The organism is Duganella sp. 1224, assembly GCF_013408245.1.
Classification (GTDB): Bacteria; Pseudomonadota; Gammaproteobacteria; order Burkholderiales; family Burkholderiaceae_D; genus Rugamonas.
In genome coordinates, this window is sequence record NZ_JACBYS010000007.1 from 1 (window position 1) to 114,749 (window position 114,749).

At 66.4% G+C, this 114,749-nt stretch carries 95 protein-coding genes (1 of these 95 running past the window's edge); 53 read left to right on the forward strand and 42 right to left on the reverse strand.

The genetic code is table 11. The annotated features are described in order from the left end of the window. Positions 1-377 precede the first annotated feature (377 nt). Both FHW58_RS22740 and FHW58_RS22745 read left to right on the forward strand, forming a co-directional pair. The gene (locus FHW58_RS22740; protein WP_179675472.1) at positions 378-1,412 is read left to right on the forward strand and encodes a hypothetical protein; all 1,035 of its coding nucleotides are present in this window, start codon (positions 378-380) and stop codon (positions 1,410-1,412) included. Positions 1,413-2,395: 983 nt separating this feature from the next. After that, the gene (locus tag FHW58_RS22745; RefSeq protein WP_179675473.1) at positions 2,396-2,974 is read left to right on the forward strand and encodes a TetR/AcrR family transcriptional regulator; all 579 of its coding nucleotides are present in this window, start codon (positions 2,396-2,398) and stop codon (positions 2,972-2,974) included. Between the two features lie 16 nt (positions 2,975-2,990). Here FHW58_RS22745 and FHW58_RS22750 read toward each other — a convergent pair whose 3' ends face one another. Further along, on the reverse strand, positions 2,991-3,881 hold the full coding sequence (locus FHW58_RS22750; RefSeq protein WP_179675474.1) for an NAD(P)H-binding protein: 891 nt from the start codon (positions 3,879-3,881) through the stop codon (positions 2,991-2,993). 230 nt (positions 3,882-4,111) lie between these two features. Between FHW58_RS22750 and FHW58_RS22755 the strand changes: the two genes are divergently transcribed. Both FHW58_RS22755 and FHW58_RS22760 read left to right on the forward strand, forming a co-directional pair. Beyond that, the gene (locus tag FHW58_RS22755) at positions 4,112-4,936 is read left to right on the forward strand and encodes an FkbM family methyltransferase (RefSeq protein WP_229265465.1); all 825 of its coding nucleotides are present in this window, start codon (positions 4,112-4,114) and stop codon (positions 4,934-4,936) included. Between the two features lie 62 nt (positions 4,937-4,998). Next, positions 4,999-6,276, forward strand: coding sequence for an acetamidase/formamidase family protein (locus FHW58_RS22760; RefSeq protein ID WP_179675475.1), 1,278 nt, complete (start codon positions 4,999-5,001; stop codon positions 6,274-6,276). 1 nt (position 6,277) lies between these two features. Here FHW58_RS22760 and FHW58_RS22765 read toward each other — a convergent pair whose 3' ends face one another. Together FHW58_RS22765 and FHW58_RS22770 are read right to left on the reverse strand one after the other, a co-directional pair. Continuing rightward, entirely contained in the window at positions 6,278-7,150 is an 873-nt protein-coding gene (locus tag FHW58_RS22765) for an ABC transporter substrate-binding protein (protein WP_179675476.1), read from the reverse strand. 53 nt (positions 7,151-7,203) lie between these two features. Continuing rightward, the gene (locus tag FHW58_RS22770; RefSeq protein ID WP_179675477.1) at positions 7,204-7,662 is read right to left on the reverse strand and encodes a hypothetical protein; all 459 of its coding nucleotides are present in this window, start codon (positions 7,660-7,662) and stop codon (positions 7,204-7,206) included. 177 nt (positions 7,663-7,839) lie between these two features. On the opposite strand from FHW58_RS22770, the gene FHW58_RS22775 reads away from it, so the two are divergent. Next, positions 7,840-9,096, forward strand: a complete 1,257-nt coding sequence (locus FHW58_RS22775) for a cupin domain-containing protein (RefSeq protein WP_179675478.1) — start codon at positions 7,840-7,842, stop codon at positions 9,094-9,096. Between the two features lie 78 nt (positions 9,097-9,174). Beyond that, the gene (locus FHW58_RS22780) at positions 9,175-10,443 is read left to right on the forward strand and encodes an Nramp family divalent metal transporter (protein ID WP_179675479.1); all 1,269 of its coding nucleotides are present in this window, start codon (positions 9,175-9,177) and stop codon (positions 10,441-10,443) included. 5 nt (positions 10,444-10,448) lie between these two features. Here FHW58_RS22780 and FHW58_RS22785 read toward each other — a convergent pair whose 3' ends face one another. After that, on the reverse strand, positions 10,449-11,363 hold the full coding sequence (locus FHW58_RS22785) for a LysR family transcriptional regulator (protein ID WP_179675480.1): 915 nt from the start codon (positions 11,361-11,363) through the stop codon (positions 10,449-10,451). A gap of 188 nt (positions 11,364-11,551) precedes the next feature. On the opposite strand from FHW58_RS22785, the gene FHW58_RS22790 reads away from it, so the two are divergent. The 3 genes from FHW58_RS22790 (at position 11,552) to FHW58_RS22800 (ending at position 14,244) form a co-directional block, all read left to right on the forward strand. After that, positions 11,552-13,564, forward strand: coding sequence for a S9 family peptidase (locus tag FHW58_RS22790; RefSeq protein WP_179675481.1), 2,013 nt, complete (start codon positions 11,552-11,554; stop codon positions 13,562-13,564). 87 nt (positions 13,565-13,651) lie between these two features. Beyond that, the gene (locus tag FHW58_RS22795; protein ID WP_179675482.1) at positions 13,652-13,936 is read left to right on the forward strand and encodes a type II toxin-antitoxin system RelE/ParE family toxin; all 285 of its coding nucleotides are present in this window, start codon (positions 13,652-13,654) and stop codon (positions 13,934-13,936) included. Positions 13,937-13,947: 11 nt separating this feature from the next. Beyond that, positions 13,948-14,244, forward strand: coding sequence for a HigA family addiction module antitoxin (locus FHW58_RS22800; protein ID WP_218892855.1), 297 nt, complete (start codon positions 13,948-13,950; stop codon positions 14,242-14,244). On the opposite strand, the gene FHW58_RS22805 is transcribed toward FHW58_RS22800, so the two are convergent. Together FHW58_RS22805 and FHW58_RS22810 are read right to left on the reverse strand one after the other, a co-directional pair. Beyond that, on the reverse strand, positions 14,198-15,211 hold the full coding sequence (locus tag FHW58_RS22805) for a LacI family DNA-binding transcriptional regulator (RefSeq protein ID WP_179675483.1): 1,014 nt from the start codon (positions 15,209-15,211) through the stop codon (positions 14,198-14,200). The genes FHW58_RS22800 and FHW58_RS22805 overlap by 47 nt on opposite strands. Then, positions 15,198-16,013, reverse strand: a complete 816-nt coding sequence (locus tag FHW58_RS22810) for a polysaccharide deacetylase family protein (protein WP_179675484.1) — start codon at positions 16,011-16,013, stop codon at positions 15,198-15,200. The genes FHW58_RS22805 and FHW58_RS22810 overlap by 14 nt, the downstream gene beginning before the upstream one ends. A 245-nt stretch (positions 16,014-16,258) precedes the next feature. On the opposite strand from FHW58_RS22810, the gene FHW58_RS22815 reads away from it, so the two are divergent. The 6 genes from FHW58_RS22815 (at position 16,259) to FHW58_RS22840 (ending at position 25,291) form a co-directional block, all read left to right on the forward strand. Beyond that, positions 16,259-19,165: a TonB-dependent receptor gene (locus FHW58_RS22815; RefSeq protein WP_229265466.1), complete on the forward strand. Its 2,907-nt coding sequence runs from the start codon at positions 16,259-16,261 to the stop codon at positions 19,163-19,165. Positions 19,166-19,306: 141 nt separating this feature from the next. Next, on the forward strand, positions 19,307-20,860 hold the full coding sequence (locus FHW58_RS22820) for a tryptophan halogenase family protein (RefSeq protein WP_229265467.1): 1,554 nt from the start codon (positions 19,307-19,309) through the stop codon (positions 20,858-20,860). Between the two features lie 13 nt (positions 20,861-20,873). Continuing rightward, entirely contained in the window at positions 20,874-21,575 is a 702-nt protein-coding gene (locus FHW58_RS22825) for a SapC family protein (RefSeq protein ID WP_179675486.1), read from the forward strand. Beyond that, complete coding sequence (locus FHW58_RS22830) at positions 21,559-22,572, forward strand: cupin-like domain-containing protein (protein WP_179675487.1); 1,014 nt, start codon at positions 21,559-21,561, stop codon at positions 22,570-22,572. The genes FHW58_RS22825 and FHW58_RS22830 overlap by 17 nt, the downstream gene beginning before the upstream one ends. Before the next feature lie 10 nt (positions 22,573-22,582). Continuing rightward, positions 22,583-24,097, forward strand: coding sequence for a tryptophan halogenase family protein (locus FHW58_RS22835; protein ID WP_179675488.1), 1,515 nt, complete (start codon positions 22,583-22,585; stop codon positions 24,095-24,097). Between the two features lie 117 nt (positions 24,098-24,214). Next, the gene (locus tag FHW58_RS22840; protein ID WP_179675489.1) at positions 24,215-25,291 is read left to right on the forward strand and encodes a thioredoxin family protein; all 1,077 of its coding nucleotides are present in this window, start codon (positions 24,215-24,217) and stop codon (positions 25,289-25,291) included. Positions 25,292-25,294: 3 nt separating this feature from the next. On the opposite strand, the gene FHW58_RS22845 is transcribed toward FHW58_RS22840, so the two are convergent. Then, on the reverse strand, positions 25,295-26,197 hold the full coding sequence (locus FHW58_RS22845; RefSeq protein ID WP_179675490.1) for a LysR family transcriptional regulator: 903 nt from the start codon (positions 26,195-26,197) through the stop codon (positions 25,295-25,297). Between the two features lie 106 nt (positions 26,198-26,303). Here FHW58_RS22845 and FHW58_RS22850 point away from each other — a divergent pair, with 106 nt between their 5' ends. Further along, complete coding sequence (locus FHW58_RS22850) at positions 26,304-27,047, forward strand: SDR family oxidoreductase (protein WP_179675491.1); 744 nt, start codon at positions 26,304-26,306, stop codon at positions 27,045-27,047. Here FHW58_RS22850 and FHW58_RS27340 read toward each other — a convergent pair. Continuing rightward, on the reverse strand, positions 27,044-27,796 hold the full coding sequence (locus FHW58_RS27340) for an MGMT family protein (protein WP_218892856.1): 753 nt from the start codon (positions 27,794-27,796) through the stop codon (positions 27,044-27,046). The genes FHW58_RS22850 and FHW58_RS27340 overlap by 4 nt on opposite strands. Before the next feature lie 13 nt (positions 27,797-27,809). Then, positions 27,810-28,337 (reverse strand): superoxide dismutase family protein, encoded by a 528-nt coding sequence (locus FHW58_RS22860; RefSeq protein WP_255484695.1) that lies wholly within the window; start codon positions 28,335-28,337, stop codon positions 27,810-27,812. Between the two features lie 171 nt (positions 28,338-28,508). Between FHW58_RS22860 and FHW58_RS22865 the strand changes: the two genes are divergently transcribed. From FHW58_RS22865 to FHW58_RS22875, 3 genes are all read left to right on the forward strand, one after another. Beyond that, positions 28,509-31,619 carry an alpha-1,6-glucosidase domain-containing protein gene (locus tag FHW58_RS22865; protein ID WP_179675492.1) on the forward strand — a complete coding sequence of 1,037 codons (3,111 nt, stop codon included), beginning with the start codon at positions 28,509-28,511 and terminating at the stop codon, positions 31,617-31,619. 44 nt (positions 31,620-31,663) lie between these two features. Further along, positions 31,664-31,951, forward strand: coding sequence for a PsiF family protein (locus FHW58_RS22870; protein ID WP_179675493.1), 288 nt, complete (start codon positions 31,664-31,666; stop codon positions 31,949-31,951). A 250-nt stretch (positions 31,952-32,201) separates the two neighbouring features. Next, on the forward strand, positions 32,202-34,652 hold the full coding sequence (locus tag FHW58_RS22875; RefSeq protein ID WP_229265468.1) for a chemotaxis protein CheW: 2,451 nt from the start codon (positions 32,202-32,204) through the stop codon (positions 34,650-34,652). Here the strand turns inward: FHW58_RS22875 and FHW58_RS22880 are convergent. Next, on the reverse strand, positions 34,649-35,920 hold the full coding sequence (locus FHW58_RS22880) for an MFS transporter (protein WP_179675495.1): 1,272 nt from the start codon (positions 35,918-35,920) through the stop codon (positions 34,649-34,651). The two genes, FHW58_RS22875 and FHW58_RS22880, sit on opposite strands and share 4 nt — an antisense overlap. A gap of 177 nt (positions 35,921-36,097) precedes the next feature. On the opposite strand from FHW58_RS22880, the gene FHW58_RS22885 reads away from it, so the two are divergent. From FHW58_RS22885 to FHW58_RS22895, 3 genes are all read left to right on the forward strand, one after another. Next, on the forward strand, positions 36,098-36,730 hold the full coding sequence (locus FHW58_RS22885) for a GIN domain-containing protein (RefSeq protein WP_179675496.1): 633 nt from the start codon (positions 36,098-36,100) through the stop codon (positions 36,728-36,730). A gap of 86 nt (positions 36,731-36,816) precedes the next feature. Beyond that, positions 36,817-39,084: a bifunctional diguanylate cyclase/phosphodiesterase gene (locus FHW58_RS22890; RefSeq protein WP_179675497.1), complete on the forward strand. Its 2,268-nt coding sequence runs from the start codon at positions 36,817-36,819 to the stop codon at positions 39,082-39,084. A gap of 26 nt (positions 39,085-39,110) precedes the next feature. Continuing rightward, the gene (locus tag FHW58_RS22895) at positions 39,111-40,610 is read left to right on the forward strand and encodes a methyl-accepting chemotaxis protein (RefSeq protein WP_179675498.1); all 1,500 of its coding nucleotides are present in this window, start codon (positions 39,111-39,113) and stop codon (positions 40,608-40,610) included. A gap of 7 nt (positions 40,611-40,617) precedes the next feature. On the opposite strand, the gene FHW58_RS22900 is transcribed toward FHW58_RS22895, so the two are convergent. After that, positions 40,618-41,484: a GIN domain-containing protein gene (locus FHW58_RS22900; RefSeq protein ID WP_179675499.1), complete on the reverse strand. Its 867-nt coding sequence runs from the start codon at positions 41,482-41,484 to the stop codon at positions 40,618-40,620. Between the two features lie 127 nt (positions 41,485-41,611). Between FHW58_RS22900 and FHW58_RS22905 the strand changes: the two genes are divergently transcribed. Beyond that, positions 41,612-41,968, forward strand: coding sequence for a nucleotide pyrophosphohydrolase (locus FHW58_RS22905; protein WP_179675500.1), 357 nt, complete (start codon positions 41,612-41,614; stop codon positions 41,966-41,968). Between the two features lie 24 nt (positions 41,969-41,992). Here the strand turns inward: FHW58_RS22905 and FHW58_RS22910 are convergent, their stop codons facing one another. The 8 genes from FHW58_RS22910 to FHW58_RS22945 form a co-directional block, all read right to left on the reverse strand. After that, a complete protein-coding gene (locus tag FHW58_RS22910) occupies positions 41,993-42,898 on the reverse strand; it encodes an alpha/beta hydrolase (protein ID WP_179675501.1) in 906 nt (301 codons plus the stop codon). Positions 42,899-43,064: 166 nt separating this feature from the next. Beyond that, a complete protein-coding gene (locus FHW58_RS22915; protein WP_179675502.1) occupies positions 43,065-45,515 on the reverse strand; it encodes a TonB-dependent siderophore receptor in 2,451 nt (816 codons plus the stop codon). Positions 45,516-45,577: 62 nt separating this feature from the next. Further along, positions 45,578-46,090 (reverse strand): RidA family protein, encoded by a 513-nt coding sequence (locus FHW58_RS22920; RefSeq protein WP_179675503.1) that lies wholly within the window; start codon positions 46,088-46,090, stop codon positions 45,578-45,580. 10 nt (positions 46,091-46,100) lie between these two features. Beyond that, the gene (locus FHW58_RS22925) at positions 46,101-46,514 is read right to left on the reverse strand and encodes a cytochrome c (RefSeq protein WP_179675504.1); all 414 of its coding nucleotides are present in this window, start codon (positions 46,512-46,514) and stop codon (positions 46,101-46,103) included. Next, positions 46,511-48,178, reverse strand: coding sequence for a flavin monoamine oxidase family protein (locus FHW58_RS22930; RefSeq protein WP_308937280.1), 1,668 nt, complete (start codon positions 48,176-48,178; stop codon positions 46,511-46,513). Before FHW58_RS22930 ends, FHW58_RS22925 begins: the two co-directional genes overlap by 4 nt. A gap of 167 nt (positions 48,179-48,345) precedes the next feature. Beyond that, the gene (locus FHW58_RS22935) at positions 48,346-50,169 is read right to left on the reverse strand and encodes a Mu transposase C-terminal domain-containing protein (RefSeq protein ID WP_179675506.1); all 1,824 of its coding nucleotides are present in this window, start codon (positions 50,167-50,169) and stop codon (positions 48,346-48,348) included. Then, entirely contained in the window at positions 50,169-50,306 is a 138-nt protein-coding gene (locus FHW58_RS22940; protein ID WP_179675507.1) for a hypothetical protein, read from the reverse strand. The genes FHW58_RS22935 and FHW58_RS22940 overlap by 1 nt, the downstream gene beginning before the upstream one ends. A gap of 206 nt (positions 50,307-50,512) precedes the next feature. Continuing rightward, positions 50,513-52,702 (reverse strand): DEAD/DEAH box helicase, encoded by a 2,190-nt coding sequence (locus FHW58_RS22945; protein WP_179675508.1) that lies wholly within the window; start codon positions 52,700-52,702, stop codon positions 50,513-50,515. A 201-nt stretch (positions 52,703-52,903) separates the two neighbouring features. Here FHW58_RS22945 and FHW58_RS22950 point away from each other — a divergent pair, with 201 nt between their 5' ends. Next, positions 52,904-53,425 (forward strand): type II CAAX prenyl endopeptidase Rce1 family protein, encoded by a 522-nt coding sequence (locus FHW58_RS22950; RefSeq protein ID WP_179675509.1) that lies wholly within the window; start codon positions 52,904-52,906, stop codon positions 53,423-53,425. After that, positions 53,422-54,297: a hypothetical protein gene (locus FHW58_RS22955; RefSeq protein ID WP_179675510.1), complete on the forward strand. Its 876-nt coding sequence runs from the start codon at positions 53,422-53,424 to the stop codon at positions 54,295-54,297. Before FHW58_RS22950 ends, FHW58_RS22955 begins: the two co-directional genes overlap by 4 nt. Positions 54,298-54,652: 355 nt before the next feature. Here the strand turns inward: FHW58_RS22955 and FHW58_RS22960 are convergent, their stop codons facing one another. Beyond that, positions 54,653-55,120: an OsmC family protein gene (locus FHW58_RS22960; protein ID WP_179675511.1), complete on the reverse strand. Its 468-nt coding sequence runs from the start codon at positions 55,118-55,120 to the stop codon at positions 54,653-54,655. Between the two features lie 76 nt (positions 55,121-55,196). Here FHW58_RS22960 and FHW58_RS22965 point away from each other — a divergent pair, with 76 nt between their 5' ends. Continuing rightward, positions 55,197-56,177, forward strand: coding sequence for an alpha/beta fold hydrolase (locus tag FHW58_RS22965; protein ID WP_179675512.1), 981 nt, complete (start codon positions 55,197-55,199; stop codon positions 56,175-56,177). A 90-nt stretch (positions 56,178-56,267) separates the two neighbouring features. On the opposite strand, the gene FHW58_RS22970 is transcribed toward FHW58_RS22965, so the two are convergent. The 3 genes from FHW58_RS22970 to FHW58_RS22980 all read right to left on the reverse strand — a co-directional run bounded on the left by FHW58_RS22970 (position 56,268) and on the right by FHW58_RS22980 (position 57,675). Then, positions 56,268-56,498: a hypothetical protein gene (locus FHW58_RS22970; RefSeq protein ID WP_179675513.1), complete on the reverse strand. Its 231-nt coding sequence runs from the start codon at positions 56,496-56,498 to the stop codon at positions 56,268-56,270. 40 nt (positions 56,499-56,538) lie between these two features. After that, positions 56,539-56,763 carry a hypothetical protein gene (locus FHW58_RS22975; RefSeq protein ID WP_179675514.1) on the reverse strand — a complete coding sequence of 75 codons (225 nt, stop codon included), beginning with the start codon at positions 56,761-56,763 and terminating at the stop codon, positions 56,539-56,541. Positions 56,764-56,871: 108 nt separating this feature from the next. After that, positions 56,872-57,675 carry an SDR family oxidoreductase gene (locus tag FHW58_RS22980; RefSeq protein WP_179675515.1) on the reverse strand — a complete coding sequence of 268 codons (804 nt, stop codon included), beginning with the start codon at positions 57,673-57,675 and terminating at the stop codon, positions 56,872-56,874. 64 nt (positions 57,676-57,739) lie between these two features. On the opposite strand from FHW58_RS22980, the gene FHW58_RS22985 reads away from it, so the two are divergent. The 3 genes from FHW58_RS22985 (at position 57,740) to FHW58_RS22995 (ending at position 63,615) form a co-directional block, all read left to right on the forward strand. Next, positions 57,740-59,347: a M28 family peptidase gene (locus FHW58_RS22985; protein ID WP_179675516.1), complete on the forward strand. Its 1,608-nt coding sequence runs from the start codon at positions 57,740-57,742 to the stop codon at positions 59,345-59,347. Positions 59,348-59,459: 112 nt separating this feature from the next. Beyond that, entirely contained in the window at positions 59,460-62,837 is a 3,378-nt protein-coding gene (locus tag FHW58_RS27975; RefSeq protein WP_179675517.1) for a polymer-forming cytoskeletal protein, read from the forward strand. Positions 62,838-62,913: 76 nt separating this feature from the next. Continuing rightward, on the forward strand, positions 62,914-63,615 hold the full coding sequence (locus tag FHW58_RS22995; protein ID WP_179675518.1) for a dienelactone hydrolase family protein: 702 nt from the start codon (positions 62,914-62,916) through the stop codon (positions 63,613-63,615). Here FHW58_RS22995 and FHW58_RS23000 read toward each other — a convergent pair. Then, entirely contained in the window at positions 63,612-64,118 is a 507-nt protein-coding gene (locus FHW58_RS23000) for a hypothetical protein (RefSeq protein WP_179675519.1), read from the reverse strand. The genes FHW58_RS22995 and FHW58_RS23000 overlap by 4 nt on opposite strands. Before the next feature lie 122 nt (positions 64,119-64,240). Here FHW58_RS23000 and FHW58_RS23005 point away from each other — a divergent pair, with 122 nt between their 5' ends. Beyond that, a complete protein-coding gene (locus FHW58_RS23005; RefSeq protein WP_179675520.1) occupies positions 64,241-64,684 on the forward strand; it encodes a thioesterase family protein in 444 nt (147 codons plus the stop codon). A 176-nt stretch (positions 64,685-64,860) separates the two neighbouring features. On the opposite strand, the gene FHW58_RS23010 is transcribed toward FHW58_RS23005, so the two are convergent. Beyond that, a complete protein-coding gene (locus FHW58_RS23010) occupies positions 64,861-65,352 on the reverse strand; it encodes a DUF3016 domain-containing protein (RefSeq protein WP_179675521.1) in 492 nt (163 codons plus the stop codon). Between the two features lie 198 nt (positions 65,353-65,550). Between FHW58_RS23010 and FHW58_RS23015 the strand changes: the two genes are divergently transcribed. Together FHW58_RS23015 and FHW58_RS23020 are read left to right on the forward strand one after the other, a co-directional pair. Further along, on the forward strand, positions 65,551-67,479 hold the full coding sequence (locus FHW58_RS23015) for a PhoX family phosphatase (protein WP_179675522.1): 1,929 nt from the start codon (positions 65,551-65,553) through the stop codon (positions 67,477-67,479). 123 nt (positions 67,480-67,602) lie between these two features. After that, positions 67,603-68,676, forward strand: coding sequence for a sorbosone dehydrogenase family protein (locus FHW58_RS23020; RefSeq protein ID WP_179675523.1), 1,074 nt, complete (start codon positions 67,603-67,605; stop codon positions 68,674-68,676). A gap of 2 nt (positions 68,677-68,678) precedes the next feature. On the opposite strand, the gene FHW58_RS23025 is transcribed toward FHW58_RS23020, so the two are convergent. Beyond that, positions 68,679-69,581, reverse strand: coding sequence for a LysR family transcriptional regulator (locus tag FHW58_RS23025; protein WP_179675524.1), 903 nt, complete (start codon positions 69,579-69,581; stop codon positions 68,679-68,681). A 96-nt stretch (positions 69,582-69,677) separates the two neighbouring features. Between FHW58_RS23025 and FHW58_RS23030 the strand changes: the two genes are divergently transcribed. After that, entirely contained in the window at positions 69,678-70,163 is a 486-nt protein-coding gene (locus FHW58_RS23030) for a hypothetical protein (RefSeq protein WP_218892858.1), read from the forward strand. Here FHW58_RS23030 and FHW58_RS23035 read toward each other — a convergent pair. Further along, positions 70,145-70,978: an alpha/beta fold hydrolase gene (locus FHW58_RS23035; protein WP_179675525.1), complete on the reverse strand. Its 834-nt coding sequence runs from the start codon at positions 70,976-70,978 to the stop codon at positions 70,145-70,147. The two genes, FHW58_RS23030 and FHW58_RS23035, sit on opposite strands and share 19 nt — an antisense overlap. A 426-nt stretch (positions 70,979-71,404) precedes the next feature. Between FHW58_RS23035 and FHW58_RS23040 the strand changes: the two genes are divergently transcribed. Then, a complete protein-coding gene (locus FHW58_RS23040; RefSeq protein ID WP_229265469.1) occupies positions 71,405-72,391 on the forward strand; it encodes an alpha/beta hydrolase in 987 nt (328 codons plus the stop codon). 115 nt (positions 72,392-72,506) lie between these two features. Here the strand turns inward: FHW58_RS23040 and FHW58_RS23045 are convergent, their stop codons facing one another. Further along, the gene (locus FHW58_RS23045; RefSeq protein WP_179675527.1) at positions 72,507-73,070 is read right to left on the reverse strand and encodes a response regulator transcription factor; all 564 of its coding nucleotides are present in this window, start codon (positions 73,068-73,070) and stop codon (positions 72,507-72,509) included. 188 nt (positions 73,071-73,258) lie between these two features. Here FHW58_RS23045 and FHW58_RS23050 point away from each other — a divergent pair, with 188 nt between their 5' ends. Further along, on the forward strand, positions 73,259-74,140 hold the full coding sequence (locus FHW58_RS23050; RefSeq protein ID WP_179675528.1) for a helix-turn-helix domain-containing protein: 882 nt from the start codon (positions 73,259-73,261) through the stop codon (positions 74,138-74,140). A gap of 6 nt (positions 74,141-74,146) precedes the next feature. On the opposite strand, the gene FHW58_RS23055 is transcribed toward FHW58_RS23050, so the two are convergent. Further along, entirely contained in the window at positions 74,147-74,716 is a 570-nt protein-coding gene (locus tag FHW58_RS23055) for a TetR/AcrR family transcriptional regulator (protein ID WP_179675529.1), read from the reverse strand. 151 nt (positions 74,717-74,867) lie between these two features. On the opposite strand from FHW58_RS23055, the gene FHW58_RS23060 reads away from it, so the two are divergent. Together FHW58_RS23060 and FHW58_RS23065 are read left to right on the forward strand one after the other, a co-directional pair. Beyond that, on the forward strand, positions 74,868-75,344 hold the full coding sequence (locus tag FHW58_RS23060) for a nuclear transport factor 2 family protein (protein WP_179675530.1): 477 nt from the start codon (positions 74,868-74,870) through the stop codon (positions 75,342-75,344). Positions 75,345-75,456: 112 nt separating this feature from the next. Further along, positions 75,457-77,058 (forward strand): methyl-accepting chemotaxis protein, encoded by a 1,602-nt coding sequence (locus tag FHW58_RS23065; RefSeq protein ID WP_179675531.1) that lies wholly within the window; start codon positions 75,457-75,459, stop codon positions 77,056-77,058. A gap of 17 nt (positions 77,059-77,075) precedes the next feature. Here the strand turns inward: FHW58_RS23065 and FHW58_RS23070 are convergent, their stop codons facing one another. Further along, on the reverse strand, positions 77,076-77,750 hold the full coding sequence (locus FHW58_RS23070; protein WP_179675532.1) for a response regulator transcription factor: 675 nt from the start codon (positions 77,748-77,750) through the stop codon (positions 77,076-77,078). Positions 77,751-77,923: 173 nt separating this feature from the next. On the opposite strand from FHW58_RS23070, the gene FHW58_RS23075 reads away from it, so the two are divergent. The 9 genes from FHW58_RS23075 to FHW58_RS23115 all read left to right on the forward strand — a co-directional run bounded on the left by FHW58_RS23075 (position 77,924) and on the right by FHW58_RS23115 (position 88,431). Continuing rightward, a complete protein-coding gene (locus FHW58_RS23075) occupies positions 77,924-79,357 on the forward strand; it encodes an NAD-dependent succinate-semialdehyde dehydrogenase (RefSeq protein ID WP_179675533.1) in 1,434 nt (477 codons plus the stop codon). Between the two features lie 22 nt (positions 79,358-79,379). Next, on the forward strand, positions 79,380-79,712 hold the full coding sequence (locus FHW58_RS23080) for a carboxymuconolactone decarboxylase family protein (RefSeq protein ID WP_179675534.1): 333 nt from the start codon (positions 79,380-79,382) through the stop codon (positions 79,710-79,712). Between the two features lie 41 nt (positions 79,713-79,753). Further along, the gene (locus FHW58_RS23085) at positions 79,754-82,732 is read left to right on the forward strand and encodes a sensor histidine kinase (RefSeq protein ID WP_179675535.1); all 2,979 of its coding nucleotides are present in this window, start codon (positions 79,754-79,756) and stop codon (positions 82,730-82,732) included. Positions 82,733-82,915: 183 nt separating this feature from the next. Beyond that, on the forward strand, positions 82,916-83,896 hold the full coding sequence (locus tag FHW58_RS23090) for an NAD(P)H-quinone oxidoreductase (protein ID WP_179675536.1): 981 nt from the start codon (positions 82,916-82,918) through the stop codon (positions 83,894-83,896). Between the two features lie 38 nt (positions 83,897-83,934). Beyond that, a complete protein-coding gene (locus FHW58_RS23095; protein ID WP_179675537.1) occupies positions 83,935-84,477 on the forward strand; it encodes a hypothetical protein in 543 nt (180 codons plus the stop codon). A gap of 103 nt (positions 84,478-84,580) precedes the next feature. Next, positions 84,581-84,838 carry a hypothetical protein gene (locus FHW58_RS23100; protein ID WP_179675538.1) on the forward strand — a complete coding sequence of 86 codons (258 nt, stop codon included), beginning with the start codon at positions 84,581-84,583 and terminating at the stop codon, positions 84,836-84,838. Between the two features lie 253 nt (positions 84,839-85,091). Next, positions 85,092-86,597, forward strand: a complete 1,506-nt coding sequence (locus FHW58_RS23105) for a response regulator (RefSeq protein ID WP_179675539.1) — start codon at positions 85,092-85,094, stop codon at positions 86,595-86,597. A gap of 9 nt (positions 86,598-86,606) precedes the next feature. Further along, on the forward strand, positions 86,607-87,521 hold the full coding sequence (locus FHW58_RS23110; RefSeq protein ID WP_179675540.1) for an S-adenosyl-l-methionine hydroxide adenosyltransferase family protein: 915 nt from the start codon (positions 86,607-86,609) through the stop codon (positions 87,519-87,521). 121 nt (positions 87,522-87,642) lie between these two features. After that, complete coding sequence (locus tag FHW58_RS23115) at positions 87,643-88,431, forward strand: alpha/beta fold hydrolase (protein ID WP_179675541.1); 789 nt, start codon at positions 87,643-87,645, stop codon at positions 88,429-88,431. Between the two features lie 16 nt (positions 88,432-88,447). Here FHW58_RS23115 and FHW58_RS23120 read toward each other — a convergent pair whose 3' ends face one another. From FHW58_RS23120 to FHW58_RS23130, 3 genes are all read right to left on the reverse strand, one after another. Beyond that, a complete protein-coding gene (locus tag FHW58_RS23120) occupies positions 88,448-89,035 on the reverse strand; it encodes a hypothetical protein (RefSeq protein ID WP_179675542.1) in 588 nt (195 codons plus the stop codon). A 63-nt stretch (positions 89,036-89,098) separates the two neighbouring features. Then, entirely contained in the window at positions 89,099-91,042 is a 1,944-nt protein-coding gene (locus tag FHW58_RS23125; RefSeq protein WP_179675543.1) for a GAF domain-containing sensor histidine kinase, read from the reverse strand. 79 nt (positions 91,043-91,121) lie between these two features. Further along, a complete protein-coding gene (locus FHW58_RS23130; RefSeq protein WP_179675544.1) occupies positions 91,122-91,610 on the reverse strand; it encodes a hypothetical protein in 489 nt (162 codons plus the stop codon). A gap of 188 nt (positions 91,611-91,798) precedes the next feature. Here FHW58_RS23130 and FHW58_RS23135 point away from each other — a divergent pair, with 188 nt between their 5' ends. After that, the gene (locus FHW58_RS23135; protein WP_179675545.1) at positions 91,799-92,434 is read left to right on the forward strand and encodes a PEP-CTERM sorting domain-containing protein; all 636 of its coding nucleotides are present in this window, start codon (positions 91,799-91,801) and stop codon (positions 92,432-92,434) included. A gap of 54 nt (positions 92,435-92,488) precedes the next feature. Here FHW58_RS23135 and FHW58_RS23140 read toward each other — a convergent pair whose 3' ends face one another. Next, positions 92,489-92,731 carry a hypothetical protein gene (locus FHW58_RS23140; protein ID WP_179675546.1) on the reverse strand — a complete coding sequence of 81 codons (243 nt, stop codon included), beginning with the start codon at positions 92,729-92,731 and terminating at the stop codon, positions 92,489-92,491. Positions 92,732-92,946: 215 nt separating this feature from the next. Here FHW58_RS23140 and FHW58_RS23145 point away from each other — a divergent pair, with 215 nt between their 5' ends. After that, positions 92,947-93,339 carry a hypothetical protein gene (locus FHW58_RS23145; protein WP_179675547.1) on the forward strand — a complete coding sequence of 131 codons (393 nt, stop codon included), beginning with the start codon at positions 92,947-92,949 and terminating at the stop codon, positions 93,337-93,339. A gap of 3 nt (positions 93,340-93,342) precedes the next feature. On the opposite strand, the gene FHW58_RS23150 is transcribed toward FHW58_RS23145, so the two are convergent. Both FHW58_RS23150 and queC read right to left on the reverse strand, forming a co-directional pair. Beyond that, entirely contained in the window at positions 93,343-96,357 is a 3,015-nt protein-coding gene (locus FHW58_RS23150; RefSeq protein ID WP_179675548.1) for a CHASE domain-containing protein, read from the reverse strand. Then, positions 96,358-97,065, reverse strand: a complete 708-nt coding sequence (queC, locus tag FHW58_RS23155; RefSeq protein WP_179675549.1) for a 7-cyano-7-deazaguanine synthase QueC — start codon at positions 97,063-97,065, stop codon at positions 96,358-96,360. A 201-nt stretch (positions 97,066-97,266) separates the two neighbouring features. Between queC and FHW58_RS23160 the strand changes: the two genes are divergently transcribed. Together FHW58_RS23160 and FHW58_RS23165 are read left to right on the forward strand one after the other, a co-directional pair. Continuing rightward, positions 97,267-99,024, forward strand: coding sequence for an autotransporter assembly complex family protein (locus tag FHW58_RS23160; protein ID WP_229265476.1), 1,758 nt, complete (start codon positions 97,267-97,269; stop codon positions 99,022-99,024). Then, the gene (locus FHW58_RS23165) at positions 99,024-103,670 is read left to right on the forward strand and encodes a translocation/assembly module TamB domain-containing protein (protein WP_179675551.1); all 4,647 of its coding nucleotides are present in this window, start codon (positions 99,024-99,026) and stop codon (positions 103,668-103,670) included. The genes FHW58_RS23160 and FHW58_RS23165 overlap by 1 nt, the downstream gene beginning before the upstream one ends. A gap of 201 nt (positions 103,671-103,871) precedes the next feature. Here FHW58_RS23165 and FHW58_RS23170 read toward each other — a convergent pair whose 3' ends face one another. After that, positions 103,872-106,334 (reverse strand): S9 family peptidase, encoded by a 2,463-nt coding sequence (locus FHW58_RS23170; protein WP_179675552.1) that lies wholly within the window; start codon positions 106,332-106,334, stop codon positions 103,872-103,874. 99 nt (positions 106,335-106,433) lie between these two features. Between FHW58_RS23170 and FHW58_RS23175 the strand changes: the two genes are divergently transcribed. Further along, positions 106,434-106,961: a hypothetical protein gene (locus FHW58_RS23175; RefSeq protein ID WP_229265470.1), complete on the forward strand. Its 528-nt coding sequence runs from the start codon at positions 106,434-106,436 to the stop codon at positions 106,959-106,961. 12 nt (positions 106,962-106,973) lie between these two features. After that, the gene (locus FHW58_RS23180) at positions 106,974-107,204 is read left to right on the forward strand and encodes a hypothetical protein (protein ID WP_179675554.1); all 231 of its coding nucleotides are present in this window, start codon (positions 106,974-106,976) and stop codon (positions 107,202-107,204) included. Here the strand turns inward: FHW58_RS23180 and FHW58_RS23185 are convergent. The 5 genes from FHW58_RS23185 to FHW58_RS23205 form a co-directional block, all read right to left on the reverse strand. Continuing rightward, complete coding sequence (locus FHW58_RS23185; protein ID WP_179675555.1) at positions 107,201-110,035, reverse strand: ATP-binding protein; 2,835 nt, start codon at positions 110,033-110,035, stop codon at positions 107,201-107,203. The two genes, FHW58_RS23180 and FHW58_RS23185, sit on opposite strands and share 4 nt — an antisense overlap. A gap of 3 nt (positions 110,036-110,038) precedes the next feature. After that, positions 110,039-110,824, reverse strand: a complete 786-nt coding sequence (locus FHW58_RS23190) for a hypothetical protein (protein ID WP_179675556.1) — start codon at positions 110,822-110,824, stop codon at positions 110,039-110,041. After that, positions 110,817-112,193, reverse strand: a complete 1,377-nt coding sequence (locus FHW58_RS23195; RefSeq protein WP_179675557.1) for a hypothetical protein — start codon at positions 112,191-112,193, stop codon at positions 110,817-110,819. The genes FHW58_RS23190 and FHW58_RS23195 overlap by 8 nt, the downstream gene beginning before the upstream one ends. Before the next feature lie 81 nt (positions 112,194-112,274). Further along, complete coding sequence (locus tag FHW58_RS23200) at positions 112,275-113,024, reverse strand: DUF3108 domain-containing protein (protein WP_179675558.1); 750 nt, start codon at positions 113,022-113,024, stop codon at positions 112,275-112,277. Between the two features lies 1 nt (position 113,025). Continuing rightward, complete coding sequence (locus tag FHW58_RS23205; RefSeq protein ID WP_179675559.1) at positions 113,026-114,228, reverse strand: DUF3108 domain-containing protein; 1,203 nt, start codon at positions 114,226-114,228, stop codon at positions 113,026-113,028. A gap of 121 nt (positions 114,229-114,349) precedes the next feature. On the opposite strand from FHW58_RS23205, the gene FHW58_RS23210 reads away from it, so the two are divergent. Further along, positions 114,350-114,749: the 5' portion of a PhaM family polyhydroxyalkanoate granule multifunctional regulatory protein gene (locus FHW58_RS23210; RefSeq protein ID WP_179675560.1), read on the forward strand. Its footprint extends 368 nt past the window's final position; only the first 400 of its 768 coding nucleotides appear in the window; the start codon lies at positions 114,350-114,352; its stop codon lies off the right edge, out of view.

Consider the following 114,749-nt stretch of genomic DNA (forward strand, 5'->3'; position numbering starts at 1 on the left):
TCAGCCATGCTTAAGACCGAGGCAGCTCGTTCCAGGAAGCAGCGATGCACCTTAAAACAGATCCACGAGGACCTAAGGGAATTAGGTTTTGAGGGATCTTACGACAGGGTCGCGGCGTTCGCGAGGATATGGAGGGAGGGGCAAACTGAGCGGGTCAATCCGTCAAGAAAACGAACACTCGCGTCTCTGCAAAGGTCGCTTCTTTCGGCACCATCTGCCGCGCCTTAGGCGTAGTGGCTCAGATGATCTGACACTGGATGCCAGATGGGTTAGAGTTCGCTCTGGCCATCCGGCTACGGATTCAACCGATTAAACCGAGACTATCAACTGTTTAGACAGGCACATTGTGTGGACGTCACACTGAGGGAGAATGTGAAATGGCGGTGCCAGCATTGGATGCAGAAAAATTAAAGGAAAACGCTCTGACGTCAATTCGCCTCGGAATTGAGGATTTTCAGCGCAGCCGTCTTGCGCCCGAGCAAAACGGGGATCCTGCTCGAGCCCTATCAGCCATACGCAATCTGTTTGCGGGAGTGTTACTCCTATTCAAATACAAGATTGCCACGTCGGTCGATGATCCGCAGGATGCCGCCACCCTCATCTTTAACCCACCCGAAGTGTTACCCCAAGCGGATGGTAACGGCGGGGTTGAATGGCAGCCCGTTGGGAAGTTCAAACGCACGACCATCGATGTGGCCACAATAAAAAAGCGCTTCGAAGGTTTTGACATTGAAATGGATTGGGCCACTATCGAAAAGTTGCAAGAGTGCCGCAATCATCTGGAGCACTTGCATCCGGCGAATACACTCGGTGAGGTTGCAGACTTCGTTGCCGAGCTTTTCCCGATCTTACGTGATTTTGTTCAGACGCAGATCAACGAGCAGCCTGCGGAGCTACTAGGCGCGGCGTGGCCGATCATGCTTGACCACCACACATTCTTTATGGACACCAGAAAGGAGTGTGTCGCGGCCTGGAATGAAGCTGGCGTGCCAGATATGATGCAGCCTTGGCTTGAGAAATGCCAATGCGAGGACTGTGGTTCGTCGCTGCTGCGCCCTCATGCTGACGATATAGAGGAAGGCATGAGTGTTGAAGGACACGATGACGCGTTCAGGTACTTGTGCGTCGCCTGTGGCCATTCCGATCTCATTGGGCCGTTGATGATCAAGAATCTAGATGACGCCTATGACTATGACCCTCGCGATGGTGGGGAACCTAGTGTCGAGACCTGCAATGAATGCCAGCGCGATACGTTCGTCATTGGTGAGCAACACTGTTTATGGTGCGGAGCGGAGCTGGATTACACGGAATGCGCTGTTTGCGAAGAGGCATTGCGACAGGATGATCAGTTTAATGGCGGACTTTGTGGGTACCATCACCATGTGTACGAAAAGGCGATGCGTGATGATTAACGGTCGCCGTAGTCCGACGCTGAGAGCACATTTTTTGACGAGTAAGAATTACCCCCGCTTAGCCGCTGGTCTTCACGCCGGTCCTTGCGTATCAACAATTACATCGAAAAAAATTTTGCGCAGGTAGGTACCTGACGCGATCAGCTTGGCGGAGAGAAAAGCGCCGGTCTTTGTCCGGTCTCCCAGGAGAAAATAGGCTTGCGTGGTCAAAAGCGACTTATTGTAGATGCTTTTGACCCCACTGATTAGCCGCGAGAACCGAACGTCCGACCTGCATCAAGGATCGAGTAGACTGAATTCATAAAAAATGGCTGCGTGCCTGAAGAACCTTTATGGCGCGCTTTCACGGGTACGACTCTGGCTCGGCGTTAGACTTGCAAATCCTTGTGTCGGCGGTTCCGGTCCATTCTCGGACACTCTTCCACGTACCGTTTTCGTCGTCCCTGTCCCCACCCTGTCTTTAGCGTACGGATGCCTCATCACTTCCGCCCGGGCAGACCGGTTTCATGAGCGACTTACCGAACGCAACGATTTCGTCATCTACGATCCCACCTGTCTATGGTCGGTTTCCGGGTACGAAATAGATGACGTCCAGACTCGATGTGATCTCGTCATCAGCCCGCTGGCTGGCTTACCTACCGGGAAGAATCCGATTTGCCAATTTCGCAGGTATTTCCCTGCCCAATTCCCTGCTCTCGGCTGGGCAAGGAAAACACCAGATGCTAAGCCTCGCGAAAAAGGCGGATGCGGCAGCGCGTCGTTCTGAAAATCCTTGTGTCGGTGGTTCGATTCGGCCCCGGGCCACCAAGAACATCCTTGACGAACGCCGATCCATGCAGATCGGCGTTTTTGTTTACGCGAGACACGATCCCTGTTCCGGCGCATTCCGGTATGCTCTGGGCAAGCGCCAACAGCCAGGACATGCCCGCATCCCCGGGCTGATATACAATGCGCCGATCACAGCTTTCGGCCCAGGTGACAGATTGAGCGGCAAACCCCAATATGACGAGCAGGCCGTTATCGAGGCGGCGATGACGGTGTTCTGGCGCCACGGTTACGCCGCGGCGTCGATCAGCGATCTGACCAGCGCCACCGGCCTGTCCCGCTCCAGTCTCTACCAACGTTTCGGCGACAAGGAAGGCTTGTTCCAGGAAGCGGTGACGCACTACACCGGGCGGGTGCTACGCCGCATGAGCAAGATCGACGGTGCCACGCCGCGCCACATGGTCGAGGCCATGCTGCGCGACTTCTTGCCGAAAAAATCCGCCAGCGACCGCCCGGCCGGTTGCATGCTGGCGCGCAGCAACGCCGAACAGGCCGACCTGCCGGATGCCGCGCGCGCGCTGGTGCGGCAAGGCGTGCTTGGCCAACACGCCATCTTCGCGCGCCTGATCCAACAGGCGCGGCAACACAAGCAGCTGCCGGCCAGCGTGGAGGTGGACGAGATGGCGTGGTACTACCTCGGGATTTTGCATGCGGTCATGAACCTGCCGCAAGCCGGCGCCACGCCGGCGGCGATGGCCGGCATGGTCGATCTCGCCATGTCGGTCTGGCCGGCCTGAGCCGGCCCGCTCCCGCTCACGCCTTGAACGTCGCCAGATGTTCACTTAACCAGTCGCTCAGGTGACGCGGCGCGTGACCGGTCAGCAGTTGTACGGTGGAGGTATCCTCCCTCAGCAGCGACTGCGCGAACGCCTGATCCAGGCCAACCGCCACGCCCGCGACAAAGTCGCTCATGCCGGAGGCGATGAGATAGTCGCGCTGCGCGGCCGGTGTGCGGTGCTGGTAGGTCACCGCGCGCCCCAGCAGGCGTGACAGCTCGGCGGCGATTTGCGGCATGCTCCAGGCGCGCGGCCCGGTCAGATGCAGCACCCGCTGCCAGTGGGTGCTGGCCCGCTCCAGCAGCACGATCCTGGCGACATCGGCCACATCGCGCACATCGATCAGATTGACCATGCCGTCGCCCGCGGCGCCGCCCCAGTGCCCTTGCGCCACCGGCTTGCCGGCGCGCGCCAGCACGCTCATGAAGGTGCTCGGCCGCAGCACGGTGTAGCCGATGTCGCACTGCGCCAGGTGGGCTTCGATGCGGGTATGCCAGTCGAATGGATGCAGTTGCACCGGCACGCCCAGCGCCGACAACTTGACGATGTGCGTGACGCCGGCCGCCACGGCGGCATTAATCAGCGCGATTTCATTTTCCACCTGGCGCGGCGACGTCCCTTGCGCCAGGAACAGGCGGTCCACGCCCCGCAGCGCCGCGCGCAGCGATGCCGGCCGCTCGAAATCGACCGCCCGCTGCGCCACCGCCGCCGGCAGCTTGCCGGCGTCCGGCGTGCGCGTCAGGGCGACCAGCGAAACGGGCTCGCCGGCAAGGCCGGCGATCAGCTCGGCGCCAACGCGGCCGGTCGCGCCGGCGATGGCAATGCTCATGGGAACAGGCGTGGCAATAACGGCATTCAAGTCGGACATGTGAGGCCTCCAGTCAATGTTGGAACGATCAGTTCAACTATGATGGAACGATCGTTCTCGATTGTCAACCCTGCATTAAGGGAGGGGTAGCGACGGCCAGGATGTTGGCCGCCTTTAGCGCTTCATGCGATCAGCCTGGTGTTGTCTCGCGCCCCGGCTGTCCTCGGCGCCGGGCCCCGTCATCGTATTTTGTTCGCCGCAACAGGCTTATGCTAGAGTGGAGCGTCTCCATGGAAGAACCCACCACAATGAAAAATTTGCGCCCCATCGCATTTGTCTTGGCCAGCACCAACCACGGCTCCATGCTGGTCAACCGCTTCGACTACCGTGTCACGCAACAAGGTGGCTACGGCGTCGGCTTTCAGCTGCTGCATACCTCGGCATTCGATCCGCATGAAGTGGATTTCGCCGTTCAGCTACTGGCGAGCCGGCGCAAGAATTTCGGCGATGGCGTCGTCGCCATCGACTGCGGCGCCAACATGGGCGTGCACACGATCGAGTGGGCGCAGGCCATGCACGGCTGGGGCGAGGTGATCGCCTTCGAGGCGCAGGAGCGCATCTACTACGCGCTGGCGGGCAATATCGCCATGAACAACTGCTTCAATGCCCGCGCCATCTTCGCGGCGGTCGGCGCCAGCGAAGGCGAAATCCTGGTCCCCATGCCCGACTATTTCTCCCCTTCCAGCTTCGGCAGCCTGGAAATCAGAAAAGGCAGCACGACCGAGTTCATCGGCCAGGAAATCGACTACACGGAAGAACACTGCGTCAGGACCAGAATGACGTCGATCGACCAGTTGCACCTGAAGCGCCTGGATTTCATCAAGATCGACATTGAAGGCATGGAGATGGAAGCCCTGGTCGGCGCGGAAAACACGATCGCCCAATATCGGCCGCAGCTCATGATCGAGAAGATCAAATCCAACGAAGACGAGATTCGCCAGTTCCTGCAACGATTCGATTATCAGGTCTTCCCGTTCGGGATCAATCTGGTGGCGGTGCACCAGGACGATCCCGTGGCCGCGCAGCTGAGCAAATTAAACTTCGACGGCCAGTAAGCGCTGTCAGCCATCGCGCTGGCCGGCGCCCTGGAACTTTTCAATACGAGGTGAGGCAGGCCATGCGGGTGACACTTTTTCTGTGGTTATGGGGCGCCGCGCTGTCGGCGCAGGCAACGGAAAGCTGGCTGCTGCAACTGGACCGCTGGGGCAATCCGTCGTACATGACCTTGCGCCTGGAAGACGAGCACGGCAAGCTGTCCGGCACGCTGGATGGCGACGCACTGACCGGCACCCGCGCCAACGGCCGCCTGGTGCTCAACGTGGTCGACAAGCAAGGCAGGCGCTACGTCTATACCGGCGGCGCCAGCGCCGACCAGTTGCAGGGCACGGCGGACTTTCCGGACACGAACGACGCCCACGCCCGCGCCAGCCACAGCTTCAGCGCGCGCCGCCTGCCGGAACGCGCGTCCGACGCGCCGCAGCGCCACGACTATGTCCCCACCACCTATGCCAACACCTTCAGCGCCTCCCGCGCGCCGGTGCTGACCGTCTGGCCCGGCGACACCATCCACACCACCACCCTCGATTCCGGCGGCGTCGACGAACACGGCGTGACGCGCGCCCTGTACGGCAACCCGCAAACCGGCCCATTCTTCGTGATGGGCGCGGAGGCCGGCGACACGCTGCTCATCCACCTCGTCAAACTCAGGCTCAACCGCGACTACGCCGACAGCCTGGACGCCCTCGTCGGCCGCGCGCAGACCACCGGCCTCGCCAGCCAGGCCGGCGCGCTCGGCAAGCCGGTGCGCTGGCGGCTGGACCGCGCACGCGGCCTGGCCCGTCCCGAACAGCCCAGCGACGCCCTGCGCGGCCTGGTGCTGCCGGTGCGGCCGATGCTGGGCGGCCTGGCGGTGGCGCCGCCGGACGGTCCCGCCGTCTCCACCGGCGACACCGGCCGCTTCGGCGGCAACATGGATTTCAACGAGGTCGTCGAGGGCAACACGGTGTACCTGCCGGTGCAGCAGCCGGGCGCCCTGCTCTACCTCGGCGACGCCCACGCGCTGCAGGGCGACGGCGAAACCTCGCAGTACGCGCTGGAAACGTCGATGGAGGTGGACGTGCGCGTGGAACTCATCAAGGGCAGCAGCATCGGCATGCCGCGCGTGGCCTCGCCCACGCACCTCATGACGCTGGGCCAGGCCGGCTCACTGGACGAGGCCTTGCGCCAGGCCACCGCCGGCCTGACACAATGGCTGCGCCAGGACTACGGCCTCAGCCTGTCTGACTGCGCCATCCTGCTCGGCAGCGGCGTGCAGTACACGGTGGCCAACCTGGCCGGGCGCAGCGTCGGCGTGGCCGCCAAGCTGCGCAAAGACCTGTTGCCGCCGCGCCGCTGAGCTAGCGGCCGTGGCCGGCCGGGCGATACCACAGCTCGCGCTGGCCGAGCGGGGTGGCGGCCGGCAGCAGCGGATTGCGCAGTTCGAACACGCGGCGCGTGGCCAGCGCCGAGCGCGCCGTCAGCTCGCCGAAATAGTCCTGGAACACGCGCAGATAGCTGCCATCGGCCAGCATGCTCTCCAGCCCGCCCTGGATGGCCGCCGCCAGCGCGGGATTGGCGCGGCGCACGAAGAAATAGAACGCGCTCGGATAATGCAGCGCCAGTCCCGGCGCCACCGTCAGCCCCTGGCCGGCAAACGCGGCCGCCTCGTGCCACACCTCGAACACCGCGCGCGGGAAGTAGTCGACCCGGCCCGACTCCAGCATCTTGAACATGCCGGCATAGTCGGAGGCGGTCTGCACCCGGTAGTGGTTGGCGCGCAGGATGTCGGTGTCGGGCCAGTCGTGCCCTTGCAGCGCGTCCAGCGCCTGCAGCGCGGCGGGCTTGCGGATGGCGCCAAAGCGCGCGGCGTCGCGCTGGCGGATCAGCAGCAGGCGCCAGCCGATCAGCCCCATGTCCAGCGGAATGCGCACCGGCAGCAGGTCGCGCTCGCGCTGCTGCGAGGTCATGGTCCACAGCACGTCGACCACGCGCCCGGCCTGCAGCTCGGCCAGCGCGCGGTTCTGCCGCATCATCACGGCGGTCGGCTCCAGCGCGTAGTCGTGCCCGGCGCGCGCCAGCGCCAGCCGCAGCAGCCGCAGCGGATAGTGCTCGCGGCCGCTGTCGTGGCCCTCCTCCTCCGATTGCGGATAGCGCACCAGCGTGGCGGCGCGCGCCGGCGCCGCGGCCAGCGCCGCCGCGCCACTCAGCAGAAATCGTCTACGGTCGATCATGACCGGATATTAACTTAAAAGCAACCAGGCGCCCAGCGCGCAAATGTATCAGATCAGCCCTGGCGCGCGGCCAGCCGGGCGCGCAGTTCCTTCAGTTCGGCGGCGTAGGTGTCGCGCGCGGTGACCGCGCCCACCAGCTCCATCTCGGCCGCCAGGCGGGCGTCGGACAGCGCGGCGGCGGCCGCCACGTTGCGCTCGATCTGCGCGCGCAGGTCGGCCAGCTGGGCGTCCTTGCCCTCGATGGCCAGCTGGTCCTTGGCCTTGCCGACCAGGGCGTCGGTGGCGATGCTGCGGGCGTTGCGCAGCTCGGCCATCAGCTGGTCGATTTCCTCGTCGCGCTGGCGCAGCAGCGCCTGCGCCTCATCGCGCGCGGCGGCGGCGTCGGCCAGCTCGCCCTCGGCCCGCGCCAGCGCCGCGCGCGGCCCGGCGCCGGCCTCCTCGGCCGCCTGCCGCACCCAGTCGCCCAGGGCGCTGACGATGGCTTCGGGTATCTCCAGTTTCGCTGCGGTCATGGCAAAAGCTCCAGTCGGAATCACAGCCCCTACCTTACCTCACGAAGTTGCCGCAAGGCAAGCATCACGCTTGCTTATGATCCGCCCAAAGAATTACTGAATGTTATTCCCGGCGGTCGGCCTCTACTATTGCTTGACCGGGTGCAATCCGACACCCAGACCATCAGGAGAACCAACATGACTGACTTGAAACGTCGCAGTGTATTGGCCGGCGCTGCCGCCGGCGCCGTGGCCATGGGCGCCACCGCTGCCGTCCGTGCCGCCGAATTCGGCAACCCAGACCGTCCGCCCCAGGGCGCCATCAACTCCAGCGCCATCGCCAACGCCGAGCCGGGCCCGCAAAACCCGGCGCTGCGCGACCAGATGCCGTCGTTTAACAACCCGCCGGCCACCGACGTCGGCGGCATGGCCATTCCGTGGGCCTCGTTCAACCTGGCGCACAAGCGCATCCAGGACGGCGGCTGGGCACGCGAGGTGACCACCAAGGCCTTCCCGATTTCCAAGGACATCGCCGGCGTCAACATGCGCCTCGGCCCGGGCGGCGTGCGCGAGCTGCACTGGCACCAGCAGGCCGAGTGGGCCATCATGGTCAGCGGCGAGGTGCGTATCACCACCATCGACAGCCACGGCCGCGCCGAGGTGTCGGACGTCAAGGCCGGCGACCTGTGGTACTTCCCGCCCGGCCTGCCGCACTCGCTGCAGGGCCTGGGCGCCAACGGCGGCGAATTCGTGCTGGCCTTCGACAACGGCTCGGCCGGCGAATTCAACACGCTGATGGTGTCCGACTGGCTGGCGCACACGCCGCCGGACATCCTGGCGCAGAACTTCGGCGTGCCGGCCGACAAGTTCAAGAACATCCCGCTGGAACAGCTGTGGATCTACCAGGGCGCGCCGGCCGGCCCGCTGGCCGCGGCCCAGGCGTATTCGGCCTCGTCGGCCGGCCGTCCCGACCATCCGTTCATCTTCCGCACCGGCGCCATGGCGCCGACCGCGCGCCAGCCGGGCGGCGAGGTCAAGATCATCGACAGCAGCAACTTCCCGGTGTCGAAAACCGTGGCCGCCGCCATCGTCACGCTGCGCCCGGGCGGCCTGCGCGAGATGCACTGGCACCCGGACGCCGATGAATGGCAATACTTCATCCAGGGCCAGGGCCGCATGACGGTGTTCGACACCGGCCCGGCGGCGCAGACCGTCGACTTCAACCCCGGCGACGTCGGCTACGTGCAGAAGAACCTCGGCCACTACATCAAGAACACCGGCAACACCGACCTGGTGTTCCTGGAGCTGTTCAAGTCCGACCACTTCTCCGAGGTGACGCTGTCGCAGTGGCTGGCCAACACGCCGCGCCAGCTGGTCAAGGAGCACCTGCGCGTCGACGACGCCACCCTCGACGTCATTCACAAGCTGAAGGACCGTCGCGACGTGCTGGCCTGAGCCCGCCGTCCCGCCCGGCCGCGCCCGCCCCGGCGGCGCGCGGCCGGCTGATCCCAGAACGCCACCGGAGACCCGCCCATGTTAGCCGCCCTCGACAGCAATGCCACCGTCGCCGCCATGCGCGACAGCCTCGACCACCCGCGCCGCAACCTGCGCTCGCTGCTGGCGTTTGCCGGCCCGGCCGTCATCGCCTCGGTGGCCTACATGGACCCGGGCAACTTCGCCACCAACATCCAGGCCGGCTCCACCTATGGCTACCAGCTGCTGTGGGTGGTGGCGCTGGCCAGCCTGGTGTCGATGCTGTTCCAGGCCATGTCGGCCAAGCTCGGCATCGTCACCGGCCGCAGCCTGGCCGAACTGTGCCGCGACGAGTTCCCGCGCCCGGTGGTGATCGCCATGTGGATCGGCTCGGAAATCGCCGCCATGGCCACCGACCTGGCCGAATTCATGGGCGGCGCGCTCGGCATCTCGCTGCTGTTCCACATCGCGCTCGGCTGGGGCCTGCTGATCACCGGCGTGGTCACCTACGCCATCCTGTCGCTCGACAAGGCCGGCTTCCGGCCGCTGGAAATCGTCATCGCCGCGCTGGTCGCGGTGATCGGCCTCAGCTACCTGGCCGAGCTGGTCATCACGCCGCCCGACTGGCACGCGGCGCTGTTCCACAGCGTGGTGCCGCAGCTGCACGGCAAGGACGCGCTGATGCTGGCGGTCGGCATTGTCGGCGCCACCATCATGCCGCACTCGATTTATCTGCACTCCGGCCTGACGCAGAACCGCGCGCCGGCGCGCAACGACGAACAACGCCAGCGCCTGGTGCGCTTTTCCAACCGCGAGGTGATGATCGCGCTGGGCCTGGCCGGCCTGGTCAACATGGCCATGGTGGCCATGTCCGCCAACGCCTTCAGCAAGACCGCGCCCGGCATCGCCGACATCACCGCCGCCTACCAGACGCTGGCGCCGGCGCTGGGCGCCGGCGCCGCGCTGCTGTTCCTGGTGTCGCTGCTGGCCTCGGGCATTTCCAGCTCGGTGGTGGGCACCATGGCCGGCCAGAACATCATGCAGGGCTTCGTCGGCTTCCGCATTCCGCTGCTGGCGCGGCGCCTGATCACCATGGTGCCGGCGGTGCTGGTGTGCCTGACCGCCAATCCGATGAGCGCGATGATCGACAGCCAGATCGTGCTCAGCATCGTGCTGCCGGTGCCGCTGATTGCGCTGGTGGTGCTGTCGTCGCGCCGCTCGGTGATGGGCCGCTTTACCGCCAGCCGCCGCCAGACCGTGGCGGCGACGCTGGCCACCGCCGCCATCGTCGCCCTCAACGTGGCGCTGCTGTGGCAGGCGCTGGCGTGAAGCGCTTACAGTTCGGTCAGGGGGGCCAAGCGCAGCGGCGCCTCGGCCAGCAGGAACTGGCGGAATTCGCGCACCGCCGGCGGCAACGGCCGGTCGGTGCAGTGGACGATGTGCCACTGGCGCTTGATCGGCAAGCCCTGCACCGGCAGCACCGTCATCAGGCCGGCGCGCACGTCGGCCTGCACCTCCTGCGCCGACAGCAGGCTGACGCCCATGCCGGCGATCACCGACTGGCGGATCGCCTCGCTGCTGCCCAGCTCCATGTAGCGCGGCGGCGTCGGCAGGTGCAGGAAGGCGTCGTCGGCGACGATGCGGGTGTCGGTGCCGCTTTCGCGCACCAGCAGGCGCTCGCCGGCGATGCGCGCCAGCGGGAGGTCGCGCTCGGCGGCCAGCGGGTGCATCGCGGCCGCCACCAGCACGAAGGGATTGGCGGCGAACGACTCCGCTTGCAGGTTCGGCAAGTCCGGCGCGCGCACCATCACCGCCAGGTCCAGCTGGTCGGCGCGCAGCATGGTCACCAGCTGCTCGCGCGGCCGCACCTGCATGTCCAGCTCGACGCCGGCGTGCTCGCGCATGAAGGCGTTGATCAGGTGCGGAAAGAAGCGGCTGCCCGAGGTGATCAGGCCGACGCGCAGGCGCTGCACGGCGCCGCTCATCAGGTCGGCCAGCGACTGCTCGGCGGCGTTGAGGTCGGCCAGGATCACCTGGCAATGGCGCAGCACCAGCGAGCCGCCCTCGGTCAGCGCGATGCGCTTGCCGCTGTGCTCGAACAGCGGCAGGCCGGCCAGGCCCTCCATCTGCTTGATCTGCATCGACACCGCGGGCTGGGTCAGGTGCAAGTCCTCGGCCGCGCGCGAAAAGCTCAGGTTGCGCGCCACACTTTCAAAGATTTTAATCTGACGTAACGTTATATGTTTCATCGGGGATTGGTCTCCTTCCGCCGCCAAGTGTAGACGGCTTTGCCTGCCGCACGCATCTCCCGGTTGGGCAGCAGCCTGTCGGGCTATTCTACCGTTCATCGCCGCCTGGCGCAGGCTGTCGCCCCGCCGCGGCAAGGGCGTGTTAAATTGCTATTCTTGGTCTTCCATCCACCCACGATGAGGTTTCCATGATGCGCTACGCCCTGCCTGCCTTGCTGCTTGCCAGTATCTTGCCTGCACACGCCCAGTCCCCCGCCGCCGACGTGCCGCTGATCGAGCGCGGCAAGATTTTCGGCAACCCGACCAAGACCGCCGCCAAGCTCAGCCCGGACGGCAAGTGGCTGACCTGGATCGCGCCGCGCGACGGCTTGCTCAATCTGTGGGTGGCGCCGGCCAACAAGCTGGCCGACGCCAGGCCGCTGACCGACGAAAAGACGCGGCCGATCCGCAGCAGCTTCTGGTCGCCGGATTCGCAGTCGGTGCTGTTCATCCAGGACAAGGGCGGCGACGAGAACTTCCTGCTGTATGGCGTCAACGTGGTCAGCGGCAAGCAGACCAACTACACGCCGTTTGAGAAAACCCGCGCCCAGGTGCTACAGATCAGCAACAAGGTCAAGGACCGCATCCTGGTCGGCGTCAACAACCGCGACCCGCGCTGGCACGACGTCTACAGCCTCGACCTGGCCAGCGGCAAGCTGACGCTGGTGCTGAAGAACGAGGGCTACGCCGGCTACCTGGCCGACGACCAGCTCAGGCTACGCATCGCCGAAAAGGCGCGCGACGACGGCGGCACCAGCTACTTCCGCATCACCGACGGCAAGATCGACAGCACGCCGCTGACCGAGGTCGGGCTGGACGATTCGCAGACCACCAACGCCTGGGGCTTCACCGCCGACGGCAAGACGCTGTACTGGACCGACGCCCGCAACCGCAACACCGCCGCGCTGATCGCCCAGGACGTGGCCACCGGCAAGACCACCGTTGTCGCCGAGGACGCCCGCGCCGACATCGGCGGCGCCCTGCCGGACAAGCGGACCGGCCGCCTGCTGGCCTACAGCGTCGACTACCTGAAGCCGGAATACGTGGCGCTGTCCAACGACCTCAAGGCCGATCTGGACTACCTGAAGAAACACACCAAGGGCCAGTTCTTCATCACCTCGCGCACCGACGCCGACGACAAGTGGCTGGTGGCGGTCGATCCCGTCACCGCGCCGGCCTCGACCTGGCTGTACGAGCGCAAGGGCAAGAAGCTGACCCAGCTCTACGTCAGCCGCCCGGAACTGGAAGGGGCGCCGCTGGTGGCCATGCATCCGCAGGAAATCAAGGCGCGCGACGGGCTGACGCTGGTGTCCTACCTGACGCTGCCGAAGGCGGCCGATCCGCAGGGCACGGGCAAGGCCGCGCGGCCGGTGCCGATGGTGCTGCTGGTGCACGGCGGGCCGTGGGCGCGCGACGGCTACGGCTACAACAGCTATCACCAGTGGCTGGCCAACCGCGGCTACGCGGTGCTGTCGGTGAACTACCGCGGCTCGACCGGCTTCGGCAAGAAGTTCATCTCGGCCGGCGACCTGCAGTGGGGCCGCAAGATGCATGACGACCTGATCGACGCGGTCGCCTGGGCGGTGCAACAGGGCGTGACCACGCCGGACAAGGTGGCCATCATGGGCGGCTCGTACGGCGGCTACGCCACGCTGGCCGGGCTGACCTTCACGCCAACCACGTTCGCCTGCGGCGTCGACATCGTCGGCCCGTCCAACCTGTTCACGCTGCTGCAGACGATACCGCCATACTGGGAGGCCGGCAAGCAGCAGTTCTACAAGCGCATGGGCGACCCCACCACCGAGGATGGCAAGGCGCTGCTGAAGGAACGTTCGCCGCTCAACTTCGCCGCCAACATTCAGCGGCCGCTGCTGATCGGCCAGGGCGCCAACGACCCGCGCGTCAACGTCCGCGAGTCGGAGCAGATCGTGGCGGCGATGGCGGCCAAAAACATCCCGGTCACCTACGTCGAGTTCCCGGACGAAGGCCACGGCTTCGCGCGCCCGGTCAACAACATCGCCTTCAACGCGGTGACCGAGAACTTCCTGGCCAAGTGCCTCAACGGCCGCGCCGAGCCGATCGGCAACGCCCTCAAGGCCTCGACCGCGCAGGTCAAGCACGGCGCCGAATTCGCCCCCGGCCTGGCCGACGCCATCAAGTAAGACCATCGCGCTTGCGCGGCCTCAGTGGCATGCTGAGGCACGCACGCTACGCTGGCGGTATTCCCCTGCCGCCAGCGATGGTCCACAATGCCAATCCAGTCCTTCAAATGCCGCGACACAGAAAAAGTGTTCACTGGCATCCGCGTAGCGCGCTTCGCGCAGTTTCACGCTGTGGTCGAGCGCAAGCTGCGGCAACTCAACATTGCAAACACCTTGGATGAGTTGCGCAGCCCGGCCGGCAACCATCTGGAAGCGCTGGCCGGCAACAGGCAAGGACAACACAGCATTCGCATTAACAAGCGATACCGGGTTTGCTTCATCTGGACCGCCGCCGGTCCGACTGAGGTCGAGGTGATCGACTATCACAGCTAATCGAGGCCAACATGATCGAAGACAAAATGCGTCCTATTCACCCCGGCGAAATCCTGCGCGAGGATTTCATGGTGCCGCTCAAGATGAAGCCGGCGGCATTCGCAACTGTGCTGGACTTGCCGCTGCCGGTACTTAGCGACGTCCTCAATGAAAAGCGCAGCATATCCGCGGAAATCGCCGCGCACATCGTACGGCATTTTGGTGGACACGTGGATTTCTGGCTGCGCCTGCAAAAGAGTTACGACGATAAGACCGCCTCGCTCAAGCCCGGCCAGCCCGGGCCAGCGAGGCCCGCAGCGTCATCGTGACCGGGTAGTTGCGCGTCACCGGGCGCTGCAGGTCGTAGCAGCGGTTCAGCAGGTCGCTGACGCCGTTCTGTGTCATTTCGCGCCACGGCATGTGCACCGTGCTCAGGCGCGGCGCCGAAAACTCCGCGCTCGGCGTGTCGTCGTAGCCGATCACCGAAATCTCGTGCGGCACGCGGATGCCAGCCTCCTGGAAATACGACAACGCCCCCGCCGCCATCTCGTCATTGGCGCAGAACATCGCCGTGCAGCGCCGCCCCGACTCCACCAGCTCCTTGGCCGCCGACCAGCCGCCGGCCGGCGAAAAATCCTTCTCCACCGACCACATGCCGACGGTGTCCACGCCGGCCGCCGCCAGCTCCGCCTTGAACGCCGTCACCCGCGCCACGTTGTCCGGCAGGCTGGCCGGCCCGGCCACCACGGCGATCTCGCGGTGCCCGTGATCGAGCAGGGTGCGCGCCGCGATCTTGCCGCCCAGCTTGTGGTCCACCGTGAAGCACTGCCCGGCGATGCTGTCGAAATGGTGGTTGAGCACCACCACCGGCTTGGGACGCGGCCCCAGCACCGCCAGGTCCTCCTCCTGCAACACGTTGGTCATCAGGATCAGGCCGTCGCAGCCGCGCTCGACCAGGAACGCCAGCCCCTCCATGGCCTGCTGCCGGGCCCCGCCCAGCCCGGCGCCGAAGGCCACCACCATGTGCAGCCCGGCCGCCCGCAACTCGGTGTCGATGATCTGCAGGATGGGCGTGTAAAACGTTCCGCTCAGCACCGGAATGTAGACGCCGATCATCTGGCTGTTGCCGGACAACAGCGTGCGCGCCGCGTGCGACGGCCGGAAGCCCAGCTCGTCGATGGCCGCCCGCACCTTGGCCAGCGTGGCCGGCGACACCGAGCCCTTGCCGCTGACCACGCGCGATGCCGTGCCCAGCCCCACGCCCGCCAGCCGGGCCACGTCTTTAATGGTTGCCACGTTGCGTCTTCACATAAGTCATGATGTTGAGGAAAGTATCGGTCCAGTACAGCTGCCGGTTGGCTGCCAGGTACTGTAGCAGTTCCTCGTGCGCGGCAGAACTGGTCGTCAGATAGTCGCCGCCCACGCCGTGGAAGGTGAAGTTGACCATGGTGCCCTGCTCGGCCGCCTGCCGCACCAGCGCGATCAGCTGCTGGCCGCTCAGGCCCTCCGGCGCGTACACGCCCACCGCGTACGGGTTCAGCGTGGCCATCGACGGCGTCACCGCCGCGCCGCCGACCTTGATCGCCACGAACGACGGCGCGATGGCCGGCAGGTAATCCTGGCCGGCCGCCAGCGTGTCGCCGCACGGCACCGTGTAGGTGCGCTCGCGCTTGCCGTCGATGGCATACAGCATGGTGTTGGCCAGCATGACCTGGTCGCGCATCTGCGCCACCGTGGTGGTGTCGAGGTCGCGCTGCGGCTGCACCCAGTCGTGCCCCGGCGCCCGCCGCGAGCACTGGTGCAACAGGCTGTGGTTGCCCAGCTCGTGGCCGTTGCGCGCCGCCGCCCGCCACTCGGCCAGGCGCCTGTCCACCGCCGGATTCGACAGTTGCAGGTAGAAACTGCCCTTCAGCCCTGCCCGGTCCAGCGCCGGGATCGCCACGTCCAGCTGCGAATCGAGGGCGTCGTCATACGCCAGGCTGACCGCCGCCCGGGCCCCGTGCGGCCATTGGAAAGGTAATCCATTTTGTGCGACCGCCGCACTATTGACGGCGGTGGCCAGCAGCACCGCCAGCAGCGGAAATAGCGTTTTTTTCATCAAAAGTGTCTCTTTTTGGAAACGTTCCCAGATCATGTTGCCTCGCCTCTCTTCCTATGTCAACGAAAACCGGTGCACAATTTTAAGGCAGGCCAAATTGACTTTGCATTTCAATCAATGCTATATTCGTCACGTTGATTGGAAAGGTTTCCAAGAAAGTTGTTCCAAGCAGCACCCAGACAGCCCATAAAAACACAGAGAACACAGGAGATGACATGCATTATCCGAAGGCACGACAAAAATTGATGAGCCTGGCAGTAGCCAGCGCCTGCGCGGCCGCCGCCGCGTCGGCCATGGCGCAGGAAGCCCCGGTCAAGGCGGCTGACGCGCAACCGGAAGTCCAGAGCGTGGTCGTGACCGGCCTGCGCCAGTCGCTGATTTCCTCGATGAACCTGAAACGCAATTCCGACGGCGTGGTCGACGGCATCGTCGCCGAAGACATCGGCAAGTTCCCCGACACCAACCTGGCAGAGTCGCTGCAGCGCATCTCCGGCGTCTCGATCGACCGCTCGATCGGCGAAGGCTCGAAGATCACCGTGCGCGGCGTCGGCCCCGACTTCAACCTGGTGCTGCTGAACGGCCGCCAGATGCCGACCTCCAACCTGGGCGACCTCAACGGCCGCGCCTTCGACTTCGCCAACCTGGCGTCGGAAGCCATCTCGCAGATCCAGGTCTACAAGACCAGCCGCGCGGAAAACGCCACCGGCGGCATCGGCGCCACCGTCAACGTCATGACCGCCAAGCCGTTCGACCGGCCCGGCATGCATGCCAGCATTGGCGCCAAGGCGGTGTACGACACCTCCAACGACAACCTGCCGGCCGACGTCCAGGCCAACCGCTCGCTGACGCCGGAAGTGTCGGGCATTTACTCCAACACCTTCGCCAACAACACCTTTGGCGTGGCGCTGACCGGCAGCTACCAGGAACGCAACCTCGGCTACAACACCGCCGCCGTCTCCAACGGCTGGAAAGGTCCGTACGCCGGCAACGCTGGCCCGCTGAGCAACCCGGGCAACCAGACCACCAACGGCCCCGGCCCGACCGACCTGTACTCGCTGCCGCAAAACCTCAACTACAACTTCAACGGCGTCAAGCGCCAGCGCACCAACGCCCAGCTGACGCTGCAATACAAGCCGGTCGACACGCTGGTCACCACGCTCGACTACACCTACTCGGAAAACAAGATCCAGACCAAGCGCAACGACATCTCGGCCTGGTTCAACTTCGGCCCGTCGGCCAGCTCGTGGACCAAGGGTTCGCCGTCCAGCCCGCTGAGCTGGACCGAATTCGTCACCGGCAGCGACATCGCCATGGGCGCCGCCGACTTCGCCACCAAGACGCAGAACAAGTCGCTCGGCTTCAACGCGCTGTGGAAGCCGACCAACACCCTGCGCTTCGAGCTGGACACGCACCACTCCACCGCCGAATCCGGCGCCGACAGCCCGTTCGGCTCCAGCAACACGCTGGGCACCGCCAGCTTCAGCCGTGGCACCACCACGGTCGACTTCAGCAAGGACTTCCCGGTGCTGAGCATCCAGGGCGCCGACTTCGTCAACAAGGGCCAGCAGGTCACCGGCTCGGTGTTCACCAACGCCTACATGAAGGGCGAGGTCGACCAGACCCAGGTCAAGGGCGCGTGGAAGGTGCTGGAGGCCTCCGAGCTGAAGTTCGGCGCCAGCTACAACCAGGTCAAGAACCGCTCGGCCTTCTCCAACCAGCAGCGCGACACCTGGGGCGGCGCCACCAGCCCGGCCGACTACCCGAGCAGCGTGTGGCACCCGAACTCGGTTGGCCAGTACTTCGACAAGATCGACGGCAGCGCCAACCCGAACCTGTTCAACCAGTTCTACACCTTTAACTTCGCCCAGGTGCGCCAGATCGCCGCCACCGCCTCCGGCCTGCCGGCGCTGTACCTGCCGAAGACCACCTTCGACAACGACGCCCGCACCTCGGAAAAAACCAAGGCTGCCTTCGTCCAGTTCAACACCGACTGGGACACCAAATTCCCGATCCGCACCGCCGTCGGCCTGCGCTACGAGAAGACCGACGTGGTGTCGACCGCGCTGGTGCCGGCCGCCACCGCCATCAGTTGGGTGTCGCAGAACGAGCTGCCGATCAGCTTTGGCGCGCCGACCTTCACCACGCTGGGCGGCTCCTACCACCACCTGCTGCCGAGCTTTGACTCCGACATCGAGCTGACGCCGGACCAGAAGGTGCGCTTCAGCCTGGGCGAAACCATCGGCCGGCCGCGCTACGACCAGATCCAGGGCGGCCAGACGCTGGACCGCCTGGTGCGCACCGACGGCGGCACCGGCTCGCAGGGCAATCCGGCGCTGAAGCCGGTCAAGTCCAAGAACCTGGACCTGTCGTACGAGTGGTACTACGGCAAGCAGAACTTCTTCTCGGTCGGCTACTTCCGCAAGAACCTGGAGAACTACGCCGGCCAGTCGCAGATCATCGCCACCCCGTTCAACCTGCACACGCCGGTCGGCGGCGCGCTGTGGAACGAGGCGCTGTCGGCCGGCAAGTGCCTGGTGTCGGACACCACCTGCATCCGCAACTACATCTTCACCAACCACCCGACCGCGCCGGGCGTGACGCCGCCGGGCGTCAATGGCGACGTCAACGGCACCATCGTCGGCCAGCCGAGCGACCCGATCGCCAACTTCCGCATCACCTCCTTCTCCAACCAGAAGAAGGCCAACCTGAGCGGCCTGGAGCTGAACCTGCAGCACATGTTCGGCGACAGCGGCTTCGGCGTGTCGACCAACTACACCTATGTGCACTCGGGCCTGCGCTACGACAACAACAAGGTGGGCGAGCAGTTCGCGCTGGTGGGCCTGTCGAACTCGTCGAACGTGGTCGGCATCTACGAGGACAAGAAGTTCAGCGCCCGCGTGGCCTACAACTGGCGCGGCGAGTTCCTGTCGTCGACCTTCGACGGCTCGGGGCCGAATCCGCAGTACGTGGAAGCCTACGGCCAGGTCGACGTCAGCCTCAACTACAACTACAACGACAAGCTGAGCTTCCAGCTGGAGGGCATCAACGTCGGCAACGCGATCCAGCGCGTGCATAGCCGTACCCAGCAGCAGGTGGAATCGGTGACGCAGGCCGGCCCCCGCTACATGATCGGCGCGCGCTACAAGTTCTAAGCGACCTGTTGTAACCACACCACGAAAGAAAAACCCCGTCATTCCCGCGAAAGCGGGAATCCATGGAACGTGTAGCGTCACGCTCACCATGGATTCCCGCCGGCGCGGGAATGACGTTTTTACTTTTTTCGGTTAAACTTTATGCAACTCACTGAAAGGCAAGCCATGCTGCAACGCATCGTGATCGTCGGCGGTGGTTCGGCCGGCTGGCTGACGGCCGGGCTGATCGCGGCGGAACACCGCGCCACCGACGGCCTCCGCATCACCCTGATCGAATCGCCGGACGTGCCGCCGATCGGCGTCGGCGAGGGCACCTGGCCCAGCATGCGCGACACGCTGCGCCGCATCGGCGTGGCCGAATCCGATTTCTTCCGCGAGTGCGACGCCGCCTTCAAGCAGGGCTCGCGCTTCAACCGCTGGACCACCGGCGACGACCACGACCTATACTTCCACCCGTTCTCGCTGCCGCAGGGCTACGGCGAGGTCAACCTGCCGGAGCACTGGCTGGCGCGCCATCCGCACATCCCGTTTGCCGACCTGGTCAGCTACCAGCCGCACCTGTGCGCACACGGCCGCGCGCCCAAGCAGGTGACGACGCCGGAATACGCCGCCGTCGCCAACTACGGCTACCACCTGGACGCCGGCAAGTTCGGCGTCTTCCTGCGCAAGCACTGCCTGGAAAAGCTCGGCGTGCAGTACGTGCCGGACCACGTCACCGCCGTCAACGCCGCAGAGAATGGCGATATCGCCTCGGTGCAGACCGCCGGGCACGGCGCCATCGAGGGCGACCTGTTCATCGACTGCACCGGCATGCAGGCGCTGCTGCTGGGCCGGCACTACGGCATCCCGCTGATCAGCCAGAAGCACGTGCTGTACAACGACTCCGCGCTGGCGGTGCAAATCCCCTACGCGACCGACGACGCCCCGATCGCCTCGCAGACCTCGTCCACCGCGCAAACCGCCGGCTGGATCTGGGACATCGGCCTGCCGACCCGGCGCGGCGTCGGCCACGTCTACGCCAGCGGCTACATCAGCGACGACCAGGCCGAGGCCGAACTGCGCGCCTACATCGCCCAGACCGGCGGCCCGGCCGACATCCCGCCGCCGCGCAAGCTCAGCTTCAACCCCGGCTACCGCGAGCAGTTCTGGCACCGCAACTGCGTGGCCATCGGCCTGTCGGCCGGCTTCATCGAGCCGCTGGAGGCGTCGGCGCTGGCCATCGTCGAAATGTCGGCCGCCATGGTCAGCGACGACCTGCCGGCCACGCGCGCGGCGATGGACATCGTCGCCCGGCGCTTCAACGAGGCCTTCCGCTACCGCTGGGAACGGGTGATCGACTTCCTAAAGCTGCACTACGTGCTGAGCCAGCGGCGCGACAGCGCCTACTGGCGCGACAACACCGCGCAGGTGCCGGAACGGCTGGCCGAGCTGCTGACCTTGTGGCGCCACCGGGCGCCGTCGCGCAGCGATTTCAACCGCATCGAGGAAGTGTTCCCGGCCGCCAGCTACCAGTACATCCTGTACGGCATGGGCTTCCGCAGCGACTTCAGCCGGGCGCCCAAACCACAGGAAGCGGCGCAATCTGACGCCTATTTCCAGGAAGCTGCTACATTAACGAAAAAAATGCTGCACGGGCTGCCGGACAACCGGACCCTCATCAACCATATCAAGCGTCACGGCTTGCAAAAAATCTAGAACGAGAGACACTATGCCCAACCCGGTTTTACTCAACAATATCGAGCACAAAGACCTGCGCGTCATCACCCGCCGCGGCGCCGCCTGGGGCGACCAGCTGATGGCGGTGGCCACCTTCCCGGCCGAATTCCGCGACATCCAGGCCTGCTACCCGATCGTCTTCCACAAGACCACGGACGGCCTCGGCTTCGAGCCGCTGGCGCTGCTCGGCTTCCAGGATGGCGAAAACCTGTTCCTGCAGGGCGAGCGCTGGGATGCGCCCTACGTGCCGATGATGGTCGAGCGCCAGCCCTTCCTGATCGGCGTCAACGGCAACGAGCTGATGGTCAACGTCGACCTCGACCACCCGCGCGTCAGCCGCACCGAGGGCGAGGAAGTGTTCAAGCCGCACGGCGGCACCACCGAGTTCCTCGACCGCACCAATTCGCTGCTGTTCGCCATCCACCAGGGCATGCAGGGCCTGCCCGGCCTGCTGCAGGCGCTGCTGGACAACGAACTGCTGGAAAGCTTTACGCTCGACGTCGAACTGAACGACGGCTCGCAGAACCGCCTGCTGGGCTTCTACACCATCAACGAAGACCGCCTGCAGGCGCTTAGCGGCGAGGCCATCGCCAGGCTGCACCAGGCCGGCCACCTGCAATCGATCTACATGGTGATCGCCTCGCTGTCCAATTTCCGCATGCTGATCGACCGCAAGAATGCCCGCCTCGCCTGAACCGCTGCGGGAGATCGCCGGCCTCGGCCCCACCGATCTCACCGACCAGATCCTGACCGCCACCGAGCCGCTGGTGCTGCGCGGGCTGGCGTCCGGCTGGCCGATGGTGCGGGCGGCGCTGGCCTCCGATCGCGCCGGCCTCGACTACCTGCGCCAGCACGACCAGGGCGTCACCGTCGGCGCCATGCTGGGCGGCGCCGACGCCGGTGGCCGTTTCTTCTATAACGAGGCCATGGACGGCTTCAACTTCCAGCGCGTGCACGCGCGGCTGGACGGCGTGCTGGCGGAAATCGAAAACAAGCTGGCGCTCGATCCCGCGCCCACCATCTACGTCGGCTCGACCACCGTCGACACCTGCCTGCCCGGCTTCCGCCAGCACAACGACCTCGACCTGGGCGGTCGCGACGCGCTGGCCAGCATCTGGATCGGCAACCGCACCCGCATCGCCGCCCACTACGACCTGCCGGACAACGTGGCGGTGGTGGCGGCCGGACGGCGCCGCTTCACGCTGTTCCCGCCGGAGCAGCTGACCAACCTGTACGTCGGCCCGGTCGACTTCACGCCGGCCGGCCAGGCCATCAGCCTGGTGGACTTCCACCAGCCCGATTTCGGGCAGTACCCAAAGTTTGCCGAAGCGCTGCGCCACGCCCGCAGCGCCGAGCTGGAACCGGGCGACGCCATCTTCATTCCCAGCATGTGGTGGCACCACATCGAGGCGCTGTCGCCGTTCAACGTGCTGGTCAATTATTGGTGGCGCCAGTCGCCGGACTACATGGATACGCCGACCAACGCCCTGATGGCGGCCTTCCTCACCCTGCGCGACCTGCCGCCGGCGCAGCGCCAGGCCTGGCAAGAGATCTTCCGCCACTACGTATTCGAAGCCGACACAGAAACGGCTGCCCATATCCCACCACAGGCGCGCGGCGTGTTATCGCCGCTGAGCGCGGATGGCGCGCGCGCATTGCGCGCCCATCTGCTCAAAAAACTTAATCGCTAAAGGAGACCAAATGCGAGATCCAAACAATCGCCAGCCCGTCCGCCGTGTCGTCATCTGCGGCGGCGGCACTGCCGGCTGGATGGCCGCCACCGGCATCGCCAAGGTGCTGGGCAAGCGCCTCGACATCAAGCTGATCGAGTCGGAGGAAATCGGCACGGTGGGCGTCGGCGAGGCCACCATTCCGACACTGACCAACTTCCACAACGTGCTGGAGATCAACGAGCAGGAATTCATGGCCGAGACCCAGGCCACCTTCAAGCTCGGCATCAGTTTTGAAAGCTGGCGCAACCTCAAGGAAGATTACATCCACTCGTTCGGCACCACCGGCATCGACCACTGGACCGCCGGCTTCCAGCACTTCTGGCACAAGGGCGTGGAACGCGGCCTGGCCGGCGACTACGGCGACTACTGCCTGGAGCTCAAGGCGTCGATGGAGAACCGCTTCGCCCACCTGCCCAACAACGGCATGAACTACGCCTACCACCTGGACGCCGGCCGCTACGCCAAGTTCCTGCGCCGCCTGAGCGAGCCGCGCGGGGTGCAGCGCATCGAGGGCAAGATCGTCCGCTACAACAAGCACGACAACGGCGACGTGCGCTCGGTGGTGCTGGCCTCGGGCCAGGAAATCGAAGGCGATTTCTTCATCGACTGCACCGGCTTCCGCGCGCTGCTGATCGGCGAGGCGATGGACGAACCGGTGGAGGAATGGTCGCAATGGCTGTTCTGCGACCGCGCCATCGCCGTGCAGACCACCGCCATCGCCGACGCCGTGCCGTTGACGCGTTCCATGGCGCACCAGGCCGGCTGGCAGTGGCGCATTCCGCTGCAGCACCGGGTGGGCAACGGCATCGTCTATTCGAGCCGCTATCTGGATGACGACACCGCGCGCCGGCAACTGCTGGCCAATGTCGAAGGCAAAACGCTGATCGAGCCGCGCGTGATCAAATTCAAGCCTTGCCAGCGACGCCATACATGGAAAGGCAATGTGGTGGCGATCGGCCTGTCCAGCGGCTTCCTGGAGCCGATCGAATCGACCAGCATCCACCTGATCCAGCGCAGCGTGATCCGGCTGATGCAGATGTTCCCGTCCGACGGCATCCAGCAGGCCGACATCGACGAGTACAACGCCCAGTGCAACAGCGAGATCAACCACATCCGCGACTTCATCATCCTGCACTACCACGCCAACAACCGCACCGACTCGCAGTTCTGGATCGACGCGCGCGAGATGCAGATTCCGGCCTCGCTGCAACACCGCATCGACCTGTTCCGCGAAACCGGCCGCGTGTTCCGCGTGCCGAACGAGCTGTTCGCGGAAAACTCGTGGATACAGGTGATGATCGGCCAAGGCATCATGCCGAAATCGCACCACTCGACGGCCGACCTGATGGGCGACGAGGAACTGAAAGCCTTCCTCGGCAACATCAAGGGCCGCATCGACCGCACCGTGGTGCAGTTGCCGACCCACCAGGCCTACGTGCAGCGCTACTGCGGCCGCCCGGACGAGGGCGTCAAGGCCGCCTGAGGCCTACCTCGATCGGAGCAGGCGCCGCTACGGCGATCCGGGGAACCCGGATCGCCGCCGTTCGCTTACAGTAACGCAGGGCCGCATTGGCCTGTCGCCAACCGTGAGGCCCGAACCATGACTGACCATTCCGCCCTGCCCAATCGCACCCGCCGTTTGACCCTGCTGGCCGCCGCCCTGCTGGCCAGCGGCCTGACCCAGGCGCAAACGCCCTACCGCAGCCCGCTGCCGTCCGAAGGCCGCATGACCGGCTTCGACGGCGCCACCACCTGGCTCAACTCCGCGCCGCTGACGCCGCAATCGCTGCGCGGCAAGGTGGTGCTGGTCGACTTCTGGACCTACTCCTGCATCAACTGCATCCGCACCGTGCCCTACGTGCGCGCCTGGGCGCAGAAATACCGCAACGCCGGGCTGGTGGTGGTCGGCGTACACACGCCGGAATTCAAGTTCGAGGAAGACCTGGTCAACATCAACGCCGCCGTCGCCCGCTTCAAGATCGACTACCCGATCGCGGTCGACAGCACGCAGCGCATCTGGCGCAACTGGGGCAACCAGTACTGGCCGGCGTTTTACCTGGTGGACGCCAACGGCATGATCCGCCACCACCAGTTCGGCGAGGGCGACTACGACAAGATGGAGCGCGCCATCCAGTCGCTGCTGCAGGAAGCGCACCCCGGCGTGCCGCTGGATACCGCGCTGGTCAACCCCACGCCCAACGACGAACAGATGGCGCCCGACCTCAACCGCCTGGGCTCGGAGGAAACCTACGTCGGCTACGGCAAGGCCACCAATATGCGCTCGATGCCGCGCGTGCGCGAAGACCGCCCGCAGACTTACACCACGGAGCAGCTGCGCCTCAACGAATGGGGCCTGGCCGGCGCCTGGGTGGTGGGCGAGGACAGCGCCGTGTCGGCCGACGCCGGCGCCTCGGTGGCCTACCAGTTCAGCGCGCGCGACCTGCACCTGGTGATGGGCCCGGCCACCGCCGGCGCCAAAATCCGCATCAAGGTCACGCTGGACGGCCAGCCGCCCGGCGCCGACCATGGCGCCGACATCGACGCCGGCGGCAACGGCATGATCGACGCCACCCGCCTGTACCAGCTGGTGCGCCAGGCCAGCGGCGTGCGCCAGCGCCGCTTCGAAGTGCGCTTCCCGGACCAGGGCGCGCGCGTGTTCGCCTTCACCTTCGGCTGATCGTCAGGCCGTCGCCGCGCCGCCGAGGCCGGCCACCAGTTGGTCGAACACCAGCCGCACGCGCGCCGGCACCGGACCGCGCTGCGGCCGGTAGACGTAGATGTCCCACGGCTCCGGCTGCTGCTTGTGCAGCACCGGCAGCAGCCGGCCGCTGGCGATATGCCGGTCGGCCACAAAGCCCGGCAACTGGCCGAAGCCCAGGCCGGCCATGATGGCGTCGAACTCGGCGTCCGAATCGCTGCTGAGAAAGCGCGGATTGACCGGCGAGATCTGCTGGCCGCCGGCGAAATACCACGGCCACGCGCGGCCGGTACTGTGGTCGCGCAGCGAGGTGGTCGGCAGCTGGTGCAGGTCTTCGATCCGCTTTGGCTTGCCATGCAGGGCGATCAGTTCCGGCGTGCCCACCGTGCGGAACGGCGGCGACGCCACGCGGCGGGCGACGTAGCGGCTGTCGCGCATGGCGCCGAAACGCACGCCGATGTCGATGCGATCGTCCACCACGTCGGCATGGGTATCGCTGAACTGCACGTCGAACCGCAGTTGCGGATGCGCGCGGCCCAGCGCGGTCAGCACCGGCAGCATCAGCAGGCGGCCCAGCGCCACCGGCGCGGTCAGCCGCACCAATCCGTCTATCTGCCCCGGCGCCGCCGCGTCCGGCCGCTGGAACAGCGCGTCGACCCGCTGCACGCTGTCGCGCGCCTGCGCGGCCAGATGCTCGCCATAGGTGGTGATCTGGATGCCGCGCGTATTGCGGTGAAACAGCAGCTCGCCCTGCGCCGCCTCCAGGTCCTGCACCGCGCGCGTGACCGCCTGCGGCGAAATCCGCAGCCGCACCGCCGCCTCCTTGAAACTGCGCGCTTCCGCCGCGGCCACGAAGATGCGCAACATTTCCAACCGGTTCAGCATTGTCGAGAATTCCTGAAAATGGAATTCTCAAATCATATCATTTCCATTTATTCGCATACCCAGCATTCCTATACTGGCTCCATCAACCAACCACAAGGAGTCTGACATGAGCACCAACATCGACAACAAAGTCGTGGTCATTACCGGCGCCAGCAGCGGCCTGGGCGAAGCCACCGCCCGCCACCTGGCCGCGCGCGGCGCCGCCGTGGTGCTGGGCGCGCGCCGCACCGACAAGCTGGAACAGATCGCCGCCGAGATCCGCGCCACCGGCGGCAAGGCGGAAGTGCTGGCCACCGACGTCACCCGCAAGGAGCAGGTGCAGGCGCTGGTCGATCACGCGGTGCGCGTGTTCGGCCGCGTCGACGTCCTGATCAACAACGCCGGGCTGATGGCGATCGCGCCGCTGGACGAGGTGAAAACCGACGAGTGGGACCGCATGATCGACATCAACGTCAAGGGCGTGTTGTACGGCATCGCCGCCGCGCTGCCGCAGTTCCGCCAGCAAAACAGCGGCCACTTCATCAACATCGCCTCGGTGGCGGGCGTGAAGGTGTTCAGCCCCGGCGGCACGGTGTACAGCGGCACCAAGTTCGCGGTGCGGGCGATTTCGGAGGGCTTGCGCCATGAAGTGGGCGGCAGCATCCGCACCACCACCATCGAACCGGGCGCGGTGGACTCGGAACTCAAGCACGGCAGCTCGCACCAGCAAAGCGCGCAGTTCGTCAAGGAGTTCTACAAGCTGGCGATTCCAGCCGACGCGGTGGCGCGCGCGATTGCTTACGCCATCGAACAGCCGGCCGACGTCGACATCAACGAAATCGTGCTGCGCCCGACGGTGCAGGAGTTCTAAACCGCTTCGCCGCGCCACAGGTAGCGCGGCAAGTCGGCCACCGCCAGCGCCGTGCCGCGCAGCGCCACGCCCTCCGCCAGCAGCCGAGCCGCCTGCTCCGGCGCCAGGCGCGGCAGCTCGCCGCGTGCGTTGACGATGCGGTGCAGCGGCACGTCGCCGCCGGCGCTGCGGCGGATGTAGCCCGGCAGCGCGCGCACAAAGCTGGCATCCACGCCGATGGCCAGCGCCACGTCGGCATAGCGCAGCACGCGGCCCGGCGGAATCGTCGGCACGAAATCGAGGAATTTTTGATACGGGGATTCCGGCAGCGCCGGATAGCGGCCGCCCACCAGCGCCAGCGCATCGCCAACGCGCAGCTCGCCGCCATGGACCACCACGCCCAACACGCCGCGCCGGTGCAGCAGCGCGCCGAGGTCGGGCGCCACGTGGGCGATGCGCTTGCAGGCCTCGCAGAACATGGTCAGCCGGATCTCGACGCCGCCGCTGACCAGCGCCGTCCCCGGCCGGAACAGCGCCGGCTGGTCGCTGTCGATGACGATGTTTTCACCCAGCGCGCCCGGCGCGATGCCGAGCGCGCGCAGTTCGCTGGCCAGCGTCACCAGCACCTGCCGCGGACTCAGCCGGCTGGCATGCGCATCGCCGGCGATGCCGACGCCCGCCTCGCACAGCATGGCGGCACCGGGCGCCAGCGCCACGGCCGGCTGGCCGCGCGCCGGCTTGCGGTACAACTGCGCGATGCGGCCGGCCATGGGCAAGACCGGCTTATTTGCCGGCCACCACCACGCCGCAGGCCAGGCGCTTGCCGGAGTTGCCGGTAGGCTGGGTGACGAAGTCGTCCGGATCGGCATGCACGATCACGCCGCGGCCGATGATGCTGTTGGCGGCGCCGGCGTCCAGCGAAATCTGGCTGGTCGGCACGGTCAGGTGCAGCGACGCCTTGCCGCTGGCGTCGGCAGTGATGTTGCCGAAGTCGCCGCCATGGTGGGCCGGGTTCTGCGGGCCGCCGTGCTGGCTGCTGCCCGGATTGAAGTGACCACCGGCGCTGGTCGCGTCCGGCGCGCTGCAATCGCCTTTTTCGTGGATGTGGAAGCCGTGCACGCCCGGCGCCAGGCCGGCGATATCGGCGTCGATCTGCAACTGGCCATCCTGCTGCTTGAAGCGCACCGCGCCGGTGGTGGTGCTGCCGGTGGTCGGCTTCAGCTCGACTTCGGCGGTGGCGGGGGCGGCGGCATGGGCGGCGCCGGCAACGGACAGGGCCAGCAGGGTGGCGGTCAGACAGGTACGCATCATGAATAGTCTCCTTAAAGATGATGATCCAGCATTATTGTCGCACCTTGTGCCCGCTACGCCACACTCTGTACAAATTTTTATAATTTCGCCATTTTTGAAGTAGTAATATTACAAGACCATTCGGTCCACAGATGATCGGAGGCCAATAACTACGACAACATGGAGACAACGATGAAACTGCAATGTAGTTTTGTTTCGAAGATCAAGTACGCGCTGGCACTTGGCGCGCTCGGCACACTGGCTGCCTGCGGTGGCGGCGACAGCGCCGCGCCCCAATCGGCCCCGGCCGCCCGCCTGATGGGCGGCACCAGCCACAGCACCACCGCCGGCGCCTCGCTGGCGGCCGCGGTGCCGCCGGCAGCCGCCACCATCCGCATGCACTACCACCGCGCCCAGAACGACACCGCGCAATGGGGCGTCTACTCGTGGGACGGCCCCGTCACGCCCAGCCCGGCGTGGATCACCGGCCGCTTCATGATGACCCAGAGCGACAGCTTTGGCGGCTACGTCGACATCCCGGTCAACACCAGCAAGAGCGCCATCTGGTTCCTGCTCACCGACGGCAACGGCAACAAGACCTGCGGCAGCGACCAGTCGGCCACCTTCAACAGCAACATCGCCAGCGCCGGCCAGGAAATCTGGATGCTGGAAGGCGACTGCACCGTCTACACCAGCCCGCCGGCCATCAGCTACGGCAACCTGAACAACGCTAGCGCGCACTGGCTGACCGCCTCCACGCTGGCCTGGCCCGGCGCGCCGGCCAGCGGCGCCAGCTACAAGCTGTACTACGCGGCCAACGGCGGCCTTGGCGCCAGCGTGGACGGCGTCAGCGGCGCCGACGGCAGCATCGCGCTGAGCGGCATCGGCGCGCTGCCGACGGCGTTGCAGCAAAAGTACCCGCACCTGGCCGGCGCCACCGCGCTGAGCATGTCGGCCAGCGACGCCGCCAGCATCGCCGCCAAGGCCGGCAACCAGTTCGCCATCGCGCAGTTTGACGCGGCCGGCCAGCTGGTGCAGGTCACCTCGCTGCAACTGAGCGGCATGCTGGACGACGTGTTTGCCGGCCGCGCCGCCAGCGCCACGCTCGGCGTCAGCATCGAGCGCAACGGCGCGCCGACCTTCCGCGTGTGGGCACCGACCGCCAGATCGGTCAGCCTCAACCTGTATCCGGACGCCAGCGGCGCCGCCACCCTCACCCGCGCCATGACGCGCGACGCCGCCAGCGGCGTGTGGAGCTACACCGCGCCGGACGCCAGCTGGGTCAACCGCTACTACTACACCTACAACGTGCAGGTGCTGTCGCGCTGGGCCGGCAACACGCTGGTCAGCAACACCGTCACCGATCCCTATTCGTTCAGCCTCAACGCCAATAGCCAGCGCAGCTTCGTCGCCAATCTGGACAGCCGCGCGCTGAAGCCGGACGGCTGGGACCACCACCGCGTACCGCGCCTGGACGCGCCGACCGACATCGCGCTGTACGAGCTGCACATCCGCGACTTCAGCGCCAGCGACAGCACGGTGCCGGCCGCGCACCGCGGCAAATACCTGGCCTTCACCGACGAACGCTCGAACGGCATGCGCCACCTGCGCGACATGCAGAAAGCCGGCCTGACCCACATCCACCTGCTGCCCGCCTTCGACATCGCCAGCGTCAACGAAACCGGCTGCGCCACGCCGGCCATCCCGAATGCCGCGCCCAACGCCAGCGACCAGCAGGCGGCGGTGGAAGCGTCGCGCGCGACCGACTGCTTCAACTGGGGTTACGACCCGGTCCACTACACGGCGCCGGAAGGCAGCTACTCGACCAACGCCAACGACGGCGCGGTGCGCGTGCGCGAATTCCGCGCCATGGTGCAGGGGCTGCACGAACAGGGGCTGCGGGTGGTGATGGACGTGGTCTACAACCACACCAGCGCCTCGCAGCAAGGGCCGCTGTCGGTGCTGGACAAGATCGTGCCGACCTACTACTACCGGCTGAACGCCGCCGGCGGCATCACCAACGACAGCTGCTGCGCCGACACCGCGGCGGAAAACGCCATGATGGCCAAGCTGATGATCGACTCCACCAGCACCTGGGCGCGCGACTACCAGATCGACGGCTTCCGCTTCGACATCATGGGCTTCACACCGCTGGCGGTGATGAAGCAGTTGCAGGCCGCCGTCAACCGCGCGGCCGGCCGCGACATCTACCTGTACGGCGAGGCATGGAACTTCGGCACGGTGGCCAACGACGCCCGCTTTGTCCAGGCGCGCCAGGCCAATATGTACGGCAGCGGCATCGGCTCGTTCAATGACCGCATCCGCGACACCCTGCGCGGCGGCGGCTGTTGCGACAGCGGCGACGCGCTGCTGTCGCAGCAAGGCCTGGTCAACGGCGTCTACACCGACCCCAACGGCCACTCGGTGCAAACGAAAGATGACCTGCTGCGGCTGGGCGACCTGGCCAAGGTGGCGCTGTCCGGCACGCTGCGTGACTACCGCTTCACCGACCGCACCGGCACCGTGCGCAGGAACGCGGAGATCGACTACTTCGGCCAGCAGGCCGGCTTCGCGGCGCAGCCGTCGGAAACCATCAACTACGTCGAGGCGCACGACAACCAGACACTGTTCGACATCAACGCCTTCCGCCTGCCGCAGAATACCAGCCTGGCCGACCGCGTGCGCGCGCAGACCCTGGGCGCGGCGTTCACCATCCTGTCGCAGGGCGTGCCGTTCCTGCACGCCGGCCAGGAAATCCTGCGCTCCAAGTCGCTGGACCGCGACAGCTACGACGCCGGCGACTGGTTCAACAAGCTCGATTACAGCTACCAGACCAACAACTTCGGCGTCGGCCTGCCGCTGGCGGCGGTCAACCAGGCCAACTGGGGCCTGATGTCGCCGGTGCTGGCCAATCCGCTGATCAAGCCCGATACCGCCGCCATCATCAGCGCCCGCAACGCCGTGAACGAGCTGCTGGAGATCCGCCAGGACAGCAGCCTGTTCCGCCTGCGCACGGCGCAGGACGTGCAGCAGCGCCTGCGCTTCCACAACACCGGCCCGTCGCAGGTGCCGGGCGTGATCGTGATGAGCATCGACGGCCGGCGCTACGCGGACGCGCGCTACAAGCTGGTGGTCACGCTGTTCAACGTCACGCCGGCGACGCAGACGGTGACGGTGCCGGAACTGGCCGGCCGCCAGCTGAAGGTGCACAAGGTGCAGCGCCGCGCCAGCGGCGCCAGCTACAACGGCAACGGCGGCTTCAGCATTCCGCCGCGCAGCGCGGTGGTATTCGTTGACGACTAGCTGTATAGTTGCCTTACCACCATGTTTTATCCGCGAGGACTTCCATGAAAAAACTGTTCGTAGCCAGCCTGATCTTGACCCTGAGCGGCGCCGCCTTCGCGGCCGAGCCGACCGCGCAGCAGAACAAGATGAAAACCTGTAATGCCGACGCCGCCGGCAAAAAAGGCGATGAGCGCAAGGCCTTCATGAAGGAATGCCTGAGCGCCAAGCCCGCCGCCGAAGCGCCCAAGTTGACGCAGCAGGAGAAAATGAAAAAATGTAATGCGGACGCGAGCGGCAGGAAGGGGGATGAGCGCAAGGCGTTCATGAAGGAGTGCTTGAGCGGTAAATAGACGTTGCCGTGTCTTGCACCCGTCAACCCCGCACACCGCTGCGGCCGGGGTCTGACCCCGTACGGGGTCAGACCCCTTCGCTTGGGGTGGTTTTTTATTATTGTTGCCTTGGCACATTAATTGCTCTGAGTATATTTTTGTGTTCAAAGCAGACGTAATGACCAATTACCCCCAAGCGAACGCGGACATATTCCTACCCCATATGCCCGACGTAGCCCGCTGTGAACTCTCGCTGCGGGAACTGAACCAGATGTGGCGACTGATCGAGTCGTCCGCCAAGATGAACTGCCCGGCCGAGGCGCGCCTGCTGCTGCCGGCCATGGTGGCCACGCGCACCGGTTTCGCGCATCTCGAACAGGCGCTGGTGTCCAACCTGGTGCATGAAAAAGTCCGCCACGTGCTGGCCGACCTCGGCACCCAGGCCCGCTACGCCATCGACATCCTGGTGCGCAACCTGTTCGAGCGCACCGCCGACGTCGGCTTCCTGGCCACCGACGCCGACCTGTGCCGCTTCGTCGCCGGCCTCGACGACGACAGGGACGCCGCCCGCCAGCGCCTGTCCGACTACCGCGACAAGTACACCGTCTACGACGAAATCCTGCTGCTCGACCTGGAGGGCCGCGTGCTGGTCCAGGCCGATCCCGCCACGCCGGTGACTTACAGCCGCGACCCGCTGCTGCAGCAGACGCTGGACGCCAACGGCTACGTCGAAACCTTCCGCGCCACCGACCTGCGTCCCGGCAAATCGCGGGCGCTGGTCTATTCGCACCGCATGCTGCACCCCGACACCGGCGAGCCGGCCGGCGTGCTGTGCCTGTGCTTCAATTTCGAACAGGAGATGGGCGCCATCTTCGCCGCCTACCGCGATCCGTCGCACCGCGCCAACATGCTGCTGCTGGACGCCCAGGACCACGTGATCAGCAGCGCCGACCCGCTGTGGATCCCGGCCGGTGTGCGCGTGCCGACCAACGCCGACGGCCAGCCGCAGTTGCTGATGTTCGGCGGCCGCGAATACCTGGTGCGCACCTTCAGCTCGGCCGGCTACCAAGGCTATCCCGGCCCGGCCGGCTGGAAGGCCCAGCTGATGATCCCGGTCGACCTGGCGTTCCGCGCCAACGGCGGCCAGTCACTGGCCGATGTCGAGCCGGCGCTGATGCAGGGCCTGCTGTCGCACGCCCAGGCCTTCAGCCCGTCGCTGCACGAGCTGATGAGTTCCGTCACGCGCACCACCCGCACCATCGAGCGCATCGTCTGGAACGGCAAGGTGACCAGCGCCGCCAACGACCAGGTCAGCGGCGACGGCAGCCACTCCGGCGGCATCAACAAGCTCAACACGGTGCTCGACCAGATCACCGAAACCGGCGAGCGCAGCGACGCGCTGTTCTCGCACTCGATCCAGGACCTGTACCAGACCGTGCTGGCCTCCAGCATCAGCGAGGCCGAACTGACCTCTCAGCTGCTGGTCGACATGCTGGACCGCAATCTGTACGAGCGCGCCAACGACTGCCGCTGGTGGGCGCTGTCGGCGCAGCTGCGGCGCGGCCTGGCGCAGCCGTCGGACCAGCAGACCAGGGCCATCGCCGAGGTGCTGGCCTACATCAACAGCCTGTACACCGTGTACGCCCGCCTGTTCGTCTACGACCGCGGCGGCCGCATCATCGCCAGCACCGGCGGCGACGACATCGTCGGCCAGTACATCAGCGGCGACACGCTGGGCCGCGTGGCCGCGCTGCGCAGCGAGCTGGATCACTATCCCGAGGCGTTCGGCCCCTCGGCCTTCTACGGCGGCGACGCCACCTACATCTACCACGCCGCCATCCGCCATCCGGAGCAAAGCGCCACCGTGGTGGGCGGCATCGGCATCGTGTTCGACTCGCGGCCGGAGCTGCTCAACATGCTGCACAGCGGCGTGGCCGGCCGCGCCAACATGCGCGCCTACTTCGTCACGCCGCAGGGCCAGGTGCTGTCCAGCACCGACGCCGCCTGCGCGCCGGGCGACGTGCTGAAGCTGGGCGCCGGCCTGCTGGAACAGGCCAATGCGGCCGCCGCCGGCAACGGCGCCAGCGTCTCGCGCATCATGCAGCACGACGGCCAGTACGTGATTGCCGCCTGCACCCGCGCCACCGGCTACCGCGAATTCCGCGCCGTCGATGGCGTCGAGCAGCCGGTGCTCGCGGTGCTGCTGCAGGCCTTCGGCCCGGTACGCAACGAGCTGCCGGCGCAGGCGGCGGTGCGCATCGAGCGCCTGCGCGACACCGGCCCGGACTTCGCCATCTTCTACGCCGGCCGCACGCTGATGGCGCTGCGCGCCACGCAGATCCAGGAGGCGGTGCCGTTCGCCAAGGTGCAGCGCACCACCAGCGCCGGCCACCCGGCGCGCCTGGGCATGCTGGACGTGCCGCTGTCCGGCGGCCGCAAGCACTTCGTCTGGGTGTTCGACCTGGCGCTGCTGGCCACCGGCAAGCCGGGCGCCATCACCGACAACAGCCAGGTCATGCTGGCGCACTGCGGGCAGTCGATCATCGGCCTGCTGGTGGACGACCTGCACTCGGTGCAGCAGTTCGACAGCGCCGACATGACCGATTCGCCCTTCAGCGGCGGCGAGACCGGGCTGGCGCCGCGCCTGATCAAGGCCAACCAGGGCAACGTGCTGATACAGGAGATCGACATCGAGCGCCTGTTCGCGCGCCTGCGCGGCTAGGACGCCGCGTGCTGCTGCTGGCGCGCCTGGCGGCGATACAGCAGCAGCGTGGCAAACAGGCCGCACACCGCGGCCAGCGTCATCCACCATCCCGGCGCGGCCTTGTCGCCGCTGTATTCAATCAGGCCGGTGGCGATGGCCGGCGTAAAGCCGCCAAACAGCGCTGTCGCCAGGCTGTAGGCCAGCGAAAAGCCCACCGTGCGCACGTCCACCGGCATCACCTCGGTCAGCGCCACCACCATCGCGCCGTTGTAGCTGGCGTACAGGAAGGATAGCCACAGCTCCACCTCCAGCATGCGGCCGAAGCCCGGCGCCTGCACCAGCCAGTGCAGCGCCGGATAGGCGGTCAGTATCGTCAGCACGGTAAAGCACACCAGCAGCGGCTGGCGGCCGACGCGGTCCGACAGGGCGCCCATCAGCGGCAGCCAGATGAAGTTGGAGACGCCGATCAGCGCCGTCACCGTCAGCGCGTCGGTGGCGCTCAGGTGCAGCACGCTCTTGCCGAAGGTCGGCGTGTAGACGGTGATCAGGTAGAACGACACGGTGGTCATCGACACCAGCATCATGCCGCCGATGACCAGCCCCCAGTTGCTGACCATCGAGCGGAAAATCTCGTGCAGCTCGGGGCGCCGCGTGCGCGCCTTGAACGCCGCCGTCTCCTGCAGGGAGCGGCGCAGCAAGAACAGCACCGGCACGATCAGGCAGCCGACGAAGAAGGGAATGCGCCAACCCCACGCGTTGATCGCGGCCGGCGCCATCATGGTGTTGAGCGCGAAGCCCAGCGCCGCCGCCACCACCACCGCCACCTGCTGGCTGGCCGACTGCCAGCTGACGTAAAAGCCCTTGTGCCCCGGCGTCGCCATCTCCGACAGGTACACCGACACGCCGCCCAGCTCCACGCCGGCCGAGAAACCCTGCAGCAGGCGCCCGGTCAGCACCAGCGCCGGCGCCAGGTAGCCGATGGTGGCGTAGTCCGGCACGCAAGCGATCAGCAGCGTGCCCATCGCCATCAGCGCCAGCGTGACGATCAGGCCCCGGCGGCGGCCGACGCGGTCAACGTAGGCGCCGAGGAAGATGGCGCCCAGGGGCCGCATCAGGAAGCCGGCGCCAAACGTCATGAAGGTCAGCATCAGCGACGCCAGCTCGTCGCCGGCCGGGAAGAAGGCGGCGGCGATGGCGTTGGCGTAAAAACCGAACAGGAAGAAGTCGAACATCTCCATGAAATTGCCGCTGACGACGCGCATCACGGTGCCGGTCTGGGTAGCCATATAGTCCTCGTTAAAAGCCGCGGCGCCGGGCCGCCATCGGCGTCACTATAGAGGAAATAGTCGTCGGCAAACAACACAACACCCGTTTTGTGCAGTTCGTCGCAAAACTTTCGGCAGAGGCAAGCAAGTTCAGTAAAATTAAAATGTCCAATTGATCAATCTTACCGAGGAATTATCATGCGCCGTTCCGCTGCCGCCATTCTGCTCCCCGTCCTGTTCGCGCTCAGCGCCGCCGCGCAGGCGGCCGAATCGACGCGCGCGCTGCCGCCGTTCATCGCCATCAACGCCAAGGGCGCCTTCGCCATGACGGTGGAAGTGGGCAAGGCGCAGTCGGTGGTGGTCAGCGGCGAGGACAAGTTCGTGGCCAACCTCAAGACCGAGGTGATCGACAACGAGCTGCAGATCACCCTGCCCGACAAAGTCGTCAAAGGCTCGCTCAAGGACCCGCGCATCACCATCACCCTGCCGTCGCTGAGCCGCGTCAAGGTGGAAGGCGCCGGCGAGACGCTGCTCAACAAGGTCAACACCGACCGCCTGGACATCAGCTACCAGGGCGCCGGCCGCCTGGCCGCCGAGGGCAAGGTCAAATACCTGCGCGTCAACGCGCGCGGCGTCGGCGAGGTGGACACCCGCAAGCTGCAGTCGGAACGCGTGGACGTCAGCTTTGAAGGCATCGGCAATGTGAGCGTTTATGCCACCGAGCTGCTGAACGCCGTGGCCAAGGGCATCGGCGAGCTGACTTACTACGGCCATCCGAAAACCGTCAACAAATCGGTCAGCGGCATCGGCAGCGTCAAGGCCGGCGACTAAGCGGCCCGGTGACACCGGGGGCGAATGCGGGTACTATCAGTTGCATAACTGATGAGTAACGGCAACGCATCCGGGAGACCACCTTCATGGCTGTGGCAAACGACATCGCGCACTGGCGCGCGCAGATTTTTGCCAGGCTGCTGCTGGTGGTGTTTGTGCTTGGCTTGTTCACCGCCGTGCCCAGCGCGCTGCTGGCCGCCAGCGAGGGCATGTGGTCGATCGCCGTGGTGGACACGCTGGCGCTGCTGTGGATCGGCGCCATCTGGCGCTGGCGCAGCCTGGCCTACACGGCGCGCGTGCTCAACTTCCTGTGCGTGGCCTTCGTGGTCGGCATCGCCCTGCTGCTCAAGGTGGGCCCGGTCAGCCAGATCTACCTGACGGCGGTGCCGGTGCTGGCGGCGCTGCTGCTCGGCCTGCGGCCGGCGCTGTGCATGCTGGTGCTGGCCGGGCTGGCGGTAATGGTGCTGGGCTTCGAGGGCAATGCGGTCATCGATCTGCAAGGCCTGCCCGAGCATGCCTTGCTGCGTGCCGCCATCATCTCCATCAACTTCATGTTCATGACGGCGGTGCTGACGCTGTCGTGCGCGGTGCTGCTGCAGCACCTGGAGCGCTCGTTCGACAAGCTGTCCGACCTCAACGCCGAACTGCGCCTGACCTCCGCCGCGCTGGCGCGCCTGAACGACATGGTGCTGATCGCCCAGGTCGACCAGCACACCGGCCAGCGCATCATCTTCGTCAACCAGGCGTTCGAACGCCACACCGGCTACCGCCGCGACGAAGTGATGGGCCGCGATCTGCGCCTGCTGCGCGGCCCGGACACCGACCCGGCGGTGGTGGCGGACATCGAACGCGCCATCACCCATAGCCAGGCGGTGCGCGCCGAACTGCTCAACTACACCAAGGCCGGCCAGCCCTACTGGGTGGAGACGGAACTGGTGCCGCTGGCCGACGAGGGCGGCGTCAATACCCACTGGGTGGCGGTGCAGCGCGACATCACCGAGCGCAAGAAATCGCAGGACGACATCCACCGGCTGGCCTTCTTCGACGTCCTCACCGGCCTGCCCAACCGCCGCCTGCTGATGGACCGCATCGACAAGCTGCTGGCCAGCTCCGAGCGCGGCGCCACCTACAGCGCGGTGATGTTCATCGACCTCGATCGCTTCAAGACCATCAACGACGCGCGCGGCCACGCCATCGGCGACGCCCTGCTGCGCAACGCCGCCGCGCGCCTGAGCCAATTGATGCGCAAGGCCGACACCGTGGCGCGCATCGGCGGCGACGAGTTCGTGGTGCTGCTCGGTCACCTGTCGCCCGAGCTGCAGGGCGCCACCCACGCGGCGCTGACGGTGGCGGAAAAAATCCGCGCCGCCCTCGGCCAGGATTTCGAGATCGAAGGCCAGACCTACAACTCCACCGCCAGCATCGGCGTCACCATGATGCCGCGGCCAGGCTTGCCGGCGCAGACCGCGCACGACCTGCTGCGCGAAGCCGATACCGCCATGTACCGCGCCAAGTCGGAAGGCCGCAACGGCATCGCCTTCTTCGAGACGGCCATGCAGGCGGAAGTCGAACAGCGCCTGACGCTGGAGCGCGACCTGGCCGCCGCGCTGGCCAACGGCGAGCTGCAAATGCACGTGCAGCCGCAGGTCGACCGCCAGGGCCGCACGGTCGGCGGCGAACTGCTGATGCGCTGGCCGCTGGCGGACGGCGGCATGGTGCCGCCCGGCGTGTTCATCCCGGTGGCCGAGGAGTCGGGCCTGATCGTCGAACTGGGCGCGTGGGCGCTGCGCCAGGCCTGCGACGCCGTGCTGCAACTGCGGGCGGCCGGGCTGGCGATGCCGCTGTCGGTCAACGTCAGCCCGACGCAATTCCGCCAGGCCGATTTCGTCGCCCAGGTGCAGCGCGTGCTGGCCGACACCGGCGCGCCGGCCGGCCTGCTGGTGCTGGAAGTGACCGAGGGCCTGTTGATCGACAAGATGGACGACACCATCGCCCGCATGCGCGAGCTGACTGCCATGGGCCTGCGCTTCTCGATCGACGATTTCGGCACCGGCTACTCCAGCATGGCCTATCTGAAGAAGATGCCGCTGTACGAGCTGAAGATCGACCGCAGCTTCATCATGGACACGCCGGAAGACGCCAGCAGCAAGGCGCTGGTGCAATCGATCCTGGCCATGGCCGGCCATCTCGGCCTGCGCGTGGTGGCGGAAGGCGTGGAAACGCAGGCGCAGGCCGAGTTCCTCATCGCCCACGATTGCGCCTGCATGCAAGGCTACCTGTACGCCCGGCCGATGCCGCTGGCGGCACTGATACAAGGTTTACTCAGCAGCACGGCAATGGCGGCCGTCGTATAGCCATCCACGACAAGGGAGGTAACGCAATGAAACTGAGCGTCGCGCAGAAAATGGGCCTGCTGGCCGGTGCCGCCCTGGCGGGCATCGTGCTGATGGCGGGCCTGAGCCAGTACCAGATGGACGAAGTGTATGATGCCGCCAACTACTCCACGGTCAACACGGTGCCCAGCCTGGTGGTGATCGACAAACTGCGCGACAGCTTTCTGCGCATGCGCATCCGCGTCAACCAGCACGTGCTCAACACCGATGACAAGAAATTCGCGGAACTGGACAACGGCGTCGCCGAAATGCGCAAGCTGGTCGACGACAACCTGAAAAAATACGCCGCCCTGCTCAGCGACGACAAGGACAAGGGCATCCTCGACAAGGAAAAAGCCTCCTGGGCCAGGGTGCAGCCGCAGATCGAGGCGGTGCTGGCGGAGTCGCGCGCCAACCGCAACGACAAGGCGCGCGTGGCGCTGGAGGCGGCGCGGCCCGAGATCCAGATCATGCAGGCGCTGATGGACGAGCACTTCGACTACAACACCGAGTTGGGCCGGCAGGGCGCCGAGCGCGCCGTGGCGGCGAAGAGGAATGCGGCGCGCAACGCCATCGTCATCGCCGTCTGCACGCTGCTGGTGGTGGCCCTGATCAGCGCCTTCATCACGCGCGCGCTGCTCAGGCAGCTGGGCGGCGAACCGGATTACGCCGCCGACATCGTCAACCGCGTCGCCCACGGCGACCTGACGGTCAAGGTGCAGATCAAGCCGGGCGACACCAGCAGCCTGCTGGCGGCGATGCACAGCATGGTGGGCAATCTGCAGCGCGTGGTGGGTGACGTCAACGACGGCGCCGAGGCACTGGCCAGCGCCTCGGAGGAAGTCAGCGCCACCGCACAGTCGCTGTCGCAGGGCGCCAGCGAGCAGGCGGCGGCTGCCGAGGAATCCAGCGCCGCCATCGAGCAGATGTCCGCCTCCATCGCCCAGAACACCGAGAACGCCAAGGTCACCGACGGCATGGCCGGCAAGGCCGCGCAGGAAGCCGGCGAAGGCGGCGCGGCGGTGCGCTCGACGGTGGCGGCGATGCGCGAGATCGCCCGGAAGATCGGCATCATCGACGATATCGCCTACCAGACCAATTTGCTGGCGCTGAACGCGGCCATCGAGGCGGCGCGCGCCGGCGAACATGGCAAGGGCTTTGCCGTGGTGGCGGCCGAGGTGCGCAAGCTGGCCGAGCGCAGCCAGGTGGCGGCGCAGGAGATCGAACAGGTGGCCTCGGGCAGCGTGGACCTGGCCGAAAAGGCCGGCGCGCTGCTGGACACCATGCTGCCGAATATCAAGCGCACCTCGGACCTGGTGCAGGAGATCACGGCGGCCTCGGAGGAACAGTCGGCCGGCGCGGGACAGATCAACGCCGCCATGAGCCAGTTAAGCCAGACCACGCAGATGAACGCCTCCAGCTCCGAGCAGCTGGCCGCCACCGCCGAGGAAATGAGCGGTCAGGCCGAGCAGCTGCAAAGCGCCATGGCGTTCTTCAAGGTGCGCTGACGCGCGCTCAGTTGACGATGGTGACGCGCTTGCCGCTGACGTTGCGCTGCGCCGGATTGCCGTACACGGTCACGCCGCCGGAGCCGTTGGCGTAGGCCACCACCGACTGCGTGACGGTGGCCGAGATGCCGCCCGAGCCATTGCTGCTCAGGTCCGCGCTCTGCGCGCTCAGGCCGGCCAGGTCGGCGCTGCCGGAGCCGTTCAGGCGCACCGTCATCGTGCGCACGCTGCCGCTGGCGGTGGCGCCGCCGGAGCCGCGCAGGTCCAGGCTCAGGGCGTCGCCGCTGATGCGGCCCAGCTCCAGCCGCCCGGAACTGTTCAGGCGCGCGGTGACCGAACCGCTGTCCAGGTCGGCGGCATTCAGGCCGCCGGAACCGCTCAGCCGCGCGTCCAGCCGCGTCACGTTGCCGCTCAGGCGCACCCCGCCCGAACCGTTCTGCGACAGTTCCAGCGGCGCGCGATTCAGGCCGGTCACGGTCACCGAGCCGGAGCCATTGGCCGACAGGTGGCGCAGCGCCGGCGTGCTGTAGGTGACGCGGATCGGGCTGTTGCTGCGGATGCTGCCCTCGACCCAGACGCGCAGCGTGCCGCCGCTGGCGTCGGTGCGCACCAGCGGCAGGATGTTGGCGTCGCCCTGCAGCTGCAGCGCGGTCTGCTGGCCGACGCGCACCTCCACCTGCATCGGGCCGGTGACATCCAGGCCATCGAGCGTGGCCACCTGGCGGGTCTCCACCACGTTGTTGCCGTCGCCCTCGACCGCCTTGCTGCTGTAGCCCGACTTGTACGACACGCCGCCTTCGCCGTCCGGCACCACGATCACGGCGCAACCGGCGAGGATGGAAAGAGCGGCGAGAGCGATGACGGTGCGGCGCATGATGGGTGTCCTTGAAAGTGAAAGTGTTGCCACTATAGCCAGCGTGCGCGCCACCCGCCCGGCCGCTGCGACAAACGGTAGAAAAAGAGGGATGAAACGCAAAATCGGCGGTGTTACCATAGCGGCCATGACCACCTCCACCCTGACCGACTTGCTGGATCTGCGCCAGCGCACACGCGACTTCGCCGCCGCCCGTGACTGGGCCCCCTTCCACACGCCCAAGAACCTGGCCATGGCGCTGTCGGTGGAAGTGGCCGAACTGGCGGAACACTTCCAGTGGCTGCGCACCGGCGCCGCCGAGGAACTGGACGATGCCAGGCGCACCGCCATCCGCCACGAACTGGCCGACGTGCTGCTCTACCTGGTGCAGCTGGCCGACAAGATGGACGTCGACCTGCACGCCGCCGCCGTCGAAAAAATGGCGCTCAACGCCGTCAAGTACCCGGCCGGCGCAGCGCCGCTGGCCGGGCCGGGCCGCGACTGACGGCGCCGCGCCCTGGCGCGGCAGTCAGCGCGGCTGCAATCCCAGCGCCTTGCGGATATGCGCCAGCACGATGCGCCATGACGGCGACGTCGCCGCCACCTCGTCGTAATGGCTGCCGCCGGGCAGCGACACCACTTCCGCCGCGTCGCCGGCCGCCTGGGCGCGGCGCGCGTAGTCCTGGCCGACGCGCAGCGGCGAGATGGTATCCAGCTCGCCGTGGATCAGCACCGTGCGCACGCCCACCGGCAGCATCTCGGCCGGCGAGGTGTCGCTGAAGATGTCGGGCCGCGCGGCGCTGGCCACGCCGGCCAGTTGCGCGATGTCGCGGTCGCAGCTGGTCTTGATCAGCGCCTGCTCGTTGCGCAGGTCGGCCAGCCCGCCCAGGCTGATCACCTCCGGCACCGGCAGCGGATCGGCCACGTACAGGGGACTGGTGCGCGGCAGCCGCGCACGCGAGGCCGCCCATTGCGCCAGGTGGCCGCCGGCCGAATGCCCGACCAGCACGATGCGCGACAGGTCCAGGTGGTGCTGCGGCGCCAGGCCGCGCAGGCGGTCCATGGCGGTGGCCACGTCGTGGTACATGCCGGGATAGCCGCCGCCCTCCTCGTCGTAGCGGCGGTACTCCACGTTCCATACGGCGATGCCTTGTCCGGCCAGGTCGCCGGCCATGTTGCGCATCTGGGTGATGCCGCCGAATTCCTTGGTCCAGCAGCCGCCGTGGATGATCACTGCCACCGGGAACGGGCCGTCGCCGGACGGCTGGAACAGCTCGGCGAACTGCGACGGCGCGGCGCCGTAGGCCACGTGGCGGGTGGGTGACGGGCCGCTCAGGGCCAGGTAGTCTTGCAGCGACATCGGAGCGGCGGCGGTGCCGCCCACGCTGCCGGCCATGGCGGCGGCCAGCAGGGTTGTTTTGAGGGGGTTCAGCATGCGCATATTCCTTGGAGTAGAGCCGCCATGCTACACCATGCGGCACCCGCGTAACCCGCACACCGCTGCGGCCGGGGTCTGACCCCGTACGGGGTCAGACCCCTTCTGTTTGGGGTGAAAAAAAAGGCCGCCCCGAGGGGCGACCCAAAAGGAACTAAGCCCCCGCTTAGAACTTGTAGTTGGCGCGCGCGTAGTAGTAGCCGCCATTGATGCCGAACGGCGAGAAGCTCGGCAGGATGGTCACGGCGCCGTTGTCGTTGCCCGCCCGCTGCTCCGCCAGCATGCCCGGGTTGACGCCATTCGGGTAGGTGTTGAACAGATTGTTGGCGCCCACCGCCACCGACCACGCGCTGTTCAACTTGTAGCCCACTTCCAGATCGGTGATCGCCTTGGTGGAAATCTTGGTCAGATAGTAGTTGCTCGAACCATCCGGGTGCTGCCACTCGGACGACTTGCCGTAGATCGCCTCACGCAGATTGATGGTCCAGTTACCCACCTTCCACAATGCCCCCAGGTTGACGCGCAGCTTGGGCGACGCGGTTTCCAGGTCGGAGATGGCGGTCTTGTCGAGCAGCGTCTGCGGCAGCAGTTGCGCCGGCACCTGGTTCAACTTGGTCACTTCGACCTTGTTGTAGTTGGCCGCAATCGACCAGTCGACCGCGCCCGCGGCGCCGTAGCGCTGATTCAGCGTGGTGACGAATTCCACGCCGCGGCTGCGCGTGTTGACAGCGTTGGAGAAGATGTTGATGCCGGTGGTGGTCACCGACTGATCCAGCACGTTGCCGTTGGCCTTGATGGCCGCCACCACCGCCGGCGACACCACATCGGCGCCGGAACCATTCAGCGCGCCGCTGCCGACGATGCGGTCGCGGATGGTGATCTGGTAGGCGTCCAGCGTCATCGACAGGTTGGAAGCTGGGTTCAATACCAGGCCGATGCTGAAGTTGGTCGAGCGCTCCGGCTTCAGCCCGTCGACACCCACCAGCTTGGCGCCAGCCGAATTCGGCGCCAACTGGACGAAGGCCGATCCCGGCGAGACGTTGGTGGCCGAGTAGTAGGACTCGGCCAGCGTCGGCGCGCGGAAGCCATTCGAGACGGTGCCGCGCAGCGCCACCACCGGCGAGAAATCGTAGCGGCTGGTGATCTTGCCCACCTTGGCGTTGCCGAAGTCGCTGAAGTGCTCATAGCGTGCCGCCAGGTCCAGCGTCAGGTCGGTGATCGGGCTGCCGGCGAAGTCCAGGTAGGCCGCCTGGTTGGTGCGGCGATGGCTGCCGGCGTCGGTCAGCGAGAAGCCGGGATAGGACTGCGAGCCTTCCTTGTAGCGCGAGGCTTCGTCGCCGGCCTCGATCTCGTACTTGTCGATGCGGTGCTCGATACCGCCGGCGATGTTGAGCGGCTTGGCCCAGCCGACATTGAATTCCTTCGACGCCTCCAGCGTGGTGGTCCACTGGCTGGCGATGAAGGCGCCGGCGCTGAACACGGTCGGCGTGAAGCCGGTGTCGGTGAACAGCGAGACGTTGCCGGAATCGGCCACGCCGATGCGCGCCTTGTCGCGGCCATAGGTCGAACTCAGGTCGATATTCCAGCCGTCGGCCTTGGTCTTGAAGCCGCCGGTGAACGCGAAGTCCTCTTCCTTCATGGTTTCCTTCGGCGAGAAGCCGGTCGGATAGATCTTCGGCAGGCGGTTCGGCAGGCGGTAGTTCTCGTAGGCGCGCGCCTCCTTGCGGCCGGCGGTGGCAATCGCGTACAGTTGGCTGTCCGGCGACACGTCCCAGCCGAAGTTGGCGGCAAACACGTTCAGGTGGTATTGCGCGTCGCCCTGGATGTGGTTGACGTGCGGGTAGCCCGGTTCCTGGAACATGCCAGGGTAGGCCGCCATGTTGGCCGGGTTGATGACGCGCGGGTCGATGCCGCCGCGGTCGCTGTAGCCGTGGTACTTGGATTCCGCCGTCAGGCTGAAGAACGCGTCCTGGAACGGCTCGACGCCGATGTTGGCGCTGCCGTCCAGCGTGCGGCCGCCGCCATCGGAGTAACCGCCGCCGTTGACGGTGGCGGTGCCGCCGTGGTTATTCGACTTGAGAATGACGTTGACCACGCCGGCGATCGCGTCCGAGCCGTATTGCGCGGCCGCGCCGTCCTGCAGCACCTCGATGTGGTCGATGGCGGACACCGGGATGTAGTTCAGGTCAGCCGCCGCGCCGCCCTGGTAGGGGCCGCCCAGCACGGCCAGGTTGGCGGTGCCGTGACGGCGCTTGCCGTTGATCAGCACCAGCGTGTTGTTCGGGCTCAGACCGCGCAGGCGGGCCGACAGCGTCAGGTTGGCGGTGTCGCCGCCGAAGGCCTGCGCCGTGAAGGACGGCAGGTTCTGCGCCAGTGCCTGGATCAGGTCCGGCTGGCCGGTGCGCTGCAGCGACGCCGAATCCAGAACCTGGATCGGCGACGCGCTGTTTTCAACCTTGATGCCGCTGGAACGCGTGCCCGTCACGATCACCGCTCCCGCGTTGGGCGTGGCGGTATCGGCCGCCGCCGCGACGGTATCGTCTTCAGCGGCGTACACGCCAAATGCCAGAGTGGACAACACGGCTGCGACGCCGATCTTCAGTGTGGCCTTATGCATATTTTAATTCCCCATTTTTGAATAAAAGCGAAAGTAAGACCCGAAAACACAACAGCTGATTGTTATTTTTTAGCGGCGACCACCTCGATCTCGACCAGCCAGCCCGGATTGCTCAGGCCCGCCACCTGCACCACCGCGCGCGCCGGCAGGTTGAGTTGCGGGCCAGGCTGGGCGCTGCTACCGAAGTACTGGGTGTAGGCTTCCATGAAGCCCTTGGTGTCGGCCTTGCCGCCCTTGGCCGGATCGCCGACCAGGAACACCTGCATCTTCACCACGTCCGACATCTCCAGCTTCATCCCCTGCAGGATTTCCTTGATCTTCTTCAGCACCGACTCGGACTGGGTCTTGGTGTCGCCGAAGGCTTCCAGCGAATCGGCCGGCGCGTCCTTGTTGACCACCGCCGGCACCTGGCCGCTGATGAAGTGGATGGTGGCGGTGGGCGGTATCGTCACCGCCAGCGCGATCGGGAAATCGGAGTTCGGAATCTTGTGGCGCACGATGTCGGCTTTGGGCGCGGCGGCGTGGGCGCTGCCGAAGGCGGCGCAGACCAGCAGGGAGGCTATGGTTTTTTTCATCTTGGCTCTTTCAGTGTTTGTTGGACATGGCGGTGTTACCAAACGGGTCGACGCCCAGCGAGGTGCGCAGCGCGCCAACCTCCGCCTCGTTCAGGCCGTCGGCCTTGTTGCCCCAGTTGGAGCGCACGAAGGTCAGCACGGTGGCGATATCGCGGTCGCTCAGCGATTCGCTGAAGTCCGGCATGCCGCCGCGCCCTTTCAGCAGCACGGCGGCGACTTCGCTGCCCTGCCCCTGCACGAACTTGTTGCCGGCCAGCGCCGGGAAGGCGCCCGGAATGCCCTTGCCGGTCGGCTGATGGCAGGCGGCGCAGTTCTTCAGGAACAGCGCCTTGCCGTCCATCTCCTGCGCGCGCGACGGCGACGATGCCGCCGCCGCGATGGTGGCGATGATCGCCATCGCGGCCTTGATCAGGGTGTCTCTCATGCGCTTGCCCTTTCATGGATCTTGGCGATCTGCTGCCATGCCGATTCGATGGCGCCGGCCTGCCAGCCGGTCAGATAGCTCAGGTGTTCGCCGGCCAGCAGGATGCGGCCCTCGCCCTCCACCAGCGTCGGGTAGGCGGCGGCGCGGGTCTTGTCGGTCCACTCGGCCCAGCCGCCCAGGTTGTACTGCACGCGGTGCCACGCCACCGAGAACGCGTTCTCGAAGTTCTCCGTGTATTGCGGGAAGATCTTCTGGCCGGCCGCCAGCGCGAACTCGGCGCGCTCCTTCGGCGACAGCGCGCTGATCTCGATCGCCGCCGTCTGGTACTGGTAGTACCCCAGCAGCACGCCCTTCTTTTTCTGGAAGCCGTACGACGGCACGGAAATGACGTTGATGCCTTTCAGGTCGGTCATGATGTGGCCGCCGTAGATGTGGTCGTCCTCTTCCCAGAAGCGGCGCTTCATCTGCAGGCCGATCTTGCCCACCGGCGCGTACGCCACGGTGGCGACGGCCTTCTTGAATTTGTCCGAAAAATCGGTATCGATCTGGCGCAGCACCGACAACGGGATGGCGCACAGGCAGTAGTCGGCGCTGATGGAGCCGAGCTTGTTGGTGCCGGTGTCCTTGTAGGTCACCGTCACACCCTTGTCGTTCTGGCGGATGGTCTGTACCTCCGCCTTGTAACGGATGTTTTTGCCGACGCGTTTTTCAAACGCCTTGGCGATGGCGTCCATGCCGCCGACCGGCTGGAACATGGTGTTCTGCATCGGGAAGTCCTGCACCGCGCTGTAGACGTTGCCCAGCTTCGACGCCAGCAGGTCCTTGAAGCCCAGCGGATCGGACGGCGTGCCCGGTCCCGGATTCAGGCCGGCGCCCGGATTGACCTTGAAACCGCGGCCGCTGCGGCCCTTGTACTGCAAGTCGTTGGCGGTCAGCGCGCCCTCGTGTTGCAGGTAGTCCAGCAGCAGGCGCTGGTCGTCGGCCGTCAGTTCCTGGTCCAGCTGGTGGCTCTTGACCGACTTGGCCAGCAGCTCCGACACGTGGCCGCGCATGTCGGCCTTGACCTCCTTGACGCGCAGGCGCTTGCCGGCGAACGGGCCGGCGTTTTCGGAATACACGTAGGCGTGGTCGTTATCGTTGACCATCACCTCCAGCGGCACCTCGAACAGCTTGGTGTAGTGCAGCGTCGACTGATGGTGCAGCGGAATGCGCCACGGGCCGTGGTTGATGTACTGGCCGTCGTCGAACGCGCAGGTCTGCTTCTCGCCACCCAGCTCGGTCAGGCTGAAGCCCTTGCGCGCGGTCTGGCAGCGGCCGCCGGCGAACGAACGCGCCTCCAGCACCTGCACCTTGTAGCCCAGCTTCTCCAGCTCGTAGGCGGCCGTCATGCCGGCCAGGCCGGCGCCCAGGATCAGCACCTTCTTGCCCTTGCCGCTGCCGCTCAGCGCCGGCGGCGCCGACGCGGTGGACTCGATGCCCATGCCCCACGCGCTCATGGTGTTCAACAGCAGTCCAGTGCCGCCGACCGCGGCCGCGCGATACAGGAAATCCCTCCTCGTAAATGAGCTAAACGATTTAAATGGTTTTACCGTTTTACTATCCATCTGCTTCCTCACCGATCTGCTGAAAAACCCTTGGGCGACTTGCGAACCCATAGTTCCCATGTAGCAAACGGTGTGCCAACACGTGGTCAAAAAATAAACATGTTTCGGCTAACAGGTTTTATTGCGGATAACGGGATAAACGGTATAAAACAATGATAGGACTTTATTCATGTCAAAAAAAATGCACTGCACCGTTACGATGCAGTGCATGGTGCACGCGGCGCCGCTCAGCCAACGAAGCTGGCGTATCCCTGCGTAGTGCTACGTAGTGGCGCCGCTGGCACGGCGGCGGCGGTGCGCGGCAGACGAGCGATTTCCGCCAGCGACAGATGCTGATGCGCGACGCTGGCGTCGGCCAGGTGGCAGGCATGGAACTGCATGGGCGCGGCCGCGTCCAGCAAATAAACCATGTCCATATTGGCCGGATCGTAAGCCACCTTGACCTGCCATTGGCCGCGCGTGCGCGCCCGTTCCAGCCAGCGCTCGTTGACGGCGCGCGCGCAGGTGTACAGGCTGTCGAACAGCGCGATGCCGTCCGCCGTCACCGCGGCTTGCGCCACCGGCATCAGGCTGCAGCGGATCAGGTGCTCGGGATAGATCTTCAAGCCGCCGCCGCGATGCTCCACGCCCCAGTCCCACAAGCGGCGCGGCGTGGCGCCGCCGGCGTGCGCCAGTTGCTGGCGGTTGTTGTAGTAGAGGACGCAGTCGAGCACGATGCGGGTGAACTGCTCCAGGTCCATCACGCCATCCAGCCGGCCCGGCGCGCCCTCCATCTGCGGCGCCAGCAACCGGAAGCGCTTCTCCAGCACGCCGCGCCAGTCGTCCGGGCCGTCGTCCGCCGCCACGCAGCGCAGGTTGAAGTTATTCAGCAGCGTGTCGCCGTTCCAGCCCAGCGTCAGTGCGGCGTTGGCAAACAGCGTCTCCGGCAGATGGCGGCACGGCCATTGGCCCTCGTCGATGCGGCGCCCGTACTGCTGGGCGTAGCGCTGCTTGTCGGCGCCGCAGTGGGCCAGCGCCAGCATGGCATGCGGCCACTGCGCCTCGCCCATGCCGACGTAGACGCCGCACACCAGGCGGCTGAAGGCGTCCGTCACCACGTACACCAGCGGCCGGCCGATGGCCTGCTGGCGGTCGGCGCGCGACACCAGCTGCACCTCGGCGCGCACCGCGTCCAGGTAGAAGCCGGAACCGGGGCGGCCCGGCGGCGGCGCCAGCGGCTCCCGCATGGCCTGCTGCAGCGCGCTGGCGGCGGCCAGCGCGGACGGCTGGCGGCGCGCCACTTCGGGCGGCCGGTCGTCGTCGTGATCGAGCCAGTAGTTGAACTGGCCGAAGGTCGGCACCTCGCGCGCGACGCCGGCCGCCGCCTGCACCCGGCCCGAGACCGGATCGACGCGGCGCTCGACGAAGAAGTCGGACAGCATCTGCTGGTAGGCGCCCAGCCGCGAGAACTTGGCGTTGGCGGCCGCATAGCGCGCGGTGGCGACGCGGAAGGTGCGGCGGATATCCTCGTCGGCGTTCAGGCCCGGCCCCTCGTCGGCGCCGTTCTTGCGCGGCCGGCCGCGCTTGACGCCGGCCGACGACTGCCGCACCTTGCCGCGCCCGCCCGAGTTGCCATAGTCCGGCAGCAGCGCGTTGGGCGTCTGCCCGCGCTGCCAGTAGCGCCGCAGGTAGCGGTAGATGGTGGGATGCGACACCTGGTGCCGGGCGGTGGCCTGGGCGATCATCTGGCCGCGCTGGCGCGCCTCGTAGATGGCCGGCTCCTGCGTCACCAGCGCCTCGATCACTTCCCAGGCGCGGGCGCGCAGTTGCAGGTGTTTGGGCGGCAGCAGCTCCTGGCTGACCACCATCAGATAGGGATCGGCCGGCAGCACGCTGGCGCGGCCGGCCCGGATGTCGGCGTGCAGCGCCGATAGCTGGACCATCTCCACGTCCGCCGTTTGCGCCGCCACGTCAAACACATAGGCGTGGCTTTGCTGGGGAGAGATCCAGAGGATGCGGACGGTGCGCGGCGACGGTTGCGTATACTGCAGCAGGTCGTTCCGCAGCAACATTAGCGCTCCCGGAACGAGGCGGTGAAGGGCCGCTTATCGACGTAAATCGAATGCAGCCCCGCCATGTTCGGGTCCCGCAGCGCCTGCGGCTTGATCGCATCCACAAAGGTAGTCCACAGCTTCCTGAATGAAGTCATTGCCATGCTCCCACGCGTAACGTCTCCAGGTTGAAGGCGCTGATACCGCCGCCACTTATCACGATTGTGCTATCACATATGCAATAAGTGGGCCAGCCTGCCTTCTCCTATGAGAGCCACGGTGAGTACGATCTGGCAAGCTTAATTTTGGTGCATTGCAGCACCAGCGTGGGGAATGAAAACGGGGCCTTGCGGCCCCGTGGTGATCAATACTTCTTCTTGGACTTGGCGCCCGGCGCCGGCTTCTTCGGCGGCGTGTGCTTGGCCGATTCCGGCGGCATGCGGTCGGCGTGGCTGATCTTCAGCTGGCCGCCGCCCACCCATACCTTGCCCAGGCTCTTGAACATATCGTCCGGCATGCCGTCCGGCAGCTCCAGCATGCTGTGGTCGTCGAAGATCTCGATGCGGCCGATGTACTTGGCCTCCAGCCCGGTCTCGTTGGCGATGGCGCCGACGATGTTGGCCGGGGTGATCTCGTTGTTGCGGCCGACCTCGATGCGGAAGGCGCTCATCGGCACCGCCAGCTTGCCCGGCTTGTCCTTTTTCTTCTTCGGCGGCGCCTCGTCGGCCAGTTCGTCGGCCGTCACACGCGCGGCCTTCTCCAGCGGCGAAGCACCATTTGCCGCCTTGGCGGCCTTGGGCTTGCCGGCCGCTGCCGGCGCCGCCGCCGTGGTGGCCGCCGGCGCGCCCTCGCCGTCGACGCTGATGCGCAGCGGCTGGCCGGCCACGCGGATGCCGGCCATCAGCTCCAGCGCCTCGCGGCTCAGGGTGTCGGGCATGTCCAGCACCGTGTAGTCGTCAAAGATTTCGATGCGGCCGATGTTCTTGGAGTCGATACCGCCCTCGTTGGCGATGGCGCCGACGATGTTGCCCGGCTTGACGCCGTGCTGGTAGCCGACCTCGATGCGGTAGGTGCGCATGCCCGGCTCGGAGTCGCGCGGAATGCGCTCCTTTTTCGGGAAGCGCTCGCCGCGCTCGGCGCGCTCGCCGAAGCGGTCGGCGCGCTCCGGGCGGTCGAACGACGCCGTCGCACGGGCCGGACGCTCTTCCCACTCGGTCTTCTGCTTCTTGTCCAGCAGCAGCGGCACGTCGCCGCGCGCCAGCTTGGCCAGCGCGGCGGCGATTTCCAGCGCCGGCACGTTGTATTCCTGCTCGTAGTCCTCGATCAGCGACTGGAACTGCTCCAGGCCGCCCTCGGCCAGCGTGTCGGTGATCTGCTGCTTGAAGCGGGCGATGCGCACGTCGTTGACCGCCTGGATGGTCGGCAGCTCCAGCTGGCCGATCGGCTGGCGGGTGGCGCGTTCGATCATCTTCAGCAGGCCTTTTTCGCGCGGCGTGATGAACAGGATCGCCTCGCCGCTGCGGCCGGCGCGGCCGGTGCGGCCGATGCGGTGGGTGTAGCTTTCCGGATCGTGCGGCACGTCGTAGTTGACCACGTGCGAAATGCGCTCCACGTCCAGGCCGCGGGCGGCGACGTCGGTTGCCACCAGGATATCGATCTTGCCGTCCTTCAGCATCTGCACGGTGCGCTCGCGCTGTGCCTGCTGGATGTCGCCGTTGATGGCGGCAGCCGAAAAGCCGCGCGCCTGCAGCTTCTGCGCCAGTTCCTCGGTGCCCAGCTTGGTGCGCGAGAAGATGATCATGCCGTCGAAGTTCTCGGCTTCCAGGATGCGCGTCAGCGCGTCCAGCTTGTGCATGCCGGACACCAGCCAGTAGCGCTGGCGGATGTTCTCGTTGGTGCCGGTCTTGGCGGCGACGGTCACCTCCTTCGGCTGATTCAGGTAGGTGTTGGCGATGCGGCGGATGGCCGACGGCATGGTGGCCGAGAACAGCGCGGTCTGGCGCGACTCCGGCGTCTCCTGCAGGATGCGCTCGACGTCGTCGATAAAGCCCATGCGCAGCATTTCGTCGGCCTCGTCCAGCACCAGCGTTTTCAGTTTGGACAGGTCGAGCGAGCCTTTATCGAGGTGATCGATGACGCGGCCCGGGGTGCCGACCACCACGTGCACGCCGCGGCGCAGCGCCGACAGTTGCGGGCCGTAGCTCTGGCCGCCATAGATCGGCAGCACGTGGAAGCCGGGAATGTGGGCGGCGTAGGTCTGGAACGCCTCGGCGACCTGGATCGCCAGTTCGCGCGTGGGCGCCAGCACCAGCGCCTGCGGCGTGGTTTGCTTGATGTCGATGCGCGCCAGGATGGGCAGCGCGAAGGCGGCGGTTTTACCGGTGCCGGTCTGGGCCTGGCCGAGCACGTCCTGGCCGTCCAGCAGGAACGGGATGGTCGCGGCCTGGATCGGCGACGGCGACTCGTAGCCGACCTCATTCAGCGCCTTGAGCAGCGGCGCGCCGAGATGCAGATCGGAGAAATGGGCAATTGGGGATACTGGGGATGCAGACATGGCGTCACTCACAAAATTGTTCGAATCGCCTAATTGCGAAAGAAATTGCGCGTAGTTTACTCTGTCTGAGGGGATTGAGCGGTTTTTTACGCGAAATCCGCCCGAAAGCCGCCGGTTTGCACGGCTTTGGTGAGAATTAACGGATTTTCCAGATGAGCAAACTGCTATGCTGATTGTTCTTGCAACGGATGCGCATCCACGATGCAGCTTTACCACTTGATCCTGTCCCGGCGTTGGCCGCTGTCGCTGATCGAAAGCCGTCCATACCGCAGCGCATTGCTGCTCGGCGCCGGCACCGGCCTGCTGAGCGCCAGCCTCGGCGCCACCGTCGCCTGCCTGCTCCAGGCCCTGCTGCCAAGGCAGATATTGGGACCGTCGGCAGCGGCCGCGCTGGCCAACCTGGCGCCGTGGAGCCTGCTGGTGATGGGCGGCTTTCTCATCCCGCTCTGGGAAACCTGTGCAGCGCAATGGCTGCCGTTGGAGATGGGCAGGCTGGCGGGCTTCAACGACATCGCCTGCGTTGCGCTCGCGGCGATGGTGTTCGGCGCGGGACACTACCTGAACGGCGGCCTCGCGCACGGCGTGTGCGCGGCGATCGCCGGCGCCCTGTTTGCTACCGCCTACCTGGTCATGCGCCCCTGTGGCTACCTGCCGGCCTTCTGGGCATCGTTTGTCGCCCATGCGGTGAATAACCTTCTGCTGCTGTTGATCCTGTTGATATGATCAAAGAGAGATATGTCTGGGGACTGGTGGCCGCCGTGCTGGTCATGGGCATTGCCGGCTGGAGTGTTGTCAATCCGGTTGCGCCGGAAGCGCCAGCACCTAAAACAGAGCCCCAGGCACGGCCGATTCCGGCGGCAGTTGCCCAACCGGTGCCACGCCAGCACATCGGCCAATTGCCAGACGACGTCCCGCTCGCCGCCCAGGTCGAGCGGCTGATCGCCACGCATCGTCCGGAACAGGCCTACCAGGCCTACTGGCTGCTTGCCGACTGCGAGTCATTCAACCACGATCACGACCGCATGATTTTCGACGCCACCGATTTCGAACAGAACCGCAGCGTCATCCCCTTTCGCGGCATGACCGACAGCGAAAAAAAGCACGACGAAAAACTCTGCAACGGCATGACCGAGCGCATGCGCCTGGCGCGCTTCGACTATCTCGCCGCAGCGGCCAAGGCGGGCATCATCGGCGCGGCGGTGCAGGTCGCCAAGGAAGGCCCGTTTGGCGACCGCACCGCGCTGACCACCCGTCCCGACGATCCGCTGGTGCGCGAATGGAAAACCACCGCCAGAGAGCAACTGCAGCAACAGGCCGAAAGCGGCGATCTGCTGGCGCTGAATTATCTGTGGATGACGGCATTGACCGGCGACGCGCTGATCGACAAAGACCCGGCACTGGCCTACCGTTACGCACTCGCGCAAGGCTTGATCTACAGCGAGACGACAGGGCCGACCTCCGTCGAAGCCAGCGTCTTCGCGCCCGATGGCCCGATGACGAAAGTGGCCGGCGACCTCAGCGACGACCAGCGCACAACCGCACAAGCCGCCGCCCGCCACATCGCCGCCATCGCCCGCGAACGGCGCCACCACTAATCCCATGCGATAACACAACTCCCCTCGGGGGTCAGTGCCGACATTCGGACACGAGCTGAGGCATGTTAATGTTGAGCACGTGTCTGAATGTCGGCACTGACCCCGTCTGTCCGTTAATGTTGAGCACGTGTCTGAATGTCGGCACTGACCCCGTCTGTCCGCGTGTCTGAATGTCGGCACTGACCCCGTCTGTCCGTGTCTGAATGTCGGCACTGACCCCGTCTGTCCGCTGACCCCGTCTGTCCGTCTGTCCCCGGCACGCTGGCGTTCCATGGACTCCAGCTTTCGCCGGAGCGACGGGCTTGACTTAACAGCATGGCCACTGACCTCGTATGGTACTGCTCAGCGTCATCGGCTAACCGGCCACCGTGATCACCGGTTCGCACAGCACCGGGAAATTCAGCGAGTTGGCGATGAAGCACTGCTCGTGCGCGGCGTGGTGCAGCCTGGCGGCCAATTCGGTGTCGCCGCCCTCGATGGTGACGCGCGGGCGCAGGATGATGCTGGTGAAACGGCCTTTATCACCTTCCACCATCGTGCCCTCGGCATGGTCCTCATAAGCAGTGACGACAACCCCGGCCTCGGCGCACAGGTGCAGATACCACAGCTTGTGACAGGCGGACGTGGACGCCACCAGCAAGTCCTCGGGATTCCAGCGCTGGCGGTCGCCGCGGAAGGCCGGGTCGGACGAACCGGCAATCTGCGGCTTGTCGCCGGCAGCGATGACGTGATCGCGGCTGTAGGCCTGGTAACCGGACGTGCCGCTGCCCGTGTTGCCAGTCCATTGCACGGCCACGCGATACGTATGTTGGCGTTGTGTCATGGCTCGATTCCCTTGCTTGCCACGCGGTTTGCGCAGCTCGATTATAGTAAGTGTTTTACTGATCCGGAGCTTCCCCATGCGCATCCTGCTCGCCGCCGCCCTGCTCGCCGGCTCGGCCTCCGCCGCCACGTACGGCCCCCAGCTCGAAGGCTTCCGCTATCCGCATCCGGTGCACAAGTATAGTTTCTCGTCGCAGGGCGTGAAACTGGAGATGGCCTACATGGACGTGGCGCCCACCACCACCGCCAACGGCAAGACCGCCGTTCTCCTGCACGGCAAGAATTTTTGCGGCGCCACCTGGGAGCAGACCATCACCGAGCTGACCCGGGCCGGCTACCGCGTGGTGGCGCCGGACCAGATCGGCTTTTGCGCGTCGACCAAGCCGGAACACTATCAGTACACTTTCCAGCAACTGGCCGCCAATACCGACGCGCTGCTGAAGAACATCGGCGTCAAGCAGGCGATTCTCATCGGCCACTCCACCGGTGGCATGCTGGCCACGCGCTACGCGCTGATGTACCCGGACGCGGTGGCGCGGCTGGTGCTGGTCAACCCGATCGGGCTGGAGGACTGGAAGGCGCTGGGCGTGCCCGCTCCCAGCGTCGATCAGTGGTATGCGCGCGAGCAGAAACTGTCGGCCGACAGCGTGCGCGCCTACGAGCGCGCCACCTACTATGGCGGCACCTGGAAGCCGGAGTACGAGAAGTGGGTGGACATGCTGGCCGGCCTGAACGCCGGTCCGGGCCACAAGCTGGTGGCGTGGAATTCAGCGCTGATCTACGACATGATTTTCACGCAGCCGGTGGTGTATGAATTCCCGCTGCTGAAGGTGCCGACCACGCTGCTGATCGGCGACGCCGACACCACCGCCATCGGCAAGGACGTGGCGCCACCGGAGGTGAAAGCGAAGATCGGCCACTACGATGTGCTGGGCAAGGAAACCGCGAAGAAGATACCAGGCGCCCGGCTGGTGGAGTTCAAGGGCATGGGACACGCGCCGCAGATGGAAGACCCGGCGGCCTTCCATCGCGCGTTGCTGGAGGAACTGAATCGATAAACGCAGAAAAGACGGAGTTGGAATCCGTCTTTTCTCTTGCGCCGCCCAGGCCCGGAGGGTCCGGGGCGGCACGTCAGGCGCGAAGCTGTATTACTTGGCGCTGGCGGCCGGTGCCGGTGCTGCCGGGGTCGAGGCGGCTGCCGATGCCGAAGCCGAAGCGGCGGCTTTTTCTTTCTTGTGATGCTTTACTTTCTTGGCGGCTGGCGCCGAAGCTTCAGGGGCCGAGGCGGCGGCGGAGGCCGAAGCCGATGCGGCCGGGGTCTGGGCGAAAGCAACGGAAGCGAACAGGCCGGCGATCAGGGTAGCGATTACTTTTTTCATGATTCAGTCCTCTATCAGTTTATACGGTTTATATCGTTAATTACTTGCTTGCTGCTGGTGCTGCGGCGGCTGCGGCTGGTGCGGCTTCCGTCGTCTTGGATTCTTTTTTTGCCTTGTGGTGGGTTTTCTTCTTGGCGGCTGGTTTCGCTTCGGTCTTCTCCACGGCCGGCTTGGCTTCTGGCGCGGCGGCCGGAGCGGCAGGGGTTTGTGCGAATGCTGCGGTTGCGAACAGGCCGGCGATCAGAGTAGCGATTACTTTGGACATGATTGAGTTCCTTTTCGGGGTTTTCGGCATCAGGACAATTCCTGTGTCGCATGAGCAGAAAACGCGACCCGATACAGCCCAGTTGACCGGCATTACAATTTCTTACAATCACGGTTTTACGTCGTCCTTCAGTGCCGCCAGCGCCATCTTCTCCACCAGTCCCGGCGCGATCAGTTTGAGCCAGCGTCCCAGCTTGCCCTTGGCGGTCATCACCACCTCGCGCTGGCGCGCCTCCATGCCGGCGATGATCAGCGCCGCGCACTCGGGCACCGGCATGGCGTCGTCCTCCTTCAGGCTGCTGCTGCCCAGCTGGCCGCCGGCCGCGTTAAAGCCGTGATGGCGGATCTGCGTCGCCACCACGCCGGGATAGGCGGTGGTGACGCTGACGCCGGCCGGCTTCAGCTCCACCCGCAGCGCCTCGAAGAAGCCGCCCATGGCGAACTTGGTGGCGCTGTAGGCGGTGCGTCCCGGCACGCCGACCAGCCCCGCCAGCGACGACACGGCAACGATGCGCCCGCGCGACTGCTTCAGGTAAGGCAGCGCCGCGTGGGTGCACCACACGCTGCCCCATAAATTAATCCGCATCAGTTCCTCGTACCAGGCCAGGTTTTCCACCTCGGCGAACAGCGCGTGCGCCGAGCGGCCGGCGTTGTTGACCAGCGCGTCGATGGCGCCGAAGCGGCCGACGGCGGCGTCGATCAGCGCCACGCACTGCGCCTGCACCGACACGTCGGTGGGCACAACCAGCGTCTGCGCGCCGGACGCCGCGCACTGCGCCGCCACCAGTTCCAGCGCGGCGGCGTTGCGCGCCGCCAGCACCAGCGCCACGCCGCCGCCCTGCCGGCGCGCCAGTTGACGGGCGATCTCCGCGCCGATGCCGTCCGAGGCGCCGGTGATGATGATGGTATGCATAGGTCTCCTTTTTGTGGGATATACGCTAAGATTACCGCCTTCCGCCTCACACCATGGAGTAAATATGCGTCGTTCCCTGATCGCCCTGGCCGCCGGCCTGGCCCTGCAAGCCCACGCCCAGCAACCGCTGGTGGCCGAGGCGCCGCTGCGCGCCCACCTGTCCTTCCTGGCCGACGACCTGCTGGAAGGCCGCGGCACCGGCCAGCGCGGCGGTGACCTGGCGGTGCGCTACCTGGAGACGCAGGCGGCGGTGCTGGGCCTCAAGCCGCTGGCCGACGGCACCTACCGCCAGGCGGTCAGGATGGAGGGCAGCAAGCTGCTGCCGGGCAGCGCGGTGCGCTTCAGCGCCGACAGCGGCAAGGTGCTGACGCCGGCCAACGGCGCCGACATCGTCTACGGCACCTTCAGCGGCAAGGAGGACCTGACCATCGACGCGCCGCTGGTGTTCGTCGGCTACGGCGCCATCGCCCCGGAAGAACGTTGGGACGACTACAAGGGCGTCGACATGAAGGGCAAGGTCCTGGTCATGATGGTCAACGACCCGCAGCCGACCGCCGAGGAGCCCAACCGCTTCGCCGGCAAGGCCTACACCTACTACGGCCGCTGGCTGTACAAGTTCGAGGAGGCGGTGCGCCAGGGCGCAGCCGGCGCGCTGCTGATCCACACCACGCCGTCAGCCTCGTACGCGTGGAGCGTGCCGGCCACCAGCTTTGCGCACGAGCGCTTCCACCTGGCCGGCAGCGGCAACCCGATCGAGGGTTGGGTGCAGGAGGAAACGGCGCGCGCGCTGTTTGCCGCCGGCGGCTTCGACCTCGACCAACTGCGCGCCGCCGCCGAACGGCGCGACTTCCGCCCGGTCGACCTCAAGGTCAAGCTGCACGCCGAGATCAAGAGCAAGATCCGCCAGATCGAGCAGTACAACGTGGTCGGCATCGTGCCCGGCACCGACGCCAGGCTGAAAACCGAGGCGGTCGTGTACTCGGCGCACTGGGACCACCTGGGCATCGACGACGCCGCCAAGGGCGACCACATCTGGAACGGCGCCATCGACAACGCCTCCGGCGCGGCGGCGCTGCTGGCCATGGCGCAGGAAGCCGTCAAGCACCCGGCGCGGCGCGCGCAGGTGTTCCTGTGGCCGGCGGCCGAGGAAACCGGCCTGCTGGGCAGCGCCGCCTACGTGCGCAATCCGGCCTGGCCACTCAACAAGACCACGGCCGACCTCAACCTGGACAGCATGAACTTCGTCGGCAAGACGCGCGACATCGGCGTCGCCGGCGCCGAACGCAGCAGCCTGTACGAGGCGGCCGGCGCGGTGGCGAAGCAGATGGGCCTGACGCTGGCGCCGGCCATCCCGGACCTGTCCGGCGCCTACTTCCGCGCCGACCACTTCAACTTCGCCAAGGCCGGCGTGCCGGCCTTTAACGTCGGCTCGGCGGTGTTCTCAGGCGACGGCTACTTCGACTTCGTCAAGGACCAGGAAAAATCGCGCGCGCGCCTGGTGGCCTTCAAGCAGGACTACCACCAGCCGTCCGACGAATACCACGCCGACTGGGACCTGTCCGGCATGGTGCAGCAGGCGCAGTTCACGCTGAACCTGGGCTACGCGGTGGCCAACGCGCCAAAAATGCAGACCTGGAAGGCCGACGACGCCTTCGCCAAGGTCAAGCGTTAAAAAACTGCCACATGGAAACGGAACGTATCCGCCTATAATTCAGGCAGATACGTACGGGTGATCCATGACTTCCATTTGGCTTAATGTTTTGACACTGTTGCGGCGTGGCCGCGTGGCTGCCGCAGCCGCCCTCGCCGGGCTGATGCTGGCCGGCGCCGCGCATGGCGCCAACCTCAACTTCAACGGCAGCAACACGGTGCCGATCTGTCCGCTGAGCGGCAGCACCTACACCTGCGCCACGCTGCCGCTGGGCGCCAACGACAGCGCCGTCATCAGCAGCGGCTACACGGTGATCGTCAACACCGGCGTGGCGCTGTCCTACGGCCAGGGGCTGGTGATGAGCGGCAGCGCCGCGCTGCAGGTGAACGGCAGCCTCGACCTGTCGGCCTCGAACGGCCTGAACGTCAGCGGCGGCACGCTGACCACCAGCGGCAACTTCAAGCTCGGCGCGAGCGCGCAGAGCATCACCGCCAACGTCAACGCCGCCACGCTGACCACCGCTGGCTCGTCGACCTACATCGGCGGCACGGTCACCACCAGCGGCGACATCAACCTCGGCTCCAACAGCACCATCACCGGCGCCGTCACCAGCACGGGCGGCTCGATCAGCACCGGCTCGTCCACCACGCTGGGGCCGCTGACGGTCAAGGGCAGCGTCAACCTCAGCTCCAGCAACACCATCAACGGCTCGGTGTCGGCCACCAGCATCACCACCAACTCCAGCGTCACCATCAACGGCTCGATCACGCTGGACAAAAACAACACCAGCAGCGTGGCGGACCTGGGCTCGGGCATCAAGGTCACCGGCAATGTCAGCGCCTACTCGGTGAAAACCAACTCGCCCGGCACCATCAACGGCAGCATCGATGCCAAGACCACCATCGATCTCGGCTCCAGCATCACCGTTGGCGGCCTGGTCAGCGGCACCACCGTCACCACCAACTCGCCGGTGACCCTGAACGGCGGCGTCAACGCCACCGTCTCGTTCACGCTGGGTTCGGGCAGTTCGGTGACCGGCAACATCGTGTCGCCGGTGGTGACGCTGAACGCCTCCAACATCACGGTCAAGGGCAACGTCACCGCCACCACCTCGCTCGACATGGGCAGCGGCACCGCCATCACCGGCACCGTCAACACCGGCGGGCTGACGATGCGGGCGTCGAACGCCGTGATCAACGGCACCACCACCGTCAACGGCGATGTCGACATGGGCTCGGGCAGCACCATCAACGGCGACCTGACGGCGCGCAACGTCAACACCCGCGCCAGCAACGCCGTCATCAACGGCAACGCGGCGGTCAACGCCATCTACATCGACTGGGGCAACAGCGTCACCAAGACCATCACCTGCACTGGCCCCGGCGCCGTGCTGTGCAGCTGCGTCACCAAGGCCGACCCCAACTACCGTCCGACCTGCGGCGCCTCGGCGCCTACCGGGCCCGATCACATCCAGATCACGCACGACGGCAAGGGCATGACTTGCGAGCCGGCAGCGGTAAAACTGCGCGCTTGCGCTAACAGCGACTGCTCGGTGGCCTACACCGGCAGCACCACCGTGACGCTGAAGCCTGGCGGTGGCCAGGTGACATTCACCGGCGACGCCAACGCCACCGTCAGCCAGTCAAGTGCCGGCACTACCCAACTGTCAGCAGGCACAGGCACCACCTGCGTCAATACCAGCACCGGCACCAACAGCAGCAATGACGCCAATGCCTGCAACATGACGTTCTCCGCCAACGGGCTCATCATGAGCGCACCTGATCACGTGTCCATGACCCCGGCAGCGCTGTCGATTCAGATCAAAAAGGCGGCGCCTGACAACGCGTTCTGTGTGCCGTTGGCGCAAGGCAGTGCCACGCTGAATTTTTCCTGCAAATATTCAGACCCGGCGAGCGGCACACAAAGGCTGACACTCGGCAACGGCGGCGCTCAAGGGCTGTGCAATGGCGGTAATATTCCAGTCAACGTGAGCTTTGACGCCAGTGGCCAGGCCAGTGTGCCGATGCAATATCCCGATGTCGGCCTGGTGAATGTGACGTCGGCCTACAGCGCCAATGGCGTAGACGTGGCTGGCAGCGCCAGCTTTACCGCAGCGCCGGCGAAGTTCCTGATCACAGCGACCACCGATCCGGCGGTGACGCTGGGCGGCACCTCGACCAACGGTTCGGCCATCGCCTTCGCCCGCTCCGGCGACCCCTTCCGACTTACCGTGGCGGCGCTGAATGCGGCCAACCCGCCCACCGTGACGCCCAACTTCGGCAAGGAAAAATCGGCGGAGTCATTCGCCATAAGTCCAATTGTGCTGAAGCTGCCGAGCGACGGCAACAACCCACCGGCCACTATTGGCAGCTTTGGCAGCATCCTCAACGGCGTCGGCGCCAGCACGGCAGGTCAGGCAGGCTTGTGGACCTATACCGAAACCGGCGTCATTACGCTGAATGCAAAGCTGAGCAACAGTAGCAGTTATTACATGGGAAAAACCGCGCTGAACGCGTTCCGCACCACCGGCACGCTTGACCTGCGCTTCGCACCGCACCACTTCGATGTGGTACTGCTGCCCGGGGTGCCGATGAACTGTAGCTATGTCGGCGGCTACAGCAACCCGTGCAAAGCGGATAGCAGTAACAATGCAAAGTTTGTTTATTCAGGCCAGCCGTTCGCGGTACAGGCCAAGGCCTACAAGGACGCGACCACACTCTCGGCAAACTATCGCCTGCGAACACCAGGCCGCACGGATACGGAAGATGTGGCACGCAGCATCACCCTGTCGGCAGCAGTGGCGGCGGGTGGCAACCTGAGCGGCGGTTTCGTCGCCAATACCGCCTCCAACTTTATATTTGCCACCGACGCCAACACCGGTGCAGGCACAGGCGTCGCCACCATCATTGCCGTCCCGCCAGCGGTGACGCCAACACTGCCTTCGCTACGATTCAGCGCCACTGAGCCACCTTACTCAGCCCCCACCACCATTTACCTGCGCCTGACCGACACGGATGGCGCCAGCTCGTCGCGCACCGGATCGGCCGAGCCGCCACTCACCATTGTCCGGGGCAAGATGCTAATCAGCAATGCATACGGGCCGCTTAACACTCCCCTTCCAGTGGAGGCGCGCGCCATGTATTGGTCGAGCGACGCCGGCGCCTGGCTGTTCAATTCCGCGTTCACACCACAAAGTCCGGCATTGGGTGCGGCCGCAGCCCTGCAAACGAGTGATGGCACGTTCACCGGCTGCACTGGCTCGCTCAATTGCGGCGCTTTGTCGCTGAGGGCGACCACGTTGCAGTTCAAGAATGGCAAGACGATGTTCCAGATTGCGCCACAGAACGCATCCGGCACCGTCAAGGTCCGTCTGAAGCAATCCGGGAATGCGACCAGCCCGCTATTCATGGACAATAATTTCCCGTATCTGCCGATCATGGACGATAGCACCGTCACCTTCGGCACCTCGCGCCCCGGCCCGGTGATCTATACGCGCGAAGTGTATAACTGATGTTACAGAGCGGCGCTGCACGGCCGCGCAAAACCGGTTACGATGCCGTTTTCTGAACCAGCCCACCAAGGACATCATGGAAACCAACTCGCAATGGATTGATATCGACGCCGCCGACGGCAAGTTCGGCGCCTACCTGTCGCTGCCGCGCGGCGGCAAGGGCCCCGGCATCGTGCTGCTGCAGGAGATCTTCGGCGTCAACCAGCACATCCGCAACGTCGCCGACCAATACGCCGCCGACGGCTACGTGGTGCTGGCCCCCGACCTGTTCTGGCGCGAAGGCGCCCGCATCGAGCTGGGCTACGACGAGGCCGGCTGGAAGCGCGCCGTCGAACTGATGCAGGCGACCGACTTCGCCAAGGCCCAGGAGGACGTGCGCGCCACGCTCAAGGTGCTGCGCGGTCTGGACGCGGTCGGCGACGCCAAGGTGGCGTCGCTGGGCTACTGCTTCGGCGGCCGTCTGTCCTACCACACCGCCGCCAACGGCCTGGTGGACGCGGCCGTGGCCTACTACGGCGGCGGCATCCAGAACGCGCTGAACCGCGCGCCGGAAATCAAGGTCCCGGTGCTGATGCACTTCGGCGCCCAGGACGACCATATTCCGGCCGACGCCGTCAAGAGCATCGCCGAAACCTTCGACGGCAACGAGCAAGTGGAAATCCACGTCTACGAGGGCGCCGAACACGGCTTCAACTGCAACCACCGCGCCTCCTACCACCAGCGCGCCGCCGCCCAGGCGCACGGCAACACGCTGGTGTTCCTCGGCGAACAGCTCTAAGCGGCTGCCGCCAGCCCGGCTGCGGCGCCTTTCTTCAGGCGCCGCAGCTGCAGGGTCACGCCGATCAGGAACAGCAGGAACAGCAGGCCGGTGACGGTCTTCAACTCCGGCGCCTCGGCATTTGGCAGCAGCGGCGCGCCCAGCGGCAGGCGCGTGCTGGTTTCGGTGACCGCCGGGATCATGTGAAATAAAAACGTCAGCGAATAGCTGACCGTCGACACGGCGGGCGACCGCGCGCCGAACTTGCGCCGGTCCGCCAGCCACGCCAGGCCCAGCACCAGCAAGGTGATGATGCCCAGCACATGCGGCTTGCCAAAGCCGCCATGCTGGTAAATGCCGAAGCCGGTCAGGCAGGTGAACACCGTGGTCCAGATGTAGGTACGGCCCAGCGCGCTGCTCGGCACGATGGCCTTGTCGCTCACGAACGCCAGCACCGCGGCAAACACCGCCACCAGGCTGATCAGGGTATGGATGACACCGAGGTAGGTTAAACCGTAGATCATGGCGCGCCCTTGTTCAAAGTTGACCAGCCTGATCGTACACAGATCCGGCGCCGCTGGCTTACCTCCAAAGGGTAATGCTGCCTGCGCTAGAATAACGCCATCATCCACCCGCAAGCAGCGCCATGGCCCGCCTTAAACTCGACTTTCCCGACCACCTGTTCATCTTTTCCACCCAGCTGACGGTGCGCGTGACCGATATCAACGGCGCCAACCACCTGGGCAACGATTCGATGATTTCGATGATTTCCGAGGCGCGGGCGCGCTTCCTGTTCGAGCACGGGGTGCAGGAAACCGGGCCGGACGGCGTGGGCATCATCGTCACCGACCTGGCCACCACCTACAAGGCCGAGGCGCACGCGCGCGACCAGTTGGTGTTTGACGTGGGGGTGATGGATTTCAACCAGTACGGCGGCGATATCATCTTCCGCGTTACCCGGCCGAAGGATGGCAAGCTGGTGGCGATGGCCAAATACGGCTTTGTGTTCTTCAATTACAAGAGCAGCCAGGTGGCGCCGATGCCGCCGGAGTTCCTGGCCAAGTTCCCGCAGGTTAATCGGCTGGGCTGAGCGTGGGCTGGGTGTTTGGCGTTTGATGTGTCAGGTCACGCAAACGTTCCATGGGTTCCGGCCTGCGCCGGAACGACAGCGTCATTTTACGTGTGCGGACGGCACCTGCGCGCCCCGCACACCGCTGCGGCCAGGGTCTGACCCCGTACGGGGTCAGACCCTTTCGGTCGGGGTTATCACTTGGCCGCCACCTTGGGCACGATAGCCTTGTTGAACCAGTCATCCACCATCTGCTTCTCGTAGCGCAGCGGGTCGCTGTCGAAGTAGCTGGTGTGGCTCTGCTGGTAGTTCATGTTGGCGATGTTGTCGTCGCCGCTGCGCAGCACCTGGCCATTCTGTTCCAGCGTATAGCGCAGGTGCATGCGCGGCCAGTCGGCGCCGCCGTTCATGATGCGGATGTCCTCGCCATTGCGGCGCGGGTACATGCGGCCGGCCAGATCGATGTCCAGCACGTCGATTTTCAGCGTCTGGCCGGGCGGCAGCTTCTTGTCCAGCGTGGCGAAGTAGTCGCTGAACTGCTTGAGAATGCGGTCGCGGTCGTAGGCGCCGCGCGCCAGGTCGGTGTAGTCGTCCGGCTTGGTGTAGGTCACGGTCACTTCCGCCATGGCGGCGCTGGAGGCCAGCAGCGCCACCAGGGCGGCCAGCACGGTACGGGTCATCGGGCGCATATGCCTCTCCTTCCATCATCGATACAACCAATATAGCCCTTTTCGCTGCGGCGCGCCCGCGCTGAATAAGTTTGTTACCAATCGGCGCCGCGCCCTCCCGCGTACCGTTTTGTATCGCTTTGTATCGCAATGTCACAGTCCTGTCATACCAAATCGCTAAGATTGCCGCCGCCACAAACCACCACAGGGTATTCGACCATGACCGAGCAACTTGATTCCTCCCGCCGCAGCCTCCTCAAATTCCTGTCCGGCGCGCCGCTGCTGCCGCTGGCCGGCGGCAGCGCCACGGCCGCCCTGCTGTCCGCCTGCGGCGGCGGCGACACCGCGCTGCCGCCACCGCAGCTGATGTCGGTGAGCTTCTCCGGCATGGCCGCGCCATCGCTGGCCGACGCGCCGAAAATGGCCACCACCACGGTCGCCTCGGCCATGCAGGCGCTGTACTCGGACGGCAAGACCGTGCCCTACGGCCTGGCCTACCAGACCTTCTTCATCACCGGCGCGCAAGTGCCCAACGGCAGCGGCGGCACCACGCTGGCCGGCGGCTACTGGGACATCAACAACAAGCCGATCCTCGACAAGACCGATCCCAACCAGCGCCAGTTCTTCTCCGACGCGCCGGACGGCACCTCGCTGCTGAAGCTGGCAGCGCCAACCGTGGCCGGCATCAAGGGCAACGCCGTGTTCGCCGTGGTGCAGTTCGAGTACACCACCCGCAACGTCAAGGGCGACTCGGTGTATGGCATGCTGCCGTCGCCGATCGCGGTGCTGACGCTGGACCAGGACAAGACCACCGGCGCGCTGACGCTGGTCAAGTACCACAACGTCGACACCAGCCCGGCCAACGGCCTGTGGATCACCTGCGGCGCCAGCCGCTCGCCGTGGAACACCCACCTGTCGAGCGAAGAGTACGAGCCGGACGCCACCACCATCGCCAGCAACACCCAGTTCGCCAACTTCAGCACCAACCTGTATGGCGACGCCACCAAGGCCAACCCCTACCACTACGGCCACCTGCCGGAAATCACCGTCAACCCGGACGGCACCGGCAGCTGCAAGAAGCACTACTGCCTGGGCCGCATCTCGCACGAGCTGGTGCAGGTGATGCCGGACGAGCGCACCACGCTGATGGGCGACGACGCCACCAACGGCGGCCTGTTCATGTTCATCGCCGACAAGGCGCGCGACCTGTCCAGCGGCACGCTGTACGTGGCCAAGTGGAACCAGAAGACCACCGACAACGGCGGCTCGGCCACGCTGTCGTGGATCAAGCTGGGCAGCGCCACCTCGGCCGAGATCAAGGCACTGGCCGACCAGCTCAAGGCCGCCGACATCATGGACGTGAAAACCACCGATCCGGCGGACGCCTCGTACACCAAGATCCCGTTCAGCGGCAAGTTCAACTGGATCAAGATCGTGCCGGGCAAGGAAAAGGCCGCCGCCTTCCTGGAAACCCACCGCTACGCCGCCTACAAGGGCGGCAGCATGGGCTTCACCAAGATGGAAGGCACCACCGTCAACGCCAAGGACAAGATCGCCTACTCGGCGATCGCGGCGATCGGCTCGGCCATGACCAACGGCTCGGGCGGCATCGCGATCAAGGGCCCGAGCGCCGGCGCCGTCTACGCGTTGAACATGAAGGGCGGCCAGGTCGACGACACCGGCGCCGCCATCAACAGCGACTGGGTACCGGTCGACATGGCCGCCGTGCCGGCGCTGCTGTCGGAAGACCTGAAGACCGCCGATGCGCTGGGCAACCTGGCCAATCCGGACAAGGTGGCCAATCCGGACAACATCAAGTTCTCCGAAAAACTGCGCACGCTGTTCATCGGCGAGGACAGCGGCACCCACGTCAACAACTTCCTGTGGGCCTACAACGTCGACACCAAGGCGCTGACCCGTGTCCTGTCGACGCCGTCGGGCGCCGAGTCGACCGGCCTGCACGCGGTGGACGACATCAATGGCTTCGCCTACATCATGAGCAACTTCCAGCACGCCGGCGACTGGGAGTCGGCGCTGCACGGCAAGGTCCAGGCCACGCTCGATCCACTGATCCGCGCCAACTACCGCGACCGCTACGGCGCGGCGGTCGGCTATATCACCGGCTTCCCCGGCCTGAGCTTCAGCTGATCGCTTACGCTCCGCTGGCCCGCATCGAGCATCGCTCCTTGCGGGCTTTTTTGCGCCTACCGTGCGGCGCGCCGTGGCGATGCGGCCGATAATGCGCGGGTGCACCGGTCACGGAGAACTAGCATGTTGAAACACGCGTATGCCGCCCTGTTGGCCATCAACATGACTGCTTGCGGCGGCAGTTCGGACGCCGGCAGCGTGGCCACGCCGCAGCCTCCCTCCACGCCCACCACGCCCACCGCGCCGGCGGGCGGCCCGGCGGTGCTGGCCAGCGGCCTGCAAGTGCCATGGTCGGTGGCGTTTTATGGCGGCACGCCGCTGATCAGCGAGCGCGGCTCGGCGCGCATCCTGGCGCTCGGCGCCAACGGCGCGCTGAGCACCATCGCCACCATCGCCGGCGTGCGCGGCAGCGGCGAAGGCGGCCTGCTCGGCATCGCCGTGCGCGACAACTACCTGTACGCCTACTTCACCGCCGGCAGCGAGAACCGCATCGAACGCTATCCCTTGACCGGCAGCGGCGCCGCCACCCGGCTCGGCAGCGCGCAAACGCTGCTGACCGGCATCCCGTCCGGCGCCAACCACAACGGCGGACGACTGGCGTTCGGCCCGGACGGCATGCTGTACGCGTCCACCGGCGACGCCGGCACCAGCAGCCGTTCGCAGGACCTGGCCTCGCTGGGCGGCAAGATCCTGCGCCTGACGCCGGACGGCCGGGTGCCGGCCGACAATCCCTTCGCCGGCTCGTACGTGTACAGCTACGGCCACCGCAACGTCCAGGGGCTGGCGTGGGCGGCCGACGGCAGCATGTACGCCTCCGAGTTCGGCCAGAACACCTGGGACGAACTGAACCAGATCAAGGCCGGCGACAACTACGGCTGGCCGGTGGTCGAGGGCAAGGCCGGCAACAGCAGGTACACCGATCCGTTGCAGCAGTGGGCGACGTCGGAGGCCAGCCCGAGCGGCATCGCCGTCAGCGGCGCCAACGTCTACCTCGCCAACCTGCGCGGCGAGCGGCTGCGCAAGGTGCCGCTGGCGGCGCCGGCCACCTCGTCCGAATTCTATCTGCGCCAGTACGGCCGGCTGCGCGACGTGGTGGCCGCGCCCGATGGCCGGCTCTACGTCCTCACCAACAACACCGACGGGCGCGGCACACCGCAGGCCGGCGACGATCGCCTGTTGAGCGTGCCCGTGCCATAGCGTCAGGCGGCGGCAGTCATCACGTCCGACAGCCAGTCGATGAACACCCGCACGCGCGGCGACAACTGGCGCTGGTGCGGATACAGCACCGACACCGGCATCGGCCGTGGCCGCCACTGCGCCAGCACTTCGCGGTAGTGGCCGCTGGCCAGTTGCGGCTCGATGTGATAGCGCGGCACCTGGATCAGTCCGAGGTCGTTGCTGCAGCAGGCCAGGTACGCGTCCACATTGCTCACCGCCACCCGGCCTGGCAGCAGCAGATGGTGCTCCTGGCCGTCGGCCAGAAATTCAAATGGAAACATCTTGCCACTGGCCGAGGAATAGTAGTTGACCGCCTGGTGTCGCTGGGTGCGCAGCTCGTCCAGCGTGCGCGGCGTGCCGTGGCGCTGGAGGTAGGCCGGCGTGGCGATGGTGGCCTGCGCCAGCGTGGCCACGCGCCGGCCCACCATGCTGGAATCGCGCAGTTCCCCCACGCGCAACACGCAATCGACGCCCTCGCGCACCAGGTCGACAAAGCGGTCGCCCATGCCGATCTCCAGTTCGATGTCCGGATAGCGGGCGAAGAACTCCTGCAGGCGCGGCAGCACATAGTGCCGCGCCAGCGTCCCCTGCAGATCGACCCGCAGCTTGCCGCGCGGCGCCACGCCGCTGCTGCCGAAGCCGGCCTCGGTTTCCTCGACGTCGGCCAGAATGCGCACGCAGCGCTGGTAGTAGGCCTGACCGTCCAGCGTGGTGCCGACGTGGCGCGTGGTCCGCTGCAACAGCCGCACGCCGAGGCGCGCCTCCAGTTGCTTGATGGTGTAGGTGGCGGTGGCGGCCGGCATCTGCAGATCGTCGGCCGCCTTGGTAAAACTCTCCAGCTCGACGATGCGGGTAAAAATGCGCATGGCTTTGAACAAGTCCATTTATTCGTCATCCTTGCATAGTGATCGCAATCCCACCTGCTTTATTGATCCGGGATGGATAGCCATACTGGTTCCACCATTCAACGGAGCCGCCTCATGAACATCGCCCGCTATCTGCTGTCTGCCGTGCTGACCTTGCTGCCGGGCGGCTGCACCACTCAGGAGCCGCATTTGAAACAATCTGTCACCTACCTGCACCTGCTCAGGAAAACGCCCTTCTTCACCCGGCTCGACAAGTCCCAACTGCAATGGGTCATCGACCACTCGACCGAGTGGGAAGCCACGGCCGGCATGGAAATCAGCAACCGCCGCGACGCCGACGACCACCTCTGGATACTGCTGGACGGCGGCTGGCAGATCGAACAAGGCGGCCAGGTCCTGAAGGCCGGCCACGCCGACCCCGCCAAGTGGTACGGCGGTCCGTATGCCGGGCTGCTGCCGGCCGACAGCCGGCTGGTCGTCAACCAGCACAGCTACGTCATGCGCATCAAGCGCGCCGATGTCGACGACATGCTCCAGCGCGGCTTCGACTTCACCCCCCATCTGCAACAGGGCCAGGCCTTCTACGGTGCCAGGAAGTGAAGCACCGAGGCGTTGAACGCCGCAGGGTCCTGCCATGGCGCGAAGTGGCTGACGTCGCGCAGCATCAGCAGTTGCGCGCCCGGAATGGTCGCCGCCAGGTGGGCGAAATAAGCGGCGCCGAGAAACTCGTCGTGGTCGCCGCCGGCGATGACGATGCGCGGCCCGTGGATGGCGGCCAACTGCGCGTCGCTGTAGTGCGGTTCGTTCTTCTGCATGGTCCGCACCGCGTCGGTCAGGCGGGCGAAATCGGCCGGCTGCGCCACACGCTCGTACTGCGCCTGCAGGCGCGGCCCCACCAGCGGCAGAATCGGCGATGGCGCCGGCTGCCCGACGGCAGCGGCGTCCATGTTGGCGCCAAACGCATACACCCTGCTGACACGCTCCGGATGCTGCATCGCCATGATCAGGCTGATGATGGCGCCATCGCTCCAGCCCACCACCGCCGCTTGCCGCAGCCGCAGGCGGTCCATCACCGCGATCACATCGCTTTCCATCAATTCATACGACAGCGGCTGGCTGCCCAGCGTGCTGTGGCCGTGGCCACGGCTGTCGATCAGGATCACCTGGTGATGGCTGGCCAGCAACGCCGGCACCTGGTTGCCCCAGGTCAGCGCGCTGGCGCGGCCGCCGTGCAGCAGGATCACCGGACTGCCGGTGCCGGCCACGGCATACCAGATGCTGGCGCCGTCATGCGCCACGCGCGCGGTGCGCAGGCTGGCGGGCAGCGGCTGTTCTTCCGGCAGCGTCTGCCAGACGGGCGTGGCCGCGAGCGCGGACGAGAAGGTGAACAACAAGGTCAGGATCAGGGATTTCATCTGGCGCGAAGCATGGCTAAAGACGGGTGCAGTGTTGTGCATTGCGACAGCGATGTCGATGCCGAACCTGCTGTTTCTTGTACCCGGCTTGCTGTCCCGACGTCATCCTGTCCAAAAGCGGAGTGGTGCGGACGGCGCAAAACGCTTACCTTGTCTGCGCTATCCTTCGCCTGATCCGCTTGCCGCGCATCAGGCATTCGGCGTTTTACGCCGTATCTAAAACTAAATTTCACATTAAATTCAATCCAAAGAATTTAATTCCGAAATCAGCAATCCAAGCCAATAAAAACGCAAGCGCGGTAAAGACCGCGCCCGCTCCCGCAGCGCACCATATGGCTACCCGACACATCGGGATCAACCATCTCATCAAGAGGCCATATGAAGACTTTTGCCAAACTCGCTGCACTGACTTTAGGAGCACTTGCCATGAACCACCCCTCGTTTGCCGCCACCGATGTTGCCACCGATACCCACATCGATCCGGCCATCCGTCCCTTCCTGTCGGCGCTGAACAAGGATCCCAGCCCGTTCTGGGAACTGCCGCAACCGAAGCCGCAGGAAATCCTCAGCGGCCTGCAGAACCAGACCAAGGTCGACCTGTCGGGCGTCACCACCACCGAAAAGACCATCGTGCAGGACGGCGTCTCCGTCAAGCTCTACATCATGAAGCCGGCGCACGTCAGCGGCACGCCGGGCGTGCTGTTGTTCATTCACGGCGGCGTCTGGATCGTTGGCAATTTTGATAACCACAAGCGCCTGCTGCGCGACCTGGTGGTCGGCTCCGGCCAGGTGGGCGTGTTCGTGGAATACACGCCGCTGCCGAAGGCCAAGTTCCCGACCCAACTGGAAGAATCGTACGCCGCGCTGAAATGGGTGGCGGCGCACGGCAGCGAACTGGGCGCCGACGGCAGCCGCATCGCCGTGGCCGGCAACTCGGTCGGCGGCAACATGACCGCCGCGCTGGCGCTGATGGCCAAGGACCGCAAGGGCCCGGCGATCCGCTACCAGGCGCTGCTGATTCCGGCCACCGACGCCAGCGTCGACACCGAGTCCTACCACGCCTACGGCGAAGGCCGCTTCCTGGCGCGCTCATTCATGAAATACGGCTGGGACCTGTACGCGCCGGACGCCAAGACCCGCGACAACATCTACGTGTCGCCGCTGCGTGCCAGCAGCGAGCAGTTGAAAGGCCTGCCGCCCGCGCTGGTGATCACCGCCGAGAACGACCCGCTGCGCGACGAGGGTGAAGCTTACGCGCGCAAGCTCAAGGACGCCGGCGTCAGCGTCAACGCGGTGCGCTACAACGGCACCATCCACGACTTCGTGCTGCTCAACGCGCTGCGCCAGGTGCCCTCCACCAGCGCCGCGCTGGAGCAGATCAGCACCGGCATCCGCGAACACCTGACCAAGTAACCCACCGGGGACAGACCACGTTTTCGACAAATAGGGGACAGACCACGTTTTTGAAACACTTGCGTGTTTCAAAAACGTGGTCTGTCCCCTATTTGTCGAAAACGTGGTCTGTCCCCTATTTGTCGGCGATTAGGCCTTGGCGCCGGGCCAGCAGCATGGCTTGGGTGCGCGTCTTGGCGCCGAGCTTGGCGTATAGCTGCTTGTTGTGGCTCTTGACCGTGCCAAGACCGATCTCCAGCGTGCGGGCGATGGCCTTGTTGCCGCAGCCTTGCGCGATCAGCGTCAGCACGTCGCGCTCGCGGCTGGTCAGCGGCAGGCTGCCGCCTGCCTCCAGCGGCGGCAACAGGCCCGGCGCCACATAGCCTTCCCCTTGATGCAGCGCCCGCAGCGCCGCCAGCAACTGCTCGCGCGACGCGCTGTGCAGCACATAGCCGTGGATGCCCGCCGCGATCGCCTGGCGCGCTTCCCACACGCCGTCATGTTCGGCCACCACCAGCACCCGCCGCGACGCCAGCGCCGGCGCGGCCAGCAGCGCCATGCCACGCTGACGGTCGGTGATGACGATATGGGCGTCGTCGCCGCACAGCGTCACCCCGGCGCTGTCGTTGAGCAAGGCTTGCAATCCGGCCGCCACGATCGGGTGGCCATGGGTGACGGCAATTTTGATGGGCAAATGCATCGCGCGCTCCAAATAATCAAGATGCGGCCATTTTTGTTGCGTCTACGGTAAAAGTCTGTACCTGGCTTGCGTTTTCCTTGTCTTGCCTTGCGCACATCCTGCGGCGCGGGGATTGTTGGCCGTATTTAAATTATCTATGCAAACTATTGATTTAATCTCAAGGGAAAATTGCGCGATACTTGCCGCCTATGACAGGAAAGCTTAAATACCCCGGCTCAACGCTGCTCGCCTCCTCCACCGGCCGCGACTGGACCGGGGTGGCGGCGGAGCTGCGCGCACACGGCGCCTATCAGACCCCCATCGTGGTTCCGCAATATCTGGAAATCACGCTGGCCGTGCACGGCGCCACCGATGGCCACGTCACGCGCACCGGCAGCGGCATGCGCCAGCGCGTGGTGCCGGCCGACGGCACGCTGTGGGTGTCGCCGGTAGGCGTGTGCGACAACGAGATCCACATCGACACCCCGCTGCCGGAGGTGCTGCACCTGTTCCTGCCGTCCTCGCACTTCACCGACATGGCGGCCGAATACAACCTGCCGCGCTCGCCATCGCACGCGATCCGCTACGCCGCCGACGTTCAGGACGATCTGATCCGCCAGCTCGGCCTGGCCATCCTCGGCGAGTTGCGCGAGGAAAGCGCGGCCGGCCGCATGCTGGTGGAAAGCGCCGGCATGATGCTGGCGGCGCGCCTGGCCCAGGCCCACGGCGACGGCTGGGCGCTGCAGCAGGCCCCCTCCACCCACCGGCTGGACGACGCCCGCCTGCGCCGCGTGCTGGACTACATTGCCGCCCATATCGATCGCCCGGTCGCGGTGGCCGAGCTGGCCTCGGTGGCGTGCATCAGCACCTACCATTTCTGCCGCATGTTCCGCGCCGCCACCGGCGTCTCGCCGCAACGCTACGTCAGCCGCCTGCACCTGCAACGCGCCAAGCAGATGCTGGCCGCCGGCGAGTTGTGCCTGGCGCAGATCGCCATGGCCACGCATTTTTCCAGCCAGTCCAGCTTTACCCGCGCGTTCCGCCGCGAAACCGGCATGAGTCCGGGCGACTACCGCTTGCGCAGCCGCTGATGCCGTTCAGGCCGGCCGGGCGTCGTGTTCGATGCGAGCCAGCAGCCGGCGGCCGGCGTCGACGATGCGGGCGTCGCGCCGCATCTGCGCGCGCACGATCATGCCCTCCAGGCACAGCATGGCTTCCTGCGCCACCAGCTCGGGGCCGTTCAGGTCCAGGCGCTGCGCCAGCGTCACGATGTACTGCTCCAGCCCGCCCTTGTGGCCGATCGCCAGCGCCAGGTGGCGCGGCTCGTCGCTGAGGCCGGTTTCGGCCACCGAATTGATAAAGGCGCAGCCGCGAAAGTCCTCCTGCGCGAACCACTCGCCCAGCGCGTCGGCCAGCACGCTCAGGCCCGGCTGGCGCTGCCAGCGCGGCTCGACCGCGCCGGTGAACCAGGTCATCCAGTGCGCGTGGCGCCATTCGAGAAAGGCGGTGATCAGGTCGTTCTTGGATGGAAAGTTGCGGTAGAACGACATCTTGGCCACGCCGGACTCGGCGATAATCTTGTCGATGCCGGTGGCGCGGAAGCCGTCGCGGTAAAACAGCCGCTTGGCGACGTCGAGGATGCGCTCGCGCGCGGATGCTTGGGCCATGGCGGCGCTCCAAATGGGTAGTTCCGCGCGATCATATGATACAGACCTGTCTGTGTCAATCACCCTTCGGCATATAAAATTTCTGTTGACGATACAGACCTGTCTACCTCATTATTCAGTCCATGCAATTCACTCACCCAAGGAGCACACCATGAGCACCAACCAAGCCCGTCCGCCGCTGCCGCCCTTCACCCACGACAGCGCCGTCCTCAAGGTCCGCCTGGCCGAGGACGGCTGGAACAGCCGCAATCCGGAGAAGGTGGCGCTGGCCTACACGCCGGACAGCCAGTGGCGCAACCGCGCCGAGTTCGTCACCGGCCGCGAGCAGATCGCCGCCTTCCTCGACCGCAAATGGAAGAAGGAGCTGGACTACCGCCTGATCAAGGAACTGTGGGCACACGATGGCAACCGCATCGCCGTGCGCTACGCCTACGAGTGGCACGACGACTCCGGCAACTGGTTCCGCACCTACGGCAACGAGAACTGGGAATTCGACGAAAACGGCCTGATGCAGCGCCGCTACGCCTGCCTGAACGACATGCCGATCAAGGAATCCGAGCGCAAGTTCTTCTGGCCGCTGGGCCGCCGCCCGGACGACCATCCTGGCCTGTCCGACCTGGGCCTGTAAGCCGCGCCGGCCGGCTGTGCGCCGCGCGCACAACCGTTGACGACGCCGCATGGATTGTTACTGAAAGGCATGTGCTTTACGCTGATCTCCATCACTTATCGGGGAGCGCGAAATGTTCAGGTCGATCACTATACGCATGCGGCTTATCGTCACAATGGCCGTGTTGGGCTGCATCATCCTGTCGGCCGGCGGCCTGAGCTTGTGGGGCATGCACCAGGCCAACGCGGCGCTGAACGTAGTGTACGCCAACCAGCTGACCTCGGCCATCAACCTGGGCAGCATGAAGAACTACCTGAGCCGCGCGCGCTTCGCCATCGACCGCGCCCAGTTCCGCCCGCGGGCGGACGACGCGCGCGACAGCCTGGCCAAGGCGGACGAGTTCATCCGCCAGGCCGAGCTGGAGTGGCAAGCCTACCTGCGCCTGCCGCTGACGCCGGGCGAACGCGACCTGGCGCGCGCCGTCGAGCGCCACCGCGACGCCTACGTCAACGAAGGCTTGCGGCCGGTGATCCAGGCGCTGCGGGAAACCCGCGCCACCGATTCGGAAGACCTGATCTTCAACCAGCTCGGCGGCCGCTTCGTCGCCTTCGACGGCGCCTGGAACAAGCTCCAGGATTACCAGCTGACGCTGGCACGCGAGCATTACGCCGCCAGCCAGTCGTTCTACACCAACTTCCGGCGGGCGTTTTCAGTCGCGCTGGTGCTGACCGGGCTGCTGATCCTGGGCGCCAGCGCCACGCTGCTGCGCGCCATCACGCGGCCGGTGGCGCAGGCGCTGCACCACTTCGGCCACATCGCCGAGGGCAACCTGGCCGAGCGCATCGCGGCCACCCGCGCCGACGAGATGGGCACGCTGCTGGACGGTTTGCGCGGCATGCAGCAACAACTGCGCGCGACGGTGCGCACGGTGCGCGATGGCAGCAGCGCCATTGCCCAGGCCGCCGGTGAAATCGCCGCCGGCAACCAGGACCTGTCCAGCCGCACCGAGCGGCAGGCCGCCAGCCTGGAGGAAACCGCCGCCTCGCTGGAGCAGCTGACCGGCGCCGTGCGCCAGAATGCCGAGCACGCGCGCGCCGCCAACCGCCTGGCGCAGGACGCCGCCGACGCCGCCAGGCAAGGCGGCGCCCTGGTGTCCGAGGTGATCGTCACCATGGACGGCATCGAGGCGGCGTCGCGCCGCATCGTCGACATCATCGCCGTCATCGACGGCATCGCCTTCCAGACCAACCTCCTCGCGCTCAACGCCGCCGTGGAGGCGGCCCGCGCCGGCGAGCAGGGACGCGGCTTCGCCGTGGTGGCCGGCGAGGTGCGCAACCTGGCGCAACGCGCGGCCCAGGCCGCCAGGGAAATCAAGGAGCTGATCGAGCAGTCGGTGCGCCAGGTGGCGCGCGGCTCGGCGCTGGTGGCGCAGGCCGGCACATCGGTGCACGGCATGGTCGACAGCGCGGTGCGCGTGACCGGGGTGATGGCCGAGATCATGGCCGCCGGCGATGAACAGAGCGCCGGCATCCACCAGATCCACGACGCCGTGGCGCAGATGGACGCGGCCACGCAACAGAACGCCGCGCTGGTCGAACAGGCCACGGCGGCGGCCGGCGCGCTGGAGGCGCAGGCCGGCACGCTGGACCGGCTGGTGCGCGGCTTCCGGCTGGAACTGGAGCTGAATCCGGAGCCGGCGAAGGCGCCGCTGCGGCTGGCCGCCAGCCGCGCCTGAGCGGCCGGCTACGCCGGCTACACCATCAGCATGCCGCGCCGCAGCGCAATGGCCACCGCGTGCGTGCGGTCGCGCGCCCTGGTCTTGCAGAGGATGGTCTTGACGTGGCTCTTGATGGTTTCTTCGCTCACGCCCATCTGCGCGGCGATCTCGCGGTTGGTCTTGCCCACCGAGACCAGCCGCAACACCTCCAGCTCGCGCGCCGACAGCGGCTCGCTGTCGATATGCTGGCCCAGCTCCATCGCCACATCCAGCGAAATGTATTTGTGGCCGTTGGCCAGGTTGGTCACCGCCTCCAGCAATTCCTTGCGCATGGCGCGCTTGATCAGATAGCCGGCCGCGCCGGCCTCCATCACCTCGCGCGCCAGCACGTCGCCGTGGTAGGTGGTCAGCGCCAGGATGCGGGCCTTGCGGTTGATGCACAGCATGTCCTTGAGCGCCCGCAGGCCGCCCATGCCCGGCATCTTCAGGTCGAGGATGGTGACGTCGGGGCGCAGGCGTTCAAACAGCGCCAGCGCCATCTCGCCGGTGTCGGCCTGGCCGACCACCTCCACGCCGGCGGCGGCGGACAATACCGACACCACGCCTTCGCGCAGGATTTCATGGTCGTCGGCAATCAAGACACGGATAGGTGCAGATGATAGGCGCATCAACAGCGACGGGTCGCCACGACCCGCGGGCAGATTGGTCAAGTTGACTATTGTAGGCAAAGACACGCGCGCCGCCTAGGCACTTTCGGCAGATCCGCGCGGCCAGCGCCATCTGTGCATGCGCCGCACAGCCATTGTGGGCCGGCGCCCTCTTATCAGGCGCCGCCGGCGGTCCTAAGCTGTGGGCCAGGGTAACTCACGCAAGGCAAACCATCATGCACACTTACGATCCGTTGTATCTCTTCATCCAGGGCCGCTGGCTCGGCGCCGACGGCCGCGACACCGCCGCTGTCGTCAATCCAGCCAGCGGCGCCGTGCTGGGCCGGGTGCCGCTGGCCACCGCCGCCGACCTCGACCTGGCGCTGGACGGCGCGCGCGACAGCTTCGACCTGTGGCGCCGCACCGCGCCGGCCGAGCGCGCGCGCGTGCTGCACGCCGCCGCCGCGCTGATGCGCCAGCGCGCCGCCCACATCGCCACCCAGCTGACGCTGGAGGAAGGCAAGCCGCTGGCCGAAAGCCGCGACGAGGTGCTGCGCGCGGCCGACTACTTCGACTGGTTCGCCGGCGAGGCGCGCCGCATCGACGGCCGCGTGGTGCCGGCCAACCGGCCCGGCGTGCAGCAACTGGTCAAGCGCCAGGCGATCGGCCCGGTGGCCGCGTTCACACCATGGAACTTCCCGGCCATCACGCCGGCGCGCAAGCTGGCGGCGGCGCTGGCGGCCGGCTGCAGCATCATCCTCAAGCCGGGCGAGGAAAGCCCGGCCACCGCCCTGGCGCTGGCGCGCTGCCTGGACGACGCCGGCCTGCCGAAAGGCGTGCTGCAGGTGGTGTTTGGCGTGCCGGACATGGTGTCGGCGCGGCTGATCGCCTCGCCCGTCATCCGCAAGGTGACCTTTACCGGCTCGGTGCCGGTCGGCCGCCTGCTGTCCGAGCGCGCGGCGGCCGGCGTCAAGCCGATCACGCTGGAGCTGGGCGGCCACGGCCCGGTGCTGGTGTTCGACGACGCCGACCTCGACGCCGCCGCCAGCGAGGGTGCCGCCAGCCGCTTCCGCGGCACCGGCCAGATCTGCATTGCGCCGACGCGCTTCCTGGTCCAGCGCGGCGCCTACCACCGCTTCACCGAGCGCTTCGTCGCCGCCACCGGGCGGCTGGTGGTCGGCGACGGCCTGGACGAGGCCACCCAGGTGGGCCCGCTGGCCAACCCGCGCCAGCTGGCCAAGATCGCCGCACTGGTGGAGGACGCCGTCGAACAGGGCGCGCGCGTGCTCAGCGGCGGTCGGCGGCTGGACCGTCCCGGCTACTTCTACGCCCCCACCGTGCTGGCCGACGTGCCGATGAGCGCGCGCATCATGCACGAGGAGCCGTTCGGCCCGATCGCCGTGCTGCGGCCGTTCGACACGCTGGCCGACGGCCTGGCGGAAGCCAACCGCCTGCCCTACGCGCTGTCGGCCTACGCCTTCACGCGTGACGCCCGCACCGCGCTGGATGTCGGCGACGGCCTGGAGGCCGGCATGATCGGCATCAACCAGTACCGCATGGTCGCCACCGAGCTGCCGTTCGGCGGCATGCAGGAAAGTGGCCATGGTTCCGAGGGCGGCGCCGAGGGCATCGCCCACTACCTCACCAACAAATTCATCAGCCAGATCTGATTTATCCTGAAAGGAGCAGCACATGAAACCGATCGACTTCACCAGCCCGCGCGCCGCCGCCCGTCCGTTCACGCCCAAGCTGGCCGACTACGTGGAACAGCCGCTGTACTCGCAGGTGTGGCAGGACCCGGACCTGTCGCCGCGCGACCGCAGCCTGATCACCATCGCCAGCCTGATCGCGCTCAACCATGCCAACGAATTGCCGGCGCACCTGCGGCGCGGCATCGCCAACGGCCTCACCAGGACCGAGCTGAGCGCCGTCATCACCCACCTGGCCTTCTACGCCGGCTTCCCGGCGGCGATTACGGCCTCGGCCTACGCCCACGCCACCTTCAGCGAGGATGACGCCGCCTGAGCCCTTATACTGGAAAGCCAATCAACCACCGCCTTCTCGACATGGGTTTGTTCCGACTGCTGCTGGGCCTGCTGTGCTGCGCCGTGATGGCGTGGGCGCACGGCGCCCCCGCCGCCGATGAGCGCTCCTACGAGCACCGCCGCTGGGGCCGCGCCGAGGGCGCGCCGCAGCTGGCGTTTGCCGCCGCCCAGACCAGCGACGGCATGCTGTGGTTCGGCACCTCGGACGGCCTGTACAGCTTTGACGGCCTGCGCTTCCGGCTGGTGAGCGCGGTGTGGGGCCACCCGCTCAAGGCCAGCAACATCGCCAGCCTGCTGGCCACGCCGCAAGGCCTGATGGTCGGCTACCGCTACGGCGGGCTGAGCCTCTTCACGCCCGGCGCCGCCACCCACTACCACGCCGGCCGCGATTTCCCGCTGGGCAGCACGGTCAGCATCGTCGCCCGCCGCGACGGCGCGGTGTACGCGGCCACCAGCACCACCATCGTGCGGCTGGACGGCGGCCGCTGGCAAGCGCTGGCGCACGCGCCGCTGCCGCGCCGGCCGCTGACGCAGATCGACTTCGACGACGACGATACGCTGTGGCTGACGATGTGGCAGGACGTCTACGCGCTGGCGCCGGGCGCGCGGCAATTCCACCGCGTGGCCGGCTCCTCGCAAAACGGCATCAGCAAGGTGCACGGCCGCATCCACGCGGTGCAGCCGGATGGCGGCTACCTGGCGCTGGCGGCCGGGGCGCCGGCGCGGCGCCTGGCGCTCGATCAGCCGGCGCAGTACACCGACATCCTGATCGGCGGACCGGAGCACAGCCTGTGGGCTTCCCGCAGCGACGGCATCGTGCGCCTGGGCCGGCGCGCGGACGGCACGCTGGACCCGGTCGAGCGCTTCGGCCCGGGACGCGGCGTCAACGGCTCGGTGATCAGCCACCTGATCGACCGCGAAGGCAATCTGTGGCTGGCCACGCTGGACGGCGTCGAGCGCTTCCGCCGCCACCGCCTGCGCCAGTTCGACCCCGGACCGGAGCGGCACCGGCTGAACTGGCTTGCGCAACCCGGCCTGGGCCAGGAACTGTGGTACGGCGCGCTGGGCGCGGCGCTGGTGCGGCAGCTGCCCGACGGCCGCCGCCTGGCGACAGCGGTGCGCTCGCCCACCGCGCTGTACCGCGTGTCACCCGAGCACGTCTGGGTCGGCGAGCAAAGCGGCACGCTGTGGGAGTTTCACGGTACACGCACGCGGCGCTGGGCGCCGCCGGCGTCGTTGCGGCGCTTCCCGATCCAGGCAATCGCCGCCGGGCCGGACGGCGGGCTGCTGGTGGCCGTCTCGCGCAACGGCCTGTGGCATGTGCGCGACGGCGTCTGGACGCCGGACGCCAGCAACAGCACGCTCGCCGATCCGACCCCGATCAGCATGCTGGCCGACGAGGCCGGCCAGACCTGGCTGGGCTACACCAACAATCGCCTGGGCCGGCTGACGGCGGCCGGCGTGCGCCTGCTGCCGGCCACCGCCGGCATCGAACTCGGCAACGTCACCAGCCTGTTCGCCTATCGCGGCCGGCTGCTGATCGGCGGCGACCTCGGCGTGGCATGGATGGACGGCGCGACCGCGCGGCCGCTGCTGGCCGCCGGCGACGAGCGCCTGCGCGGCATCTCCGGCATCGCCGCCGACCGCCAGGGCGACCTGTGGCTGCACACCAGTGCCGGCCTGGCGCACCTGAGCGCGCAGGCGCTGGGGCAATTCTGGCGCGCGCCGCAACAGCCGGTGGCGTGGGAAGTGTTCAACCACGAGGACGGGCTGCGCGGCACCTCGTCCAAGGTGCGGCCGCTGCCGTCACTGGCGCTGGATGGCGACGGCAGGCTGTATTACGCCACCATGGAAGGCATCGGCTGGCTCGACCCGGCGCACATCCGCCGCAATCCGGTGGCGCCGCAGGTGATCCTGGAAAGCGTGGCCGCCGGCGGCCGTTACTATCCGCCGCAAGCGGGCCTGCCGCTGCCGCCACGCACCACCGCGCTCGACATCCGCTTCACCGCCGCCGCGCTGTCCATCCCCGCGCGCGCGCGGCTGCGCTACCAGCTGGACGGCGTCGACGCCGGCTGGCGCGAGGCCACCCAGGACCGTGCCGCCCACTACACCAATCTGACGCCGGGCCAGTACCGGTTCCACGTCATGGCCGCCAACGAAGACGGCGTATGGAGCCCGCCCGTCACGCTGACCTTCGCGATCGCGCCGACGCCGTGGCAGACCGCGTGGTTCAAGGCGCTGTGCGCGGCCGCGCTGCTGCTGGTGCTGTACCTGCTGTACCGCTGGCGCATGGCCGCCGTGGCGCGGCAGGCGGCGCTGCGGGCGTCGATCCGCATGGAGGGCACGGTGAACGAACGCATCCGCATCGCCCGCTCGCTGCACGACAATCTGCTGCAGGGCGTGCAGGCGCTGATCATGCGCTGCCAGGCGGTGCTGGCGGGCCTGCCGCCGCACAGCGACAGCCACCGCCTGCTCGACGGCACGCTCGACTACGCCGAACAGTTGCTGGACGAAACCCGCGACGAGGTGATGGCGCTGCGGCGCGAGCAGCACGGCCAGCAACTGCTGGCGCAACTGCGGCAAACACTGCTGGCCTCGCTGCCCGACAGCGGCAGCCAGCTGCGCTTTGCCACCGCGGGCGCGGCGCGCACCGTGCGCGCCGGGGTGGCCGGCGAAATCCTCTACGTGCTGCGCGAGGCCGTGCTGAACAGCGCGCGCCACGCGCGCGCCACGACGATCACCGTCAGCCTCCACTTTGGCCAGGACGCGCTGCTGTGCGAGGTCGGCGACGACGGTCAGGGCATCGACGCCGCCACCGCCACCGCCGGCCAGGCCGGCCACTGGGGCATCGTCGGCATGCGCGAGCGCGTGGCCGCGATCGGCGGCGAACTTGCCATCGGCAATGGCGCCAGCGGCGGCACCGTGGTGCGGCTGCGCGTGCCGGCCGCGCTGGCCTACCAGGCGGCCGCCGCCGCGCCACTGTCCCCGGTTCAGGGATAAAGCGCGCGACCTAAGCAAGACGCCTCCGCATACCCAATGCGATTGTCCCGCCCGGCGCGGGACTGCCATGATGTGACCTCACTTGTGCGCCGCATGCACAGCGGTTTGTCGACCGCGGCGGATTATCAAGCCGGCGGCCGGCCGCTATGCTGAATCCAACTCAACCAGCTCAAGGAACACATCATGCAAGCCATTACTTTTGACCAGTTCGGCAAGGCCGACGTTTTGAAAATCAGCGAGGTGCCGGAACCGGTGCTGCGCCCGGACGACCTGCTGGTGCGCACCCGCGCGGCCGGCGTCAACCGCGCCGACCTGACCCACCGCCGTGGCGGCTACGGCTGGCCGGGCTTCGGCGACTCCACCATCATGGGCCTGGAAATCGCCGGCGAGGTGATCGCCGTCGGCGCCAATGTGCAGGGCTTCCAGATCGGCGACCGCGTGATGGGCATCGTCGGCGGCGGCGCCTACGCCGAGATCGCCCGCATCGACTACCGCATGGCGATGCCGATACCCGACGGCCTCGACTTCATCCAGGCCGCCGCCATCACCGAGGTGTTCGTCACCGCGCACGAGGCCTTGATCCACCTCGGCAAGCTGCAGCCGGGCGAGACGGTGCTGATCCACGCCGGCGCCGGCGGCGTCGGCGGCGCGGCGGTGCAACTGGCGCACGCCACCGGCGCCACCGTCATCACCACCGCGCAGTCGGAAGCGCATGCGCTGGTGCGCCGCCTCGGCGCCGACCACGCGATCGACTACGTGGACGAGGATTTCGCCGAGGCCGTGGCGCGCCTGACCGACAACCGCGGTGTCGACCTGGTGCTCGACTTCATCGGCGCGCCCTACTTCGAACGCAACGTCAACGCGCTGGCCTTCGGCGGCCGCCTGGTGCAGATCGGCATCATGGGCGGCATCGAGGATGCCCGCATTCCGCTCGACCGCCTGTTGTACCGCCACCTGCAGATCATCGGCACGGTGATGAAGTCGCGTACGCAGGAAGTCAAGCACGCCATGTCGCGCCGCTTCCGCGAGCGCTGGCTGGCGCACTTTGTCCGCGATGGCCTGACGCCGGTCATCGACAGCGTCTACCCGCTGGCCGAGGCCGGCGCCGCGCAGCAGCGCATGGAAGATGGCCTGAACGTCGGCAAGATCGTTCTGACCATGTAAGTCCGCAGTTTCCCTTCTCACTTTTAAAGGAGCAAATCATGACTGTCATCCGTACCGACCTGGTGTTGTCGCAATCCGCCTTCAGCCACGTCATCGACGTGCCGTTCGAGAAAATCGACATCGCCAAATGGCTGTTCTCGCTGCCCGACGCCGAATACCAGCGCTGCGCGCCGCCCGACCACATCGCCGCCGGCGCCACCTACACGGATGACGGCCGCCGCATGTCGATCAACGTCGAAATGATCGGCACCGGGCTGGTGGTGCAGCATTACGTGGGCGAGATCACCGAGCCGGCGCACTGCCGCATGGTGTCCACCTCGGACGTGTTCACGCCCAAGGGCCGCACCAAGGTGCAGGTGATCTGGGACCTGAGCGTGAAGAAGGTCGACGCGCAGCGCAGCGAGTACACCAACTCGGTGGTGTCGCACCCGACCGAGGAATTCCTGGCCTTCATCAAGGAGCACGGCATCTCGTGGGAACAGGCCTCGGCCGACCGCCAGGCCTCGTCGGGCGACCACAACCGCCGCGAAACGCCGCTGTTCGCCGAAAGCATCGCGCGCGCGGCGCGCGCCGCCGGCTAAGGTCCGCCCCCGCCTGCCCCCGCCCGCTTGCCGCCTTGCGCGACGGCAAGCGGGCGGCGCCGGATCGGCGACCGGCGTAGCATGGCGGCAGGGAGGAGCGACCATGCCAAGCAAAACCGTCGACGGCTACCAGATCGAATTCAGCGCCGAGCCGCTGCCGGGCACCGACAGCTGGGGCGCCTACGTCACCATCTACGCGCCGTCCACCAATCCGCTGCACCTCGACGAGGTCTACCCCAGGCAGCGCGTGATGGCCGACGTCCCGTGCGACACCGCCAGCGCTGCCCAACGACAGGCCGAACAAGCCGCTGACACCATCCTCGCGCAACTGCGCGCGCCAGCCAAACCACAGGGTGACTAGCATCCTTGCCACAATTTACAAAAATCTTTGTTTTACGATAGCAATATTGCTAAAAACGAAGTATTGTTGTGCGTGCACATAAGCGTTACAGAACACCAACGCGGCGCCGTGCTTATGTATCGCAGCGTACAGTAGGAAGTGCCAGGTGTTGTGCGGAGCAACAGGAATATTTATTGCCTGTTGTTAATGGCTGTGGGTCAGACTACAATCGGGAAATTCACACTGTTCGTGTCCTTTTGCGGAAATTGTTCATATGTCTTTTTTGTCTTCTGCCGCGCCCAAGTTAGCGCCTTGGAAAGTCCTGTTGGTCGACGACGAACCGGACATTCATGACATCACCAAACTGACGCTGAGCCGCTTCCGCCTCGACGGCCGCGCCCTGAGCTTTGTGCACGCCTACAGCGGCGCCGAGGCCAAGGAAGTGCTGGCGCGCGAAAAGGACATCGCCCTGGTGTTCCTCGACGTGGTGATGGAAAAAGAGGACAGCGGCCTGGAAGTGGCGCGCTGGATGCGCGAGGACCTGGACAACCAGTTCACCCGCATCGTGCTGCGCACCGGCCAGCCCGGCCAGGCGCCGGAAGAGCGCGTGATCGTCAACTACGACATCAACGACTACAAAGAGAAGACCGAACTCGACCGCACCAAGCTGTTCACCACCACCTTCGCCGCGCTGCGCGCCTACCGCGACATCATGAAGGTGGAGGAGGCGCACCGCGCCCAGATCAATTACCGCGAGGGCCTGGAGCGCGTGATCGCCGCCTCTTCGCACATCTTCCGCCAGCGCAACCTGAAGGACTTCGCCAACGGCCTGCTGCAGCAGGTGGTGGCGCTGCTGCGCCTGGAGCACAGCATGCTGCTGCGGCTGCGCGGTGCTACCGCTATCAGCGGCGAGAACGATTACGAAATCCTGGCCAAGATCGGCGACGAGGATGGCACGCTGCTGTCGCAGGAAGTGCTGGCGCGCATCGACGCCGCCAAGAGCAACAAGATTTCGCGCGTCGAAGGCGACACCTACATCGGCTACTTCCCCAACAGCAGCGGCAAGGCCTCGCTGCTGGTGCTGAAGGGCGTGGAGGAAATCTCCGACATCGACACCAAGCTGCTGGAGGTGTTCTGCTCGGGCGTGGCGATCGCCTTCGACAACATCCTGCTGAACCAGGAAATCACCGATACCCAGGCCGAGCTGATCATGCGTCTCGGCGACGTGGTCGAGTCGCGCTCCAACGAGGCCGGCAACCACGTGCGCCGCATGTCCGAGGTGTGCCACCTGCTGGCGCAGGAAGCCGGGCTGCCGGAGGACGAGGTGGCGGTGCTGCGCCACGCCGCGCCGATGCACGACATCGGCAAGATCGCCACGCCGGACGCGGTGCTGCTCAAGCCGGGCAAGCTGGACGCGGCCGAATGGGAAATCATGAAGCAGCACCCGGCGGTCGGCCTGTCGATCCTGGACGGCTCGCAGCGGCCGATCCTGAAGGCGGCCGCGGTGATCGCCCACCAGCACCACGAGAAATACGACGGCAGCGGCTACCCGCAGGGCCTGAAGGGCGAGCACATCCACCGCTACGCGCGCATCGTCGCCGTGGCCGACGTGTTCGACGCGCTGATGCACAAGCGCTGCTACAAGGAAGCGTGGCCGATCGAAAAAGTCATCGAGCACCTGCGCGAGGTGGCCGGCCATCACCTGGACCCGGTGTACGTCGACCTGCTGATCAAGAACATCGACAAGGCGCTGGCCATCAACGAACGCCTGCCGGACTGAGGCGACGCCATGCACCGGCTCCTCACCGCCCTGTGCCTGAGTGCGGCGCTGGCCGCAACTGCCGCGCCAGCCGGCGCCGCCGACCACGCGCTGGTGCTGCAAACCGACTTTGGCACCGCGGACGGCGCCGTCTCCGCCATGCGCGGCGTGGCCTACGGCGTCGATCCGCACCTGACGGTGGCCGACCTCACCCACGACATTCCCGACTACGATATCTGGGTCGGCGGCTACCGCCTGTTCCAGACCGCCAATTACTGGCCGGAGGGCACGGTGTTCGTGTCGGTCATCGATCCGGGCGTGGGCACGGCGCGCAAGTCGGTGGTGCTGAAGACGAAGGCCGGCCGCTACTTCGTCGGTCCCGACAACGGCCAGTTCACGCTGATCGCCGAGCGCGACGGCGTGGCCGAGCTGCGCGAGATCGACGAGCAGGTCAACCGGCTGGCCGGCTCGGGCGAGTCCTACACCTTCCACGGCCGCGACGTGTACGCCTACGTCGGCGCGCGCCTGGCCTCGGGCGCCATCCGCTACGAGCAGGTGGGGCCGGCGCTGCCGGCGGCGTCCGTGGTGCGCATTCCGTATCAGAAGGCAGTGCACGCCAACGGCACGCTGCGCGGCATCATCCCGGTGCTGGACGTCAAGTACGGCAACGTCTGGACCAATATCCCGAAGCCGCTGTTCGACGAGCTGGGCGTGCGCGAGCACGAGTTGGTGCGGGTGCGCATCTTCCACAACAAGAAGCTGATCGACACCGTGGTGGCGCCCTACGAGCACACCTTTGGCGGCGTGGCCAAGGGCAAGCCGCTGGTCTACCTGAACAGCCTGCTGGAGGTGGCGCTGGCGCTCAACCAGGACAATTACGCGGCGCGCCACCACATCGCCTCCGGCGTCGACTGGGAAGTGGAGATTTCCCGGGCCGGCAAGTAAGCTGTCTATCGACCGGGTAATCGATATCTCTGCCAGAGGTCTTGCTTTCCTTCGGCGGAGCCAACAAGCCCGATGTTCCCTGCTAGTATCCGGCCACCTTCACCTGCCTAAGAGGAACATCATGAAACACTCCCTGACCCGTCTGACCCTGGGCGCCGCCGCACTGGCCGGCGCGCTGGCCTTCCCGAGCGCATTCGCGGCCGACGCCAAGCCGACCGTGGTGCTGGTGCACGGCGCCTTTGCCGATTCGTCGAGCTGGGATGGCGTGGCCGCCAAGCTGGAGAAAGACGGCTACACCGTGATCGGCGCCGCCAACCCGCTGCGCAGCGTCAAGACCGATGCCGCCTCGGTGGCCTCGGTGCTGAAGAGCGTCAACGGTCCGGTGGTGCTGGTGGGCCACTCGTACGGCGGCTCGGTGATCAGCGCTGCCGCCACCGGCGCCAGCAACGTCAAGGCGCTGGTGTATGTGGCCGCGTTCGCGCCGGAAGCGGGCGAAACCGCCGTTGGCCTGTCAAACAAATTCCCGGGCAGCACGCTGGGCCCGACGCTGGCGCCGCCGGTGGCGCTGGCCGATGGCGGCAAGGACCTGTACATCCAGCAGAGCAAATTCCACAGCCAGTTTGCCGCCGACGTGCCGGAAGCCAAGGCGCGCCTGATGGCCATCGGCCAGCGTCCGGTCACCGACGCCGCGCTGAACGAGGCGTCGCCGGCGCCGGCGTGGAAGACCATCCCGTCGTGGTTTGTGTTCGGCAAGGCCGACAAGAACATTCCGCTGGCCTCGCTGGAGTTCATGGCCAAGCGCGCCAACGCCAGGAAAACCGTGGTCATCGACGGCGCCTCGCACGTGGTGATGACTTCGCACCCGACCGAAGTGGCCAAGCTGATCGAAGAAGCCGCCACCGCCAAATAAGCCAGGTCGTTTCAGCTTAGAGCGAAAGTTCCTGCTTCTTGACCAGCTTGTCCAGCGAAGCGCGCAGCGATTTGAGCGCCACCGTCGCGCTTTCGACCAGCTTCTCATCCTCCGCGCTCTGCTGATCCAGGCTCAGCTTGGGGGCCGCGTCCGCCGCCGCCGCCGCCAGTTGCGCCGCGTAGGCGCTGCGGCCCTCGGCGTAGCCATCGTCGGCGGCGCTGTCGCTGGCGGCGGCCGAGGTGGTGTTCTCCTGCGCCGGCGTGGCCGGTATCTCCGGCACGTCGGTCGAGGGCGAGGTGCGCAGCACCCCGGCCGCCTGCTTGAGCTGGCTGGCCAATTGTTTCAATTGCTGCAACACCGCCTTGGCGTCCTTGCCGCCGAACATGGCCAGCATCTTCTTCAGCATCTCGATCTGCTTCTTGATCTCGTCGATGCGCATGCGCGCCGCCGCCTTCATGTCCTGATCGGCCTTGCTGGACATGCCGTCGATGGCGGCGGCGTTTTTCTTGGCCGTTTCCAGCTTTTTCTGCAACAGGTTTTGATAGGCGTCGCCGGCAGGCTCCACACTGGCAGGGGCGAGGTTGTAAGACGAAATAGAAAGCATGGCAAGGTCCCGCGAATTGGCTGATCACTTCATACAGGCGACGCGGCCAGCCGTTTCGTTAAACTACTTGCGTTTGACCTTGGGGAAGCGCAGCTTGTAGTGCAGCCCCATGCCCGGCGCGCTGACCACCTTGACCGTGCCGCCCAGGGCGCCGGTCACCAGGTTGTACAAGATGTGCGCGCCCAGCCCGCTGCCGCCCGAGCCGCGCTTGGTGGTGAAGAACGGGTCGAACAGCTGCGCCAGCGTGGCGCTGTCCATGCCGACGCCGTCGTCGCTGTAGTCGAAGTCGACGTAATCGCCGTCCACCTTGCCGCTGATGCGGATCGTGCCAGCCTGCCCCTCCTCGAAGCCGTGCACCAGCGAGTTGACCACCATGTTGGTGACGATCTGCGAAATCGCGCCGGGGAAGCTGGCCATGTTGATCTGCTCGTCGCAGTCGATGTCGATCTGCACCGGCTTGCCCTTCAGCTTGGGCTGCAGCGACAGCAGCACCTCGTCCAGATACTTGCGTAAATTGAAACTACGGATGTCGTCCGATGACTGGTCCACCGCCACCTGCTTGAAGCTGCGCACCAGCGCTGCCGCGCGCTGGGTGTTGGTGGTCATGATCTTCAGCGACTGGTCGATGATGTCGAAGAACTGGTTCAGGCCGTCCTCGTCCAGCGCGCCGTTGGCCAGGTCCTCGCGCGTCAGCTTCAGCTCCTCCACCAGGTGGCTGGTGGCGGTGACGCAGATGCCCAGCGGCGTGTTGATCTCGTGCGCGACGCCGGCCACCAGCCGCCCGAGCGAGGCCAGCTTCTCCTGCCGCACCAGCTCGCCCTGCGCGTCCTTCAGCGAGGTCAGCGCGTTTTCCAGCGCGGCGTTCTGCTGCTCCAGCGTCTCCTTGGCCTGGCGGATCTGGTGGTCGGCCTGCATGCGGGCGATGGCCACCGCCACGTGGCTGGCCATGAAGGCCAGGATGTCGAGGTCGGCCTGGGTATAGTGCACGGTGTCGTCGTAGCTCTGCACGATGATCACGCCATAGGCCTGGTCGCCCAGCAGCATCGGCGCCCCCATCCAGCTGGAGATCTCGGCGTTGCCCAGCGGGTGTTCCATCTCGCCGGTGTCGACCAGCGCCTGGAAGCCGGCGCGGTCCAGCAGCATCGCCTGCTTGCGCTGCAGGATGTACGAGCACATGCCGATGCCGTAGTCGAAGCGCTTGACCGGCGCGTGCTCGTCCTTCTCGTCGACGAAATACGGGATGCTGATTTCCTGCGTGTCCGGGTGGTACAGCGCCATCAGGAAGTTCTTGGCCGGCACCAGCTGGCTGATGATCTCGTGCAACTGGTGGTTGAGGCGGCTGCCGCCGGTGGTGGTGGCCGACAGGTTGGCCAGCTCGTACAGCGCGCGCTGGATGCTTTCCGCGCGGCGCCGCTCGGCCACCTCGTGCTGCAGCTGGGCGGTGCGCTCCTGCACCGCGCGCTCCAGCCGGTCCATGCTCTGCAGGCCCTGCAACGCGCTGGAAACGTGGTTGGCGATCAGCTTGAACAGCGCCTGGTCCTCGACGCTAAAGGTATGTTCCTTGTCGTAGCTCTGGATCACCACCGCGCCCAGCACCTGGTGGTTCTGGTCCAGCAGCGGGCAGCCCATCCAGTGCTCGGCGATGGTGCCGATGCCGAAGCCGGCGTTGTCCTCGCGCTTGGAGTGGTGCTCGGCCGCCGTCATGACGATGCTCTCGCGGCTCAGGATCACCGCCGCCGTCGGCGACTCGCCCGGCACCAGTTCGAACAGCTCGTCGCGGCTGGGCGGCTCGTCGACCTCGTCGACAAAGTAGACGAAGCGCACCAGGTTGGCCGGTCCCTCGTGGTCGCTCAGCGCGACGAAGAAGTTGGCCGCGTACATGATGCGGCCCAGCGCCGCGTGCACGGCCTGCAGGAATTCACTGATATCGGTGCAGCTGCTTGATTTCTGCCCGATTTCGAGCAGCATGGTTTGAACGGCTTCCAGCCGGGAGAGACGACTTTCCATCAGGTTTCCTATGTTGGGTACATGCGCATAGGAAATACTAGCAGGACTGTCCGCCGCGGGCCAGCGCCGGGGCCGGCTGTCAGGGCTTTTTGTAGCCGTTGTCGATCCAGTGCGACGCGCTGGTCACACTCAGCTTGAACGCCGGCGCCACCCGCACCCGCGCCAGCTCCTCGCCGTACTGGTCGAACGCGCTCAGCGTGGCGTACGGATCGTCCTCGTCCGGGGTGATGTCCAGGCACACCTTAACCGGGCCGTCGTCGGTGCCCACGGTCACGTGCTTGTGCAGCTGGGCATGCAATTGCTGCTCGTGGCGGCGGATCACCTCGCTGGCGGTCTTGACCAGGGTGTGGAAGGCGTTGACGTCCAGCGGCTTGGGATTTTTCTTGTCGCGGCCCATGGTCCACGGGCCCACCAGCGCCGGTTCCGGCTCGCCGTCCTTGATCATCGCCACGGCCCAGCCGTCGTCGTCCTCGTTCTTGATCACGCGCGCGGTCCAGCCGTTGCCTTGCCACAGGCGGTCTTGCTGCACCAGGGCGTGGTCGTCGGAATCGGAATAGTCGGTGCTCATGCTGGTGTCGGGGTCGAGTGATTGGGGGTGGAATGATACACCGCCACGGGCGCCGCCGGAGGACACACATCCACGTTAAAAGTCACACTTACCGACGAAATGCTCTAAATCTCAATTGGAATTGCCATCAGGTTATTTCTATTATTAATTTACAACTACTATTCCAATAAGACACCAAGGGGAAGCTCATGACGATTGCCAAATTCCTGCTGGGGACCATGCTGGCCGGCGCTGCCTGCGGCGCCCACGCCAGCACCATCACCTTCAATGCCACGCCGGGCCAGACCTCGCTACAGGCGGTCACCGCCACCGTGGACTTCAACGCCGGCCTGCTGCCGGTCGGCTTTGCCACCTACGACAACCTCAACGCGCTGATCCCGCATCCGGGCAACGCCGGTTACGCCGCCCAACCGCCGCTCGACCCGACCGGCTTTTTCTCGGTCGGCACCACCCATGGCCAGCCCGCGTCGTCCAGCGTCAGCTTCGCCGGCCCCGGCGTCAGCTATTTCGGTTTCTACATGGGCTCGCCGGACAGCTACAACGTGGTGACCTTCTACAGCGGCGCCACCACGCTGCTGACGCTGAACGGCACGCAGATGGCCAACGCCGCCGGCTACCCGGCGGACGGCAACCAGAACGTTGGCTTCTACATGAATATCTTCTCCGGCACCGCCATCACCAAGGTCACCTTCTCGGCCAACCAGGACGCCTTCGAGACGGACAACCATGCCTACATCGCCGCCGTGCCGGAGCCATCGGCCTATGCGCTGATGCTGGCCGGGCTCGGCCTGATCGGAGTACTGCGCCGACGCCGGGCGCGCTGAAAAACACAAGCCCGCATGCGCGGGCTTGTGTTTGGGCAAACTTTTTGGGCAAACTTAACAGGTGATGCACGGCGCCCGCTCAACGATGGGCGGCTTGGGCGGCTTGATGCGCGGGTCGATGGCCGGCTCCGGCATCTGATAGCTGAACGGGGTGATGATGATCGGCGGGATGGTGGGTGGCGCCGACGGTGGGCCCTTCGGTCCCCCGCCCGACAGGCGCTGGGCGCTGCGCTGGCGCCGTGTGCATCGACGTACCGAAGGGATCGATTGCCCTTCGCTCATTGCTAGCCAAGCCATGTTCATGCCCTCCATGTGCAAGTGAGATTATCAGTGTAGCCCACCATATCTTTAAATCAAGGTCCAATCTCGCCCGGCCGACGGCTCGTCGGCGCCCACACGCGTTCCATCCCGTCAATTTGGCGGTCTGTCGCAATCCGGTGGCCCGCGCGGCCGCGCGCCGTTACAGTTCAACCATGCCAAACGGCATCGCACACAACATCAAGGGGTAAGCCATGAACACCAACGCGAAAAAACTGATCTTTGCCGCCGTGCTCTTCCTGCTGGCGGTGGCCGCCTGCCAGGCGCTGTTCGGCGACGGCATGCACGTCAACATCGACGGCGACGAGATCGACGGCCCGCTGGGCGCGGTGCTGAGCGTGTTCTTCGGCGGCGCCGGCCTGCTGCTGGCCGGCCTGATCATGACCTGCGTGGCCATCTTCCTGTGCCTGCTGTTTGCCGGTCTCGGCATCCTGGCGGTGGCCGGCGTGGCGCTGGCGGCGGTGATCGTGGTGGCCTGCGTGTCGCCGCTGCTGCTGCCGCTGCTGATCCCGATCGCCGCCTACTGGCTGCTGGTGGCCCGTCCGCGCAAGCTGCGCCGCCACGCCGCCATGCAGCAAGCCGTGTAAGTTTCAACCGGAAGCGGCCGGGACCTGATGCCCCGGCCGATCCGCCTCCATGCGTTCCACCCGGTTGCGGCCGGCCCGCTTGGCGCGGTACAACGCCTGGTCGGCCCGGATCAGCGCCTGATCCCCCCCCTGCGCCTCGCCGCCCATGGCGGCAATGCCGATGCTGATGGTGATGCCCAGCAGGGCGCCGTCATCCAGCCGCATCGGCGTCTGCTCCACCCGCTGGCGCAGGCGCTCGGCGAACACCGCCGCCGCCGCCAGCTCGGTGCCCGGCAACAGCACCGCGAACTCCTCGCCGCCGATGCGGCCCAGCATGTCGATCTTGCGCTGGCCGTCGCGCATCAGCGCGGCCAGCTGGCGCAGCACGGCGTCGCCGGCCGCGTGGCCATATTCGTCGTTGATGCGCTTGAAATGGTCGATGTCCAGCAGCAGCACCGCCGCGCAGGCGGCGATGTCGCGCTGCAGCCGCCCCTGCTCCTCGTGCAGCCGGCCCATGAACTCGCGCCGGTTCGGCAGCCCGGTCAGGAAATCGGTGGTGGCCAGCACCCGCAGCTCATCGTTCATGCGGCGCCGCTCGGTGATGTCCAGGGTCGAGACGATGACGAAGTCGAGGCTGTGCGTGTGGCCCGGCATCACCAGCAGCGTCAGCTCGTTGAGGCGGGCCACGCCGTCCAGCCGCTCGAAGCTGCCCTCGCAGGCGAAGAAGTGCTGCCCTTGCGCCAGCGCGGTGACGGCGCGGGCGAAATTGGGCATGGCGGCGGCGTCGAAATTCTGCGCCAGCGTCAGCGCGCCCACATCCTTGCGCCCGTGCGGCGCCGCCACCTGCTCCAGCGCGGCGGCGTTGACGTCGAGGATGCGCACCAGCGACGCCAGCCGCCGCAGCTGGCTCGGATTGGCCTGCAGGTAGGCGGCCAGGTCGTCGACGCCGGACAGTTCCAGCTCGGCCAGCGCGGCGCGCACCGCCGACCAGTCCTGCTCCCACAGCGCCACCGGCGCGTGGTCGTACAGGCTGCGGAAGCGCGCCTCGCCGACGCGCAGCGCCTCGGCCGCCTGCGCCTGTTCGATGGCGATGCCGGCCAGCCGCGCGCCCTGCTCGATCAGCGCGATGTTGGCCAGCGTCGGCCGCCGCGCCTCGCGGTGGTAAATCGCAAAGGTGCCCAGCACCGCGCCGCTGGTGCTGATGATGGGGTCGGACCAGCACGCGCCCAGCTGCGCCTGCGTGGCCAGGTCGCGGTACTCGGCCCACGACGGCGCGTGGCGGATATCCTCGGTGATCACCCGGCCGCGGGTGCGCACCGCCAGGCCGCAGGCGCCGACGCCGTCGCGGATCGCCATGCCGTGGATGGCGGCGTTGTAGAAGCCCGGCAGGCTGGGCGCCGCCCCCACCAGCAGGTGCTCGCCGCTGTCGTCCAGCAGCAGGATGCTGCACTTCATATCCTCGTGGTCGGCCTCGATGCCGCGCACCACGCTTTCCAGGATGGTCTGCAGTGGCGCGCCGGTGGCCAGCAGTTCCAGCACCTGGCGGCGGGTCTGCTCGCGCTGCTCGATCTGGGTGCGCTCGGTGATGTCGCGGAACGACCAGATGCGCGCCGGCTCGCTGCCCAGGCGCAGGCCGCGCGTGTGCGTCTCGATCACGCGGCCGTCCTTCAGGCGCAGCACTTCGCGCGTCTCGTCGCCGCCGCGCGGATCGTCCAGCCGCAGGCCGCAGTCGGGGCGGCGCAGCTGCGCGCACATATGCGTCATCAGCACCGCGCCGTCGCTTTGCCAGTCCAGGTGTTCCGGCACGTTCCACAAAGCGCGGAAGCGACGGTTGGAGTTGAGCACCGCGCCTTGCAGGTTGTCGACCAGGATGCCGTCGACCGTGGAGTCCAGGATGCTGCGCAACATGGCCTGGCTGCGCTGCGCGCTGTCGGCCATCACCATCAGCGTGGTCTGGCCCTCCTTCAGCTCCTCGGCCAGCGCGCGGCTGCGTTCCAGGCTGGCGCGGGCGCGCACCCGGCCATGCGCCAGCAGCCAGGTCATGGCGGCCAGCAGCGCGCTCAGGGCCACGCCCAAGGCGCCGATCAGCTGCGCCTTGTCGGTGCGCGCCAGGCTGGCGCCGGGCAAGGCCGAGATGCGCAGCGTCCAGCGGTGGTTAGCGATGCTGATCTGCTGGCGGGTGCCGCGCGCACTGTCGTGGATTTTTGGCGCGCTGTCGTACATCAGCGTCTCGGGCGTGACGCTGTCGCCGTCGTAGATTTCCACGTCCAGCGCGGCGGCGCGCGGCCCGCCCAGCCCCGCCATCAGGTCGCCGACGCGGAACGGCGCGTACACCCAGCCGCTGATGGCGGCGCGGCGTTGCGCCAGCGTGGCCACCGGCTGCGGATGGTTATACAACGGCAGCACCACCAGGAAGCCCGATTGCGCCGGGTGGCCGGCTTCCTGCACCAGCCGGATCTTGGCGCTCATGGCCGGCTGGCCGGAATCGCGCGCCTGCTCCAGCGCGGCGCGGCGGCGCGGCTCGGAGGCGGTGTCGTAGCCGAAGGCGGTGCGGTTGTTGTCGTTGAACGGTTCCAGGTAGACGATGGGCGCGTACCAGGCGCGCTCGCCGGCCGGGAAGATGCGGTAGTCGGGAAAGCCCTGGCGCCGCACCAGCGCCTCGTGCGCCTCGCGCTGGGCGCCGCCGATCAGCTTGATGTAGCCGACGCCATGCACGCCGGGGAAATGCTGGTTGAGGTCCTGGCCGGTGAGGTAGGTGCGGAACTCGTCGCGGTCCACCTCCTGCGAGCTGGCGAACAGCCCCTGGACGCCATACAGCGCCTGCACGTAGGTCTGCATGCGCTGGTCCAGATTGTTGACCAGTTCGCGCACCCGGCCATCGAAGTCCGACTGCGCATCCTGCTCGGCGTCGGCCACGGCGCCGTGCCACAGCACGGCGGTGATGCCCAGGCAGCCGCCCAGCACCAGCAGCGGCAGGATGCCCGGCGACAGCAGGTCCTGCAGCAGGCGGCGCAGCCGTGGCTGGGCGCTGGCCGGCATTTACACCTCGGTGCCCACGAACTGGTGGTAGCCGCGCGCGCGCAATGCGCAGGCCGGGCAGGTGCCGCAGCCATAGCCCCAGTCGTGCAGCGCGCCGCGCTCGCCCAGGTAGCAGGTGTGGGTGCCTTCACGGATCAGGTCCACCAGCGCCTGGCCGCCCAGCTCTTGCGCCAGCTCCCAGGTCTGCTTTTTGTCGCGCCACATCAGCGGCGTTTCCAGCTTCATGCGGGTATCCATGCCGAGGTTGAGCGCCACCTGCAGCGCCTTCATGGTGTCGTCGCGGCAGTCCGGGTAGCCGGAGAAATCGGTTTCGCACATGCCGCCCACCAGCACCGTCAGGCCGCGGCGGTAGGCCACGGTGGCGGCCACCGTCATGAACAGCAGGTTGCGGCCGGGGACGAAGGTGTTGGGCAGGCCGTTGGCCTGGGTTTCAATCGCGATGTCATGGGTCATGGCGGTCTGCGAGATGGCCGAGATCAGCGACAGGTCGATCATGTGGTCCTCGCCCAGCCGGGCGTTCCAGTCGGCCGATTGGGCGCGCAGGCTTTGCAGCAGCTTGGGGCGCACGGTCAGTTCGACGGCGTGGCGCTGGCCGTAATCGAAACCAATGGTCTCAACACGGGTGTAATGTTTGAGCGCCCAGGCCAGGCAGGTGGTGGAGTCCTGGCCCCCGCTAAACAGGACCAGGGCGGAATCGGTAGGCAGCATAGTTCTTTCCAGATGAAGCAATATTATTAGTACGCCATCTTTCGGGGCAATCCGGTAACATGCTTACAGACGTACATCGTAGCGTACACCTCTTGGAGTCTCATGTTACCGGCATCGCCAGCAAAAAAACGGACAGGATCACGAATTTTGGCACAAGTTGTGGCAAAAGGGTCCGCCTGCCTCGCTGTGGCCCTGCTGGCCATGGCGGCGCAGGCCGCCGAAGGCCTCCAGTACGAGGTCCGCATCGACGCGCCCAGCGAGGTGCGCGAGCTGCTGGAGCATAACCTGGACCTGGTGCGCTTTCGCGGCAACGACCGCATCGACCGCGAACAGTTGCAACGGCTGGTGCGGGTGGCGCCCGAGCAGATCCGCACGCTGGTGGCCACCGATGGTTACTATTCGCCGGTGGTCAGCGCCACGCTGGACCGCGATTCGGCCGCCCATCCCATCGTGCGGGTGACGGTGCAGCCGGGCGAGCCGGTGCGCGTGGGCGAGGTCGACCTGAGCCTGCAGGGCTTCGCGCCCAATCCCGACCAGCCGGCCGACAAGCAGTTCGACGTCAACGCGCTCAAGGCCAGCTGGCCGCTGAAGAAAGGCATGGTGTTCCGCCAGGACGAATGGGAGTCGGCCAAGCGCGCCATCCTGCGCTCAGTGGTGCAGACGCGCTATCCGCGCGCGCAGCTGGTGGAGAGCCAGGCCACGGTTGATCCGGAAGCGCATCTGGCCAATCTGCGCGTGGCCATCGACAGCGGGCCGGAGATGCGCTTCGGCGAACTGCGCATCGAGGGCCTGAAGCGCTACCCGGACAAGGTGGTGCGCAACCTCAACCAGATCCATCCCGGCGACTACTACAGCGAGGCGGCGCTGCAGTCGTATCAGTCGCGCCTGCAGGACACCGGCTACTTCGCCAGCGTGGAAGTGAGCGCCGACATGAGCGCCATCCTCACCGAGCAGCTGGACGCCGCCGCCATGACGCCGGAGCAGAACGCCAGCACCGCCATGGCGCCGCTGCCGCTGCTGGTGCGCGTGGTGGAGAACAAGCGCAAGAACGTCAGCGCAGGTATCGGTTTCTCGACCAATACCGGCAACCGGGCGTCGCTGACGTATGACGACCTGTCGGTGTTCGGCCTGCGCATGAAAAGCGCGCTGACGCTGGAAACCAAGAAGCAGACCGCGTCCAGCAATTTCTACTTCCCGGTGACGCCGGAGGGCTACAACGACAGCATCGGCGCCTCGTTCGAGCGCAGCGACATTTCGGGCGAGGTAACCAGCGTGGCCAGCATCGCCGGCAAGCGCACCTGGGGCACGCCGCTGCTGGAGCGCTCGCTGACGCTGGAGCTGCTGACCGAAACCAAGAGCATCGGCGGCATTCCGTCCAGCCAGAGCAAGAGTTTGCCGCTGACGTATGGCGTCACCTGGCGCAAGCTGGACAACCTGCTGTTCCCGACCAAGGGCTATGCGCTGAACGCCCAAGTGGGCGGCGCGCTGCTGCCGATCCTGACCGACGAGGCCTTCGTGCGCGGCTATGCGCGCGGCGTGGCCTACCTGCCGCTGAGCGTCAACACCAATGCGATCTTCCGTGCGGAGCTGGGCGGCCTGGGTTCGCGCGACAAGAACGGCGTGCCGGCGGTGTATCTGTTCCGTGCCGGCGGCGACCAGTCGGTGCGCGGCTATGGCTACCAGGAGCTGGGCGTGCCGCTGGACGGGGCGATCACCGGCGGCCGCTATCTGGCCACGGCCAGCGCCGAGTATCAGTACTGGTTCAAGCCGCAGTACGGGGCGGCGGTGTTTTACGACGCGGGTAACGCGGGCGACTCGATCAGCGCCTTGCATCCCAAGTCCGGCTATGGCGTGGGTGCGCGCTGGAAGAGTCCCGTGGGGCCGATCAACGTCGACGTGGCGTATGGCCACGCGGTTCATAAATACCGTTTGCACTTCTCGCTGGGATTCACTTTCTGATGGCTGACCAACACGACACTCCCCAAGAACAGGTTGCCGTCCCGCGCCGCCGCTGGCCGCGCCGGGTGGCGATGGGCGTTGGCGCGCTGGTGCTGCTGCTGGTCGGCGCGTTCTGGCTGCTGGGGCGCGAGTCGACCTTGCAGCAGCTGGTGCAGCGGATTTCCAACGCCAGCGGCGGGCAGATCGCGGTGACGGGCGTGAGCGGGTCGCTGTACCACCGCATGCATATCGATAAGCTCGTGTATCGCAGCAAGGGCAGCGTGGTGACGGCGGAGCAGATCGACATCAACTGGTCGCCGCTGCAGTATTTTTCCGAAGGGCTGACCATCAGCGAGCTGCACGCGCGCAGCCTGGTCGTGCAGAGCAGCGGGCCGTCCGAACCGTCGACGATGCCGGAGACGCTGGCGTCGCCAATCAAATTGAGTATTTCGGACGGGCGGCTGGACAAGCTGACGCTGACCAGCGAGGCGGGCAGCGACGTGATCGACCATCTGCGCTTCCAGCTGGAGGGCGACAAGCAGGCGTGGCGCCTGCAACGCGCCTCCGCGCACACGGCATTCGGTGACCTCACCGCCGAAGCCACCATTGCCGGCGCCAAGCCGTTTGCGCTGCAAGGCAAGGCGACGCTGATCTATGGCGGCCCGGCGGCCGTGACGCCAGGCGTCACGCAGGCACGAGGCGCGGCCACGACGCGCGGCGATGGCAGCGCCGCGGCTGGCGGATCGACAGCAGCTGGCGCGGGTGGCGCGGTCGCGGGTGGCGCGAAGTTGGCGGTGCAGGCCAGCGGCAACCTGGCGCTGCTGCAGTTGAAGGTGCAGGGCACGGCGAATGGCGCGAGCGGCGAGGCGGCGCTGGCATTGGCGCCGTTCGACACGGTCATCCTGCGCGCCATCGACCTGACCGGCCGCGACCTCGATCCTGCCGGCTTCAACGCCGAATGGCCGGAAGCAAAGTTCAGCCTCAAACTCACCGCCGCCATCGCCAAGGACCAAAAGCTCTCCGGCCAGTTCGCGCTGCTCAACCAGGGCAAGGCCGCGCCGCTGGACCAGCAAGGCCTGCCGCTGCAAACCTTCAGCGGCCGCCTGGACGGCACCCTCACTTCCTCGGTTCTGGACAACGTCCTGCTGGACCTCGGCCCCGCCGGCAAATTCACCGGCGGCGGCAAGGTAGACCGCAGCGGCCCGGACGCCGGTATCGACGCCGCCCAGTTCAAGCTGCACACCGACCGCTTCGACCTGAAAGACATCCACACCAGCATCAACAAAACCGCCATCGCCGGCGACATCAACCTCACCAGCACACCGAAGAAGCAGTCACTGAGCGCCAACCTGGCCGACAAAGCCCTGCGCCTCGACCTGCAAGCCACGCTGGAAGACGCGCTGCTGCAACTGCATCAGGCCCGCCTGCAAGCGAAGAAAGGCAGCATCACCGCCGCCGGCCAGGCCAGCCTGAAAGACAAGCAGCCCTTCAACGCCAAGCTGACCGCCGACCACTTCGATCCATCCGCCCTCAGCCCCGGCTACCCGATCGCCGACCTGAACGCGGACATCAACGCCAAGGGCGAACTGTCGCCGGCATGGCAGGTGGCCGCCGCGTTCCAGATCAAAGCCAGCAAGTTGATGGGCCAGACGCTGACCGGCAACGGCAAGCTGAATGCCGACGCAAAGCACATCAGCGGCGTGGACGCCCACCTGGCCATGGCGCAGAACAGCGCGGACGTCAGCGGCAGCTTCGGCGCGCCGGGCGAGCAATTGAAATGGAAGATCGACGCCCACCAGCTGTCCGCAATCAACGCTGACCTCTTGGGCGCCATCACCGCCAGCGGCGTGGTCACTGGTAGCATGGATGCGCCGCGCACCAGCTTTGAAGCCGACGCCAAGGGGCTGGCCTTCGCCTCGGCCAAGCGGCCCGGCGACAGCCTGATACACGCGGCTGGCGATGTCGCCCTGGTCAAGGGTACGCCGGAGCTGAAGCTGAACGGCAGCATCCAGCGCTTGAATCCCGCATCGTTCGGCGCGGCCCAGGCAGGCGCCGTCAACGCCACCTTTAGCGCCGATGCACGGCTGTCCAACGACTGGCGCGCGGGCATCAACCTGTCCTTGCAGCCGTCCACGTTTGCCAACGCGCCACTGTCCGGCTACGCCAAGCTGACGGCGTCCAAGGGCAGCATCAGCAACGCAGATATCGACCTGCATCTGGCGTCCAACAGCCTGCAAGCCAAAGGCAGCTTTGGCAGCGCGCTCGATAAGCTGGAGTGGAAGCTCGACGCGCCGCAACTGGGCGCGCTCGGTCCGCAGTTCGGTGGGGTACTGCACGCGAATGGCACACTGTCCGGCACCGCCGCGCGGCCGGCGCTGGCGCTCACGCTGGACGGCAACAACCTGCGCGCGCCCGGCCAGCAGCAAGTCGGCAGCATTCGCGGCAGCGCCATGCTGGGCAACACCATTGCAATGGTCAACGGCGCCACGTCCATCGCGTCCAGCGGCGCGGCAGGAGGCGCATTAGGCGGTGCGGCCGGCGGCGCGGCGGCGGCCGGCACGGCGCGGGCGAACGCGGCACGCGGCGTGGCGGCGGCGCGCGGTGGGGCGCAGGCGGACGTGATGGCCGACGTGCCGCTGGTGAGCGACATCGAAATCACGCGCTACGTCTCCCCCGCCATCTCGATCGACAAGGCGCGACTGCAAACCAGCGGCACCCGCTCCGCCCACGTTATCCAGCTGAGCGCCGCCAATGCCGACTTCGACGCCGCGCTGCGCGTCAAGGGCAGCTGGTCCAACGACACCTGGACCGGTGCCATCGACACCCTGCAAAACAAAGGCCGCTTCGCCCTCACGCTGGCCGCGCCGGCGCCATTGAAGCTGGTCGCCCCGCAAGACACCGGCGTGGCCGGCCTGCTCAAGCCCGAACAGATCGCGCTGGGCAGCACCAACATCAAACTCCCCGCCGGCACCATCCGCATCGACAAGCTCGAAAAAGCCGGCGCCACCTGGCAAAGCAAGGGCCAGGCGGCCGGCGTGCCGGTCAACTACCTCGCGCAACTATCCGACGCCTGGCGCGACAACGTCCGCAGCAACATGACCATCGGCGCCGAATGGGGCCTGAACCTGCAAGCCGCCACCCGCACGCTGGCCGGCTCGGTCCACGTCTACCGCGAACAGGGCGACCTGACCATCACCGGCGCCGACCTGCCGCAGCCACTCGGCCTGCGCACACTGGACGCCCGCGCCGACGTCAACGACGGCGCGCTGCGCGTCCAGCTCAACGTCGACGGCACACGCGCCGGCCAGGCCAAACTCGATGGCAGCGCCCAACTGCGCGACGGCCGCCTGGCCGACGACAGCCCGTTCACACTGACCGGCAGCGCCAACATGGGCTCCCTCGCCTGGCTGGCGCCCCTGGCTGGCCAACCGGGCCTGGAAATCGACGGCACCTTCCAGATGGCCATCAGCGGCAGCGGCACCATCGCCGCGCCGCAACTGAGCGGCGACATCACCGGCGACAAGCTGGTGGTCAACTGGCTCGACCAGGGCATCAAGCTGCGCAACGGCCAGCTGCAGGCGCGCCTCACCGGCGACCAGCTGCAGCTGCAAAAACTGGCCTTCGACGGCGCACAGGGCCGCGCCCAGGCCGATGGCTGGATACGCTACGCCGCCAACGAAGCCACCATGCAGCTCAAGCTCACGGCCGACAAGCTGGAAGTGCTGTCGCGTCCCGACCGCATCCTGGTGGTCAGCGGCACCAGCAACCTGACGCGCGACGCCAGGCACTTCCAGCTGGACGGCAAATTCCGCGCCGACCGCGCCAGCATCGAACTGGCCGGCGCCGACACGCCAACGCTGAGCGACGACGTGGTCATCGTCGGCAAGGGTGTGGCTCCGGTCAAGGCGCCGCAAGGCATGCCGCTGAATATCGACGTTGAAGCGGACCTCGGCAACGACTTCAATCTGAAAGGCAAAGGGCTGGACGCGCAGCTGGCCGGTTCGCTGCGCATCCGCGTGGCCGACCGCCGTCCGCCGCGCGTCAACGGCAGCATCCGCGTGGTCAGCGGCACCTATGCGGCATATGGGCAGAAGCTGGTGATCGACCGCGGCGTGATCAACTTCACCGGCGCCTACGACAACCCGGGCCTCAACATCCTCGCCGTGCGGCGCCGGCCCGAAGGCGAAGCGCTGAGCGAAACCAATGTGGAAGCCGGCGTGGAAGTGCGCGGCACCGCGCTGGCGCCGCAGGCCAAGCTGGTGTCCACGCCAACGGTATCGGACAGCGACAAGCTGGCATGGCTGGTGCTCGGCCACGGCATCGACAACACGCAGGGCAACGACATGGCGCTGCTCAGCACCGCCGCCGGCGCGCTGTTCGGCGGCGCCGGCCAAGGCAAACTGGCAAGCGCGCTGGGCGTGGATGAACTGGGCGTGGGCCAGGCGGCCGGCACCTCGACGGCCGGCGCGGCGACGGGCTTGCAGAACACCGTGGTCACGGTCGGCAAGCGCATCTCGGCGCGCGCCTACCTGAGTTTTGAACAGGGCGCCAGCACGGCAACCAGCCTTGTGAAGCTCAAGTACAAGCTGAATCCAAGGATCACGTTGCAGTTCCAGACCGGCACCAACAACGCGCTGGACGTGCTGTACACCTGGGCGTTTGACTAGCTCGGATTATGGTCGGGGACCGGATCATCCTGCGGAACCGGATGCGGAGCGTGTGGCGGAGCCGGATCGTCGACCGGCACGGGATCGGGGGCGCGGTGGAATAATTTCATGGTCGTCACTCCTGGGGGCGAGGTGGTAGCGTCCATTTTACCCCGAGGCTCCGGCCATGGGGTCTGACCCCGTACGGGGTCAGACCCCGCTCTACCGGGGTTTAGCGTTCTTCACGTATTTCTCAAGCCAGGCATTGGTTTCGTACAGCATGTGCATGATCGACTCGCGCGCGCGGTAAGCGTGCGATTCGTTCGGCAGCATGACCAGCCGCGCCGTCCCGCCCAGCCCCTTGATCGCCTGGAACATGCGCTCGCTCTGCAGCGGGAAGGTGCCGGAGTTGCTGTCCTCGGCGCCGTGAATCAGCAGCATCGCATCCTTGATCTTGTCGGCGTAATTAAACGGCGACATGGCCTGATACACGCCCTGCGCCTGCCAGTACGGCCGCTCCTCGGCCTGGAAACCGAACGGCGTCAGCGTCCGGTTATACGCCCCGCTGCGCGCGATCCCGGCGCGGAACAGGCGCGTATGCGCCAGCAGATTCCCGGTCATGAACGCGCCATACGAATGGCCGCCGATCGCGATCCGGTGGCGGTCCGCCACGCCGCGCCGCACCACCTCCTCCACCGCCGCCTCGGCCGACGCCACCAGCTGCGGCAGATAGCTGTCGTTCGGCTCCTCGTCGCCGCTGCCCACGATCGGGAACGACGGGTTGTCCAGCACCGCATACCCCATCGCCAGGAACGCCGCCGGCCCCCAGTAGCTGACCGCATTGAAGCGGTACGGCGAGCCGGTGGTCTGGCTGGCCGCGCCGGCGGACTTGAACTCCTGCGGATAAGCCCACATCAGCATCGGCAGCGGCCCATCGCGTGCCGCGTCATAGCCCGCCGGCAGCATCAGCGTCGCGGTCAGCTCCACGCCATCCTCGCGCGGATAGCGGATCTGCTCCTTGTAGACATCCTTCAGCTGCGGCGTTGGATGCGGATAGCTGGTCAGCGCCGTCAGCTGCTCGGCCTCCGGCCGGGTCAGATCGCGCAGAAAATAATTCGGCCGCCCGGTCGGCGACTCGCGCGTGGTCAGCAACAGCGTGCCGTCGTCATTCAGCACTGCCGCCACGTTTTCAAAATACGGCGCCGCACTCTGGAACAGGCGCTCCTTGTGGCGCGTGGTCAGACTCAGGCGATCGATGAACGGCCGCTCGCCTTCCGGCGTGGCGCCGGCGCCATCCAGCAGCACCGTGGTGCCGGGGCCGATCAGCAGGCGCGGGAAGCCATTGGCGTCGGCCCGCATCACCGGCGAGCCGGGGCTGTTGTAGCGGTCCTCGTACGAGCCGGCGTGAATCAGCTCCGGCGGCGTGGACAAGTGTTCCGGCGCGATCATCCACTGCTTGTAAGCGCGCGTCTTGTGCCAGCGCTCGTTGATCAGCGCCACGTCGTCGCGGCCCCAGGCAATGCCGGCGTAGCGCATCGTCAGCCGCGCCAGCACCCTGGGCGGTTCGCGGAATGGCGCCGCCTGCAGCAGCACCAGGTCGCGGATGCCATCCACCACCTCGCGCGCCGGATCGCCGCCGTCCTGCGCCTCGGCCCACGCCAGGCTGGCCGGCGCGTCGGCGCGCCACGCCACGTGGCGCACGCCTTCCGACACCGCGTCATTCCCCGGCGGCAGGCCCTCCTCCAGCGGCAGGTTGGCCACCGTGTGCACCACATCGCCATGCAGGTCGCGCACCTCCACCCGCTCGCCGAAACTGGACGCCGGCACGATGTACGAATACGGCCGACTAATGCTCTGCGTCAGAATGTATTCGCCGCTCGGCGATATCGAAGTGCGCGAGAACTGCCCCGGTGCGCCCACCAGCCGCGTCTTGCCCTGCAGGTCGACAATGGCCATCTGCACCGTGATGTAGTACTCGAACAGGCGCGCGTCGTCCTCGTTGCGCAGCAGGTCCTGGTAGGTGCGCAGCTGGCGCACATGGCCGTCCGAGGTCGCGTCCTGCGCGATCGGCCCGGACGGAATGCCGCTGCCCACCGGCGGCTTGCCGATGCCGGCCGGACGCCAGTGCACCAGCAGCCCGCTGCTGTCCGGCAGCCAGTTGAAACCGCGCGTGAGCACCGCCGACAAAGGCTGCGGCGACAGCTTGCGCGCCTTGCGCTCGGCGATATCCACCACCCACAACTCCACCGCGCCGCGATCGCCCCGCAACGCCACGTGCGTGAACGCCAGGTGACGCTGGTCCGGCGACCAGCTCAGGTCCGACACCCGCAGGCCGCGCGGCAAGCCGCGAATGCGGCTCTCCTTGCGCGTGGCCACCTGCAGCAACGCCAGGTCGGTACCGAACGAAAAGCGCGACGCGGAACAGGTGCGCGGATTGATGCGCAAACCGGCCAGCTTCAATTCCGGCTGCGCCACCTCGGCGATGCCCGGCAGCGGCGGCGTCTGCACCACGGCGACGATGTCGCGCCGCGGGCTCAGACTCAGCGCCGGCGCGCGCGCCGCATCGACGATGGCCTGCAGCGCCGCCGGCGGCAGGCGGTAGCCGCTGTCCTGGGCGCTGGCCTGCGGCGACGCGGCCATCAGACCCAGGTTCAGGGGCAGCGCGGCGGATAACGGTTTGTTCATGGGCGTCCTTTCAGTCCAGTTTGCTTATGCTAGCCTTGATTGGCATTCCGTGCCGTACAATCACAGTTTTTCAGAGACGGATTCGGACAGATTATGGAAATGACCACACTCGTACTGCTGCTTCTGGTGCCGCTGGCGGTATGGCGCATTTATTCGCGCCTCAAGGTCATCCTCGGCCGTACCAAGTCCGAACTGTGGCGCCACTACGCCACGCTGGCCGTGATGGCGGTGATGCTGCTGGCGGTGGCGGTACAAATCTTCGGCAACTGGATCGCCATGGCCGCGCTGCTGGCGGGCGCCCTGGTCGGCGCCTTCCTCGGTAAAATCAGCATGAAACGCAGCCGCCTGGAGAACCGGCCGGATGGCTTCTTCTACACCCAGGACCGCAAGCTCGGCCTGCTGATTATCATGCTGTTCATCAGCCGCCTGATCTACCGCTTATTTGAGGCCTATCTGCACATGCACAATGGTGTCCCACTCGATCCGGACTTCCTCGGCAATCCGATCTCCGCCTGGCTATTCGGCCTGCTGGGCGGCTTCTACGCCATGTACGCCTGGCTGCTGGTACAGTGGCGCAAAACACAAAAACCGGTGCCACGCCCGGTTGACATTTTTGACATCAAATAGCCGGCGCAAATCATGTCCACCTCGCAGCAACGTGCGGTCTACGAGTTCTACACGCAGAACATCAAGAGCACGATCGGCCTGCGCGGTTTCAGCTTGCAACTGAGGGTGGAGAAGGCCGCCACGCTGGACGAACTGCGCCAGCTGCGCGATCCCTTTGTGGAAGCCGTACAAAAAGCAAAGGGCCGCGACAAGGCGGCCCTTCTGGCGCAGCAGCTCGACGCGCTGCTGAACGATCCGGATTAGGCGGCTTTCGCCGCGTCCTCCTTGGTACGGCGCTGCAGCACGAAGATCGGCTGCGCCCACTCCGTATCCTTTTTCTTCTTGCTCGTGATGAGCGTCAGCTCCGAAGGATCATAGACGTCGGTGTTGTGGGTCAGCGGCGTCGTCATCAGGTACTGGGCGTCGGTGTTCTTCAGGAATTCGCCGACCAGCTGGATGTTGCGGATGTCCAGGTGGGCGAACGGTTCGTCGATGAACACGAAGCCGCCGGAGCCCTCTTCCGACTTCAGCAAACCAATCAGCAGCACCAGCGATTTCATCACCTGCTGGCCGCCCGACGCTTCGCCGTCGTTCATGCCGATCACGCCCTTGCCGTCGAACTTGAAGCGCACGTGCAGGCCGGCCTGCGCCAGCAGCACGTCGTCGTTCTCCAGCCGCACCGGATCGGCGCTGACCTCGATGCCGGCCAGCTGGCCCAGCTCCTTGATGTTGGCCGCGTAGGTCTTGATGGTGTAGCGCAGACGCTCGATGTAGGCGCCGCGCGCGTTGCCGGTGGCCTCGATGGCGCGGTTGTTCTGGTAGCGGCGCTCCTCGGTTTCCGACTGGCGTGCGTGCAGCTGGTCGTTCAGGCGCTGGTACTGGTCGATCACGGTGGCATCCAGTTCCCAGTCGCTGCGCGCCAGGCTGGCCTCCAGGCTGTGCACGCGCAGGTTGACCTGGTGCGCGTTCTGGTGTTCCTTGACCAGCGCGGCGCGGCGCGCCGGACGGCGCCAGCCCTGCGGCAGATGGCGCCAGCTCTTGCGCAGCGCCAGCAGCGCCTTGGCGTGGTCGGCGCGCTGCTCCAGCACGCGCTTGTGGTTCAGGCGCATGCCGGCTTCCGACTCCGACAGCGCAAAGCGGGCGTTCTGCCAGGTGGTGTCGGCGCGGGTGCGCGTGACCACGGCGGTCTTGATCAGGTTTTGCAGCTCGCCCAGGCGCGCGCCCACTTCGGTGCGCTCGGTGCGCAGCGGCACGGCGTTGCGCGCGGCTTCGTCGAATTCCTCGGCGCGCGCCGCCAGTTCCTTGGCCGCGTCCACGCCGGCCAGGCGGGTCTTCAGCGCGCTGATTTCGGTCGCCAGCTTGGATACCTGCAGCGTCAGCTGGTCTTCCTGCGCTTCCAGCGCCGGCAGCGATTTCTGGATCGCTTCCATGCGCTGCGTGCGGCCGGCGGAGCCGAAGCGGTAGCGCGAGGCTTCCACGAACAGCGAGCGGCCGCCGCGGCGTTCGCGGTGATAGGCTTCCGGCGTGATCCACTCTTCATGGCTGCCCAGCTTTGCGCCGAGGTCCACGCTGTCCACGCGGGTGATGCGCGACAGCTGTTCCACCAGCCACGCCGGCACTTTCGCCGAGAAGTTCACCACCGACATCAGGGAGTTGTCCTTGATGGTCGGCGCATGCACCAGGTCCGGCACGATGAAGTGGCGATAGCGTTCCTTCTCCGCCAGGCGGTAGGCGGCGGCGGCGTCGGACGATTTATCCAGCAGCACCACCGACGCATAGCCGGACAGCACGCCCTCGACGGCGCCCTGCCACTTCGGATCGGTCACTTCGACCACGTCCGACAGCATCATGTGGCCGATGCCGGCGTCGTTCAGCACCTTGCGCATGGCGCGCTGCGCTTCCGGTTCCGGCATCGCGGTCTTGCCCTGCAGCGCCGAGATGGTCGACAGCTCGCCGGCGATTTTCGAGGCGATGGCGTCGCGCGCGGTGCGCTGGCGCGCCAGCTCGATTTCCTTCTCTTGCAGCGTCTTCGCCACTTCGGCCAGGTCGGAACCGGAGTCGGACGCCAGCTTCTCCAGGCGTGCCTTCTGTTCCAGCAGGCTTTCCAGCGGCTTCAGCTTGGTGTTGATCTGCGTCAGGCGCGACTGCAGCGCGGTCGATTCCTGTTCCAGCACCGTTTCGTGCGCCTGCGCGTCCGACAGCGCCTTGGCCTGCGCCGCCAGCATGGCGCGCTTGTCGGCCAGCTGGGCGTCGGCCTGCAACAGCGGCTTGCGCGCTTCGCGCAACTGGCGGCTGATGTTGGCGTGCTTCTCGCGCGCTTCGTGATACTCCAGCGACGGCAGCACTTCTTCCTGCAGGTTGCGGCGCTCCTTGTTCAGGTCTTCCCACTGGTGGTAGTTGGCCACGCGCAGGCGCAGGCCTTCCAGGTTGGTCCTGGAGGCCTCCAGTTCCGCCTCGAAGCGCTTCAGCTCCGTCTCGGTGTCGCGCTGGTGGCGCTTGGCTTCATCGTAGGCATCCAGCACTTCCTTGTCGCCGAACACCTGGAACACCAGGTCCAGCAACTGGCGCGGCGCGTATTCGCACAGCTTGTCGGTTTCGCCCTGCTCCAGCGCCAGCACCTTGGCCATGGCCGGCGACAGGCCCGCCATCGCCAGGCGCTTGCGGTAGTTTTCCACGCCGAGCCAGTCGCCCACCGGTTCGCCGATGTCTTCGATCTGCACGTTACCGGGGCGCATGAGGTACTGGCGCTTCCAGTCGCCGCCGTTCTTCTGGATCTGGCAGAACAGCGTGACCTCGTCGTCGCTGAAGAAGCCGGAGCTGCGGAACGGCCGGTTGGACAGCTGGCGGCCCATCGGCTTGTTGTCCACCACGGCGCGCAGCCAGGCGGTCTGCTGGCCGCTGTGGCGCGCGTAGTGCTTGTAGGTGCGGCCCATCGAGCAATCGAGGCCGAACAGCGTGCGCAGCGCGTCCAGCAAGGTGGTCTTGCCGGAGCCGTTCTGGCCGGCGATGGTGATGATCTTGGCGTCCAGCGGGATGTTCTTGATGCGTTGCCAGTAATCCCAGTGGACCAGTTCTAGCGATTTAATGTGAAACATGGCTTAGTCCTTGGCTGGAGTGTCGTCGAGCGGCGCAGGCGGCGGTGGTGGTGCGTCGAAGGCGGGCAGGATGTCTTCTTCCGCCTCGACCGGCGCCGGGGCGGCCGCATCGGCGGTATCGACCGCGATTGGCGGTTCGCTGCGCGGCACGGCCACCAGCGTGGGCGGCGAACGTTTGAAGACGTCGGCCAGCGCGCCGTTGACGATGCGTTCTTTCAGCAGGTCGGTGTCCATCAGCAGGTCCAGCAGCGGGCCTTCGACGATGACGTCGCCGCGGCGCTCGATGAAGCCCAGCTTGGACAGGATGCCGAGGTTCATGTCCAGGCGTGTCTTCTTGCCCAGCTTGTCGCCGAAGTCGGCCAGCAGCGCCTTGTAGGCGATGCCGATCGAGGTGTCCTCGGCGCGCGGCAACGGTTTCTCGGTGCCGAACATGTCGTTCTGGTTGTCCTCCGCGTGCTGGTGGGTCTCCTGGCGTTCGCGCTTGGGCAGGATGATCTGCGCCCACAGCACCACCAGCAGCGCCACGCCATCGCGCGACAGGCCGAAGTTATTGTTCTGCCAGACGTCCTTGGCGCCGAAAATCTTCGGCTCGATATTGCGGTGCAGGGCCAGCGTCACGTGGTCGGCGTAGACGTTGTCCAGCAGTTTCAGGCCGACGGCCAGCAGGCGCGCGTCGACCTCCTTGCGGAACTGTTCATCGGACAGCACGCGCTTGACCAGTTTGTCGTCGCGGCGCAGCGTCTGGTGCGACAGCAGGCGCGCGATCAGAATTTGGGAATCGTCATTCATCAGACTTGTCGCCTTCCGGATTCAAAGACAGTGAGAGGGAGGCTAGGGAAATCGCTGCGACTTCCAGGTCGGGCAGCCGGACCATTTCATCTTGCGGCGAGAACTTGACCGGCAGGCGCGCCAGTTCCGCCGTGGCACCCTGCAGGCGCGCCTCGTCGGCGTCGCCCAGCAGCGGCAGCAGCGAGGCGCGGTACGAGGCCACGGCGAAGGACGCCGGCAGCAGCGACTCGTGCGCCTGGATGGATTTGGGCGCCTCCTCGGCGATGCTGGGGAAATTGCCCAGCGCCGCGAAGTCGGACAGGCGCGCCAGCCAGTCGTCCAGCTCCTGCTGCATCGCGGGGCCGTCGCTGACGGTGGTCGGGGCATCCTCGCCGGAAGGCAGGCCATTGGATACGGTGGTGTGTACGCGGTCGGCCATCAATTCGGTTTCTGCTACGTCTATCATTTCTGCTGGCGTGATGAACAACGGCACGACCGGCTGGTCGATGGCGTCCGTGGCCAGCGAGGCCAGGTCTTCGTGCTCGAGCAGCCAGCGCTTGATGTCGGTGGTGGACAGGCCGGACTGGCCCAGGTGCACCCGCTGGCGCTCGATCTGGTTCAGCGCGCGCGAGAACATGCCCTGCATGTTCAACAGCGCCGATTGCGCGCGGCCGATGGCCTGCGCGGCCTTGTGGGTGGCGCTGTCGGCGTTTTCGTCGGTGGTGATGGCGCGCAGGATCTCCGAGCCCTTCTCCACCCAGTCGCAGGCCATGTGCCACTTGGCCTGCGAGGCGCGCAGGCGGAATTCGGAACCGGAGGCGATGGCGTCCGAGAATTCCTCGGTCAGTTCCACCAGGCGGCCCAGCAGGTGGTTCAGCTGGTCGACGGTGACGCCGCCCATCACCTGGGCGCCGGCCACCTGCGACAGCAGGAAGCCCATCTCCGACTGGTCGGTTTCCTCGCGGCCCAGCGTCAGCAGCGCGTCGATGGCCGACAGCACGTTGCGCGCCATCGGCGTCACGCGGTACACGGCCTGCTGGGCATCCCACGCCAGCAACTGGTTGGAGCGCAGGCGCATCAGCACCGTCTCCAGCGATTCGGGCAGCAGATAGGCCAGGCGGGTGTTGATGTCGGCGCGGGTGAAGCTGGTGGACGCGGTATCGGCGGCCAGCTCGCGCAGCACCAGCAGGCGCACCAGCACCCCTTCGAAACCGCCATGGAACAGGGCCGTGAACACCTGCAGCAGCGGCTGCGCGCGTTTCAGGTGGTAGACCTGCTCGATTTCGTCGGCGGAAATGTGCGGCTGGAAGTGGGCCTGCAGGGCGTCCTGCTGTAGTTGCGGATCCTGTTGCTGATCCGGCGCGGCGTCACTTATTGTAGGTTCAATCATTCTTTGCCATTCTGTGGTCCCCGCATTGTATTTTATGCAAATATCACTGGTTTAGCGCGGGGGCGTCAGTATAGCAGGAGCCTACTTCTTCACGACCTTTTCCAGCGTCTGGTCGACGAAGTCGCCGTCGGTGTCGTTAAAGCGCACGCGCACCGGATACCAGTCCAGCGACGGCGCCAGCCACAGGTCGACCTGCTGGCCCTGCGCGTCCGGCGGCGGCGCCTTGACCAGGTGGACCGCGCTCACCTCGCCGGTGCCGATCTGGATGTTCTCGGTCTTGACCACCTTGAAGCGCCACTGTTCGGCGTCGCGGCGGCCAGCCACGAACAGGTTCCATTCGCTGCCCGGCTTGAACTTGTCCGGCGTGGCGCGCGCCAGCGCGGCCAGCTGCCATTGGGCGCTGCTGCGATCCTGCTCGCCCCCCAGGATAGGATAGGTGGCGTCGCTTTCAGTAAATGCAATGGTCTTGCCATCGCGCTTGAAGCTGGTGGTGTACGGCTCCTTGCGCAGGCGCTTCTCGTAGAAGCTGGCCGGCGCCAGGCCGAAATCGTCGATCGCGCCCTCGCTGCGGTTCTCCACCACCTTGCCGAAGATGGCGGCGCGGCTCTCGGTGCTGATCGAGTACTTGCCATCGCCGGCGCGCCACTGCACGGTGGCGGTGCCGTTCAGCGACAGGCCGCTCTGCTTGATCTTCAGGTTGTAGCTCAGGTCCGCCGATGGCGGCGGATTGGTCGGGCGCTTGACGCTCGGGTGTTCGCCGGACGCCGGCTCCACGGCATGCGCGGCCAAGGCCAGCGCCATCGCGGCGCAAAGAATGGTGATGTTTTTCATGCTATTTACCTGCTTCTGTCTTGATGTCGGAAACGGTCTGTGTGGTCACAGCGCCGCTCCCCTCGGTTACGCGGATCCGCAGCGGATACCAGTTGAGCCCCGGCGCCAGCCAGATCTCCAGCTTCGACGAGTACGCCCCCGCTTTCGCCGGGCGGGTCAGGTGCCACGTCACCACCTTGCCGTTGCCGGTGTCGATTTCCTCCTCGCCCACCAGCTGGAAGCGGTTGATCGTGGCTTCCTTGTCGTCGGCGACCTGGATGTCGATATCGCCGCCGAACTGGTTGACGTCCGCCCTGCCGATGCCCCCCAGCTGGAACGGCACCGTCACCCGGTCCTGCGCGCCCACCAGCAGCGGGAAGCTGGCTTCGGAGGCCGAAAAGGTGATGGTGCCGGCGTCGCGGTTGAAGTGGGTGGCGGTTTCGGCGCGGCGCGCGCGCTTTTCCGTCCACTTGACCGGGGCAATGCCGTAATCATCGATCTCGCCCTCGCTGCGGGAGGTCAGCAGATTCAGGCGTGTGATCAGCAGGCTCACGCCCGCCTGCACCGACGCCTGATAGCGGCTGCCGTCAGTATGCCACGTCATCGTCGCGGCGCCCGTCCATTTGGTGCCGTCGGCGTCCACACGGTCCACCGCCATCTGGAACGTGGCCGATGGCGGCAGGTCGACCTTGTAGCGCCGCATGCCCGGCCGCGGCGACGCATCCGGCTTGACCTCGGCCGGCCTGTCGCCCTGCGCGCCGGCGGGCGGCGGCGTGCCGGTCTGCGCTTGCGCGGCGCCGGCCTGCTGTGCGGCCTGTTGTCCGCCTTGCGCGCCACCGTCGGCCACCGCGATCGGCGGCTCGCCGGCCAGCAGCGACGGCACCTCGGCGGCGACGGCGGCCGGATCAGGCTCCGGCAGCGGCGCCGGATCGGGCAAGGGCATGGGTGCGGGCCGGGGCCGGAATGGCGGCGCCTCGGCCTTGCGCGGCGGCGGCGTCTTCTTCGCCAGCGGCGCGATCTGCGGCGGCGGCGGCATCTCCACCCGCTTGGGCAGCGCCAGCCGCAACTGCGCCGTCATCAGCGATGGCTTGCGCTCGGACGGCCGGTGCGTCTGCTCGCTCAGGCGCCCTCCCACCCAGTCGATGGCGGCATAGTGCAGCGCCACCGTGGCGGCACACAAAACCAGTACGCGCCGGTGTCGGGCAAGGAGGGAAACGATCGTCATGGGCGCTAGTTTAAACGGGATCGCCAATCTCGGCGCTGCCGGCATGGAAATGTTGTCAAAACCTTTTGAATGACAAAGCAATATCTGCTACGCTAAACGCTCAACCCACAGGAGGATAGCCATGGTCCACCCGCACATGCCGAACATTCCCGGCGCCGGCGTCATGAACGACACGCTGGACTTTGTCAAAAACCTGTGGGGCAGCATGAGCGTGCCCGGACTGACCGCGCCCACGCTGTCGGTCGAAGAGCTGGACAAGAAAATCAACGACCTCAAGGCCGTGGAGAGCTGGCTCAATCTGAATATGAGCATGCTGCGCGGGAGCATCCAGGCGCTGGAAGTCCAGCGCGGCACCATCGCCACGCTCAAGTCGGTGGGCGCCAGCCTGGCCTCGGCCGTCAACACCGGCGTGAACGACAAGTCGATCTTCGACGCCAATCCCTACGCGTCGGCCTTCTTCCACCACGCGCGCGAGGCCGACAAGGCGCAGACCGCGGCGCCATCGCCAGCGCCAGCGCCCG

Excerpts from the sequence above, each read along its gene's own strand:
- FHW58_RS22865 (WP_179675492.1), top strand. The coding sequence starts at position 28,509 with ATGAAACTGCAATGTAGTTTTGTTTCGAAGATCAAGTACGCGCTGGCA.
- FHW58_RS23025 (WP_179675524.1), bottom strand. The coding sequence starts at position 69,581 with ATGGACTTGTTCAAAGCCATGCGCATTTTTACCCGCATCGTCGAGCTG.
- FHW58_RS23010 (WP_179675521.1), bottom strand. The coding sequence starts at position 65,352 with ATGCGCCCGATGACCCGTACCGTGCTGGCCGCCCTGGTGGCGCTGCTG.
- FHW58_RS22810 (WP_179675484.1), bottom strand. The coding sequence starts at position 16,013 with ATGAAAAAAACGCTATTTCCGCTGCTGGCGGTGCTGCTGGCCACCGCC.
- FHW58_RS23200 (WP_179675558.1), bottom strand. The coding sequence starts at position 113,024 with ATGAAAAACATCACCATTCTTTGCGCCGCGATGGCGCTGGCCTTGGCC.
- FHW58_RS23080 (WP_179675534.1), top strand. The coding sequence starts at position 79,380 with ATGAAACCGATCGACTTCACCAGCCCGCGCGCCGCCGCCCGTCCGTTC.
- FHW58_RS23100 (WP_179675538.1), top strand. The coding sequence starts at position 84,581 with ATGCCAAGCAAAACCGTCGACGGCTACCAGATCGAATTCAGCGCCGAG.
- FHW58_RS23015 (WP_179675522.1), top strand. The coding sequence starts at position 65,551 with ATGACCGAGCAACTTGATTCCTCCCGCCGCAGCCTCCTCAAATTCCTG.
- FHW58_RS22785 (WP_179675480.1), bottom strand. The coding sequence starts at position 11,363 with ATGAAACATATAACGTTACGTCAGATTAAAATCTTTGAAAGTGTGGCG.
- FHW58_RS23140 (WP_179675546.1), bottom strand. The coding sequence starts at position 92,731 with ATGGCTTGGCTAGCAATGAGCGAAGGGCAATCGATCCCTTCGGTACGT.
- FHW58_RS22895 (WP_179675498.1), top strand. The coding sequence starts at position 39,111 with ATGAAACTGAGCGTCGCGCAGAAAATGGGCCTGCTGGCCGGTGCCGCC.
- FHW58_RS22815 (WP_229265466.1), top strand. The coding sequence starts at position 16,259 with ATGAGCCTGGCAGTAGCCAGCGCCTGCGCGGCCGCCGCCGCGTCGGCC.
- FHW58_RS22870 (WP_179675493.1), top strand. The coding sequence starts at position 31,664 with ATGAAAAAACTGTTCGTAGCCAGCCTGATCTTGACCCTGAGCGGCGCC.
- FHW58_RS23125 (WP_179675543.1), bottom strand. The coding sequence starts at position 91,042 with ATGGAAAGTCGTCTCTCCCGGCTGGAAGCCGTTCAAACCATGCTGCTC.
- FHW58_RS22780 (WP_179675479.1), top strand. The coding sequence starts at position 9,175 with ATGTTAGCCGCCCTCGACAGCAATGCCACCGTCGCCGCCATGCGCGAC.
- FHW58_RS23175 (WP_229265470.1), top strand. The coding sequence starts at position 106,434 with ATGACCACACTCGTACTGCTGCTTCTGGTGCCGCTGGCGGTATGGCGC.
- FHW58_RS22755 (WP_229265465.1), top strand. The coding sequence starts at position 4,112 with ATGGAAGAACCCACCACAATGAAAAATTTGCGCCCCATCGCATTTGTC.
- FHW58_RS23065 (WP_179675531.1), top strand. The coding sequence starts at position 75,457 with ATGTTCAGGTCGATCACTATACGCATGCGGCTTATCGTCACAATGGCC.
- FHW58_RS22820 (WP_229265467.1), top strand. The coding sequence starts at position 19,307 with ATGCAACTCACTGAAAGGCAAGCCATGCTGCAACGCATCGTGATCGTC.
- FHW58_RS22740 (WP_179675472.1), top strand. The coding sequence starts at position 378 with ATGGCGGTGCCAGCATTGGATGCAGAAAAATTAAAGGAAAACGCTCTG.
- FHW58_RS22875 (WP_229265468.1), top strand. The coding sequence starts at position 32,202 with ATGTGGCGACTGATCGAGTCGTCCGCCAAGATGAACTGCCCGGCCGAG.
- FHW58_RS23190 (WP_179675556.1), bottom strand. The coding sequence starts at position 110,824 with ATGAATGACGATTCCCAAATTCTGATCGCGCGCCTGCTGTCGCACCAG.
- FHW58_RS23000 (WP_179675519.1), bottom strand. The coding sequence starts at position 64,118 with ATGATCTACGGTTTAACCTACCTCGGTGTCATCCATACCCTGATCAGC.
- FHW58_RS23165 (WP_179675551.1), top strand. The coding sequence starts at position 99,024 with ATGGCTGACCAACACGACACTCCCCAAGAACAGGTTGCCGTCCCGCGC.
- FHW58_RS22830 (WP_179675487.1), top strand. The coding sequence starts at position 21,559 with ATGCCCGCCTCGCCTGAACCGCTGCGGGAGATCGCCGGCCTCGGCCCC.
- FHW58_RS22980 (WP_179675515.1), bottom strand. The coding sequence starts at position 57,675 with ATGCATACCATCATCATCACCGGCGCCTCGGACGGCATCGGCGCGGAG.
- FHW58_RS22915 (WP_179675502.1), bottom strand. The coding sequence starts at position 45,515 with ATGCATAAGGCCACACTGAAGATCGGCGTCGCAGCCGTGTTGTCCACT.
- FHW58_RS23195 (WP_179675557.1), bottom strand. The coding sequence starts at position 112,193 with ATGATTGAACCTACAATAAGTGACGCCGCGCCGGATCAGCAACAGGAT.
- FHW58_RS22955 (WP_179675510.1), top strand. The coding sequence starts at position 53,422 with ATGATCAAAGAGAGATATGTCTGGGGACTGGTGGCCGCCGTGCTGGTC.
- FHW58_RS22760 (WP_179675475.1), top strand. The coding sequence starts at position 4,999 with ATGCGGGTGACACTTTTTCTGTGGTTATGGGGCGCCGCGCTGTCGGCG.
- FHW58_RS23060 (WP_179675530.1), top strand. The coding sequence starts at position 74,868 with ATGAGCACCAACCAAGCCCGTCCGCCGCTGCCGCCCTTCACCCACGAC.
- FHW58_RS23135 (WP_179675545.1), top strand. The coding sequence starts at position 91,799 with ATGACGATTGCCAAATTCCTGCTGGGGACCATGCTGGCCGGCGCTGCC.
- FHW58_RS22770 (WP_179675477.1), bottom strand. The coding sequence starts at position 7,662 with ATGACCGCAGCGAAACTGGAGATACCCGAAGCCATCGTCAGCGCCCTG.
- FHW58_RS22860 (WP_255484695.1), bottom strand. The coding sequence starts at position 28,337 with ATGATGCGTACCTGTCTGACCGCCACCCTGCTGGCCCTGTCCGTTGCC.
- FHW58_RS23130 (WP_179675544.1), bottom strand. The coding sequence starts at position 91,610 with ATGAGCACCGACTATTCCGATTCCGACGACCACGCCCTGGTGCAGCAA.
- FHW58_RS22905 (WP_179675500.1), top strand. The coding sequence starts at position 41,612 with ATGACCACCTCCACCCTGACCGACTTGCTGGATCTGCGCCAGCGCACA.
- FHW58_RS22790 (WP_179675481.1), top strand. The coding sequence starts at position 11,552 with ATGATGCGCTACGCCCTGCCTGCCTTGCTGCTTGCCAGTATCTTGCCT.
- FHW58_RS23030 (WP_218892858.1), top strand. The coding sequence starts at position 69,678 with ATGAACATCGCCCGCTATCTGCTGTCTGCCGTGCTGACCTTGCTGCCG.
- FHW58_RS22750 (WP_179675474.1), bottom strand. The coding sequence starts at position 3,881 with ATGTCCGACTTGAATGCCGTTATTGCCACGCCTGTTCCCATGAGCATT.
- FHW58_RS22965 (WP_179675512.1), top strand. The coding sequence starts at position 55,197 with ATGCGCATCCTGCTCGCCGCCGCCCTGCTCGCCGGCTCGGCCTCCGCC.
- queC (WP_179675549.1), bottom strand. The coding sequence starts at position 97,065 with ATGCTGCCTACCGATTCCGCCCTGGTCCTGTTTAGCGGGGGCCAGGAC.
- FHW58_RS22950 (WP_179675509.1), top strand. The coding sequence starts at position 52,904 with ATGCAGCTTTACCACTTGATCCTGTCCCGGCGTTGGCCGCTGTCGCTG.
- FHW58_RS22910 (WP_179675501.1), bottom strand. The coding sequence starts at position 42,898 with ATGCTGAACCCCCTCAAAACAACCCTGCTGGCCGCCGCCATGGCCGGC.
- FHW58_RS22840 (WP_179675489.1), top strand. The coding sequence starts at position 24,215 with ATGACTGACCATTCCGCCCTGCCCAATCGCACCCGCCGTTTGACCCTG.
- FHW58_RS22900 (WP_179675499.1), bottom strand. The coding sequence starts at position 41,484 with ATGCGCCGCACCGTCATCGCTCTCGCCGCTCTTTCCATCCTCGCCGGT.
- FHW58_RS22920 (WP_179675503.1), bottom strand. The coding sequence starts at position 46,090 with ATGAAAAAAACCATAGCCTCCCTGCTGGTCTGCGCCGCCTTCGGCAGC.
- FHW58_RS23045 (WP_179675527.1), bottom strand. The coding sequence starts at position 73,070 with ATGCATTTGCCCATCAAAATTGCCGTCACCCATGGCCACCCGATCGTG.
- FHW58_RS23050 (WP_179675528.1), top strand. The coding sequence starts at position 73,259 with ATGACAGGAAAGCTTAAATACCCCGGCTCAACGCTGCTCGCCTCCTCC.
- FHW58_RS23180 (WP_179675554.1), top strand. The coding sequence starts at position 106,974 with ATGTCCACCTCGCAGCAACGTGCGGTCTACGAGTTCTACACGCAGAAC.
- FHW58_RS22825 (WP_179675486.1), top strand. The coding sequence starts at position 20,874 with ATGCCCAACCCGGTTTTACTCAACAATATCGAGCACAAAGACCTGCGC.
- FHW58_RS22925 (WP_179675504.1), bottom strand. The coding sequence starts at position 46,514 with ATGAGAGACACCCTGATCAAGGCCGCGATGGCGATCATCGCCACCATC.
- FHW58_RS23105 (WP_179675539.1), top strand. The coding sequence starts at position 85,092 with ATGTCTTTTTTGTCTTCTGCCGCGCCCAAGTTAGCGCCTTGGAAAGTC.
- FHW58_RS22885 (WP_179675496.1), top strand. The coding sequence starts at position 36,098 with ATGCGCCGTTCCGCTGCCGCCATTCTGCTCCCCGTCCTGTTCGCGCTC.
- FHW58_RS23115 (WP_179675541.1), top strand. The coding sequence starts at position 87,643 with ATGAAACACTCCCTGACCCGTCTGACCCTGGGCGCCGCCGCACTGGCC.
- FHW58_RS22850 (WP_179675491.1), top strand. The coding sequence starts at position 26,304 with ATGAGCACCAACATCGACAACAAAGTCGTGGTCATTACCGGCGCCAGC.
- FHW58_RS22975 (WP_179675514.1), bottom strand. The coding sequence starts at position 56,763 with ATGTCCAAAGTAATCGCTACTCTGATCGCCGGCCTGTTCGCAACCGCA.
- FHW58_RS27340 (WP_218892856.1), bottom strand. The coding sequence starts at position 27,796 with ATGGCCGGCCGCATCGCGCAGTTGTACCGCAAGCCGGCGCGCGGCCAG.
- FHW58_RS23145 (WP_179675547.1), top strand. The coding sequence starts at position 92,947 with ATGAACACCAACGCGAAAAAACTGATCTTTGCCGCCGTGCTCTTCCTG.
- FHW58_RS22985 (WP_179675516.1), top strand. The coding sequence starts at position 57,740 with ATGCGTCGTTCCCTGATCGCCCTGGCCGCCGGCCTGGCCCTGCAAGCC.
- FHW58_RS23110 (WP_179675540.1), top strand. The coding sequence starts at position 86,607 with ATGCACCGGCTCCTCACCGCCCTGTGCCTGAGTGCGGCGCTGGCCGCA.
- FHW58_RS22935 (WP_179675506.1), bottom strand. The coding sequence starts at position 50,169 with ATGTTGCTGCGGAACGACCTGCTGCAGTATACGCAACCGTCGCCGCGC.
- FHW58_RS23090 (WP_179675536.1), top strand. The coding sequence starts at position 82,916 with ATGCAAGCCATTACTTTTGACCAGTTCGGCAAGGCCGACGTTTTGAAA.
- FHW58_RS22775 (WP_179675478.1), top strand. The coding sequence starts at position 7,840 with ATGACTGACTTGAAACGTCGCAGTGTATTGGCCGGCGCTGCCGCCGGC.
- FHW58_RS23055 (WP_179675529.1), bottom strand. The coding sequence starts at position 74,716 with ATGGCCCAAGCATCCGCGCGCGAGCGCATCCTCGACGTCGCCAAGCGG.
- FHW58_RS22765 (WP_179675476.1), bottom strand. The coding sequence starts at position 7,150 with ATGATCGACCGTAGACGATTTCTGCTGAGTGGCGCGGCGGCGCTGGCC.
- FHW58_RS22890 (WP_179675497.1), top strand. The coding sequence starts at position 36,817 with ATGGCTGTGGCAAACGACATCGCGCACTGGCGCGCGCAGATTTTTGCC.
- FHW58_RS22945 (WP_179675508.1), bottom strand. The coding sequence starts at position 52,702 with ATGTCTGCATCCCCAGTATCCCCAATTGCCCATTTCTCCGATCTGCAT.
- FHW58_RS23185 (WP_179675555.1), bottom strand. The coding sequence starts at position 110,035 with ATGTTTCACATTAAATCGCTAGAACTGGTCCACTGGGATTACTGGCAA.
- FHW58_RS22940 (WP_179675507.1), bottom strand. The coding sequence starts at position 50,306 with ATGACTTCATTCAGGAAGCTGTGGACTACCTTTGTGGATGCGATCAAG.
- FHW58_RS22795 (WP_179675482.1), top strand. The coding sequence starts at position 13,652 with ATGCCAATCCAGTCCTTCAAATGCCGCGACACAGAAAAAGTGTTCACT.
- FHW58_RS23075 (WP_179675533.1), top strand. The coding sequence starts at position 77,924 with ATGCACACTTACGATCCGTTGTATCTCTTCATCCAGGGCCGCTGGCTC.
- FHW58_RS23040 (WP_229265469.1), top strand. The coding sequence starts at position 71,405 with ATGAACCACCCCTCGTTTGCCGCCACCGATGTTGCCACCGATACCCAC.
- FHW58_RS22960 (WP_179675511.1), bottom strand. The coding sequence starts at position 55,120 with ATGACACAACGCCAACATACGTATCGCGTGGCCGTGCAATGGACTGGC.
- FHW58_RS23120 (WP_179675542.1), bottom strand. The coding sequence starts at position 89,035 with ATGCTTTCTATTTCGTCTTACAACCTCGCCCCTGCCAGTGTGGAGCCT.
- FHW58_RS23005 (WP_179675520.1), top strand. The coding sequence starts at position 64,241 with ATGGCCCGCCTTAAACTCGACTTTCCCGACCACCTGTTCATCTTTTCC.
- FHW58_RS22995 (WP_179675518.1), top strand. The coding sequence starts at position 62,914 with ATGGAAACCAACTCGCAATGGATTGATATCGACGCCGCCGACGGCAAG.
- FHW58_RS22800 (WP_218892855.1), top strand. The coding sequence starts at position 13,948 with ATGATCGAAGACAAAATGCGTCCTATTCACCCCGGCGAAATCCTGCGC.
- FHW58_RS23095 (WP_179675537.1), top strand. The coding sequence starts at position 83,935 with ATGACTGTCATCCGTACCGACCTGGTGTTGTCGCAATCCGCCTTCAGC.
- FHW58_RS22930 (WP_308937280.1), bottom strand. The coding sequence starts at position 48,178 with ATGGGAACTATGGGTTCGCAAGTCGCCCAAGGGTTTTTCAGCAGATCG.
- FHW58_RS23085 (WP_179675535.1), top strand. The coding sequence starts at position 79,754 with ATGGGTTTGTTCCGACTGCTGCTGGGCCTGCTGTGCTGCGCCGTGATG.
- FHW58_RS23160 (WP_229265476.1), top strand. The coding sequence starts at position 97,267 with ATGGCGGCGCAGGCCGCCGAAGGCCTCCAGTACGAGGTCCGCATCGAC.
- FHW58_RS23205 (WP_179675559.1), bottom strand. The coding sequence starts at position 114,228 with ATGACGATCGTTTCCCTCCTTGCCCGACACCGGCGCGTACTGGTTTTG.
- FHW58_RS23035 (WP_179675525.1), bottom strand. The coding sequence starts at position 70,978 with ATGAAATCCCTGATCCTGACCTTGTTGTTCACCTTCTCGTCCGCGCTC.
- FHW58_RS23150 (WP_179675548.1), bottom strand. The coding sequence starts at position 96,357 with ATGCCGGCCAGCGCCCAGCCACGGCTGCGCCGCCTGCTGCAGGACCTG.
- FHW58_RS22880 (WP_179675495.1), bottom strand. The coding sequence starts at position 35,920 with ATGGCTACCCAGACCGGCACCGTGATGCGCGTCGTCAGCGGCAATTTC.
- FHW58_RS22845 (WP_179675490.1), bottom strand. The coding sequence starts at position 26,197 with ATGCTGAACCGGTTGGAAATGTTGCGCATCTTCGTGGCCGCGGCGGAA.
- FHW58_RS22970 (WP_179675513.1), bottom strand. The coding sequence starts at position 56,498 with ATGAAAAAAGTAATCGCTACCCTGATCGCCGGCCTGTTCGCTTCCGTT.
- FHW58_RS23020 (WP_179675523.1), top strand. The coding sequence starts at position 67,603 with ATGTTGAAACACGCGTATGCCGCCCTGTTGGCCATCAACATGACTGCT.
- FHW58_RS23170 (WP_179675552.1), bottom strand. The coding sequence starts at position 106,334 with ATGAACAAACCGTTATCCGCCGCGCTGCCCCTGAACCTGGGTCTGATG.
- FHW58_RS22835 (WP_179675488.1), top strand. The coding sequence starts at position 22,583 with ATGCGAGATCCAAACAATCGCCAGCCCGTCCGCCGTGTCGTCATCTGC.